General features: G+C 61.2%; 103 protein-coding genes (1 of these 103 cut by a window edge). 40 read left to right on the top strand and 63 right to left on the bottom strand.

Going from position 1 to position 113,260, the window contains the following annotated elements:
- Positions 1-738, bottom strand: the 5' portion of a protein-coding gene (locus tag JJD66_RS13575; protein ID WP_200648367.1) for an MFS transporter. It extends 444 nt beyond the left edge of the window; the window shows 738 of its 1,182 coding nt (coding positions 1-738); it begins with the start codon at positions 736-738; the stop codon falls past the left edge of the window.
- 117 nt (positions 739-855) lie between these two features.
- Between JJD66_RS13575 and JJD66_RS13570 the strand changes: the two genes are divergently transcribed.
- Both JJD66_RS13570 and JJD66_RS13565 read left to right on the top strand, forming a co-directional pair.
- Positions 856-1,755 carry a LysR family transcriptional regulator gene (locus JJD66_RS13570; RefSeq protein ID WP_200648379.1) on the top strand — a complete coding sequence of 300 codons (900 nt, stop codon included), beginning with the start codon at positions 856-858 and terminating at the stop codon, positions 1,753-1,755.
- Between the two features lie 88 nt (positions 1,756-1,843).
- Positions 1,844-2,635: a DUF2242 domain-containing protein gene (locus tag JJD66_RS13565; protein ID WP_200648366.1), complete on the top strand. Its 792-nt coding sequence runs from the start codon at positions 1,844-1,846 to the stop codon at positions 2,633-2,635.
- Positions 2,636-3,001: 366 nt separating this feature from the next.
- Here the strand turns inward: JJD66_RS13565 and JJD66_RS13560 are convergent, their stop codons facing one another.
- Both JJD66_RS13560 and JJD66_RS13555 read right to left on the bottom strand, forming a co-directional pair.
- Positions 3,002-4,036 carry an AraC family transcriptional regulator gene (locus JJD66_RS13560; RefSeq protein ID WP_019819480.1) on the bottom strand — a complete coding sequence of 345 codons (1,035 nt, stop codon included), beginning with the start codon at positions 4,034-4,036 and terminating at the stop codon, positions 3,002-3,004.
- A 4-nt stretch (positions 4,037-4,040) separates the two neighbouring features.
- Positions 4,041-5,171 (bottom strand): carbon-nitrogen hydrolase family protein, encoded by a 1,131-nt coding sequence (locus JJD66_RS13555; RefSeq protein WP_200648365.1) that lies wholly within the window; start codon positions 5,169-5,171, stop codon positions 4,041-4,043.
- A gap of 211 nt (positions 5,172-5,382) precedes the next feature.
- Here JJD66_RS13555 and JJD66_RS13550 point away from each other — a divergent pair, with 211 nt between their 5' ends.
- Both JJD66_RS13550 and JJD66_RS13545 read left to right on the top strand, forming a co-directional pair.
- Positions 5,383-7,422: an NADPH-dependent 2,4-dienoyl-CoA reductase gene (locus tag JJD66_RS13550; RefSeq protein WP_200648364.1), complete on the top strand. Its 2,040-nt coding sequence runs from the start codon at positions 5,383-5,385 to the stop codon at positions 7,420-7,422.
- A 56-nt stretch (positions 7,423-7,478) separates the two neighbouring features.
- Positions 7,479-8,420 carry a 1-aminocyclopropane-1-carboxylate deaminase/D-cysteine desulfhydrase gene (locus tag JJD66_RS13545; RefSeq protein ID WP_200648363.1) on the top strand — a complete coding sequence of 314 codons (942 nt, stop codon included), beginning with the start codon at positions 7,479-7,481 and terminating at the stop codon, positions 8,418-8,420.
- Positions 8,421-8,488: 68 nt separating this feature from the next.
- On the opposite strand, the gene JJD66_RS13540 is transcribed toward JJD66_RS13545, so the two are convergent.
- The 3 genes from JJD66_RS13540 to JJD66_RS13530 all read right to left on the bottom strand — a co-directional run bounded on the left by JJD66_RS13540 (position 8,489) and on the right by JJD66_RS13530 (position 11,124).
- Complete coding sequence (locus JJD66_RS13540) at positions 8,489-9,043, bottom strand: cytochrome b (protein WP_198715892.1); 555 nt, start codon at positions 9,041-9,043, stop codon at positions 8,489-8,491.
- A gap of 114 nt (positions 9,044-9,157) precedes the next feature.
- Complete coding sequence (gene phnX, locus JJD66_RS13535; RefSeq protein ID WP_054917363.1) at positions 9,158-9,985, bottom strand: phosphonoacetaldehyde hydrolase; 828 nt, start codon at positions 9,983-9,985, stop codon at positions 9,158-9,160.
- A gap of 29 nt (positions 9,986-10,014) precedes the next feature.
- A complete protein-coding gene (locus JJD66_RS13530; RefSeq protein ID WP_200648362.1) occupies positions 10,015-11,124 on the bottom strand; it encodes a 2-aminoethylphosphonate--pyruvate transaminase in 1,110 nt (369 codons plus the stop codon).
- A 112-nt stretch (positions 11,125-11,236) separates the two neighbouring features.
- Here JJD66_RS13530 and JJD66_RS13525 point away from each other — a divergent pair, with 112 nt between their 5' ends.
- Positions 11,237-12,091 (top strand): LysR substrate-binding domain-containing protein, encoded by an 855-nt coding sequence (locus JJD66_RS13525; RefSeq protein ID WP_105227209.1) that lies wholly within the window; start codon positions 11,237-11,239, stop codon positions 12,089-12,091.
- Here the strand turns inward: JJD66_RS13525 and JJD66_RS13520 are convergent.
- Positions 12,067-12,957 (bottom strand): LysR substrate-binding domain-containing protein, encoded by an 891-nt coding sequence (locus JJD66_RS13520; protein ID WP_034127935.1) that lies wholly within the window; start codon positions 12,955-12,957, stop codon positions 12,067-12,069. The genes JJD66_RS13525 and JJD66_RS13520 overlap by 25 nt on opposite strands.
- Positions 12,958-13,215: 258 nt before the next feature.
- On the opposite strand from JJD66_RS13520, the gene JJD66_RS13515 reads away from it, so the two are divergent.
- A complete protein-coding gene (locus tag JJD66_RS13515; protein WP_054897266.1) occupies positions 13,216-14,541 on the top strand; it encodes an MFS transporter in 1,326 nt (441 codons plus the stop codon).
- Between the two features lie 109 nt (positions 14,542-14,650).
- A complete protein-coding gene (locus JJD66_RS13510; protein WP_200648361.1) occupies positions 14,651-15,355 on the top strand; it encodes a YebC/PmpR family DNA-binding transcriptional regulator in 705 nt (234 codons plus the stop codon).
- 122 nt (positions 15,356-15,477) lie between these two features.
- On the opposite strand, the gene JJD66_RS13505 is transcribed toward JJD66_RS13510, so the two are convergent.
- The gene (locus tag JJD66_RS13505; RefSeq protein WP_200648360.1) at positions 15,478-16,776 is read right to left on the bottom strand and encodes a protein kinase; all 1,299 of its coding nucleotides are present in this window, start codon (positions 16,774-16,776) and stop codon (positions 15,478-15,480) included.
- Positions 16,777-16,813: 37 nt separating this feature from the next.
- Positions 16,814-17,908, bottom strand: coding sequence for a cell division protein ZapE (gene zapE / locus JJD66_RS13500; protein ID WP_200648359.1), 1,095 nt, complete (start codon positions 17,906-17,908; stop codon positions 16,814-16,816).
- Between the two features lie 181 nt (positions 17,909-18,089).
- Here zapE and JJD66_RS13495 point away from each other — a divergent pair, with 181 nt between their 5' ends.
- From JJD66_RS13495 to JJD66_RS13465, 7 genes are all read left to right on the top strand, one after another.
- Complete coding sequence (locus JJD66_RS13495; RefSeq protein ID WP_442800176.1) at positions 18,090-18,590, top strand: Csu type fimbrial protein; 501 nt, start codon at positions 18,090-18,092, stop codon at positions 18,588-18,590.
- The gene (locus JJD66_RS13490) at positions 18,584-19,129 is read left to right on the top strand and encodes a spore coat protein U domain-containing protein (RefSeq protein WP_105227206.1); all 546 of its coding nucleotides are present in this window, start codon (positions 18,584-18,586) and stop codon (positions 19,127-19,129) included. The genes JJD66_RS13495 and JJD66_RS13490 overlap by 7 nt, the downstream gene beginning before the upstream one ends.
- 18 nt (positions 19,130-19,147) lie before the next feature.
- A complete protein-coding gene (locus tag JJD66_RS13485; protein WP_105229153.1) occupies positions 19,148-19,690 on the top strand; it encodes a Csu type fimbrial protein in 543 nt (180 codons plus the stop codon).
- Positions 19,691-19,692: 2 nt separating this feature from the next.
- On the top strand, positions 19,693-20,181 hold the full coding sequence (locus JJD66_RS13480; RefSeq protein WP_054897269.1) for a Csu type fimbrial protein: 489 nt from the start codon (positions 19,693-19,695) through the stop codon (positions 20,179-20,181).
- Positions 20,182-20,206: 25 nt separating this feature from the next.
- Entirely contained in the window at positions 20,207-20,995 is a 789-nt protein-coding gene (locus JJD66_RS13475) for a fimbrial biogenesis chaperone (protein ID WP_198715898.1), read from the top strand.
- Between the two features lie 72 nt (positions 20,996-21,067).
- Entirely contained in the window at positions 21,068-23,416 is a 2,349-nt protein-coding gene (locus tag JJD66_RS13470) for a fimbria/pilus outer membrane usher protein (protein ID WP_200648377.1), read from the top strand.
- Positions 23,413-24,414, top strand: coding sequence for a Csu type fimbrial protein (locus JJD66_RS13465; protein WP_200648358.1), 1,002 nt, complete (start codon positions 23,413-23,415; stop codon positions 24,412-24,414). Before JJD66_RS13470 ends, JJD66_RS13465 begins: the two co-directional genes overlap by 4 nt.
- On the opposite strand, the gene JJD66_RS13460 is transcribed toward JJD66_RS13465, so the two are convergent.
- Both JJD66_RS13460 and JJD66_RS13455 read right to left on the bottom strand, forming a co-directional pair.
- On the bottom strand, positions 24,411-25,148 hold the full coding sequence (locus tag JJD66_RS13460; protein WP_034127926.1) for an anti-sigma factor family protein: 738 nt from the start codon (positions 25,146-25,148) through the stop codon (positions 24,411-24,413). The two genes, JJD66_RS13465 and JJD66_RS13460, sit on opposite strands and share 4 nt — an antisense overlap.
- The gene (locus JJD66_RS13455) at positions 25,145-25,651 is read right to left on the bottom strand and encodes a sigma-70 family RNA polymerase sigma factor (RefSeq protein ID WP_054897273.1); all 507 of its coding nucleotides are present in this window, start codon (positions 25,649-25,651) and stop codon (positions 25,145-25,147) included. Before JJD66_RS13455 ends, JJD66_RS13460 begins: the two co-directional genes overlap by 4 nt.
- 167 nt (positions 25,652-25,818) lie before the next feature.
- On the opposite strand from JJD66_RS13455, the gene JJD66_RS13450 reads away from it, so the two are divergent.
- Both JJD66_RS13450 and JJD66_RS13445 read left to right on the top strand, forming a co-directional pair.
- On the top strand, positions 25,819-26,901 hold the full coding sequence (locus tag JJD66_RS13450) for a catalase family peroxidase (RefSeq protein ID WP_200648357.1): 1,083 nt from the start codon (positions 25,819-25,821) through the stop codon (positions 26,899-26,901).
- Entirely contained in the window at positions 26,898-27,437 is a 540-nt protein-coding gene (locus JJD66_RS13445) for a cytochrome b (RefSeq protein WP_032896571.1), read from the top strand. The genes JJD66_RS13450 and JJD66_RS13445 overlap by 4 nt, the downstream gene beginning before the upstream one ends.
- A 157-nt stretch (positions 27,438-27,594) precedes the next feature.
- On the opposite strand, the gene JJD66_RS13440 is transcribed toward JJD66_RS13445, so the two are convergent.
- Together JJD66_RS13440 and JJD66_RS13435 are read right to left on the bottom strand one after the other, a co-directional pair.
- Positions 27,595-28,746 (bottom strand): M14 family metallopeptidase, encoded by a 1,152-nt coding sequence (locus tag JJD66_RS13440; RefSeq protein ID WP_200648356.1) that lies wholly within the window; start codon positions 28,744-28,746, stop codon positions 27,595-27,597.
- Positions 28,747-29,211: 465 nt separating this feature from the next.
- On the bottom strand, positions 29,212-29,505 hold the full coding sequence (locus tag JJD66_RS13435; RefSeq protein WP_054917372.1) for a DUF6124 family protein: 294 nt from the start codon (positions 29,503-29,505) through the stop codon (positions 29,212-29,214).
- A 178-nt stretch (positions 29,506-29,683) separates the two neighbouring features.
- Between JJD66_RS13435 and JJD66_RS13430 the strand changes: the two genes are divergently transcribed.
- Positions 29,684-30,319 carry a LexA family protein gene (locus tag JJD66_RS13430; RefSeq protein WP_127880724.1) on the top strand — a complete coding sequence of 212 codons (636 nt, stop codon included), beginning with the start codon at positions 29,684-29,686 and terminating at the stop codon, positions 30,317-30,319.
- Here the strand turns inward: JJD66_RS13430 and JJD66_RS13425 are convergent.
- From JJD66_RS13425 to JJD66_RS13410, 4 genes are all read right to left on the bottom strand, one after another.
- Positions 30,316-32,241, bottom strand: a complete 1,926-nt coding sequence (locus JJD66_RS13425) for an acetyl/propionyl/methylcrotonyl-CoA carboxylase subunit alpha (protein WP_200648355.1) — start codon at positions 32,239-32,241, stop codon at positions 30,316-30,318. The two genes, JJD66_RS13430 and JJD66_RS13425, sit on opposite strands and share 4 nt — an antisense overlap.
- Positions 32,238-33,044 carry a gamma-carboxygeranoyl-CoA hydratase gene (locus JJD66_RS13420; protein ID WP_034127920.1) on the bottom strand — a complete coding sequence of 269 codons (807 nt, stop codon included), beginning with the start codon at positions 33,042-33,044 and terminating at the stop codon, positions 32,238-32,240. Before JJD66_RS13420 ends, JJD66_RS13425 begins: the two co-directional genes overlap by 4 nt.
- A gap of 161 nt (positions 33,045-33,205) precedes the next feature.
- Entirely contained in the window at positions 33,206-34,813 is a 1,608-nt protein-coding gene (locus tag JJD66_RS13415; protein ID WP_200648354.1) for a carboxyl transferase domain-containing protein, read from the bottom strand.
- 12 nt (positions 34,814-34,825) lie between these two features.
- A complete protein-coding gene (locus JJD66_RS13410) occupies positions 34,826-35,989 on the bottom strand; it encodes an isovaleryl-CoA dehydrogenase (RefSeq protein WP_032896578.1) in 1,164 nt (387 codons plus the stop codon).
- Positions 35,990-36,139: 150 nt separating this feature from the next.
- On the opposite strand from JJD66_RS13410, the gene JJD66_RS13405 reads away from it, so the two are divergent.
- Positions 36,140-37,771 (top strand): AMP-binding protein, encoded by a 1,632-nt coding sequence (locus tag JJD66_RS13405; RefSeq protein WP_200648353.1) that lies wholly within the window; start codon positions 36,140-36,142, stop codon positions 37,769-37,771.
- 645 nt (positions 37,772-38,416) lie between these two features.
- Here the strand turns inward: JJD66_RS13405 and JJD66_RS13400 are convergent.
- The 3 genes from JJD66_RS13400 to JJD66_RS13390 are packed head-to-tail and all read right to left on the bottom strand — an operon-like array spanning position 38,417 to position 40,708.
- Positions 38,417-39,316 carry a hydroxymethylglutaryl-CoA lyase gene (locus JJD66_RS13400; RefSeq protein ID WP_105227197.1) on the bottom strand — a complete coding sequence of 300 codons (900 nt, stop codon included), beginning with the start codon at positions 39,314-39,316 and terminating at the stop codon, positions 38,417-38,419.
- Between the two features lie 16 nt (positions 39,317-39,332).
- A complete protein-coding gene (locus tag JJD66_RS13395) occupies positions 39,333-39,725 on the bottom strand; it encodes a MerR family transcriptional regulator (protein WP_003192195.1) in 393 nt (130 codons plus the stop codon).
- A gap of 53 nt (positions 39,726-39,778) precedes the next feature.
- Entirely contained in the window at positions 39,779-40,708 is a 930-nt protein-coding gene (locus JJD66_RS13390; RefSeq protein WP_198715905.1) for a LysR family transcriptional regulator, read from the bottom strand.
- 151 nt (positions 40,709-40,859) lie between these two features.
- Here JJD66_RS13390 and JJD66_RS13385 point away from each other — a divergent pair, with 151 nt between their 5' ends.
- On the top strand, positions 40,860-42,089 hold the full coding sequence (locus JJD66_RS13385) for an acyl-CoA dehydrogenase (protein WP_105227195.1): 1,230 nt from the start codon (positions 40,860-40,862) through the stop codon (positions 42,087-42,089).
- A 130-nt stretch (positions 42,090-42,219) separates the two neighbouring features.
- Here the strand turns inward: JJD66_RS13385 and JJD66_RS13380 are convergent, their stop codons facing one another.
- A complete protein-coding gene (locus tag JJD66_RS13380) occupies positions 42,220-43,551 on the bottom strand; it encodes a substrate-binding domain-containing protein (protein WP_200648352.1) in 1,332 nt (443 codons plus the stop codon).
- A 195-nt stretch (positions 43,552-43,746) separates the two neighbouring features.
- Positions 43,747-44,559, bottom strand: coding sequence for an exodeoxyribonuclease III (gene xthA / locus JJD66_RS13375; RefSeq protein WP_200648351.1), 813 nt, complete (start codon positions 44,557-44,559; stop codon positions 43,747-43,749).
- A 168-nt stretch (positions 44,560-44,727) separates the two neighbouring features.
- Here xthA and JJD66_RS13370 point away from each other — a divergent pair, with 168 nt between their 5' ends.
- The 7 genes from JJD66_RS13370 (at position 44,728) to JJD66_RS13340 (ending at position 55,758) form a co-directional block, all read left to right on the top strand.
- Positions 44,728-45,378 (top strand): GNAT family N-acetyltransferase, encoded by a 651-nt coding sequence (locus tag JJD66_RS13370; protein ID WP_200648350.1) that lies wholly within the window; start codon positions 44,728-44,730, stop codon positions 45,376-45,378.
- Between the two features lie 64 nt (positions 45,379-45,442).
- Positions 45,443-47,170: an autotransporter assembly complex protein TamA gene (locus JJD66_RS13365; protein ID WP_200648349.1), complete on the top strand. Its 1,728-nt coding sequence runs from the start codon at positions 45,443-45,445 to the stop codon at positions 47,168-47,170.
- Positions 47,170-50,856 (top strand): translocation/assembly module TamB domain-containing protein, encoded by a 3,687-nt coding sequence (locus JJD66_RS13360; RefSeq protein WP_200648348.1) that lies wholly within the window; start codon positions 47,170-47,172, stop codon positions 50,854-50,856. The genes JJD66_RS13365 and JJD66_RS13360 overlap by 1 nt, the downstream gene beginning before the upstream one ends.
- Positions 50,857-51,092: 236 nt before the next feature.
- Complete coding sequence (locus JJD66_RS13355; protein ID WP_200648347.1) at positions 51,093-51,566, top strand: MarR family winged helix-turn-helix transcriptional regulator; 474 nt, start codon at positions 51,093-51,095, stop codon at positions 51,564-51,566.
- Complete coding sequence (locus JJD66_RS13350; protein WP_200648346.1) at positions 51,563-53,014, top strand: efflux transporter outer membrane subunit; 1,452 nt, start codon at positions 51,563-51,565, stop codon at positions 53,012-53,014. The genes JJD66_RS13355 and JJD66_RS13350 overlap by 4 nt, the downstream gene beginning before the upstream one ends.
- 15 nt (positions 53,015-53,029) lie before the next feature.
- Positions 53,030-54,229 carry an HlyD family secretion protein gene (locus tag JJD66_RS13345; protein WP_034127907.1) on the top strand — a complete coding sequence of 400 codons (1,200 nt, stop codon included), beginning with the start codon at positions 53,030-53,032 and terminating at the stop codon, positions 54,227-54,229.
- Positions 54,229-55,758, top strand: a complete 1,530-nt coding sequence (locus JJD66_RS13340; protein ID WP_200648345.1) for a DHA2 family efflux MFS transporter permease subunit — start codon at positions 54,229-54,231, stop codon at positions 55,756-55,758. Before JJD66_RS13345 ends, JJD66_RS13340 begins: the two co-directional genes overlap by 1 nt.
- Before the next feature lie 589 nt (positions 55,759-56,347).
- Here JJD66_RS13340 and lpxH read toward each other — a convergent pair.
- Complete coding sequence (gene lpxH / locus JJD66_RS13335) at positions 56,348-57,097, bottom strand: UDP-2,3-diacylglucosamine diphosphatase (protein WP_014718941.1); 750 nt, start codon at positions 57,095-57,097, stop codon at positions 56,348-56,350.
- Entirely contained in the window at positions 57,094-57,597 is a 504-nt protein-coding gene (locus JJD66_RS13330) for a peptidylprolyl isomerase (protein ID WP_003174772.1), read from the bottom strand. The genes lpxH and JJD66_RS13330 overlap by 4 nt, the downstream gene beginning before the upstream one ends.
- 237 nt (positions 57,598-57,834) lie before the next feature.
- Between JJD66_RS13330 and JJD66_RS13325 the strand changes: the two genes are divergently transcribed.
- Positions 57,835-59,535, top strand: coding sequence for a glutamine--tRNA ligase/YqeY domain fusion protein (locus JJD66_RS13325; protein WP_003192174.1), 1,701 nt, complete (start codon positions 57,835-57,837; stop codon positions 59,533-59,535).
- Positions 59,536-59,550: 15 nt separating this feature from the next.
- Positions 59,551-60,933: a cysteine--tRNA ligase gene (gene cysS / locus JJD66_RS13320; protein ID WP_105227185.1), complete on the top strand. Its 1,383-nt coding sequence runs from the start codon at positions 59,551-59,553 to the stop codon at positions 60,931-60,933.
- A gap of 78 nt (positions 60,934-61,011) precedes the next feature.
- On the opposite strand, the gene JJD66_RS13315 is transcribed toward cysS, so the two are convergent.
- From JJD66_RS13315 to JJD66_RS13270, 10 genes are all read right to left on the bottom strand, one after another.
- Positions 61,012-61,314, bottom strand: coding sequence for a hypothetical protein (locus tag JJD66_RS13315; RefSeq protein ID WP_105227184.1), 303 nt, complete (start codon positions 61,312-61,314; stop codon positions 61,012-61,014).
- Positions 61,311-62,024: a DUF4225 domain-containing protein gene (locus JJD66_RS13310; RefSeq protein ID WP_105227183.1), complete on the bottom strand. Its 714-nt coding sequence runs from the start codon at positions 62,022-62,024 to the stop codon at positions 61,311-61,313. The genes JJD66_RS13315 and JJD66_RS13310 overlap by 4 nt, the downstream gene beginning before the upstream one ends.
- Positions 62,021-62,506, bottom strand: coding sequence for an Hcp family type VI secretion system effector (locus JJD66_RS13305; protein WP_198843424.1), 486 nt, complete (start codon positions 62,504-62,506; stop codon positions 62,021-62,023). The genes JJD66_RS13310 and JJD66_RS13305 overlap by 4 nt, the downstream gene beginning before the upstream one ends.
- A gap of 316 nt (positions 62,507-62,822) precedes the next feature.
- On the bottom strand, positions 62,823-63,161 hold the full coding sequence (locus JJD66_RS13300) for a Na+/H+ antiporter subunit G (protein ID WP_020302326.1): 339 nt from the start codon (positions 63,159-63,161) through the stop codon (positions 62,823-62,825).
- Positions 63,158-63,436: a K+/H+ antiporter subunit F gene (locus JJD66_RS13295; RefSeq protein WP_003192168.1), complete on the bottom strand. Its 279-nt coding sequence runs from the start codon at positions 63,434-63,436 to the stop codon at positions 63,158-63,160. The genes JJD66_RS13300 and JJD66_RS13295 overlap by 4 nt, the downstream gene beginning before the upstream one ends.
- Positions 63,433-63,921 carry a Na+/H+ antiporter subunit E gene (locus tag JJD66_RS13290; protein WP_198716082.1) on the bottom strand — a complete coding sequence of 163 codons (489 nt, stop codon included), beginning with the start codon at positions 63,919-63,921 and terminating at the stop codon, positions 63,433-63,435. The genes JJD66_RS13295 and JJD66_RS13290 overlap by 4 nt, the downstream gene beginning before the upstream one ends.
- Complete coding sequence (locus tag JJD66_RS13285) at positions 63,918-65,600, bottom strand: monovalent cation/H+ antiporter subunit D (RefSeq protein ID WP_200648344.1); 1,683 nt, start codon at positions 65,598-65,600, stop codon at positions 63,918-63,920. The genes JJD66_RS13290 and JJD66_RS13285 overlap by 4 nt, the downstream gene beginning before the upstream one ends.
- Positions 65,597-65,941 (bottom strand): Na+/H+ antiporter subunit C, encoded by a 345-nt coding sequence (locus JJD66_RS13280; RefSeq protein WP_003192163.1) that lies wholly within the window; start codon positions 65,939-65,941, stop codon positions 65,597-65,599. Before JJD66_RS13280 ends, JJD66_RS13285 begins: the two co-directional genes overlap by 4 nt.
- Positions 65,941-68,862: a monovalent cation/H+ antiporter subunit A gene (locus JJD66_RS13275; protein WP_200648343.1), complete on the bottom strand. Its 2,922-nt coding sequence runs from the start codon at positions 68,860-68,862 to the stop codon at positions 65,941-65,943. Before JJD66_RS13275 ends, JJD66_RS13280 begins: the two co-directional genes overlap by 1 nt.
- 205 nt (positions 68,863-69,067) lie before the next feature.
- Complete coding sequence (locus tag JJD66_RS13270; RefSeq protein ID WP_200648342.1) at positions 69,068-69,997, bottom strand: DMT family transporter; 930 nt, start codon at positions 69,995-69,997, stop codon at positions 69,068-69,070.
- 92 nt (positions 69,998-70,089) lie between these two features.
- Here JJD66_RS13270 and JJD66_RS13265 point away from each other — a divergent pair, with 92 nt between their 5' ends.
- Positions 70,090-70,653 (top strand): helix-turn-helix domain-containing protein, encoded by a 564-nt coding sequence (locus JJD66_RS13265; RefSeq protein ID WP_200648341.1) that lies wholly within the window; start codon positions 70,090-70,092, stop codon positions 70,651-70,653.
- A gap of 22 nt (positions 70,654-70,675) precedes the next feature.
- The gene (locus tag JJD66_RS13260; protein ID WP_200648340.1) at positions 70,676-72,070 is read left to right on the top strand and encodes an FAD/NAD(P)-binding protein; all 1,395 of its coding nucleotides are present in this window, start codon (positions 70,676-70,678) and stop codon (positions 72,068-72,070) included.
- 102 nt (positions 72,071-72,172) lie between these two features.
- Here JJD66_RS13260 and JJD66_RS13255 read toward each other — a convergent pair whose 3' ends face one another.
- From JJD66_RS13255 to JJD66_RS13240, 4 genes are read right to left on the bottom strand one after another with little or no spacing between them, the layout of a single operon-like run.
- Positions 72,173-73,435 (bottom strand): efflux RND transporter periplasmic adaptor subunit, encoded by a 1,263-nt coding sequence (locus JJD66_RS13255; protein ID WP_105227178.1) that lies wholly within the window; start codon positions 73,433-73,435, stop codon positions 72,173-72,175.
- A complete protein-coding gene (locus tag JJD66_RS13250) occupies positions 73,425-74,903 on the bottom strand; it encodes a TolC family protein (protein WP_057974916.1) in 1,479 nt (492 codons plus the stop codon). The genes JJD66_RS13255 and JJD66_RS13250 overlap by 11 nt, the downstream gene beginning before the upstream one ends.
- The gene (locus tag JJD66_RS13245) at positions 74,896-76,095 is read right to left on the bottom strand and encodes an ABC transporter permease (protein WP_200648339.1); all 1,200 of its coding nucleotides are present in this window, start codon (positions 76,093-76,095) and stop codon (positions 74,896-74,898) included. The genes JJD66_RS13250 and JJD66_RS13245 overlap by 8 nt, the downstream gene beginning before the upstream one ends.
- Positions 76,092-76,799, bottom strand: coding sequence for an ABC transporter ATP-binding protein (locus JJD66_RS13240; RefSeq protein WP_034127896.1), 708 nt, complete (start codon positions 76,797-76,799; stop codon positions 76,092-76,094). Before JJD66_RS13240 ends, JJD66_RS13245 begins: the two co-directional genes overlap by 4 nt.
- Positions 76,800-77,154: 355 nt before the next feature.
- Here JJD66_RS13240 and JJD66_RS13235 point away from each other — a divergent pair, with 355 nt between their 5' ends.
- Complete coding sequence (locus JJD66_RS13235; RefSeq protein ID WP_034127895.1) at positions 77,155-77,886, top strand: TetR/AcrR family transcriptional regulator; 732 nt, start codon at positions 77,155-77,157, stop codon at positions 77,884-77,886.
- A 398-nt stretch (positions 77,887-78,284) separates the two neighbouring features.
- Positions 78,285-80,045 (top strand): hypothetical protein, encoded by a 1,761-nt coding sequence (locus JJD66_RS13230; RefSeq protein WP_200648338.1) that lies wholly within the window; start codon positions 78,285-78,287, stop codon positions 80,043-80,045.
- Positions 80,046-80,055: 10 nt separating this feature from the next.
- Here the strand turns inward: JJD66_RS13230 and JJD66_RS13225 are convergent, their stop codons facing one another.
- Positions 80,056-81,117, bottom strand: coding sequence for an FUSC family protein (locus tag JJD66_RS13225; protein ID WP_200648337.1), 1,062 nt, complete (start codon positions 81,115-81,117; stop codon positions 80,056-80,058).
- A 79-nt stretch (positions 81,118-81,196) separates the two neighbouring features.
- Entirely contained in the window at positions 81,197-82,813 is a 1,617-nt protein-coding gene (locus JJD66_RS13220) for an NADP-dependent glyceraldehyde-3-phosphate dehydrogenase (RefSeq protein ID WP_034127893.1), read from the bottom strand.
- Between the two features lie 138 nt (positions 82,814-82,951).
- Here JJD66_RS13220 and JJD66_RS13215 point away from each other — a divergent pair, with 138 nt between their 5' ends.
- Positions 82,952-83,812 (top strand): Dyp-type peroxidase, encoded by an 861-nt coding sequence (locus JJD66_RS13215; protein WP_200648336.1) that lies wholly within the window; start codon positions 82,952-82,954, stop codon positions 83,810-83,812.
- A 20-nt stretch (positions 83,813-83,832) separates the two neighbouring features.
- Here JJD66_RS13215 and JJD66_RS13210 read toward each other — a convergent pair whose 3' ends face one another.
- Complete coding sequence (locus JJD66_RS13210) at positions 83,833-84,354, bottom strand: DUF3087 family protein (protein ID WP_105227174.1); 522 nt, start codon at positions 84,352-84,354, stop codon at positions 83,833-83,835.
- Between the two features lie 114 nt (positions 84,355-84,468).
- Between JJD66_RS13210 and JJD66_RS13205 the strand changes: the two genes are divergently transcribed.
- Positions 84,469-84,648 (top strand): hypothetical protein, encoded by a 180-nt coding sequence (locus JJD66_RS13205; RefSeq protein ID WP_032902836.1) that lies wholly within the window; start codon positions 84,469-84,471, stop codon positions 84,646-84,648.
- A gap of 12 nt (positions 84,649-84,660) precedes the next feature.
- Complete coding sequence (locus JJD66_RS13200; RefSeq protein ID WP_032902837.1) at positions 84,661-84,861, top strand: DUF6021 family protein; 201 nt, start codon at positions 84,661-84,663, stop codon at positions 84,859-84,861.
- Between the two features lie 30 nt (positions 84,862-84,891).
- Here the strand turns inward: JJD66_RS13200 and JJD66_RS13195 are convergent, their stop codons facing one another.
- Positions 84,892-85,128 (bottom strand): DUF6555 family protein, encoded by a 237-nt coding sequence (locus JJD66_RS13195; protein ID WP_003192128.1) that lies wholly within the window; start codon positions 85,126-85,128, stop codon positions 84,892-84,894.
- Positions 85,129-85,248: 120 nt separating this feature from the next.
- On the opposite strand from JJD66_RS13195, the gene JJD66_RS13190 reads away from it, so the two are divergent.
- A complete protein-coding gene (locus JJD66_RS13190; protein ID WP_105227173.1) occupies positions 85,249-86,082 on the top strand; it encodes an arylamine N-acetyltransferase family protein in 834 nt (277 codons plus the stop codon).
- Between the two features lie 125 nt (positions 86,083-86,207).
- Positions 86,208-86,960: an outer membrane beta-barrel protein gene (locus tag JJD66_RS13185; protein ID WP_034127889.1), complete on the top strand. Its 753-nt coding sequence runs from the start codon at positions 86,208-86,210 to the stop codon at positions 86,958-86,960.
- A gap of 296 nt (positions 86,961-87,256) precedes the next feature.
- On the opposite strand, the gene nuoN is transcribed toward JJD66_RS13185, so the two are convergent.
- From nuoN to JJD66_RS13080, 21 genes are all read right to left on the bottom strand, one after another.
- Positions 87,257-88,720 (bottom strand): NADH-quinone oxidoreductase subunit NuoN, encoded by a 1,464-nt coding sequence (gene nuoN, locus JJD66_RS13180; protein ID WP_200648335.1) that lies wholly within the window; start codon positions 88,718-88,720, stop codon positions 87,257-87,259.
- Positions 88,721-88,727: 7 nt separating this feature from the next.
- Positions 88,728-90,260, bottom strand: a complete 1,533-nt coding sequence (gene nuoM, locus JJD66_RS13175) for an NADH-quinone oxidoreductase subunit M (protein ID WP_014718913.1) — start codon at positions 90,258-90,260, stop codon at positions 88,728-88,730.
- 55 nt (positions 90,261-90,315) lie between these two features.
- Positions 90,316-92,169 (bottom strand): NADH-quinone oxidoreductase subunit L, encoded by a 1,854-nt coding sequence (nuoL, locus tag JJD66_RS13170; RefSeq protein WP_105227172.1) that lies wholly within the window; start codon positions 92,167-92,169, stop codon positions 90,316-90,318.
- Positions 92,166-92,474 (bottom strand): NADH-quinone oxidoreductase subunit NuoK, encoded by a 309-nt coding sequence (gene nuoK, locus JJD66_RS13165; RefSeq protein ID WP_003174727.1) that lies wholly within the window; start codon positions 92,472-92,474, stop codon positions 92,166-92,168. The genes nuoL and nuoK overlap by 4 nt, the downstream gene beginning before the upstream one ends.
- A gap of 2 nt (positions 92,475-92,476) precedes the next feature.
- A complete protein-coding gene (gene nuoJ / locus JJD66_RS13160; protein ID WP_003174726.1) occupies positions 92,477-92,980 on the bottom strand; it encodes an NADH-quinone oxidoreductase subunit J in 504 nt (167 codons plus the stop codon).
- Between the two features lie 9 nt (positions 92,981-92,989).
- The gene (gene nuoI, locus JJD66_RS13155) at positions 92,990-93,538 is read right to left on the bottom strand and encodes an NADH-quinone oxidoreductase subunit NuoI (protein WP_003174725.1); all 549 of its coding nucleotides are present in this window, start codon (positions 93,536-93,538) and stop codon (positions 92,990-92,992) included.
- Between the two features lie 11 nt (positions 93,539-93,549).
- On the bottom strand, positions 93,550-94,557 hold the full coding sequence (gene nuoH, locus JJD66_RS13150) for an NADH-quinone oxidoreductase subunit NuoH (RefSeq protein ID WP_003174724.1): 1,008 nt from the start codon (positions 94,555-94,557) through the stop codon (positions 93,550-93,552).
- The gene (gene nuoG / locus JJD66_RS13145; RefSeq protein ID WP_200648334.1) at positions 94,554-97,268 is read right to left on the bottom strand and encodes an NADH-quinone oxidoreductase subunit NuoG; all 2,715 of its coding nucleotides are present in this window, start codon (positions 97,266-97,268) and stop codon (positions 94,554-94,556) included. Before nuoG ends, nuoH begins: the two co-directional genes overlap by 4 nt.
- A gap of 135 nt (positions 97,269-97,403) precedes the next feature.
- On the bottom strand, positions 97,404-98,759 hold the full coding sequence (gene nuoF, locus JJD66_RS13140) for an NADH-quinone oxidoreductase subunit NuoF (protein ID WP_032896666.1): 1,356 nt from the start codon (positions 98,757-98,759) through the stop codon (positions 97,404-97,406).
- Positions 98,756-99,253, bottom strand: a complete 498-nt coding sequence (gene nuoE / locus JJD66_RS13135) for an NADH-quinone oxidoreductase subunit NuoE (protein ID WP_003174721.1) — start codon at positions 99,251-99,253, stop codon at positions 98,756-98,758. The genes nuoF and nuoE overlap by 4 nt, the downstream gene beginning before the upstream one ends.
- 2 nt (positions 99,254-99,255) lie before the next feature.
- Positions 99,256-101,040: an NADH-quinone oxidoreductase subunit C/D gene (gene nuoC, locus JJD66_RS13130; protein WP_003192111.1), complete on the bottom strand. Its 1,785-nt coding sequence runs from the start codon at positions 101,038-101,040 to the stop codon at positions 99,256-99,258.
- 72 nt (positions 101,041-101,112) lie between these two features.
- Entirely contained in the window at positions 101,113-101,787 is a 675-nt protein-coding gene (locus JJD66_RS13125) for a NuoB/complex I 20 kDa subunit family protein (RefSeq protein ID WP_003174719.1), read from the bottom strand.
- Between the two features lie 10 nt (positions 101,788-101,797).
- Complete coding sequence (locus JJD66_RS13120; RefSeq protein ID WP_003192109.1) at positions 101,798-102,211, bottom strand: NADH-quinone oxidoreductase subunit A; 414 nt, start codon at positions 102,209-102,211, stop codon at positions 101,798-101,800.
- A 642-nt stretch (positions 102,212-102,853) separates the two neighbouring features.
- On the bottom strand, positions 102,854-104,179 hold the full coding sequence (gene aceA / locus JJD66_RS13115; protein ID WP_003174717.1) for an isocitrate lyase: 1,326 nt from the start codon (positions 104,177-104,179) through the stop codon (positions 102,854-102,856).
- A gap of 493 nt (positions 104,180-104,672) precedes the next feature.
- On the bottom strand, positions 104,673-105,410 hold the full coding sequence (locus tag JJD66_RS13110) for a secretin N-terminal domain-containing protein (protein WP_014718909.1): 738 nt from the start codon (positions 105,408-105,410) through the stop codon (positions 104,673-104,675).
- Positions 105,411-105,637: 227 nt separating this feature from the next.
- A complete protein-coding gene (locus JJD66_RS13105; RefSeq protein WP_003192105.1) occupies positions 105,638-106,060 on the bottom strand; it encodes a GNAT family N-acetyltransferase in 423 nt (140 codons plus the stop codon).
- A complete protein-coding gene (locus JJD66_RS13100) occupies positions 106,053-107,219 on the bottom strand; it encodes a ribosomal protein uL16 3-hydroxylase (RefSeq protein WP_014718907.1) in 1,167 nt (388 codons plus the stop codon). Before JJD66_RS13100 ends, JJD66_RS13105 begins: the two co-directional genes overlap by 8 nt.
- A gap of 84 nt (positions 107,220-107,303) precedes the next feature.
- Positions 107,304-108,674 carry an adenylosuccinate lyase gene (purB, locus tag JJD66_RS13095; RefSeq protein ID WP_014718906.1) on the bottom strand — a complete coding sequence of 457 codons (1,371 nt, stop codon included), beginning with the start codon at positions 108,672-108,674 and terminating at the stop codon, positions 107,304-107,306.
- 125 nt (positions 108,675-108,799) lie between these two features.
- Positions 108,800-109,423: a high frequency lysogenization protein HflD gene (hflD, locus tag JJD66_RS13090; RefSeq protein ID WP_200648333.1), complete on the bottom strand. Its 624-nt coding sequence runs from the start codon at positions 109,421-109,423 to the stop codon at positions 108,800-108,802.
- Positions 109,420-110,544 carry a tRNA 2-thiouridine(34) synthase MnmA gene (gene mnmA / locus JJD66_RS13085; protein WP_054917266.1) on the bottom strand — a complete coding sequence of 375 codons (1,125 nt, stop codon included), beginning with the start codon at positions 110,542-110,544 and terminating at the stop codon, positions 109,420-109,422. The genes hflD and mnmA overlap by 4 nt, the downstream gene beginning before the upstream one ends.
- A 59-nt stretch (positions 110,545-110,603) precedes the next feature.
- Positions 110,604-111,050, bottom strand: a complete 447-nt coding sequence (locus tag JJD66_RS13080) for an NUDIX hydrolase (RefSeq protein WP_200648332.1) — start codon at positions 111,048-111,050, stop codon at positions 110,604-110,606.
- A 268-nt stretch (positions 111,051-111,318) separates the two neighbouring features.
- On the opposite strand from JJD66_RS13080, the gene JJD66_RS13075 reads away from it, so the two are divergent.
- The 3 genes from JJD66_RS13075 to JJD66_RS13065 are packed head-to-tail and all read left to right on the top strand — an operon-like array spanning position 111,319 to position 113,152.
- Positions 111,319-112,215, top strand: coding sequence for a DMT family transporter (locus JJD66_RS13075; RefSeq protein ID WP_200648331.1), 897 nt, complete (start codon positions 111,319-111,321; stop codon positions 112,213-112,215).
- 38 nt (positions 112,216-112,253) lie between these two features.
- Entirely contained in the window at positions 112,254-112,679 is a 426-nt protein-coding gene (locus JJD66_RS13070) for a cupin domain-containing protein (protein ID WP_105227164.1), read from the top strand.
- Positions 112,676-113,152, top strand: a complete 477-nt coding sequence (locus JJD66_RS13065) for a CoA-transferase (RefSeq protein WP_200648330.1) — start codon at positions 112,676-112,678, stop codon at positions 113,150-113,152. The genes JJD66_RS13070 and JJD66_RS13065 overlap by 4 nt, the downstream gene beginning before the upstream one ends.
- Positions 113,153-113,260: the final 108 nt, after the last annotated feature.

The following is a 113,260-nucleotide window of genomic DNA, read 5'->3' as shown; positions in this document are numbered from 1 at the left end:
GGCGGGCACCAGCAAAGGGGCGATGTAGGTATAGAGAATGTTATGTGCGAGCACGTAGGTAAAGGTCACCCAGAGCACCGGCCGGATGCCTGGCAACGCCAGTACCTGACGTAAGCCGAGGCGTTTGCTTGGCGGTTCACCGGCAAAATCCGGCAGTTGCCAACGCGCCCATACCAGCAGTAACAGGGTCAGGCCAGTCATGATGGCAAAACTGGCGCGCCATCCGACCAGCGTACCCAGCAGGGTGCCGGCGGGCACGCCGAGGGACAAGGCCAGCGGCGCACCCAGCATGGCCACGGCAATCGCCCGGCCCTGCAGATGAGGTGCGACCATACGACTGGCGTAACCCGCCAGCAAGGCCCACAGCAAGCCCGCGAACACACCGGCGAAAAATCGTGCAGCCAAGGTCAAGCCATAGTGGCTGGAGAAGGCGGTGACACTGTTAACCAATGCAAAGCCGCCGATGGCGATCAACAGCAACGGCCGCCGGCGCCAACCCCGGGTCAGCAATGTCAGCGGGATAGCGGCGAGCAACGAGCCGAGCGCATAGAGCGTCACCAGTTGCCCGACCAGGGCCTGGGAGACCCCAAGCCCAGCACCGATTTGCGGTAACAAGCCGGCGGGCATTGCCTCGGTGAGGATGGTGATAAAGCCGGCGCAGGCCAACGCCAGCAGACCGGCCAGTGGCAGGGGTTCAGCGTGGGGGGCTGTATCAATCAATTGGGGGCTGTCGTTCATCGGGGCTCTCCTTGAAAGGGTCAAGGAGCCAGGGTAGGGGGCTGCGAGGTGCGGAAAAACAGGCTAAGGTTCCGAACTTATCGGACGCTGATGTCCGCAATCGGCAAAGGCATCACCATGGACAATCTGGGCAGCCTCTCGGTTTTTGTGCAGGTCGCGCAAACCCTAAGCTTTACCGCTGCGGGCCGCGCACTGGGCGTGTCATCGTCGGCGGTGGGTAAAAGCATTGCGCGGACGGAAGAGCGCCTGGGCGTCAGGTTGTTTCATCGCAGCACCCGCAGCATCACTCTGACCAGCGAGGGCGCGCTGTTCCTGGAACGTTCGCGGCGCATCCTGGCGGAGCTGGAAGCGGCCGAACAGGAATTGACTGAGGTCACTGCCAAGCCTCGCGGCAAGCTGCGGATCAGTGTGCCCCAAGTGCGTGGTTTGTTGATGCCGGTGATCAGCGATTTTATGCGTGCCTACCCGGACATCGAGTTGGATGTGGATTTTTCCGATCGCATGGTGGACGTGATAGAGGAGGGCTTCGACGCCGTGATTCGCACCGGCAAGCCAGAAGATTCGCGCTTGATGGTGCGCCATCTAGGGCATTACCAGTTGGTCCTCGTCGGTACGCCCGGCTACTTCGACCAGCACGGCACCCCCCATCGGCCACAGGACCTGAATCATCACGCCTGCCTGCGGCACAAATTCTGCGCCACCGGCAAGCTGGAGCCCTGGCCGCTGCGTCATGTCCCGGGGGCGGCAGAACTGAACCTGCGTGCACCGCTGGTCAGCACCACCATCGAGTCCCTCAATCATGTGGTGCAAGAAGGACTGGGCATTGCGTGCCTGCCGGACTACATGGTCAGCCAGGCCGTACAGCATGGGCGTTTGCGACGGGTGCTGGATGAGCACCTCGAACATCGCGGCAGTTTCTGGTTGCTGTGGCCGGCCAGTCGCCATGCTTCGGCCAAGCTGCGGGCCTTTATCGATCATATGTGCGCCGGGCTTTTTCCTACTGACGCCGCTGTCTGAGCTTGAGATGTTTTACCGACAGGAATCGCGCTTCAATGTCGCGTTCTGTTGCACAATACCGTCCGGACCGTTTTCTTCAGGATTTTCAATGTCGACATCATTTCACTTGCGCAATCTCGGGTTGGCGCTGGTGCTGGCGGGCGCCGCGGGCTGCTCGTCACCCAAGACCGCTATCTATGAACATGAGAATTTCGACGATTCCGGTACGTTTTCCCGCGATTACCCGGTCAGCGATGTGGCGGCCTGTGAAGCTGCGCGCCGTGCCCTGCTGAGCCAGGGCTACATCATCACCAGCAGCGATCCGAAGTTGGTGGCCGGCAACAAGAGCTTCCAGCAGACCGGCGAGACCCACCTGCAGATCAGTTTCAATGTGGTGTGCGCTGCTGATGGCAAGGGCAGCAATCACTCGACGATGTTTGCCAACGCCTTGCAGGACCGTTATGCGCTGAAGAAGGTCAACAACTCCGCGAGCCTCGGTGTGGGCGTGCTGGGCTCGGTGTCGATGCCGATTGGCTCCACCGACGACTCGATGGTGAAGGTGGCGAGCGAGACCGTCTCTGCACCGAAGTTCTACGAGCGTTACTTCGCGTTGGTGGACGTGTTCCTGCCGCAGGAAGTAAAGCAGGCTGAGCATATCCCCGAGCAGCCCAAGGCCGACCTCGGCGTGCCCGAGCCCAAAACCGCTCCGGCACCCGAGAAGGTCGAAGCGCCGAAGGATATGCCTGTAGCGCCTGCCGCTGCAGAGCCGCTAGCGCCGCCACCTGAGGCTGCACCGATTGCACCGGTGACAGAGCCTGCTCCGGTTGCACCGGCGCCGACTGATCCTGCCTTGCCGGCCCCGACAGAAGCGATTCCACCGCTTCCGATGCCTGCGCAATAACGCAATGCTCTTCTAATGTGGGAGCGGGCTTGCTCGCGAATACGGCGTAACAGTCGCCAAGTGTGTTGAATGACACACCGCTTTCGCGAGCAAGCCCGCTCCCACATTTTGACCGAGGACGCCGTTAAGTTAAATCCAGTGATCGCCGCTACGTTTAATCCTGAAGAGCAGGAATGTCACGACGTCGACATTTTTTCGTCATGACGGCACTTTAGGCTGGGTTCGCAGGTCATTAATCTGCAACCGCTTTCAACACGAAAAGGAGTCCACCATGGACGATTACCAGGAAGAACTGCTGGAGTACCAGGCATTCGAGCTAGACCCACTGGATCCTGCCGACGATGCCACTGAGCTGTAACACCGACTTCAGGCGGAGTGGCGCTGACTGCGGCGAAATTCCCCTGGGGTCTGGTTGTTCCAGCGTCTGAAGGCCCTTTGGAAGGCTTGGGCCGAAGCAAAACCGAGCAAGTAGGCGATCTCGCCGAAGGCCAGTTCCGTATCGCGAATGTAGGTCATGGCCAGGTCGCGACGGGTGTCATTGAGGATCGCGCGAAACTGCGTGCCTTCCTCGGCCAGTTTGCGCCGCAATGTCCAGGTTGGCAGCTTCAAGCGTGCCGCCACTTCCTCCAGGTCGGGTTCCCGGCCGCCATTGAGCATCGGCCCGAGCAACCGGGTAATGCGCTCGCGCAGGCTACGGGTGCGGGTCAACTGCTCTAATTCCCTTTCACACAGCTGTAGCAACAGGTGCCAGGTGCTTGGGCAATGCTGCGGGTTGCGCAGCGCCAGGGTGGGTTGGCTGAGGCGCAGTTGATTGACCTCGGCGCCGAAGTGGACCACGCCCTCTCCCAGCACCCTGTAGTGGTCATGGTAGTCCGGCGCGTCGAATTCGATTTCAATCCGCTGGGCCTGCACCGGCTGTTGGGCCAGGCCGGACAGTTGCTGCAGCCAGCCGGCGATGATCGAATCCACCACAAAGCGGTTATAGGCGTTGTAGGGGCTGATGGAATAAAACCTCAGCCACGCGCCTTCGGCGTCTTCATGAAAGCTTGATTGCCCGCGATAGTTGGAGCCGTACAGTGCTTCAAAGCGTGTGAGCGTGCGTGCTGCTTCGCGCACTGTGGGCGCTTGGGCGGCAGTAACGCCGGCAAGACCAGCCTGGCTCAAGCGGCTGAGCTGGCCCATACGCAGGCCCAGGCCGGGATTGCCGGTCAGTTGGATGGCCGCGTGGCCCAGGCGCATGTAGCGCGGGATCGACAAGCGTGCGCCGGCCTCAGCCAGGCGAGCTGGATCGAGGCCGTATTGCAGCAGCAGGGGCTGTGGGTCCAGGCCGTGGCTGTGGATGGCGTCGGCCAGGGTGTGCACAAAGCCCACCGACAGATCCCCCAGGCGCACCGGCTTCAAGGCGCTACAGCCAGATATTCAGCAGGCGCGCACCACGGGCGTCGCCATCGGCGAAGACTTGCCCATTGTGGCTGAGAAAACTCTGGCCGGCGCTGCCCAGGTCCCAGAATTGCCCGCGCAGAAAGACGCTCATGCCCGCGGTGGCTTCGCTGACAGGCGGCTGGCTGATCAGGGTAAGGCGACGCCAGGCCGCGCCCTCACTGGTTTCTTCAGGCTTGAGGCTCACTTCTGAGGGCGTAGACACGCTCTTGAAACCGCGCCACGGACGCTCCCAGGTATCGCGGCCGGTGACAAAAGCGGGTACCGCGATCAATTGCGCGCCTTGCTCATTAAGCTTGCGGTAGTTGTCTGGGTACCAGCTGTCGCTGCCGACCAGAATGCCCAGGCGCCCGACGGGGGTATCGACAACGTTGACGACATGCTCATCGCCAGGTTCGATAAAGCCACGTTCATCGTAGATCGGGTAAAGCTGGCGCTGCGGCTGGCCCAGCGGCAAGCCGTCGGCGGCGAACACCACGCTGGCGTTGTACAGCGCGCCGTGGCCGATCTCCAGTTGCCCCTGGATCACGCTCGGGTTGGGCAGGGCGATGGAACCGGCCACCAGGGTCACGCCAAATTCTTTGGCGAGGCCGCCAAACAACACTTGATAGTCGCGGGCCATGGCCGGGGCTTTCATGCGCAGGTACGCATCGTCCATGCGGTTGTCGCCAGTGGCGCTGATCCAGGCTTTGGCAAATTGCAGCGGGTTGCTGATCGACAGCCAGTTCATGGCGTCCTTGAGGTGAGCGGCCTGGTACAGCTCATTCTTTTCTCCGCCGAGCATCAGCCAGGTGCCGATATGTTCTGGCAGCACTACAACGGTCTTGGCATTGATCAGCCCAAGGTCCCGAGCATTTTGCAGGTAGGCCGACAGCTTCAGGTGCAGGCGTTCCAGGCTCTGGTAATCGGCAGGGAACAGCTCTGGCTGGATACCCAGCAGGTTACCCCGGTCGGCGGGTTCGCCCTCGTTGACGGCGAGGGTGATGCGCAGGTCGGACAGGTAATGCGCCACGGGGCGCTCCTGGGTCCAGACCAGATACGCGGCGAGGGAGGCAACCAGGGCCATGATGACGGTGAACGCTAGAAGTTTACGCATGGGGCAACAGACAACAGACCAGGTGCAGGGTTCGCGACTAGGGTAGGGCCCATGGCGTGGCTTGCCAAGGGGCGCTGTGCATTTGGATCAATAACTTGTCAGTTTCAGTCATTGAGCCGTGGTCCACCGCCTCTTAGTCTGTGGGACATAAACCGATGGCACGCCGTTCGAGTGCGCCACGTCCCGTGATGATCCGTTGTGGAGCTGTACCATGACCGCTGCTGCCTACCCGCACCTGCTGGCCCCGTTGGACCTGGGTTTTACCACCTTGCGCAACCGTACCCTGATGGGTTCGATGCACACCGGCCTGGAAGAAAAGCCCGGCGGTTTCGAGCGTATGGCGGCCTATTTTGCCGAGCGCGCCCGTGGCGGCGTAGGCTTGATGGTCACTGGCGGCATTGGCCCTAATGATGAAGGCGGCGTGTACGCCGGTGCAGCCAAGCTGACCACCGAAGAAGAGGCGAGCAAGCACAAGATCGTTACCCAAGCCGTGCACGACGCGGGTGGCAAGATCTGCATGCAGATCCTCCACGCCGGGCGTTACGCCTACAGCCCCAAGCAGGTGGCACCGAGCGCTATCCAGGCGCCGATCAATCCGTTCAAGCCCAGGGAACTGGATGAAGAGGGCATCGAAAAGCAGATCCAGGATTTTGTCACCTGCTCGCTGCTGGCCCAGGTCGCCGAGTATGACGGCGTCGAAATCATGGGCTCCGAAGGCTACTTCATTAACCAGTTCCTCGCTGCCCATACCAACCATCGCACCGACCGTTGGGGCGGCAGCTTTGAAAATCGCATGCGTCTGGCGGTGGAAATCGTGCGCCGCGTACGCGAAGCCGTAGGCCCGAACTTCATTATCATCTTCCGCCTGTCGATGCTCGACCTGGTGGAAGGCGGCAGCGTCTGGGAAGAAATCGTGCAGTTGGCCAAGGCCATCGAACAGGCCGGTGCGACGATCATCAACACCGGTATCGGCTGGCACGAAGCGCGTATCCCGACCATCGCCACCAAGGTACCCCGTGGTGCGTTCAGTAAAGTCACGGCCAAATTGCGTGGTTCGGTACAGATTCCGCTGATCACCACCAACCGCATCAACACCCCGGAAATTGCTGAGCAGATCCTGGCCGAAGGCGACGCCGATATGGTCTCGATGGCGCGGCCGTTTCTCGCCGACCCCGAGCTCGTCAACAAGGCCGCCGCCGGGCGCGCCGATGAGATCAATACCTGCATTGGCTGCAACCAGGCATGCCTGGACCATACCTTTGGCGGCAAGCTCACCACCTGCCTGGTCAACCCGCGGGCGTGCTACGAAACCGAGCTCAATTACTTGCCGGTCAAGCAGATCAAAAAGGTCGCGGTCGTCGGCGCAGGCCCTGCGGGTTTGGCCGCTGCTACCGTGGCCGCCGAGCGCGGGCATCAGGTGACCTTGTTCGACTCCGCCAGCGAGATCGGCGGCCAGTTCAATATCGCCAAGCGCGTGCCAGGCAAGGAAGAGTTCTTCGAGACTCTGCGTTATTTCAAGCGCAAATTGCAGACCACCCACGTCGAGCTGTGCCTCAACACCCGTGTCGACGTTGCGCAACTGGTAGCGGGCGGTTATGACGAAGTGATCCTGGCCACTGGCATCGCACCGCGTACCCCGGCGATTCCCGGTGTCGATAACGCCAAGGTCCTGAGTTACCTGGACGTGATCCTCGAGCGCAAGCCGGTGGGCAAGCGCGTGGCGGTGATCGGCGCCGGTGGCATCGGTTTTGACGTGTCTGAATTTCTCGTCCACCAAGGCGTATCTACCAGCCTGGATCGCGAGGCGTTCTGGAAAGAATGGGGCATCGACACCCAACTGCAAGCCCGTGGCGGCGTGGCAGGGATCAAACCCGAGCGCCATGCACCGGCCCGTGAAGTGTTCCTGCTGCAACGCAAGGCTTCCAAGGTGGGCGACGGCCTGGGCAAGACCACCGGCTGGATCCACCGCACGGGCTTGAAGAACAAGCAGGTGCAGATGCTCAACAGTGTCGAGTACTTGAAGATCGACGATGAAGGCTTGCATATCCGCATCGGCGCCGAGGGCGAACCGCAAGTCCTGGCGGTGGACACTATCGTCATCTGCGCCGGCCAGGACCCGCTGCGCGAATTGCACGACGGCCTGGTCGCCGCCGGCCAGAACGTGCACCTGATCGGTGGCGCCGATGTGGCGGCCGAACTGGACGCCAAGCGCGCCATCAACCAGGGCTCGCGCCTGGCTGCAGAGCTGTAATACGCCAAGAGGGGCGGTGGTAGACTACCGCCCTCTTTTCATTCAGATACCTGCCGATGGGCCCTTTCGACTGGCTTCCTAATGCGCCCCTTGAACCTTTGCAACTGGACTGGCTGAGCGGAGTCGAGTTGGCCGTGCTGCGCCTGGACTGTATCGACCCGCTGATCAGTGGCAACAAGTGGTTCAAGCTCACCGAGCACCTGGCCCAGGCCCGACACGCTGGGGCCACCGGGGTGATGAGTCTCGGCGGTGCGTACTCCAACCATTTGCATGCGCTGGCGGCGGCGGGCAAGCGCTTTGGTTTCCCCACGGTCGGCCTGCTGCGGGGCCATCCTCAAGACACCCCCACGGTTCTCGACCTCAAAGCGTTTGGCATGCAACTGCATTGGCTCGGTTATGGCGGTTATCGGGCGCGGCATGAAGCGGGTTTCTGGTTGCCTTGGCGCGAACAGTATCCTGGCTTTCATCCGATACCCGAAGGCGGCGGTGGGCTGGCCGGTGCGCAGGGCTGTGGCGTGTTGATAAAACAGGCGCGGGCGCAGTTGGGCAAGCTCGGTTGGAGCGATTACGACGCCTGGTGGTTGGCGGCGGGTACCGGCACGACACTGGCCGGGCTGGCACTGGCGGAGGCGGGCGGGCATCCGGTATATGGCGCCATGGCGGTGCCGGATGACCACGCTGTGGCGCAGAACGTGAGTGCCATCGTGCAGGACGGTTATGCATTGCTGGACGCCAGTCGCGGCGGCTTTGCCAAAGCCGATCCACTGTTGCTCGACTTCATCCAGCGCACCGAACAAACGTACGGTCTACCGCTGGAACCGCTTTACACCGGCAAGGCGCTGCTGGCATTGAAACAGCAGATCGAGGCCGGACGCTTTGCCCCCGGCACGCGCCTGATCTTCATCCATACCGGCGGCCTGCAAGGCCGCCGAGGCTTCAGCGACTGGCGCAAACCCCTTGTGGGAGCTGGCTTGCCTGCGAAAGCGGTAGTGCAGTAAGAGGTACTGTGACTGACACACCGCCTTCGCGGGCAAGCCCGCTCCCACAGGGGAGCTAATTGGCTGGGTTAAAGCCTCCTCCCACCCGGCATCATGCGCAGCGCCGTGTTATCGCGCATCACGTAATGATGAAAGATCCCCGCCAGTGCATGAAGCCCGATCAACCAATAACCGACCTGGGCGAACAGCACATGCCAGCCTTCAATCTCCTCGGCCAGCGCCTTGTTTTGCGCGATCAGCGGCGGCAATTCCATTCCATAGAACATCACCGAATGCCCTTTGGCACTGACGATCAACCAACCGGCAATCGGCAACCCGATCATCAACGCATACAGCGCCCAGTGCATCAGCTTCGCCAGCAGATTCTGCCATTGCGGCGGTGCCGGCACGATCTTCGGCGCCACCCCCAGGCTGCGTGCGAACAGGCGCAGCCACACCAGCACAAACACGGTAAGGCCGAGCATAAAGTGCATTTCCACAATCAGCGTGCGTGCGCCGCTGCCTTTGGGGAATTGGCCGCGCAGTTCAATGCAGGCGTAAACCACCGCCAGCAGCACCACCATCAACCAGTGCAACGCAATCGACATGGTGCTGTAGCGCGTATCGGAATTTTTCCACGGCATCGCTGTGTTCCTCACTCATCAGGGCATACCTCCATTCTTTAGCGATGGAGTGCATTAACTCTATGCCTGTTCTGAGCGCTGCGCTTGTTGCCAATGCCGTTGTCTTGACCTCGGTCAGTAGGCCTGCGGCATTTCCCCGCGGGCCAGGCGCTGGTTGATGTCACTGATGACCTGTGGCAGATCGGTGATGGTGTCAATCAGGTAGTGTGGGCGTGAAGCTTCGAACATCGCTTCGATGCGCTGGCGTTCGCTGGCCAGTGTGTCGGTGTCCAGGGCGCGGAACTGCTCGTAGGTCAGGCCCAGCGCGTTGCCCGAGCAGGTCAGGGCCACCGTCCACATGCCGGCACGGCGACCTTCGAGAATGCCCGGCACGGTGTCGTCGACCTTCACGCAGGCCGCCACATCATCAATGCCCAGGGCGATCACGTTGGCCAGCGCCTGGGCCGGCCATGGTCGGCCGTTGGGCACTTCGTCAGTGGCCACGACGTGGTCGGCGACGTAGCCGTTGGTGGCGGCCAGGGCCACGACCTTGTCCATCACCTGTTTGGGGTAGCCGGAGCAGGAGCCGATCTTGATGCCTTGGCCGCGCAGGGCGGCGATGGTGTCGAGGGCGCCGGGGATCAGGGCCGAGTGCTCGGCAATTTTCTCGATCTGCAGCGGCATGAAGCGCTGGTAGATGGCGGTCACGTCGTCGTCGGTAGGCGTGCGGCCGAACGCCTTGCGGTAGCGTTCGGCAACTTGTGGCTGGTCGCAGAGGGTGCGGATGTGGTCCCACTTGCCCATGCCCATCGGGCCACGGGCTTCCTCGATAGATACCTGCACGTCGAACTCGGCGAAGGCCTCGACAAAAATCTGCGTGGGCGCAAAGGAGCCGAAGTCGACCACGGTGCCGGCCCAGTCGAGGATAACGGCCTGGAGGGTGTTGGGGTTTTGATAGTTCATGGTTCAGATCCTGTGGGTAATGGGGGCAATCAAATATCCAGCACTTCCAGTTCTTGCAGCACGTCGGCGATAGCCTTGACCGCCGCGCGCATACCAGCGGTATCGACATGGCCTATGCAGCCCACGCGGAAGGTTTCCACCTGGGTCAGTTTGCCCGGGTACAGAATGAAACCCTTGGCTTTGACCCCCTCATAGAACGCTTTGAACTGGTAGCGCGGGTCTTGCGGTGCGTGGAAGGTGACGATGATCGGCGCTTGGATCGCCGCTGGCAGAAAGCTGCGCAGGCCTAGCGCGGCCATGCCGTCCAGTAATGTCTGGCAGTTGTCGGCATAGCGTTGATGACGGGCAGGCAAGCCGCCTTCTTCTGCGTATTGCCCCAAGGCCTCATGCAGGGCGGCAACAACGTGCGTCGACGGGGTGAAACGCCATTGTCCGGTTTTGGTCATGTAGCTGTGCTGGTCGAACAGGTCCATCGCCAGGGAATGGCAGTTGCCCTGGGATGTAGCCAGCGCCGCTTTTTCGGCAAAGACAAAGCCCATGCCCGGTACGCCTTCCAGGCATTTGCCCGAGGCGGCGATCAGCGCGTCGAAGGGGATTTCACGGGCATCAATCGGTAGCGCGCCGAAGGAACTCATGGCGTCGATGATCAGGCGCTTGCCGTGGCGTTTGACCACCTCGGCGATCTGCGGCAACGGGTTGAGAATGCCGGTACTGGTTTCGCAATGGATCAGCGCGACATGGGTGATGGCGCTGTCGGCGTGCAACAGACGATCCACTTCGGCGGCAGTGGTGGGCTCGTCTTCGGCGGTTTCAAAGGTGCTGAATTCGCGGCCAAGCACCTCGCAGATTTTCGCCAGGCGTTTGCCGTAGGCGCCGTTGATGAGCACCAGCACCTTGCCATCGCGGGGGACCAAGGTGCCGATCGCGGCTTCGACGGCGAAGGTGCCGCTGCCTTGCAACGGCACGCAGTGGTGGCTGTCGGCGCCGTTGAGGATCGCCAGCAACTGGCTGCACACACTGGCAGTGAGCTGGTTGAAGCGGTCGTCCCACGAGCCCCAGTCCGTCATCATCGCCTGGCGGGTGCGGTTCGAGGTGGTCAGGGGGCCGGGGGTCAACAGGATCGGCGCGGCAGTGGGCATGTCAAATCCTCGCAAGGTGTTGGGGTTCAAGCTACGGCGCCTAAATTGCAGTTTGGCTTGTCATCAATCAAATTGTTTGTTGTTATGCGAGCTATCAGTGAGGCCGATAGCTATGAACCTGTTCCAACTGCGTGCATTCGATGCCGTGGCCCGTGAGGGCAGTTTTACCCGCGCGGCGGCTCGGCTGTTTATCAGCCAGCCGGCGGTGACCGGGCATATCAAGGCGCTTGAGGAGCACTACCAGATCCCGCTGTTGCGCCGTACCGCACGCCGGGTGGAATTGACCGAGGAGGGCGCACGCCTGGCGGCCATCACGCGGGCTATCTTCGGGTTGGTCGACGAGGCGCAAACCCTGCTGGAGGCCAACCGCCAGTTGCTCACCGGGCGCCTGGAAGTGGCGGCGGACGGCCCCCATCTGGTGATGCCGATGATCGCCAGCCTGCGCGCACGCTACCCCGGCATTACCGTGAACCTGCGTTTGGGCAATGCCCAGGAAACCCTGGCGGCGTTGCTGTCCGAACATGCGGATGTGGCGGTGCTCACCGAGGTGGAACCGCGCAATGGCCTGCACTTGCAACCCCTGGACCAGTCACGGATTTGCGCCTTGGTGCCGGCCGCACACCCGTGGGCCAAGCAGCCCGACGGTATTGAACTGGCGCAGTTGCATGAGGTGATCATGGTGCTGCGCGAGCCCAGTTCCACCACCCGCCGCACCTTTGACGACGCCTGCCTGGCGGCGAATGTGCAGCCCAAAGTGCTGCTGGAACTGGACAGTCGGGAAGCTGTGACCGAGGCGGTGGCGGCAGAGTTGGGCGTGGGCGTGGTGTCGTCGATGGAGGTCAGCCCGGACCCGCGTGTGCAGGCGGTACCGATTCTGGGCGATGGCCTGCTGAACCGGCATATGCTCGGCTGCATGGAGCGCCGTCGCTCGCTGCGCTTGATTCAGGCGTTTTTCGAGTTGGCGTGAAGGCTTTCACGCACGATCTCCAGAAAGGTCGCGACCACACGGCGTGAACTCTGCTCTTTCAGGCACACCAGGGTTTCTTTCATGCGTTGGGTGCAATCGCGGATCGGCATGGCGTACACCCGTGCATCGGCACCGAACTCTGCCGCCGACACCACGCCCACGCCAATCCCTACCACCACGGCTTCACGAGCGGCCTCGCGGCCTTCCACCTGGATCGCCGGACGAATGCGCAGGCCGGCCTGGCGCATTTCCTGCTCCAGGGTCTGACGGGTGACCGAGCCGGTTTCCCGCAGTACCAGCGGGGTGTCATCGAGGTCGGCCAGGCAGATCGACTCGCGCCCGGCCCAGGCATGGTCCCGTGCGACAAAAGCCAGCAGTTGGTCGTCGGGCAGCGGCACTGACAACAGGCGCACATCATCGACATCGCGCCCCAACAGCGCCAGATCGGCCTGGTAGTTGTAGAGGCGCGACAGCGACTCATCGGTATTGCCGGTTTCGATTTTTACGCTGATCCCAGGGTAGCGCTGGCAGAAGCGCGCAATCTGCGGCAGGACGTGCACGGGCGCATCCACCGCCAAGGTGAGGGTACCGGTGAGCAGGGCGCGCGAATCCTGCAGCAACTCTTCGGCTTCGGCCTCGATCACAAACAGGCGTTGGGTGATACCCAACAGGCGTTCACCCAGATCGGTCAGGCGCACCGAACGCTTGTTGCGGTGAAACAGCAACACGCCGAAGCGCTCTTCAAGTTTGCGCACCTGGTCGGAAATCGCAGGCTGTGTCAGGAACAGCCGTTCAGCAGCCCCGGTAAAACTGCCGTGAATGGCCACCGCATGGAAGGCTTTGAGCTGGGCATGGGAAACCGACATGGTGCGTCCTCTTAAAACCTGAACTTATATTTGAAATACGATAAATCGATTTTACCTATGAGTCAGCCATTGCTTTGATGCACCTCAGTCGCCGTAGGTTGAGTCCTACAACCACGGCGGCCATGGGCGCAGGCACATCGCACCCATCTGACCAATACCGCGCTATCCAAGGCCCGGCATTGCAGTGCTCAACCATAAGAACAACAGGCGTTTTCTTTCGATTCTGCCGGCACACTCACACCTGAGGTCAGAACCACCATGAATATCCCTATGGGTAGTATCAAGCGTTGGCGCGTGCAGATTTTCGCCATTACCTGGCTGGCGTACGCCGCGTTCTATTTCACCCGCAAAGCCTTTTCGGTGGCAAAGCTGGGGATTGGCGACGACCCGAGTTTCCCCCTCGACAAAATGACGATGGCTAACCTGGATGGCCTCTATCTCGCAGCGTATGCGGTGGGCCAGTTCACCTGGGGCATGCTTGCAGACCGCTTCGGGCCACGGGTAGTGGTGCTCGGTGGCTTGTTGATTTCCGCAGGCGCGGCGCTGGTGATGGGCACCTTTGCCACCTTGCCGATTTTTGTCACCTGCATGTTGGTACAGGGCTTGGCCCAGTCCACTGGCTGGTCGGGGTTGTGCAAGAACCTCGGTAGTTTCTTCCCGGCCCAGCAGCGGGGGCGGGTGCTGGGGCTGTGGAGTTCGTGTTATGCATTTGGCGGGTTGGTCGCGTCACCGTTTGCCGGTTGGTGGGCTTATACGCTGATCGGCAGCTGGCATGCGGCGTTTATTTCCAGCGCCGCAGTGGTCGCGGTGGTGGCCGTGCTGTTCTTTATGTTCCAGCGCAATACTCCACAGGATGTGGGCTTGCCGGCAGTCGAGCCCGAGCCGGTGCTGAGCGCCGAGCAGTTGGCCGCCGAACAGCGCGTGAGCGTACTCGAACCCCTGCGCGCGATCCTGCGCAACCGTACGGTGTTGACCCTGGGGCTGGCGTACTTCCTGCTCAAACCGGCGCGCTACGCGATTCTGTTGTGGGGGCCGGTGATCGTCTACGAGCAGATGCCGTCGGTGGGCAAGGTCGGCGCCGCCATCGTGCCCACCGCGTTTGAGCTGGCCGGTTTACTGGGGCCGGTGTTGATCGGCCTGGCCTCCGACAAACTGTTCGGTGCTCGGCGCATGCCCGCCTGTGTGCTCAGCCTGTTGGCGCTGACGGTTGCCCTGGCGTTGTTTATGGGCGCGCTGCACACCGGCAGTGTGGTGCTGGTGATGACGTTGCTGTTTGTCATGGGGCTGACGCTGTATGGGCCGGACTCGATGATCAGCAGCACGGCGGCCATCGACTTCGGCACCGCCAAGGCCGGCGCTACCGCTGCGGGCTTTGTCAACGGCTGCGGTTCGGTGGGGGCGATCCTGGGTGGTTTGCTGCCAGGCTATTTCGATACCGTTACGGTATTTATTGTGTTTGCCGGTGCGGCGCTGTTTTCGTCGCTGGTGCTGATGCCCTACTGGAATGCCAGGCCCGCCGTACTGGCCCAGGCCGGGGATTTTGTGCCGGACCGCAATGCGGTGATCAAACCCTTGCGCACCTGAGTACCCTGGCCGGTTTTTTGGTGGAACGAAGCGTTCTCGCGCTATAAACTCTGCCCCCAAAGCGCCGGCCAGTAGACGTTTCGGCGCGATGGAAATAAGAGAGTGAGTCATGGGCGCACAGTGGAAAGTCAAACATAGAGAAGCGGCAGCCAATGCCAAGGGCAAGATTTTCGGCAAGCTGGTGAAAGAAATCACCATCGCCGCCCGCAACGGCGCCGATACCGCGACCAACGCGCACCTGCGCCTGGTGGTGGAACAGGCCAAAAAGGCCTCGATGCCCAAGGAAACCCTGGACCGTGCGATCAAGAAAGGCGCCGGTCTGCTCGGTGAGACCGTGCAATACCACCGCGTGACCTACGAAGGTTTTGCGCCGCACCAGGTGCCTTTGATCGTCGAGTGCGTGACCGACAACATCAACCGCACCGTGGCGGAAATTCGCGTGGCCTTCCGCAAGGGCCAACTGGGCGCTTCCGGTTCGGTGGCCTGGGATTTCAACCATGTGGGCCTGATCGAAGCATCGCCGGACACGCCAGACGCCGATCCAGAAATGGCCGCCATCGAAGCCGGTGCCCAGGACTTTGAAGAGGGTGAAGAGGGCGCCACCTTGTTCATTACCGAAACCACCGACCTGGATGCCGTGCAGAAAGCCTTGCCGGAGCAGGGCTTTACCGTGCTGTCGGCCAAGCTGGGCTATATCTCCAAGAACCCGGTCAGCGGTTTGACCGATGAGCAGATGGCTGAAGTCGAGGCGTTCCTGGAAGGCCTGGACAACCATGATGATGTGCAGGATATGTTTGTCGGCCTGGCGGGCTGATTTCTTTCTGAGTACACGCGGTTAATATGTGGGAGCGGGCTTGCTCGCGAATGCGGTGGAACAGCCAATACATTTGTTGACTGTCACACCGCATTCGCGAGCAAGCCCGCTCCCACATTAGTTCAGGGGTGCTGCAGAGATTCCAGCAGGGCTTCGATCTCTTCGAAGCTCGGTCGGGCCAGTACATCCGGCTGGCAGCAGCGTTGTTTCAGTGCCTGCAAGCTTTCGTCACTGGCCTCAACCCGCTCCAACAACTCCCCCAGCAGCACCCCGAACGCCCGCACTTCAATACGCTGCAGCGCACGGGTTTCCAGGGTGTTCGCCGTGGCATGGAATGACGCCGCGCCAAAGTCTCCGAGCAAGCAATCACCTGCTGCGTTCCACAAAATATTGTGACCATACAGGTCACCATGGGTAATGCCGTGCCGATGCAGGTGCGCCGCCACCGAAGCAACGCCCCGCGCCATGCGCAGTGCCACGTCCAGGCTGAAACGGATGGTGGGTTCGTAGACATCCCGCGTGCACGACGCCAGGCTCGGCAGGGCTGCGAGGTTGCGGTAACTCGGGTCGATCAGCTCCATCACCAGCGCGGCCTGGTTGTCGGAGTGGCCGATGACGCGTCCTTCAACCTTGATCAGGTTGGGATGCAGCCCGGCCGCGATGCAGGCTTGCATTTCATGCAGTGGTGAACCGTCGCTGGTGATGGAGCCCTTGTACAGCTTGACCGCGACTGGCAACGCATGGGGTTTCCACAGCGCCTTGCGAATGATCCCTGAAGCGCCTTCGCCCAGGACTTCGCCCATTTCCAGCTCCTGCCAGGCGATGTTCGGCGTCGCCTCGTCAGCGCTTACCTGCACGGCCATTTCCACCGGATTGCCGGCATAGGCCAGCCAGGTCAGGCTCGGCAGGGTCAGCAGCCACTGCGGCAGGTGGGTGAGGCGGTTGGATGCGATGCGGATCAACTCCAGGTTTTGGCACTGGGCCAGGCTTGGCGGCAGGTCGGTCAACTGGTTACCGGCCAACATCAATTTTTGCAGTAACGGGCGCTGACCCAGTTCATCGGGCAATTGGCTGATGCAGTTGTCGGTGAGGATTAGCCAGCGCAACTGTGGCGGCAGGGCGGCGGCGGCTACCTGGCTGATCTGGTTGGCCTTGAAGCCGATCATGCTCAGTTTGGCGCACTGGCCCAGGCATTCGGGCAGTTCGGTAAAAGCGTTGTCCGAACAGAACAGCACACGCAGGTGTGTCAGGCGGTGCAGGTCGTCGGGCAGGCTGCTCAGGGCGTTGCCGGTGAGGTTGAGGATTTCCAGCGAATCGGCCAGTTCGAAGATTTCCCGGGGGAACTCGGTCAGCCCGCAGGCCAGGTCCAGGCGCGTAACGCCAGCCAATTGGCCAGCCTTGAGTTGGGCGAGGGTATTCATGCAGGGCGCAGTGCTCGGAAGGAGGCGTAAAAGGCGCTCATGATAGCGGCTCGGGCGCGGGTTGCGGGGACAGCGTGTGCAATTGGCGCAGGCGGCTGGCGGTGCGGGCGAGGTCGATGGCCTGGCCTTCCAGGCATTTATCCAGGGGCTGGTGACCGATAAGTGTCAGTTGCTTGTCCTGGTCGTAGAGCACGTCTACCAGGTTGATAAAGCGCTGTTGCACGGCGATGGGGCATTCGGCCAGATGCGGCAGGCCGTCGATGATCCAGTGGTCGAAGTCCTGGCACAACAACAGGTAATCCATGACCGCCGTGAGCTGTTGGCACAGGTCGTTGAAGGTAAATGCGATGGTTCGTGCCTGAAGGCCTCGGCACTGTAACTGCCGAGTGCCGACCTTCAGGGTTTGCGCCGGGCAATCTGTGGCAGGCAGGCCCAGGCTTTCACGCTGGCCTGTTGTACCTGGCCATACATACTGGCCGCCCGTGAAGCGTTGTTGGGCGTGGGCCTGAGCCAGGCTGCGAAAGTCCTGAGGCGCACTGACTTCCAGCACCTCCATGCGCGAGGCGATCAGCTCGATCACCGGCTTGAAGCGTTCGTGGTACAGCGGGTTGGGCAGCAAGCCTTCGGGTGGGTAGTTGGAGGTCACCAGCACCAGCACGCTGCGCTGGAACAGGGCCTTGAACAGGCGGCTGATGAGCATCGCATCGCCGATATCGTGCACATGGAATTCGTCGAAACACAGCACCCGGCAGCCGGCCAGCAGCTCGTCCAGAGTGACGCCCAAGGCATCGTCATGCTCGCGGTGCAGGAACATGCCCTGATGCAGCCGGGCGAAGAAGGTGTGGAAATGCACGCGCTGTTTCTCGGCGATGGGCAGTGCCTGGAAAAATCCGTCCAACAGCCAGCTTTTGCCGCGCCCCACCGGGCCGTGCAGGTACAGGCTGCGCGTGGCCTGGCCGTTGAGCAGGTGCTGAGTCTCGCGATTCAGGGCGGTAATCGCCCGGATTTGCCCATCACTGAGGGTATAGCCCTGTTGTACGGCTTTTTTTTGAAAATACGCCGGGATAGGCGAGGCGCCCGAGGCGTCGGTTTTTTTACCCAGCAGGCGCTGGAGCAGGGCAAGCACGGCCAAGAATAATCACTCTGTATTGCGGTGGTCATTTACTGTAGGACGCTCGATGCCATTTGACCAATAGGGAAGGGCCCCAAGCCATGCAAACTGGCACTTTCGCGTTAACTGGCTAACCTCATACACAGTTGTCACCCCTGTATAAGGAATTGGGGCTGTGAAGGGACCGGCGGTATTGGCTGTCATGGGCACGATGCTCTGCAACACGGTGTTTGCTGCGCAGCTCCAGGTGCAGGTGCGCATCGACGTGCAACGGGGTTGCCAGTTGGTGGGCACCACCCGTAGTGCAGGTATCGAGCAACTTGGCGTATTGGATTTCGGCAGCGGCCCGCGTCTGGATGACCCGGCCGGCCCCCTGAGTGCGGCCCTGATCAGCCAACGCCAACCGCGCCTGGAATGTAACCCCGACACGCCTTACCAAGTGCGCGTTGACGGCGGCCTGCATGGCGGTGTCGGCGAAGTGCGTTATCTCGCGAATCCGGCGCCCTCCAGTCGGCCCATCCCCTATCGAATCTATGCCGACGCCGCGCGGCTGATCCCCTTGCCGGTGGACGTGCCCATCAGTGGCCGCGTGCCGGACACCGGCTCTGTCGACCTGCCGCTGTATGGCCGCATCGAACCGCTCAAAGGCATTCCCGCCGTCGGCCGTTATTCCGACCTGCTCAAGGTCACGGTCTCATGGTAAGCCGCTACCTGGCTGTGACGGCCCTGGGCGGTCTGCTGTTGCTGGCGGATGACGCGCAGGCGGCGGTGGTCAACGGCCAGGTCCACGCGCGTTTGGTGATCACCGCCAGTTGCGAAGTGAGCAAAGACGTGGAAACCGCGCCGGTCACGCCTGAGGGCGGCACGGCGCTAATGGATTTCGGCAGCCAGGGGCCGACCTGGAGCAACACGCTGGGCGCGTCGATTTCCGATGCCGACAAGGCGCCGCTGTCGGTGTCCTGCAACCCCTCGGTGGTCAGCAGTTTCACGGTGACCATCGACGGCGGCGCTAATGGCGACGGCACCACGCGGCGCCTGAGCAATGGCCGCCAGACCATTCCTTATCGACTGTCGGCTGATGCTCAGGGGCGCAGTGCCTACAGGATCGGCCAGCAACGCAATTTCGTCGTGACCCAGGGCTCCCAGGTACCGATCCCGGTATTCGGTTCCGTGGTGGCGAATACCAGGGCCCTACCGGCCGGCATCTACACAGACACCCTGACGGTGACTCTGGATTGGTAAACCATGAGGATGGATATCATGCATGTACTTGTATCGCGAATCGGCCTCTGTGCCCTGGGCCTGGGGCTGGCGTCCAGCCTGAACGCGGCGACCACGGTGACCGGGCAGATCAGTTCCAGCCTGACTTTGATCGCCAGTTGCCAGGTCAATGGCTCCGGGGCGGCCACCGGGCTGAATTTCGGTAGCTTGAATTTCGGTACCACCAACAGCCTGTTTACCAATGCCGACGCCCAGTTGCTCGGCGGCACCGGTACCGGCGGCGCGTTGTCGATCCTGTGTTCGGCTGGCACCGCGCCAACGATCAAGGTACGTGCCGGCGCCCACGATGGTGCTTCCCCCGGTGGTACTCGTGCGCTGGCCGATGGCGTGGGTAACTTCGTGCCTTACGATTTCTACACTGACAGCGGGCGTTCAGCGCTGTTGGCGATTGACGGCGTGGTGACCCTCGCCACCAGTACCGGCGTGGCGCAGACCGTCAACCTTTACGGCCGGGCGGTGGGCAAGGAGGGTCTGCCGGCGGGCACCTACACCGACACCGTGGCCGTGGAACTGACGTTCTAACGATGTGGCCCAGGGTGTTGCTCGCCATCGGCCTGGCGATGCCGTTGCCGCTGTCGGCGGTGGTCAACCAGAGCTTCCAGGTGAGTGCGACCATCACGCCGGGCTGTCTGATCGTGGGCGGCGGCGCCAACTACGGCACCTTGGCCTACGGCAGCTATTCGGCCCTGGCCACCAGCACGGTCACAGCGGCTCTCACTGGCGGCGTAACCCTGCAATGCACGCCGGGCGTGGCCCTGAGCATGAGCGTGGATGGCGGCCTTTACAGCAGCACCGGACGCAATTTGCAGCTCAACAGTGGCAGCGCGCGGGTGGCTTACCAATTGTTTCGCGATGCGGCGTTCAGCCAGAGCCTGGGCATCAACCAGAGCGTCAGCGTGACCTACAGCGATGCGAGCAACATCAGCCTGCCGATTTACGGGCGGGTGGTTTTACCGGGCAATCAGCCTGGGGGGACGTACAGCGACACGCTGCAGGTGCAGCTGACGTGGTAGGGCTAACGGTTTAAGGAGGGGTGTCATGGGTTGTGCTTTGCGACGGTTATGGACCGCGGGTTTCGCCTTGGGGGCGTTGTGCTCGGCAGGGTTTGTACAGGCGGCCAGTTCGGTGCTGATCTGGCCCATCGACCCGGTGCTGGAGGCTGACCAACAGGCCAGCGCGCTGTGGCTGGAGAACCGTGGCACCGAGACCGCCAACCTGCAGATCCGCGTGTTTGCCTGGAGCCAGAACGGTTTCGACGAGCAGTACCAGAACCAGCGCGATGTGATCGGCAGCCCGCCGGTGGCCAAGATTGAGCCGGGCCAGAAGCAACTGGTGCGCCTGACCCGCACCCGGGAGGTACCGCCGGGGCAGGAGTTGGCCTATCGCATCATCATTGACGAAATCCCCTCGGCGCTGCAGGTGCCGGCGCCGCCTGTGGGCAAGAACACGGCAGCGGCGATTCGCTTTCAGATGCGCTATTCGGTGCCATTGTTTGCCTACGGCGCTGGCCTGTGGAGCAAGGACGACGCCACCCGCCAACGTGACCCCAAGGGCGCGGGCAAGCCGCAGTTGAGCTGGCAAAAGGTCAACGTGGCAGGGCGCAACTACATCGAGGTGCGCAACCAGGGCGCTGTGCATGCGCGGCTTACCGATGCGTCATTCAAACAGGGCGGACAGACCCGGCCGTTGGTGGACGGCTTGCTCGGCTATGTGCTGCCGGGCGCGAGCATGCGCTGGCCGGTGCCGGATGCCGTGTCGGCCGACCAGCCGTTGCAGGTCCGGGTCAACGGCGCGCCGCAACTGGAGAGCCTGGCGCCCAAGCGATAGCCGTGATGTAGCGCAACGGGCACACGCCCGGGTTTTCACAGGATGGAGATGTCCATTGAAGGACACAACGCCATGGTGAGTCGTGGTTGGGCTCGGGTTTTATGGCCGTCGGTGGCAGTGGCAAGCGGGCTGTGGGGCGCAGCGATGGCGGGCGACTTGCCGCCGCCGCCCGGCAGCATGGAGGCAGTTGCCGATGCACAGCTGTTTCTGGAACTGGTGGTCAACCAGATGGACACCGGCCGCGTCATCGCGGTCGAGCAGCGCGCCGGCCAACTGTTTGTGCCGGCCAGCGCGTTGCAGGACGTGGGCATGAAGCTGCCCGGTGAGCCCGTCGGCAGTGTGGCCCTGGACCAGGTGCCGGGCCTGCACAGCGACTACGACAGCAACGGCCAGCGCCTGCTGCTGGATGTGCCGCCCTCCTGGCTGCAGGAACAGTTCATCGGCAACCGCAATACCTATCCGCGTACCCAGGCCATGAGCAGCTTCGGCGCCTTGCTCAACTATGACGTGTATTTCAATGACACCGACGATGGCGGCAGTTACCTCGCGGCCTGGAACGAAGTACGGCTGTTCGACACCTGGGGCACCTTGTCCAACACCGGGCAACTGCGCCAGACCCTGTCCGATGGAATCAGCGGCGGCACCCTCGACAATGGTTACCGACGTTACGACACCACCTGGCGTTTTTCCGACGATGAGCGCCTGCTGACCTACGAGGCCGGCGACGTGATCAGTGGCGCGCTGCCCTGGAGTAGCTCGGTGCGCCTGGGCGGGGTGCAACTGTCCCGGGATTTTGCCGTGCGCCCCGACCTGGTCACGTACCCCTTGCCGCAGTTTGCCGGTGAGGCGGCGGTGCCCTCGTCGGTGGACCTGTTTATCAACGGCTACAAATCCGACAGCGCGCGACTGCAACCCGGCCCCTACACCCTGACCAACATCCCATTCATCAACGGTGCCGGCGAGGCCGTGGTGGTCACCACCGATGCCCTGGGCCGCCAAGTGTCGACCACGGTACCGTTCTACGTCACCAGCACCTTGCTGCAACAAGGCTTGACGGACTTTTCGCTGGCCGCCGGTACCTTGCGCCGTGACTACACCCTACGGGACTTCGGCTACGGATCGGGCGTGGCCAGTGGCACGTTCCGCTATGGCTATTCCGATAACCTGACCCTGGAGAGCCACGCCGAAGCCTCCAGCGACCTGAGCCTCGGCGGGCTCGGCGGCAACCTGCGCCTGGGCAACTTCGGCGTGCTCAATACCGCCCTCAGCCAGAGCCAGTTCGACAGCCGCACGGGCCAGCAACTGAGCCTCGGTTACCAGTACAACAGCACGCGCTACAGCTTTATGTACCAACGGGTGGAACGTCGCGACGACTACGCCGACCTGACCCTGGTCGATACTCCATACGCCAGCCTCAGCAAGCGCAGCGAGCAGGTGACCTTGAGCCTCAACCTTCAACGTTTCGGCAGCCTGGGCCTGGGCTATTTCGACGTGCAGGCGGCGGACGACTCGCGCACGCGCCTGCTCAACCTGAGCTGGAGCAAACCGTTGTGGCGCAACACCAGCTTTTATCTGTCAGCCAACCGCGAAATCGGTGACAGCAACTGGGCCATGCAGGCGCAACTGGTCATCCCGTTCGACCTCAACGGCAGCCTGGCCTTGAGCACCGAGCGCAGCAAGGACGGCGCCAGTCGCCAGCGCATCAACTACAGCCGCGCGGTGCCCAGCGAAGGCGGGGTGGGCTACAACCTCGGCTATGCCCAGGGCGATGCCCCCAGCTATCGACAGGCCGACCTGACCTGGCGCTTGCAGTCGGTGCAGTTGCAGGCCGGCGTGTACGGCAGCAGTGAGGCCATGACGCGCTGGGCCGATGCCAGCGGCTCGCTGGTGTGGATGGGCGGCGAAACCTTTGCCGCCAACCGCATCAATGACGCCTTTGTGGTAGTGAGCACCCAGGGCTTTGCCGGGATTCCGGTGCGCTACGAAAACCAGCTGGTGGGCCAGACCGACCGCAACGGCCATTTGCTGGTGCCGTGGAGCAGTGCCTATTACCGCGGAAAATACGAGATCGACCCCTTGAACCTGCCGGCGAATGTGCAAAGCCCCAATGTTGAGCAGCGCGTATCGGTACGCCGTGGCAGCGGTTACTTGCTGGAATTCCCCCTGCGCCGGGTGCTCGCTGCAAGCATCACTCTGGTGGACCGCCAGCATCAGGAGTTGCCGCTGGGCAGCCTGGTAGTGCACGAGCAAAGCAACACCCAAGCGGTGGTCGGCTGGGATGGCCTGGTGTATCTGGAAAACCTCAGCGCCCACAACACCTTGCAGGTCACCCTCGGTGAGGGCCGCACCTGCCAGGTGACATTCGATATTGATGAGCAGCAACAGGACGTGCCTTTGATCGGGCCATTAGTGTGCCAATGAGGCATCGAACAGGGAGTGTTCAGGTGAGGGGCAGCGTAGGGTTATATGGCGTAGGTTTGTTGTTTTGCGGGCAGGCGATGGCGGCGTGTTCGGTGGTGTCCACCGTGCCGGCCAGTTTCGGCTCAATCAGCTCGATGACGGTGCGCACCGCCGCGCAAACCAGCTCTACGACTAATTCGGGGTTGAGTTGCACCTCAGCGTTGATATCGCTGCTGGTGTCCACCGACCACTTTTACGCCACGATCACATCGTCGCAAAGTGGCATGGTCGGGCCGACCGGTGATGTGATCAGCTATACGATTTATGGCAACAACAGCACCAGCTATCCCATCACCCGTGGCAGCCAATTCGATTTCGGCGGCGCTGGCGGCATCGCCCAGAACATCGGCCTGATCGCCGGGCCTGGGGCGAAAACCGTGCCGTTGTACCTGAGCAGCATCACCGGCAGCAACGTCGCCGCCGGGGTGTACACCGAGACATTGAGCATCGCCTGGGTGTGGAACTATTGCTCGGGGATCGGCCTTGGCGGCATTTGCCTGGGACGTGACACCGGCAGTGGCACGGCGTCCCTGACCGTCAGCATGACCGTGACCAACGACTGCCAGATCACCGCCCCGAATATCAGCTTCGGCAGCGCGCCGGTGGTCAGTGGGTTTACCGCGGTGAGCGGGCAGACCATCAACATCGCCTGCACCAAGGGCAGCGCCTATACCGTGGGCTTGAGCGATGGCCAGAACCCGGTGAGTGTCGGCGGCCGGCGGCGTATGGTTTCCGGCGGCAATTACCTGGCCTATGACATTTTCAAAAGTGCCGGCACCACGCGCTGGGGCAGTGTCGGCGCGGCGCGGCGGGCCAGCTCCACGGCCGAGGTCAACCCTGGCAACGGCTTGGGCGTCGGTAGCCAGGTGTACAACTACAACGCCAAGGTCTACACCGATCAGCCCACCCCACCGGCCGGCACCTACCTGGATAACGTGGTGCTGGACGTCGGTTTCTAGAATGGCGTCTGTAACGCGGCGGCCTGATCCACCGGGCTGACCATCGCATAGTTGTAGCCGCCGCCCGACCAGTAGTCGGCCTGCAAGCCATCGGCACTGCGGCTGCCGCGAGGCAGGAAACCATTGTTCGGGCCCGGCGGACGGATATAGAAGCTGATGCGCCGGCCTTGGGCGTCCTGGTACAGCACCATGGCTGCCGCCCCTTGGTCGGTGGTGAGCAGGCGCCCGCTGACCGGCTTGAAGCCGGCTTGGCTCAGGTCGGGCAGGCGATGGGCCTGGTTGAAGTAACGGTCGAGCCAGGCCTGCATGGTGCCGCGGTCCTGGGCGTTGTAGTCGGCGGGCATGATGCCGTCCTGGGCAAACAGGCGGTAGGCCTGCATGGCGTCGGTCATCGGCAACAGCGGCGGCTGGGTGGCTTCACGGGCGTGCCAACCGCCAACCCCGCCGAGGCTCACGGCGATCAGCAACAACGCCGCCGTGGCCAGGTGCCGACGGGACTGTTTCTTGATGCGCTGGCGAATCAGCGCCGGGTCCAATGCCGGGTTGTGCGGCTGTTGCAGGGCGCCGCTCAATGACGCACGCAGCAACTGCGCATCCTGTTGCCAGGCCTGTACCTGGGCCGCCACTTCGGGGTGGCTGGCCAGCCAGGTTTCAAGCACACGGCGATCAGTGTCGAGCAATTGGTGATCGACGTAGGCGTGTAAATCGCGTTCGCTGGGGGGCAGGCTGATCATTTGAGTCTCCGCAGGGCAGGGCCGGTCATTTCGCCATCGCTGAGTTGACGCAGCGCTTGGCGTGCGCGGGACAGGCGTGACATCACAGTGCCAATGGGCACCTTGAGGATCTCGGCCACTTCCTTGTAGCTCAAGCCCTCGACGGACACCCACAGCAACAGGGCGCGCTGTTCGGTGTTCAGTTGGTCGAAGGCTTGCAGGGTGGATTGGGCCAGCACCGTGCGTTCCACCGAAGGTTGCACGTCATCGCGGCCGGTGAAGAATTCGAGCATGCGCGCATAGCGGCGGTTGCGGCGGTGGGCGTCGAGGAACTGCCGGTAGAGGATCGAAAACAGCCAGGCGCGCAGATCGCCCTCGATACGTTTATCGGCCCAGGCGACGATGGCGCGCTCCAGGGTCGATTGCACCAGGTCATCGGCGCTGCTGCTGTTGCGCGTCAGGGACAGGGCAAAACGCCGCAACCTGGGAATGAGTTCACGTAACTGTTCGTCGAGTTCATGCATGGGCGTCTGGCTGGTCACTACGCTGGGACTAGAGAGACGTCCGGCGTTGAAGGTTATTCCCCGTCCCGCAAAATAAATCCAGGGCCTGGGAATAGAGCCAATCGGCGTTCGTCTTAATGCTCCGACCTTATGTTTCAGCCTGAGGCCTCTGGCCCTGGAGTTCCTGCATGGTAGATCACTCATCACCCCCCCGTCCTCCTTTGAGCACTGCGAGCCTGATCGCACGACTTGCCGGCATCGGTGCCGTGGTTGCGGTTGTTGCCGGGGCATTTGCCTACGTCAATGGCACGCTCGACCCACAACGCCTGCGGCCAAAAACCTTGGTCAATGCTCTGGAAACCAATAACGGCGTGCATCCGGGCTTTCGCCGTAACCATGCCAAGGGCGTATGCGTGGCGGGTTATTTCGAGAGCAGTACCGAGGCCCGTGCCTATTCCAACGCCCAAGTGTTCAGCGAGGCCAAGACTCCGATCATCGGCCGCTTTGCCTTGCCCAGCGGCAACCCCTACGCGCCGGACAGCAGTGTGCCGATTCGCAGTTTCGCCGTGCAGTTCAGCCAGGCTAACGGCCAGCAATGGCGTACGGGGATGAACAGCATGCCGGTGTTCCCGGTGGGCACGCCCGAGGCGTTTTACCAGTTGCTCAAGGCCGGTGCGCCAGACCCGGCCACCGGCAAGCCGAACCCGTCAAGCATGCCGGCGTTTTTTGCCGCACACCCGGAGACAGCGCCATTCCTGGCCTGGGTCAAGACCGCCAAGCCATCGGCCAGTTATGCGACTGAAACCTATAACGGCATCAACGCGTTTTACCTGGTGGCTGCCGATGGTACGCGCCAGGCCGTGCGTTGGGAGGTGGTGCCCCAGAGCCAGGACGCGGCGGGTTATACCGCACCTGCTGGCAGTGACTTCCTCGAGCAGGACTTGGTGCGACGCCTGGCCGCCGGGCCGTTGCGTTGGCAGTTGAACATGACCCTGGCCAACCCAGGCGACCCGCTGGCCGACGCAAGCAAGACCTGGACCGGCGCGCACAAGGTCCTCAACGCCGGCACGTTGGTGCTGCAAAGCAGCCAGCCCCAGGCAGACGGTGATTGCCGCGATATCAACTTTGACCCGCTGATTCTGCCCAGTGGTATCCAAGCCTCCAACGACCCCTTGCTGGCCGCCCGTTCGGCCGCGTATGCCAGTTCGTACCTACGCCGCGCCGGTGAAGTCAGCCCGTTGCACAGCGCCCCTCAGGAGTCGAAGCCATGAATGCTCAACCACGGTTCTTTGCGCCCCTGGCGCGCGTGCTGCACTGGCTGATGGCGTTGATGATCATCGCCATGCTGTTTATCGGCGCGGGTCTGGCGGCGTCGGTGTCGGAGCGCCATGAGTGGCTGATCCACCTGCACAAGCCGCTGGGCATTGCGATTCTGGCGCTGGTGATCGTGCGCCTGGCGGTGCGTTTCTCGACGCGCCAACCGCCGTTGCCAGCGGATTTGCCAGTGTGGCAAAGGCTCGCAGCCAAGGCCTCCCATGTGCTGTTGTACGCCTTGATGCTGGTGTTGCCGCTGCTGGGTTGGGCGATGATTTCAGCGGCTGGCGACCCGGTGATGCTCAGCAGTAACCTGCAACTGCCCGCACTGGTGGGGGCGAATGCGCCGTTGTTCGCGCTGTTGCGCAAGGCCCACGGCTACCTGGCCTATCTGCTGTTTCTCACCGTGCTGGTGCATCTGGCGGCCGCGTTGTTCCACGGTTTGATCCGCCGCGATGGTGTCTTGCAAAGCATGACCGGCAGCAAGGATTGACCGCTCTTGTGGCGAGCGAGCTTGCTCGCGCTGGGCTGCGAAGCAGCCCCAAAACAGCCTGCTCGGTGTGTCAGGTGATCCGGCAGTGATTTTCATGGGGCCGCTATGCGGCCCAGCGCGAGCAAGCTCGCTCGCCACAAAGAGCTCGCCTCAGGGGTTAGCGCAAACGCCCGACGATATCAGCGACGCTGCTCAACACGTCCTTGCCCAACTGTTTCGAACGATCGCCTGACCAGCCAGTTCGCAGGTTGGGCGCGTCGTCGTTGTCCTTGAAGGGCATTTCCAGGGTCAGGGACAGGCAGTCGTACTTTTCCCCCACCGCGTTGCAGGCCAGGGTCATGTTGGCTTGGCCGGGCAGGTCGCGGGTGTAGCCGTGGGTGGTCTGGAAGTCTCGTGTCAGGTGGCTCAAGTGGCTGCGGAAGTGTTTTTCCAGGGCTTCGATACGCGGGGTGTAGCCAGGGTTGCCTTCGCAGCCGGCGGTGAACACGTAGGGGATTTCTTCATCGCCGTGGATGTCGAGGAACATATCCACGCCGTACTTTTCCATCTGTTGCTGAACGAACAGCACTTCGGGGCTGAGTTCCTGGCTGGCGCTTTGCCAGGCGCGGTTCAGGTCCTGGCCCACGGCGTTGGTGCGCAGGTGGCCGTGGAAGGCGCCATCCGGGTTCATGTTCGGTACCAGGTACAGATCGGCGACGGCCAGCAGTTTTTTCAGTTCGTCGTCGCCGTCCTTTTGCAGGCGCTCAATCACGCCCTCCATAAACCATTCGGCCATGTGCTCACCGGGGTGCTGCTGGGCGATGATCCACACCTTGCGCCGGCCCTCGATTCCTTTGCCTCGGCGCAGCAGTTGAATATCGCGGCCTTCAGTGCTCTTGCCGGTGGCCAGCAGGGTGACCCCGGCGTACTTCAGGGCTTGCTCGATCAGCCAGTCATGGCGTTCACGGCTGTAGGGCTCGAAGTAGGCAAACCAGGCGTGCTTTTCCCGGGTCTGGAGGTTGATGTGCAGGATCTCGCCATCAAAGCGCGTCGGTACCCGGAACCAGTTGATATGGTCGTAGGACGCCACGGCGTTGTAGCCGCTCCAGGCATGCTTGTAGGACGAGCGCCCTGCGTTGCTCAAGCGAAAGGTATGGGTGTGCCCCACGTGCATGCCTTCGGCCTTGAAGTGGAACCATTGGTAGTGATCGCTGCGGGTGTCGGGTTTGATTGCCAGCAACAACTGATAAGCGTCGCTGGCATCCAGGACCTGGATGTTGCCGCTGTCGAAGTCGGTGCTGATCTTGATGGAGGTCAAGGCCACGGTCATAGTCTGGTTGCCTGAATATGAGTGATGTGGCGGCTATCTTACACAGACGTTCGGTAAAACCTGGATGCAAAAATTGTTGCAGGGGGAGGGGGCGTCATCCCTGACGCCGCCGCAGCTTAGAGTCTATGAGATTGATTCTCAAGCGCTAATTCGCAGAGATACGCGCTAGAGCACTCGGACGACTTTCTTTGGGCGATAGTCTTTTGCTACCATGCGCGCCATCAAGCAACACACAGTCTTCATTAGCCTGAAGCCATGCCAGGAAAACTGGCAAAAAAAAGACCCGGCCAAAGAGCCGGGTCAAAAACCGTGATTAGCCTGATGAGGAGATATTCCAAGAGTCCGACCTAAGGTCTCTTGGTCTATCGACTGATCTCGCGATCAGCTGAGCCCAATAATAATCATTATCATTTGCAAGTCAAATGTTTTTATCCGTGGGATAGAAATATTTTTCTTTAATACCTGCTAAGCGTTTGCCGCCGCTCCTGGCGCTTGCAACGACCGCTCCACCATCGCCTTCGCCATATCGATCAAATACACCACCGAAAACGCCAGGTCGCGCTGGTTGCCCTGATGGCTGCACGCCGACTCGTAGGCGGTAGCCGCTGCACTGCGCAACAGGTCCGAGGCGTGTATCAGGGCCTCCTCCTGGCTGACTTCGGGTTTGATCGCGAACATGGCCCCGTCCGAATCCGGCGTCGACCGATTTTCTTTCAAGTAGTAGTCCAGTGCGCGCTGGGCCGCGCCACTGTTGCACATGTCGTTTACTTCAGTCAGTTCGGGCGTTGGGTGCGTGCGGGTCGTCATAAGCGGCAATACTCCGGTGGGTGTCGAAATCCTTGGGCTTGATGATAGTACGTATCGTATTCCTGTCGTTTTATGGATTACTACAAACTGTTTATTGCCCGCAAAAATGGGCGCCGTATTGTGATGCGCCATGGATAACTGGATAGCGTTGGTCAAGGCCAACATGAAAGACCGCAAGGTCACGCAGGATGAACTGGCGCGGCGCCTGGGCATGTCCCAGGGCGGCGTCGGCCATTGGCTCAATAAACGCCGTGTGCCGAGCCTGGCAGACATGAACCGTGTGCTCGCCGAACTGGGGTTGGGGTATTTGGAGGTGGCGCTGGAGATTCGTGAACGGGCCGCGCAAGTGCCGGAACTGGACCCCCACTACAATCCGTATTTCCGCTACCCGGTCAGCGACTGGAAGCAGGCCTGCGAGCTGCGTGAGGAGCGTGCGCCTTATAGAGCCGAGCGCTACGAATTGACCGATTACCACGCCCGAGGCGAGGCATTCTGGCTGCCGGTGACGGGAGACGCCATGACCGCCCCCACCGGCATGAGCATTGCGGCTGGCATGATGATCCTGGTTGACCCGGCCATCGCACCCGAGCCCGGCAGGCTGGTGGTGGCCCAATGGGCCGGTAACCCCCAGGCCACCTTTCGCCAATTGCAGGAAGAAAGCGGCCAGCACTACCTGGTGCCGCTCAACCCCACTTACCCCAAGGTGCTGCTCACCGACGGCTGCCGCCTCCTGGGTGTGGTGGTGCAAGCCACGGCGAAGTTCTAGCCGGCCGTTTCGAGCTCCACCAGCGCGCTGCCTTCGGCTACCATTTCACCTTCCTGGCAGAACAGCGCCTTGACCACCCCGGCGTGGGGCGCACGGATGCTGTGCTCCATCTTCATGGCTTCGAGCACCACCAGTTGAGTACCCGCCTCAACGGTTTGGCCCACCTCCACGAGCACCCGCACGATGCTGCCGTTCATGGGTGCGGTGAGGCCGCCCTGATGGGATTGATTGGCCTCGACCGCCGCAATCGGGTCGAACAGGCTGACGGCATGCATCTCGCCGTCCCAACGCAGGTACAGGCTGCCTTCACTGCGCACCGCCAGATGAGCACGGCGCACGCCCTGATGTTCAGTCAGCAACTGTTCACCGCATAACTGAGACGGTTGCCCGGTCAGTGTCACCAACCGATCCTGCCCATTGCAGCTCAGGTGCAGCGACACCTCGGCAGGCAGGCCCACGCGAAAGCCCTGGTGACTGGCCCAAGGCCCGTCACCCATCGGCAAGCTCTGCATAAACGCCGAGCCCGCCGCCTGCCAGAACTCATCGCTCAAGGCTCCTGGCGTCGGCAACAGCTCACCCTGATAGCGCGGGATAAACCCGGTATCCAACTCGGCCGCGGCAAACGCAGGGTGCCCGATGATGCGCCGCAAAAAGCCCAGGTTGGTCTTGAGCCCGCCGACCGCAAACTCATCCAGCATGCTCAATAAGCGCAGGCGCGCCTGTTCGCGGTCTTCACCCCAGGCAATCAACTTGCCGAGCATCGGGTCGTAGAACGGCGACACGCTGTCGCCTTGCTCGACGCCGCTATCCACCCGGCGTCCAGGGCCCGGGCTGGACTCGCGGTACAGCGCCAGGTGCCCGGTGGCCGGCAGAAAGTCATTGGCCGGGTCTTCGGCATACAGCCGCACTTCAATTGCATGACCGTTCAACGCGACCTGCTCTTGCGTGATCGGCAGCGCCTCGCCCTGGGCAACCCGGATCTGCCAGGCCACCAGGTCGAGGCCGGTAATGGCTTCGGTCACCGGATGTTCCACTTGCAGCCGTGTGTTCATCTCCATGAAGAAAAACTCGCCACGGGCATCCAGCAAAAACTCCACCGTACCTGCGCCGACATACCCGATGGCCTGGGCAGCGCGCACGGCCGCTTCGCCCATGGCCCGGCGCTGCTCGACACTCAAGCCGGGTGCCGGGGCTTCTTCCACGACTTTCTGATGGCGCCGCTGGATCGAGCAGTCGCGTTCATTGAGGTACAAGCAATGACCCTGCTGGTCGGCAAACACTTGGATCTCGACATGCCGCGGCTTGAGCAGGTATTTCTCCACCAGCATCTGCCCGTTGCCGAACGACGACAGCGCCTCACGCTGGGCGGAAGCCAGGGCTTCGGCCAGTTGGCTGACGTCCTCGACCACCTTCATGCCCTTGCCACCGCCACCCGCCGTGGCCTTGAGCAGCACCGGGTAGCCGATACGCTCACAGGCGGCGCGGAAGGTCTCCAGGTCCTGGGCCTCGCCGTGATAACCCGGCACAAGGGGTACGCCAGCCGTTTCCATCAAGGCCTTGGCCGCGGATTTGCTGCCCATGGCGTCGATGGCCGAGGCGGGCGGGCCGAGGAAGATCAAGCCTGCCGCCTCGATGGCCCGGGCGAAGCCGGCGTTTTCCGAGAGGAAGCCGTAGCCGGGGTGAATCGCCTGGGCGCCGCTGGCGTGGGCGGCGGCAATCAGCTTGTCGATTTGCAGGTAACTGTCGGTGGCCTTGCTGCCGCCCAGGTCGACGCGGATATCGGCTTCACGGCTATGGCGGGCATCGCGGTCGATGGCGCTGTGCACAGCCACGGTGGTCAACCCCATGGCCTTGGCGGTACGCATGACCCGGCAGGCGATTTCGCCACGGTTGGCCACCAGAACGGTGTTGAGTGTGCTCATGAACGCGGCTCCTGGGTTTGCCAACTTGGCGCACGTTTTTGCAGAAATGCACGCAAACCTTCCTGGCCCTCGGCGCTCACCCGGATGCGCGCAATGGCGTTTTCGCAATAGCGGCGCAGCGCGGGGGTGAGGGCACCGTTGCCCACTTCGCGCAGCAAATCCTTACTGGCACGCATGGCCGCCGGGCTGTTTTGCAGCAGGTTGGTGACCCACTGGTCCACCTGTTGATCCAGGCTCTCGGCGGGATAACTTTCCGCCAGCAAGCCGATCTCCCTTGCGCGTTGGCCGCCGAACCGCTCGGCTGTGAGTGCATAACGACGGGCAGCGCGTTCGCCGATGGCCTGCACCACGAACGGGCTGATCACCGCCGGCGCCAGGCCGATACGCACTTCCGACAGGCAGAACTGCGCGTCATCGGCACCGATGGCCATGTCACAGCAGCTGATCAGGCCCAGCGCGCCCCCGTAGGCCGCACCTTGCACCACCGCCAGCGTGGGGATTTTCAGTTTGGACAGGTTGTACATCAGCTCCGCCAGTTCCCGGGCGTCGTCCAGGTTGGTGTGGTAGTCCAGCTCGGCCGATTGCTGCATCCAGGCCAGGTCGGCACCGGCGCTGAAGTGCTTGCCACGCCCGCGCAGTACCAGGAAGCGCAGGGACGGGTCGCCTTGTACGCGGTCAAGGGCCAGGATCAATTCGCGGATCATCTCGGCGTTGAACGCGTTGTTCTTGGCTTCACGGCTGAGCCACAGCGTGGCAAAGCCACGGCGGTCAGTGATCAGTTCGAGGGTGTTGAAGTCGCTCATGCAAGGAGCTCCATGATAATGAGAGGCCTCCTGTAGGAGCGAGCTTGTTGTGGCGAGCAAGCTTGCTTGCGCTGGGGTGCGCAGCGCCCCCAAAAAAGCCGGGACTGCTGCGCAGTCAGCGGGAGCAAGCTCCCTCGCCACAACAGGCGCGCTCCTACAGGTTACATGCGGAACACGCCGAAGCGGCTCGGCTCGATGGGGGCGTTCAGTGCGGCGGACAAGGCCAGGGCCAGCACGTCACGGGTCTGCAGCGGGTCGATCACGCCGTCATCCCACAAGCGCGCGCTGGAGTAGTAGGGATGGCCCTGGGTTTCATACTGGTCGAGGATCGGCTGCTTGATCGCGGCTTCCTCCTCGGCACTGAAACCGTTGCCGGCGCGTTCAGCCTGTTCGCGCTTGACCTGCGCCAACACCCCGGCGGCCTGTTCGGCCCCCATCACGCCAATGCGTGCGTTGGGCCACATCCACAAAAAGCGCGGGTCGTAGGCGCGGCCACACATCCCATAGTTCCCCGCACCAAAGCTGCCACCGATGATCACGGTGAATTTCGGCACCTTGGCGCACGCCACGGCGGTGACCAGCTTGGCGCCGTGCTTGGCAATGCCGCCGGCTTCGTACTTCTGGCCGACCATGAAGCCGGTGATGTTTTGCAGGAACAGCAGCGGAATCCCGCGCTGGCAGGCCAGTTCGATAAAGTGCGCGCCTTTTTGCGCGGCTTCGGCGAAGAGGATGCCGTTGTTGGCCAGGATCGCTATCGGGTAGCCATGCAAGTGCGCAAAGCCGCACACCAGGGTCGTGCCGAACAGGGCCTTGAACTCATCGAACACCGAGCCGTCCACCAGCCGTGCGATGACTTCGCGCACATCAAAGGGTTGCTTGGCATCCGCCGGGATCACGCCGTACAACTCTTCGCTGCTGTACAGCGGCGCCACCGGCGAGCGTTGCAGCAGCTCACCCTGCTTGCGCCAATTGAGGTTGGCCACGCTGCGCCGCGCCAGCGCCAGGGCGTGCTCATCGCTGTCGGCATAGTGGTCGGCCACGCCCGAGACCTTGCAGTGCACATCGGCACCGCCCAGGTCTTCGGCGCTCACCACTTCACCGGTGGCAGCCTTCACCAGCGGCGGGCCGGCGAGGAAGATGGTGGCTTGCTGGCGCACCATGATCGCTTCGTCGGCCATGGCCGGCACGTAGGCGCCGCCGGCGGTGCACGAGCCCATCACCACGGCAATCTGGGGAATGCCCTGGGCGCTCATATTGGCCTGGTTGAAGAAGATCCGCCCGAAGTGCTCACGGTCGGGGAATACCTCGTCCTGGCGCGGCAGGTTGGCGCCACCGGAGTCCACCAGGTAGATACACGGCAGGCGGTTCTGCTCGGCTATGGTCTGGGCGCGCAGGTGTTTTTTAACGGTCAGCGGGTAGTAGGAGCCGCCTTTGACCGTGGCATCGTTGGCCACAATCATGCATTCGACGCCTTCCACCCGGCCGATGCCGGCAATCACCCCGGCAGCCGGGACGTCTTCGCCATACACCTGGTGGGCGGCCAGTTGGCTCAGCTCGAGAAACGGCGAACCCGGGTCGAGCAGGCGGTTGATACGCTCGCGGGGCAACAGTTTGCCGCGTGAGGTGTGGCGTTCCTGGGCCTTGGCGCCGCCACCTTGATGGACGTGGGCGAGCAGGCTGTGCAGGGCGTCGACCTGTTCAAGCATCGCCGCGCGGTTGGCGGAAAATTCCGCCGAGCGCGGGTTGAGCTGGGTGTGCAGGGTGGCCATGGGCGTGCTCCTTCAGCGGGTTTCGTTGAACAGTTCGCGACCGATCAACATCCGCCGAATCTCACTGGTGCCCGCACCAATTTCGTAGAGCTTGGCGTCACGCAGCAGGCGCCCGGCGGGGAACTCATTGATATAGCCATTGCCGCCCAGAATCTGGATTGCATCCAGGGCCATTTGCGTGGCGCGCTCGGCGCTGTAGAGGATCACGCCCGCAGCGTCCTTGCGCGTGGTCTCGCCGCGTTCGCACGCCTGGGCCACCGCGTAGAGGTAGGCGCGGCTAGCGTTGAGCTGGGTGTACATATCGGCAACCTTGCCCTGGATCAATTGGAATTCGCCGATGCTCTGGCCGAACTGCTTGCGGTCGTGGATGTAGGGCACGATCAAGTCCATGCATGCCTGCATGATCCCGGTAGGGCCACCGGAGAGCACCACGCGCTCGTAGTCCAGGCCGCTCATCAACACTTTCACGCCGCCATTGAGCACGCCGAGGATGTTTTCTTCGGGCACCTCGACGTCGTCGAAAAACAGCTCGCAGGTGTTGGAGCCGCGCATGCCCAGCTTGTCGAATTTATTGCTGCGGCTGAAGCCTTTCCAGTCGCGCTCGACGATGAAGGCGGTGATGCCGTGAGGGCCTTTTTCCAGGTCGGTCTTGGCGTAGATCACATAGGTATTGGCGTCCGGGCCGTTGGTGATCCAGGTCTTGCTGCCATTGAGTACGTAATGGTCGCCGCGCTTGTCGGCGCGCAGTTTCATCGACACCACGTCGGAACCGGCATTCGGCTCGCTCATGGCCAGGGCGCCGATGTGCTCGCCGCTGATCAGCTTGGGCAGGTACTTGAGTTTTTGTGCGTGGTTGCCGTTGCGGTTGATCTGGTTGACGCACAGGTTGGAATGCGCCCCGTAGGACAACGCCACCGAGGCTGAGCCACGGCTGATTTCTTCCATGCTCACCACATGGGCCAGGTAACCCAGGCCGGCACCGCCGTATTCCTCGGGCACAGTGATGCCCAGCAGGCCCATGTCGCCGAACTTGCGCCACAGGTCGGCGGGGAACAGGTTGTCGATGTCGATCTGGGCCGCGCGCGGTGCGATCTCCTTGGCCACGAAGGACTGCACCTGGTCGCGCAGCATGTCGATGGTCTCGCCGAGGGCGAAGTTCAGGGACGGGTAACTCATGGACAGGCACCTTAATGTGAGCTTTGTTGTTGTGTGGGCAGGGCGCGGGAGGAGGGCGCTCACCTTTACGTTAACGTAAGCTTGCGTTGCGGCGCTGTCAATCGTAGTTTACGTATACGTCAACCTACAAAAAAGATAACAGGGGTCGTTATGGATCAACCGAACCAGAGTTACAGCCGTGGCTCCCAGGACAAGGCCTTGCTGGCCATGACCATTGGCCAGGCATTCGATCGCACCGTCGCTCAGCATCCACATGGCGAAGCCTTGGTGGTGCGCCACCAGCAGCAGCGCTACACCTGGCGGCAGCTGGCCGAGACGGTTGAGCTGCACGCCCGCGCGTTCCTCGCCTTGGGCATGCAAACCGGCGACCGCCTGGGTATCTGGGCACCTAACTGTGCCGAGTGGCTGATCTGCCAGGTGGCGAGCGCCAAGCTCGGGGTGATCCTGGTCAATATCAACCCGGCCTATCGCAGCAGCGAGTTGGACTACGTGCTCAAACAATCCGGCTGCCAATGGCTGGTATGCGCCGGCTCGTTCAAAAGCTCCGATTACCACGCCATGCTCCAGGCGTTGAAGCCCGACTTGCGCGGCCTTATCAGCCTCGACCCCAGCCCGCCGCCGGAATTCATGCCCTGGTCGCAGTTGGCGGCCCTTGGCGCAGGCGTGCCGTCCGAGCAACTGCACAGCCGCCAGGCCAGCCTGCATTTCGATCAACCCGTGAATATCCAGTACACCTCCGGCACCACCGGCTTCCCCAAGGGCGCCACCCTCAGTCACCACAACATCCTCAATAACGGTTACATGGTCGGTGAAAGCCTGGGCCTGACGGCAGGGGACCGCCTGGTGATCCCGGTGCCGCTGTATCACTGCTTCGGCATGGTCATGGGCAACCTCGGTTGTATCACCCACGGCACCACCATGATCTACCCCAATGACGGCTTCGACCCGCTGCTGACGCTGAGCGCCGTCGCCGAAGAACAAGCCACTGGCTTATATGGCGTGCCGACCATGTTCATCGCGCTGCTTGATCACCCACGCCGAGCCGAGTTCGACTTGTCCAGCCTGCGCACCGGGATCATGGCCGGGGCGACATGCCCGATCGAGGTGATGCGTCGGGTCATCCATGAGCTGCACATGGGGGAGGTGCAGATTGCCTATGGCATGACTGAAACCAGCCCGGTGTCGCTACAGACCGGCGCAGATGACGATATCGAGCGGCGTGTTACCACGGTGGGCCGCACCCAACCGCAACTGGAAACCAAGATTGTCGACGAGGCCGGTAACACTGTGGCGCGTGGTGTGATCGGTGAGTTATGCACCCGAGGCTATAGCGTGATGCTGGGTTACTGGAACAACCCTGAAGGCACCCGCGAGGCAATTGATGAGGCTGGCTGGATGCACACCGGCGACCTGGCGACCATGGATGAGCAGGGTTACGTGTGCATTGCCGGGCGTAACAAGGACATGATCATTCGCGGTGGCGAGAACGTTTACCCGCGTGAGCTGGAAGAGTTTTTCTTTACTCATCCGGCCGTGGCGGACGTGCAGATCGTTGGCATCCCGGATGAACGTTATGGCGAAGAGATTGTTGCCTGGATCAAGTTCCATCCCGGTCAGGTGGCCAACGAGCTGGAGTTGTTGAGCTGGTGCAAGGACCGCATCGCCCATTTCAAGACGCCCAGGCATTTCAAATTCGTGGATGAGTTTCCGATGACAGTCACGGGCAAGATCCAGAAGTTTCGCATGCGCGAGATTTCCATCCAGGAGCTGCAAGCGCGCTGACAACGTCAAACCCCTGTGGGAGCTGGCTTGCCTGCGATGGCGGCCTGACTGCCGGCCCACATCTACCTGTTACCCCGCGAACCTGCTGCGCCACCAAAATAGTTAAACCCAGAAAGCACAAAGGGGACCCGAAGGTCCCCTTTAATTTGTCGTTGCGTGCTCTTTTCTTATTATTGAGGGGCGGCCTGTTGTTGTTTTTGGTAGCCGTGGCCCGTACCGCTTTTTTGGCGACCCCCATCCGGGGTCAAGAGCAAACGTATTTTTTTGAACGCTGACCTGCTTCTTCGTAAACGATCCAACCAGTGGGTAGCTACCTGAGGTAGTTTTATTTTTCTCTATCCGGTTGCGGGTTGCGGCATGCCGTACCCTGGGAAGCACATCTTCTCCAAAAAAATCTGTTAGCTGCGTCTCTGCCGTGTTGTTTTTGTTATGTCAGAGTCGTTTCGTCTTATTTTTATTAGGTTTGGCGCTTTTTATTCTTGTTATGCCATAGAGATAGCAGAAGGCGTGCCAACTTTTTAAAAGTCTTTAAAATCAATGATTTGTATTTTTGGTCAATATTTTCTTTCAGTCGGTGCGGCGGATTTTGTTCCCGCGTTACCCGTTACGTCGGTGTGCGGTAACACATTGTCACAGCTGTGCTACTCACCCGGCGTTACGCACCTTCGCCACGCGGGACCCCGTTGGCCGTCCCAGCACCTGGCTGATCTGCTGGCCGGCGCCAATCAAGCGTTCCAGGTCGATACCCGTGTCGATACCCAGGCCGTTGAGCAGGTACAGCACGTCCTCGGTGGCGACGTTACCGCTGGCGCCCTTGGCGTAGGGGCAGCCGCCCAGGCCTGCGATAGAGCTGTCGAACACCGTGATGCCCTCCAGCAGGCTGGCATAGATGTTGGCGATGGCCTGCCCGTAGGTGTCGTGGAAGTGCCCGGCCAGCTTGTCCCGTGGCACTTGCGCGCCGACCACTTCGAACAGGCGCCGGGTAGCGCCCGCCGTGCCGGTACCGATGGTGTCGCCCAGGGACACTTCATAGCAGCCCATGGCATACAGCTCGCGGGCGACCGCCGCCACTTGCTCCGGGGCGATATCGCCTTCATAGGGGCAACCCAGTACACAGGACACATAGCCGCGCACGCTGACGCCGTGCTGCTTGGCGGCGGCCATGATCGGTGCGAAGCGCTCCAGGCTCTCGCTGATGGAACAATTGATATTGCGCTGGGAGAACGCCTCGGACGCCGCCGCAAACACCGCGACTTCCTTGACCCCGGCCGCCAGCGCATCCTCGAACCCGCGCAGGTTCGGTGCAAGTGCGCCATAGGTCACGCCGGGCTTGCGCTGGATCTGCGCAAATACCTCGGCGGAGCCGGCCATTTGCGGCACCCACTTGGGGGAAACAAAACTGCCGACTTCGATGTAGCTCAAGCCAGCGGCGCTCAAGGCGTCTACCAATCGGACTTTATCCGCCACGCTGATGGGCTGGGCTTCGTTCTGCAAACCGTCGCGCGGGCCGACTTCAACCAGGCGTACGTGGGAGGGGAGGGACATGGCAGTTACCTTCTGGTCAATGGCCGGCTTGGCTGATGGTCTGCGCCAGGGCCTGGGTGCAACGCTCTTCAGCGGTGTCCAGTTCCAGCTTCATCTGTTCGATATCCAGCAGTTGCTGTTCCAACTGTTCACGGCGTTCGGCGATCTTGGCCAGCATGCTGTTGAGTTGGATCTGGTTGCCGCCGGTGGGGTCGTAGAGTTCGATCAGTTCGCGGCATTCGGCCAGGGAGAAGCCGATGCGCTTGCCACGCAGGATCAGCTTGAGGCTGACCTTGTCCCGCGCCGAGTAAATGCGCTCCTGGCCCCGACGTTCGGGGGCCAGCAGGCCTTGTTCTTCATAGAAACGAATGGCGCGGGTGGTGATGTCGAGCTCGCGGGCGAGGTCGGAGATGCTGTAGGTGGTGCTCATGGCGGTGCTCAAGGAAGTCTTGGCGCTAAGCTAATTGCAGGTTGACGTAAACGTCAAGGCTGCAGGACTTTCTTTTCCTGGGCCGTCACCTGCTGGCACAACTCGATCATCTGCTCACGCATCCAGCGGTTCGCCGGGTCCTGGTCGGTGCTTTCGTGCCAGTACAAATGGGTTTCCACCGGCGGCACGTTGTTGACCGGCAAATGGAACCAGTGCAGTTCATGACGGCGAGCGAAACGCTCGGGCACGGTCATCACCATGTCGGTCTGTTGCAGCACCTGGGAAGCCATCAGGTAATGCTGGGAACGCAGGGCGATCTTGCGCTGAATGCCCATCTTGCCCAAGGCCAGGTCCACATAGCCCAAACCGTTGCGGCGGCTGGAGATATGGATATGGGTCAGCGACAGGTAATCATCCAGCGTGAATTTGTCCTTGCCCGCCATCGGGTGGCCCTTGCGCATGGCACACACGTAGTGGTCTTCCATCAGCTTGACGTGACGTACCTGCGGGTCGGTGTTGAGCGGTGCATCCACGGCAAAGTCCAGGCGCCCGGCCGCCAGTTCCTTGGTGGTCTCGCGGCGTTTGGACAGGAAACTCTCGATTACCACGGTCGGCGCCAGGCGACGCAGGCGCTGGAACAGCAGCGGCAGGATCACGGCCTCGGTCAGGTCGGTCATGCTGATACGGTAGGTCTTGGCCGCCTGCTGCGGGTTGAAGATGCGGCTTTCCTGCACGGACACGCGCAGCAGCGACAACGCATTGCGCACCGGGCCGATGATGTTCTGCGCCATGGGCGTGGGCACCATGCCTTGGGCGGTGCGCACGAACAGCGGGTCGTTGAAGGTTTCGCGCAACCGTGCCAGGGCGTTGGACACCGCCGGCTGGGTGATACCGACGATCTGGCCGGCGCGGGTCAGGTTGGCTTCGGTGTAGATCGCATCAAAGACGATGAAGAGGTTGAGATCGACCTTGCTCAGATTCATTTCGTTGCGCTCTTATTGTGAGGTGCTCATACGCCGATCATATATCGGTGATGAATGTTAATACACGGCGAGAATAGGCTAGGTAAATTATCAGCGCTGTTCTAGCATCGAATGCATGACCTAAACAACCTCTCAGAGAAGGGAGCTGCTCATGGATTTCGCCTATTCGCCCAAGGTTCAGGAACTGCGTGAACGCGTCACTGCGTTCATGGACGCTTATGTCTACCCGGCCGAACCGGTGTTCGAACGCCAAGTCAGCGAAGGTGATCGCTGGCAGCCCACGGCGATCATGGAAGAACTCAAGGCCAAGGCGAAGGCCGAGGGCTTGTGGAACCTGTTCCTGCCGGAATCCGAACTGGGCGCTGGCCTGACCAACCTTGAATATGCACCCTTGGCGGAAATCATGGGCCGCTCGTTGCTGGGCCCCGAGCCATTCAACTGCTCGGCTCCCGACACCGGCAATATGGAAGTGCTGGTGCGCTACGCCAACGAAGAACAGAAACAGCGCTGGCTCGAACCCTTGCTGCGCGGCGAGATTCGTTCCGCCTTTGCCATGACCGAACCGGATGTGGCGTCCTCGGACGCCACCAACATGGCCGCCCGCGCCGAACGCCAGGGCGACGAGTGGGTGATCAACGGCAAGAAGTGGTGGACCTCCGGCGCCTGCGACCCGCGCTGCAAGATCCTGATCTTCATGGGCCTGAGCAACCCCGATGCGCCGCGTCACCAGCAGCACTCGATGATCCTGGTGCCAGTCGATACCCCAGGCGTGAAGATCCTGCGGCCGCTGCCGGTATTCGGCTACGACGATGCGCCCCACGGCCATGCCGAAGTGCTGTTCGACAATGTGCGTGTGCCTTATGAAAACGTGTTGCTGGGCGAAGGCCGTGGCTTCGAGATCGCCCAGGGGCGCCTTGGCCCAGGCCGCATCCACCACTGCATGCGTTCGGTCGGTATGGCCGAACGCGCATTGGAGTTGATGTGCAAACGCTCGGTCAGCCGCACTGCCTTCGGCAAGCCTTTGGCGCGGTTGGGCGGCAATATCGACAAGATCGCCGACTCACGCATGGAAATTGACATGGCCCGCCTGCTGACCTTGAAAGCGGCGTACATGATGGACACCGTGGGTAACAAAGTGGCGAAAAGCGAAATTGCCCAGATCAAGGTGGTGGCACCGAATGTGGCCTTGAAGGTCATCGACCGCGCGATCCAGATGCACGGCGGTGCCGGGGTGTCCAACGACTTCCCGCTGGCCTATATGTACGCCATGCAACGCACCCTGCGCCTGGCCGACGGCCCGGACGAAGTGCACCGAGCGGCGATTGGCAAGTTCGAGATTGGCAAATATGTGCCTCGGGAATTGATGCGCGGCGGGCACTAACACCGCGTCGCCTGTATTCGCGAGCAAGCCCGCTCCCACACTCGACCGCATTCTCAAGTTGGAAATCGGTCAAGTGTGGGAGCGGGCTTGCTCGCGAAGAGGCCAGTGCCAACCACACAAAACTCAAGCCTCAGTACACCCAAACCTCCACCCGCCGATTCTTGATCCGGCCTTCATCCGCAGTATTGGCCGCCACCGGCATCTGCGCGCCGAACCCGCGGATATCCTTGAGCACCACGCCGCTCTTGACCAGCTCCCGGCGTACTGCCATCGCCCGCAACTTCGATAGCAGCGCCGCACGTTGCGGATCATTCTTGGTGTCGCCAAACCCCACCAGCGTCACCTGTTTATTCAGCTTGCCGTGGCTTCTGATATAGGCGACCACGCGCCGCACATCCTGGCGCGCCTTATTGTCGAGGCTGGCGCTGCCCTCGTCGAAACGAAAATTCACCGTCAGGCGCTGAGCGTCTCGGGCGATGGCCTGGTAATCGTCGGGCATCGACGGGCGCGGCGCCACACCGATCGCTTGCACCTGCTGGGCGATAAAGCCATTGGCAGCCACAATCGCCTGGCCCTTGCTGCCTTGGGTAAACTCCACCAACGCCTTGGCCCATGGGTTGCGGGAAGAGGGCGGCAAGTAGAAGAACAGCCGACGTGACAGCGGGTAATCCTCGGTGGCGATCAGGCTGGTCAGCGGCAACATCGGTTGCGAGTCGCCGTCGACAATCGCCACCGCCTTGGCCTGGCGCACAGAGGGCAGGCCGATAAAACCGATGCCCTGGGGGTCCTGGCTCACCGCATCGGAAAGCTGTTCGCTGGATTCAAAGCGCTTGGCCGACGGCGCAAGCGGTTGGCCGCGGCGGCTCAGCACCAGTTCCCGGAAGGTGTCGAAGGTGCCGGATTGATCATCCCGGGCATATAAATGAATGGGCCCGCCTGTACCTCCCAGTGCCTCCCAAGTGTTGACCTCGCCGTTGAAGATTTGCGCCAATTGCTCGGTGTTGAGGCTATTGAGCGGGTTGCGCGGGTTGACGATGATTGCCAGGCCATCAATGGCGATCACATGCTCGGCGCCTGGGGTTTTCAAGTCCCCCAGGGGGTCGAGGTCCACCAACTCGCTGTCTTTGATCGGGCGGGACGCTGCGGCGAGGTCGGCGCGGTTATTTTTCAGCGCCGCAAAGCCGGTGCTGGAACCGTGGGCCGCGACCTCGATGGTGACCGTCTTGCCTTGGCGTGTCTTGCCAACCACGCGCTGTTCATTCGCCCCGGCACCCGGTTCAGCACGCACATCCTGCAAACCCTGATACTCCATCAAGCCTTTGACCAGCGCCGGGCCGAGTGCCGCGCCGACGGTGTTGGAGCCCTGGATGCGCAGGGCCGGGCCTTGGTCGGGAATGGGCAGAGGGGCCGCCACGGCGGGGAGGGCGATTGCAAAACACAGGAACAGAACGCGCAGCATCATGCCGGCACCTTCTTAGGCCAAAGGGAGTGCCGGGAGATTAAGTCAGTCGGATTGCAGCCATATGACCGACACGGGGCTGGCACCCCTGATCTCCTGTAGGAGCGAGCTTGCTCGCGAAAAACGTCAACGATAACGCGGGCTTCCTGAATAAACGCGGCGCCCTCAAGTTCTTCGCGAGCAAGCTCGCTCCTACAATCAGCTCAGTTCCAACCAGATCGGCGCATGGTCCGACGGTTTCTCCAACCCGCGCAGGTCGTAATCCACCCCCGCATCCTTGACCCGTGGCACCAACCCGGTGGATGCCATGATCACATCAATGCGCAGCCCGCGCTTGGGCTCGTCCTCAAAGCCACGGCTGCGGTAATCGAACCAGCTGAAGCGGTCGGTCACGTCCGGGTTGAGGTGGCGGAAGCTGTCCACCAGGCCCCAGTTCTTCAAGCGTGCCATCCATTCGCGTTCTTCCGGCAGGAAGCTGCACTTGCCGGTTTTCAGCCAGCGCTTGGCATTGTCGGCGCCGATGCCGATGTCGCAGTCCTCAGGGGAAATGTTCACGTCGCCCATCACCACCAGCGCCTGGTCATTGCTGAACTGGCTTTCCAGCAATTGCTGCAAGTCTTCATAGAAGCGCTGCTTGGCCGGGAACTTGGTTGGGTGGTCGCGGCTTTCGCCCTGAGGGAAGTAGCCGTTCATGATGGTCACTGGGTGGCCGTTTTCGTCGGCGAAGGTGCCCCAGATAAACCGGCGCTGGGCGTCTTCTTCATCGCTGGCAAAGCCTTTGTGCACGCTCAACGCTTCGTTGCGCGAGAGCAGGGCCACGCCGTAGTGGCCTTTCTGCCCGTGGTAGTACACGTGATAACCCAGGGCCTGCACTTCGGCCAACGGGAACTGATCATCGTGGACCTTGGTTTCCTGCAAACCGATCACGTCCGGTTGATGCTTTTCAATCAGCGCCGCCAACTGATGAGGGCGAGCACGCAGCCCGTTGATATTGAAGGAGACGATTTTCATGGTCGGCAGTCCAGTCTGGCAAAAGGGCGATGCTAGCCGACAAGTCGGATGGGGGCCAGCGTGGCGGTAGGATGAATGCGCTGCTAATGTCTGGGAACGACTGGAGCTGTGCAGGTTCGTACCCATAAGAACGCCACGTTTGAGTGGCGCCCAGGGAGATTGACTGTTATGCCAGACACTTCGACGGCCACTGCCGAAATCCGCCTGCTCAATAGCGGTTACTCCCGCGAAGCGCGATCCCTGCTGTACCAGGCGTATCGCCATGAGCCGACCTTCGCCTACATCTTCGAAGCCGAGCGGTCGGGCTATGAGCAGCGAGTACGTGCCACTGTGCGCGAACTGGTCAAGCAGCATTTTTTCCAGAAACTCCCGGCCATCGGCCTGTTCGTCAACGACCGGCTGATCGGCATTGCCCTGATTGCACCGCCCCAGCGGCGCCTGGGCATCACCGAAAGCTGGGCCTGGCAAATCCGCATGTGGCTGAGCACCGGTGTGCGTGGTACGCGGCGTTACCTGGAATACCATCATGCCGTCATGGCGTGCCTGCCCAACGAGTCTGTGCATGTGCTGCCGTTGCTGGGTATTCACCCGCAGTTCCAGGGCAAGCACCATGGTGAGCAGTTGCTGGAAGCGGTACACAATTGGTGTGCCGACGACCCGCATTCATCCGGCGTGGTGCTCGACACCGGCAACTCCCGTTATCTGGATTTCTACAAGCGCCAGGGCTATGAGGAAATCGGCGAAGTCGCCGTAGGGCCGGTGCGCGAGCATGTGTTTTTCCATCCCAATCCCCAGGCGTTACATCCTGCAACGGCTTGAGACAGAATTATTCAGAAGAATCCGGGTTCATAGTTCCTCTCTCGCTCGTGTAGCATCCGCGCCTATGAAGTTTCCAGGAAGATTTACCAGCGGCTTGATTCTGCTGTTCACGAGCTGTGGCGCATTGGCGCAAAGCGAACTGGACGTGCGGATCAAACCCTCGAACGACGCGCTGAAAGCCAACATCGAAGGCTATATCGGCGGGGTGGGCGATCGTGATGAAGAAGCCTTGCTGCGGTTCAGCCGTGGCGCCGAGGAGCAGGCGCGTAAAGCCGCGCAGGCTCTGGGCTACTATCAGCCACAGATTGCCAGCGATGTGAAGGGCGGCAAGAATCCGCGCCTGACCCTCACCATCGATCCCGGCGAGCCGGTGCACTTGCGCGACGTCACCATAAGGGTCGATGGCCAGGCCGCGAGCCTCAAGGCCTTTCGAGTGCCCGCCAGCGACGACCTCAAGCCCGGCGCCGTGCTCAATCACGGCCATTACGAAGACGCCAAGCGCCTGATCCAGAACCAGGCCTCGCGCTACGGGTTTTTCAGCGGGCGCTTCACCAGCCAGAAACTTGCCGTAGACCCTCAAGCGGGCGTGGCCGACATCGAACTCATTTACGACAGCGGCCCACGCTACAGCATGGGCAAGGTCAGCTTCACCGGCGACACGCCCTTTGATGAAGAGCTGTTGCAGCGCATGGTGCCGTTCAAACCCGGCACACCCTATGACTCCGAACTCGTCGCGGAACTCAACCAGAACCTGCAAGCCAGCGGCTTCTTCGAAGGCGTGCGCGTCGACGCCAGCCCCACCGCCGCCACCGATGATGTGATCCCCGTGGCGGTGCAACTGGACACCCGCAAGCCGCGCACCATGGGCCTGGGCCTGGGTTATTCCACTGACGTCGGCCCACGGGGCAAAGCCAACTGGACGCGCCATTGGGTCAATCCACAGGGCCACAGTTATGGCTGGGAAGCCGAACTGTCGGCGCCACGGCAGAACGTCGGGCTGTGGTACGACATCCCGCTCGACCCGCCGCTCACCGACAAGTTGCGCTTTGCCGGCGGCTATCAAAATGAAGAGATCGCCAACACCGACACCCTGAGCAAGTTGCTCACCATCGGCCCCGAATGGCACAGCAAGTTGCCCAGTGGCTGGACGCGGGTGATCTCCCTCAAGTACCAGCGCGAAGAATATCGCCTGGGCAATGACTCGGGCCTGAGTAACCTTCTGATGCCTGGCGTGAGTTATTCCTACTTGCGCAGTGACAACCGCATCGACCCGCACCATGGCTACCGCCTGATGTTCGACACCAAGGTCGCCAAAGAGGGCCTTGGGTCCGACACCAACCTGCTTTACGGCACAGCGACGGTCAAGGGCCTGACCACCTTGTGGGACAACCACCGCTTCCTGGGCCGTGCACAATTTGGCGGCAGTGCCACCAATGGCTACAAATCCGTGCCTCCTTCCTTGCGCTTCTTCGCCGGTGGTGACCAGAGCGTGCGCGGCTACGAGTACCAGACGCTATCGCCCGAGAACGATCGCGGCGACCGTATCGGCGGCCGCTACATGGTGGCCTTGAGCGCTGAGTATCAATATTCCATCACCGATAAATGGCGTATCGCGACCTTTGTCGACCAGGGCAACTCCTTCAACAATCTGGACCTGCCCAGCCTGAAAACCGGCGTGGGCGTCGGCGTGCGCTGGGTATCGCCGGTGGGGCCGATTCGCCTCGACCTGGCCCATGCCCTCGAAGATCCGGGCGGCATTCGCTTGCACTTTTCCATGGGGCCTGAGCTGTGATGCGTGGTTTGAAAATCGCGGGGCTGGCGTTGGTTGCCATCCTCGCCTTGCTGTTGTTGGCGCTGTGGTCAGTGCTTGGCACCCAGGCGGGCAGTCGCTGGGCCTTGGCCCAGGTGCCAGGTTTGAGCGTGGAAAATTTCCAGGGGCGCCTGGGCGGGCAGTGGAGTGCCGATCATTTGCTGTGGCAGCAGGATGGCAGCCGCGTCGAGCTGAATGCACCGACGTTTGACTGGTCACCCGGCTGCCTGCTGCGCATGACCCTGTGCATCAACCGACTGGATGTGGAACAGGTCAGCCTGGAGTTCGCCCCCAGTGCCGAAGAGAGCGACAGCGGGCCGATTCAACTGCCCGACCTGAAGCTGCCGGTTTCTCTCCAGTTGGGCGATGTGCGCATTGGCAGCCTGCTGTTCAACGGCAATGAAGAACTCAAGGGCCTGCAACTGGTGGCGCACTGGACTACCGCCGGCCTGCAGATCGACTCGGTGCATCTGCAGCGCGACGAGCTGGTACTGGACCTCGCCGGTCTGCTGCAACCCAGCGGCGATTGGCCGTTGAATGCCACCGGTAATCTGAGCTTGCCCTATGCGCCGGGGGGCGCGCCCTGGAGCGTTGCCCTCAAGCTTGAGGGCGACCTGCTCAAGACCCTCAAGCTCGACGCCGACAGCAGCGGCTACCTGCCGGCCAAGCTCACTGGCGAGCTGCAACCCCTGGTGGAAAACCTGCCGGCGCAGGTGCACATCACCTCCGAGTCGTTCAAACCCAGCGCAGACCTGCCCGATACCCTGCAACTCAACCAACTGGACTTGAGCGCCAAAGGCGACCTGAGCAATGGCTACCAGTTGCTGGGCAAGGCCGTGCTACCGGCCGAAAACGGCCCGGTGGATTTACTGCTCAAGGGCAAGGTTGACGCCAAGGGCGCACAGATTGCCGGCCTGGACCTGACGGCCGGCGACAAGCAAAGCCTCAAGCTCAGTGCCAACCTGGACTGGCAACAAGGCTTCAGCGCGGACGCCAAGATCGACTGGCTGGACTTCCCCTGGCATCGCCTCTATCCGGTCATCGACGAACCGCAAGTGGCCTTGCGCACCTTCAACGGTGAAATCTCCTATAAAGACGGCAACTACCTGGGCAATCTAAAGGCTGACCTCGACGGCCCGGCGGGCAAGTTCAATGTGGTCACCCCCTTCAGTGGCGACCTCAAACAGGTCTTCCTGCCTGAGCTGAAACTGAGTGCCGGCCAAGGCAAGGCCGAAGGCCACCTGAACCTGCAATTTGCCGACGGCATTGCCTGGGACACCGCCCTGGATCTGTCGGCGCTGAACCCGGCCTACTGGGTCGCAGAGTTGCCCGGCACCCTGGCCGGGCCGCTGCGCAGCAAAGGTGAGTTCAAAAATGAACAGCTCAAGCTCAACGCCGATCTGGACCTCAAGGGCCGCCTACGCGGGCAAACCGCTGTGTTGGCGGCCAAGGCCGAAGGCGCCGGCGAACAATGGACCCTCGCCAACCTGGATATTCGCCTGGGCGACAACCGCATCAACGGCAGCGGCAGCCTGCAACAGCGCCTGGCCGGGCAGATCGACATCAAGCTGGCGCGCCTGGCCCAGCTCTGGCCGCAACTGCGCGGGCAAATCAACGGGCGTGTCGAGGTGGCCGGCACCTTGAAAGCCCCTCAAGGCAAGCTCGACCTCAAGGGTCAGCAACTGGCCTTTGCCGACAACCGTCTGCAAACCCTCAACCTGGACGCCAACCTTGATAGCGCCCAGCGCGCCAAGCTCGACCTCAAGGCCAACGGTATTCAAAGCGGCGAGACGCGAGTCGGCAACCTCACCGCCAGCGCCCAAGGCGATATCAAGAACCAGAAAGTCCAGCTGGCGCTGACTGGTCCGCTGGTAAAACTGGCCCTGGCCCTGGACGGCAACCTCAATAAAGACAACTGGCGCGGGCGCCTGGCCAGTGGCGACGTGCAAGCCGGTGGCCAGGACTGGCGGCTGCAAGCCCCGGCGAAGATCGAACGCCTGGCCGATGGCAAGCTGACCTTCGGTGCGCACTGCTGGGTCTCCGGTGGCGCTAGCCTGTGTGGGGAAGACCAGCGCCTGATGCCCGAGCCGAAGTTGCGTTACCACCTCAAGCAATTCCCTCTCGACAGCCTCGCGGGGTTCTTGCCCAAAGACTTCGCCTGGCAGGGCAGGCTCAACGCCGATGTGCAACTCGACTTGCCCCAGAGCGGCCCAAAAGGTGTGGTCGCGGTGGACGCCAGTGGCGGCACCTTGCGCGTGCGCGACAAGGGCCAGTGGCTGGATTTCCCCTACGACACCTTGAAACTGGAAACCACCCTCAATCCCAAGCGCATCGACACCCAGCTGAATTTCCGTGGCGGCAAGCTTGGCCAATTGTTGTTGCAGGCGCAGATCAATCCGCTGCCGAGCAACAAGCCGATCACCGGCAATTTCAGCCTTACGGGTCTGGACCTCGCCGTAGCGCGGCCCTTTGTGCCCATGGTGGAAAAACTCAACGGCAAACTCAACGGCAATGGCCGTATCTCCGGCGGCTTGCTCGCGCCCCTGGTCAACGGCAACCTGAACCTTGTGGACGGCGAAGTCTCCGGGCCGGAACTGCCCATCAGCCTCGAGGGCCTGAACCTGCAGGCGCAAATCGCCGGCGAAAGCGTGCAGCTCAACGGCGGCTGGCGCAGCGGCAAGGCCGGCCAGGGTAGCCTTACGGGCCAGATCGACTGGGGCCGTGCCCTGGCGGTCGACCTCAGCCTCAAAGGCTCGCAACTGCCGGTCACCGTGGAGCCCTACGCCCAGCTGGAAGTGGCGCCCGACCTGAAAATCAGCCTCAAGGACGACAAGCTGGCGATCGCCGGCAAGGTCCATATCCCCCGTGGCGACATCACCGTGCGCGAGTTGCCGCCGTCGACCGTCAAGGTTTCCGACGACACGGTGATCATCGGCAGCCAGACCGAAGAGGGCAAACCGCCAATGGTCATGGCCATGGATATCGACGTGGAGGTGGGCGAGGACCAGCTCAACTTCGCCGGCTTCGGCCTCACCGCCAAGGTCCAGGGCCACGTGCACATCGGCGACAACATGGACACCCGTGGAGAGCTGTGGCTCAACGACGGCCGCTACCGCGCCTACGGCCAGCGCCTCAACGTGCGCCGTGCACGCCTGTTGTTTGCCGGGCCGCTGGACCAACCGTTCCTGGATATCGAGGCGGTGCGCGTGGTGGTCGAATCGTCCCGCACCGTGACCGCCGGTATTCGCCTGAGCGGCAGCGCTGAACAACCGACCACGCAAATCTTCTCCGAGCCGGCCATGGCCCAGGAAGATGCGTTGTCATACCTGGTGCTGGGCCGTTCGCGCACCAACACCGGCGAAGACAACAACATGCTCGCCGAAGCCGCCCTGGGCCTGGGCCTGATGGGCAGCGCTGGCGTGACCTCGGATATTGCCAATAAGCTGGGCATCCAGGACTTTGATCTGGACACCCAGGGTACGGGTAACAGCACCGCCGTGGTGGCCAGCGGCAAGATCAACGAGAAGCTCAGCTTGCGTTATGGGGTAGGGGTGTTCGAACCGGCTAACACCATTGCCTTGCGCTACCTGCTGAGCAAGAAGGTGTACCTGGAAGTGGCCACGGGCGTAGCGAGTTCCCTGGATATCTTCTACAAGCGCGATTTCTGACCGGTATCCGGTAAAAATGTGGGAGGGGGCTTGCCCCCGATAGCGGTGGGTCAGCGACAAACAAGTTGACTGACATACTGTTATCGGGAGCAAGCTCCCTCCCACATTTGGTTTTCATTTCACTCCAGTCTTCGACCAACTACCAAGCAACCTAATTATTCCATTTGACATTCGCTGCCTAAGCAGTAACATCTCGTCACACATTCACTGCCTAGGCAGTAATAAGGTGACTTTCGATGCCTCACTTCACCCCTGACGACTTCCACAACTGCCATCTCGGCCTGTTGCTGGGCCGCGCCGCGATCCTCAAGGACCGCATCATCGACACCCATATGGAACCCCACGGCATCACGGCCGCGCAGTTCAAGGTGTTGATCATCATGGCCCAGTTCGGCGTCGATACCCCGGCGGAGCTGTGCCGCAACCTGTCCCTGGACAGCGGTTCGATGACGCGCATGCTCGACCGGCTGGAGCAAAAAGACCTGCTCAGCCGCAAGCGCTCCGAGCTGGATCGCCGCCAGGTGCAGTTGGTGCTGACCGCCGAGGGCCAGCGCCTGGCGGACATGCTCCCGCACATTGGCGCCAAGGCCCTTAACCAGTTGGCCGGCGTACTTGAGCCGGGCGAGCTGGAAACCCTGGAGCGGATCCTGAAGAAAATGCTGATCGCTGCGGGTGACCCCATCACGATCCAGCGGGTAGGTCGATCATGAACACACGCGCACTCAGCCTGGTGCTGGCGGCGATGACGTTGGCCGGTTGTGCCAACTACAGCGGCCTCGATACCCAGGGCCAGCGCCTCGACGCCAATACCCTGCAAACCGGTAAATCCCTGAGCGGCGTGACGCTGTCGAGCGCCGCCTGGCCGGCCGCTGACTGGTGGAAAAGCCTGGGCGACCCGCAGCTTGACGGCCTGATCCAGGAAGCCCTGCAAAACAGCCCAGACATGCAAGTCGCCGACGCCCGCGCCCACCAGGCCGAAGCCGCCGCCTATGCCGCCAACGCCGCGCGTATGCCGACGGTGGATGCCAGCGCCGGCGTGAGCCGTTCGCGCCTGGCCAAGGACCAGGACCCACGCGGGCAGGGCGATGCCTATTCGACGGTGCGCAACATCGGCGCCAGCTTCAATTACAACTTCGACCTGTGGGGCGGCCAGCGCGCCGCCTGGGAAGCGGCGTTGGGCGAGGCCCGTGCTGCCGAGGTCGATCGGCAGGCCGCGCGCCTGACCCTGGCCGCGAACGTAGCCAAGGCCTACAGCGACCTGGGCCAGGCCCATATCGTGCGTGACCTGGCGGTAGATGACCTCAAGCGCACTCGCCAGATGCTCGACCTGAGCAAGCGCCGCCTGAGTTCCGGTATCGACAGCGAGTATCAGTTCCAGCAGACCGAGAGCCTGGAAGCCAGCTCCCAGTCGCAACTGATTGACGCGGAAAAACAGCTGCAAAGCGCCAAGATCGCCCTCGCCGTGTTGCTCGGTAAAGGCCCGGACCGCGGTGACGAGTTGGCTCGCCCAGCGGTGCTCAAACCCAGCGCCGTGGCCGTGCCGGCGGTGTTGCCAGCCGAGCTGCTCGGTCGTCGCCCGGACCTGGTTGCCGCACGCTGGCGAGTAGAGGCCGCGAGCAAGAACATCGACGCCAGCAAGACCCGCTTCTACCCCAACCTCAACCTGAGCGCGAGCGCCGGTGCCGAGTCGTTGTTGGGCGACGCGATGTTCGGTTCGGCCAGCCGCTTCTTCAACATTGCGCCGACCATCTCGCTGCCGATCTTCGACGGCGGCCGCCTGCGCGCCGACCTCGATGCCCGCGACGCCGACTACGACCTGGCCGTGGCCCAGTACAACAAAACCCTGGTGCAAGCCTTGGGCGATATCGGCAACAGCCTGTCCCAACTGCGCGACACCGGGCGGCAGATCCAGGCCCAGCAACATGCCGCCGACATCGCGCAGCAGTCCTACGACACCGGGGTGCAACGCTACAGCTCAGGCATCGGTAACTACCTGGATGTGCTCAGCATCGAGCAGCAATTGCTGCAGGCCCAGCGTCAGTTGGCCACCCTGAATGCGGCGCAGATCGACCTGTCGATTCAATTGATGCAGGCCCTGGGTGGCGGGTATCACGCCAACAGCGTGGCCGCGACCACCCCCGCAACACGCACGGAATAATTTGAGGTATTTGTCATGGCCACTGCCGACAGCAACAACGCAACCGAACAACCCAAAGACACCAACCCCCGCAAACGCAAAGTGATGCTGATCGGCCTGGCGCTGATCGTCATCCTGAGTGTGGTGGGCGTGTGGGCCTGGTATGAGTTCTACGGGCGCTTCAATGAAAGCACCGACGACGCCTATGTGAACGGTAACGTGGTGGAAATCACCCCGCTGGTCACTGGCACCGTGGTCAGCATCGGCGCCGACGATGGCGACCTGGTGCATGAAGGCCAGGTGCTGATCAACTTCGACCCCAACGACGCCGCCGTCGGCCTGCAAAGTGCCCAGGCCAACCTGGCCCGCACCGTGCGCCAGGTACGCGGCCTGTACAGTAACGTCGATGGCATGAAAGCCCAGGTCAATGCGCAGAAGGCCGATGTACAAACCGCCCAGGACAACTACAACCGCCGCAAGACCCTGGCCCAGGGCGGCGCGATTTCCCAGGAAGAACTGTCCCACGCTCGCGACAGCCTGACCGCCGCCAAGAACGCCTTGACCAACCTTGAGCAACAACTCAAAACCACCAATGCCCTGGTGGATGACACGGTGATTTCGTCCCACCCCGATGTGCAAGCGGCCGCCGCGCAACTGCGCCAGGCGTACCTGACCAATGCGCGCAGCACCTTGATCGCGCCGGTCACCGGCTATGTGGCCAAGCGCACCGTGCAACTGGGCCAGCGCGTCCAACCGGGCACCGCGCTGATGGCGGTGATCCCGCTGGACCAGCTGTGGATCGATGCCAACTTCAAGGAAACCCAACTGCGGGATATGCGCATCGGCCAGCCGGTGGATATCGAGTCCGACATCTACGGCAGCGACGTGAAGTACAGCGGCACCGTCGACAGCCTTGGCGCCGGCACGGGCAGCGCGTTCGCCTTGCTGCCCGCGCAGAACGCCACCGGCAACTGGATCAAGATCGTGCAGCGGGTACCGGTGCGCATCCATATCAACGCCGAAGAGCTGGCCAAACACCCGCTGCGAGTGGGCTTGAGCACCGTGGTCAACGTAGACCTGCACGACCAGAGCGGCCCGGTGCTGGCGCAACAGGCGCCGCAAAAAGCCTCGTTCACCACCAACGTGTATGACCGCCAATTGGCCGAGGCCGATGCCATGATCAACCAGTTGATCCATGACAACAGCGTCGCCGCTCCCAAGGCTGCGCAACGCTGATGAGCAATAACGCCTCGTTCACGCCACCCAGCCTGTTGATGGCCACTATTGGCCTGTCGCTGGCGACCTTTATGCAGGTGCTCGACACCACCATCGCCAACGTGGCGTTGCCGACGATCTCCGGCAACCTGGGGGTGAGTTCGGAGCAGGGCACCTGGGTCATCACTTCGTTTGCGGTGAGCAACGCCATTGCCTTGCCGCTCACCGGCTGGTTGAGCCGGCGCTTTGGCGAGGTGAAGCTGTTCTTGTGGGCGACCCTGCTGTTCGTGCTGGCGTCGTTCCTGTGCGGTATCTCCACCTCGATGCCTGAGCTGATCGGCTTTCGGGTGCTGCAAGGCTTGGTCGCCGGGCCGTTATATCCGATGACCCAGACCTTGTTGATTGCAGTCTACCCGCCGGCCAAGCGCGGCATGGCTCTGGCGTTATTGGCGATGGTCACGGTGGTCGCGCCGATTGCCGGGCCCATCCTCGGCGGCTGGATCACCGACAGCTACAGCTGGCCGTGGATCTTTTTCATCAACGTGCCCATCGGGATCTTCGCGGTGATGGTGGTGCGCTCGCAGTTGAAGAAACGCCCGGTGGTCACCAGCTACCAGCCGATGGACTACGTTGGGCTGCTGAGCCTGATCGTTGGTGTGGGCGCCTTGCAGATCATCCTCGACAAGGGCAATGACCTGGACTGGTTCGAGTCCAACTTCATCATCATCGGTGCGGCCATTTCGGTGATTGCCCTGGCGGTGTTCGTGATCTGGGAGATGACCGACAAACACCCGGTGGTCAACCTGCGGCTGTTTGCGCACCGTAACTTCCGTATCGGTACCATTGTGCTGATCCTGGGTTATGCGGGCTTTTTCGGCATCAACCTGATCCTGCCGCAGTGGCTGCAAACCCAGATGGGCTATACCGCCACCTGGGCCGGGCTGGCGGTGGCGCCCATCGGCATTTTGCCGGTGCTGATGTCGCCGTTTGTGGGCAAGTATGCGCACAAGTTCGACCTGCGCCTGCTGGCGGGCCTGGCGTTCCTGGCGATTGGCTTGAGCTGCTTCATGCGCGCCGGTTTCACCAACGAAGTGGACTTCACCCACATCGCCATGGTGCAGCTGTTCATGGGCATCGGCGTGGCGCTGTTCTTCATGCCGACCTTGAGCATCCTGATGTCCGACCTGCCGCCGCACCAGATTGCCGACGGCGCCGGGCTTGCGACCTTCCTGCGCACCTTGGGCGGCAGTTTCGCGGCCTCGCTGACCACCTGGATCTGGATCCGTCGGGCCGATCAGCACCATGCCTACATGAGCGAGAACATGACCACCTACGACTCGGCCACCCGTGATGCGTTGCAGGCGCTGGGCGGGGCAGGGCAGAAGGCGTACACGCAACTGGACCAGATTCTCACCAGCCAGGCGTACATGATGTCCACCGTGGATTATTTCACGTTGCTGGGGTGGATGTTCATGGGCTTGATGTTGCTGGTGTGGCTGGCCAAGCCGCCGTTTACCGCAAAGGCGGGGCCGGCGGCGTCGGGGCACTGATTGTAAGGTCAGCGCGGTCCCTGTGGGAGCTGGCTTGCCTGCGATGCAGACACCTCGGTGTATCAGATGCACCGAGGTGATGCTATCGCAGCATAGGTATCTACATAACGCTGTAACGGTGGACGGTAACCACGATGCGAAGCGAGCCGCTCTTGATCTTGATCTGCTTTTGATCTTGATCTCAGGCGCCCCGTTAAACCACGCTGGCCGAACGCAGGCTTGAATTCGGCCCACGGATTCAAGCCTGTGTTCGGGCACACCGAGCCTAAGCGAGGTGCCGAGTGGTGGGGCAAGAGCGCTTTGGTTACTTTCGGGGGGCAATTCACGTCAGGGCGGAACCCTAAGTAGCCGTTACCGTAGGAATGGATATGTACACAATCCAGCTGTGTTGGCTGTCAGGCCGCTATCGCAGGCAAGCCAGCTCCCACATTTGGATCGCGTGCGTCAGCTAGATCAGCGTCGGTTGTCAGTCCGTCACGGGAGCAAGCTCCCTCGCCACAGGGTTAGCGCCGTACCGAAGTTGTGTAGACACCTATGGCTATCGCAGGCAAGCCAGCTCCCACAGGTTGAACGGTGTTGTGTCAGAGGTTCAGGCGCCAGGCAACGCCAACTGCGGGTTGACGAAGTCAAACGCCGCCAGCTGAAACCCTTGCTCATCCACCTGCAGCGCCCAGCCTTGCTTGTCCCAGTCCCCCAGCACAATGCGCTTGGCCGCCTGGTCGCCGATCTGCAACTTATGGATGGCGGGGCGGTGGGTATGGCCGTGGACCAGGGTGCGCACGCCGAACTGCTGCATCACCCGTGGCACTTCTTCGGGGGTGACATCGACAATGTCGTTGGCCTTCATGCGCACTTGAGCGCTGCTCTCACTGCGCAACTTGCGCGCCAGTTTGTGACGCGTACCCAAGGGCAGGTGGCGCAGGATAAACAGTACAACCGGGTTACGCAGGATGCGCCGCAGCTTCATATAGCCGAGGTCGCGGGTGCAGAGGCTGTCGCCGTGCATCAACAGCACTGGCTCGCCATACAACTGCACGACCGTCGGGTCCTTGAGCAAGGTAGCGCCTGCCGCTTTGCAGAACGCCTTGCCGATCAGGAAATCACGGTTGCCGTGCATGATGAAAATCGGGGTACCGCTGTCGCTCAGCTCACGCAGAGCCGCGCAGATGGAACGCTGGAAGGGGGTCATGCCATCGTCGCCAATCCAGGCTTCGAAGAAGTCCCCCAGAATGTACAACGCCTGGGCGCCACGGGCGCGGCCGTGGAGCAGATCCAGAAACGCCCGGGTGATGTCCGGGCGCTCCTCTTCCAGATGCAAATCTGAAATCAGCAATATCACCCAACGATCTCGGCTTTCTCGACGATCACGTCTTCGGCTGGAACGTCCTGGTGACCGGCCTTGGAGGTGGTCGATACGCCTTTGATCTTGTCGACAACGTCGGTGCCTTCGGTGACTTTACCGAACACCGCGTAGCCCCAACCCTGCACGTTCTTGCCGCTGTGGTTCAGGAAGGCGTTGTCGGCGACGTTGATGAAGAACTGCGCGGAGGCCGAATGCGGCTCCATGGTGCGGGCCATGGCGACGGTGTACTTGTCGTTGGAAAGGCCGTTGTCCGCTTCGTTCTGGATGCTTGGACGCTTGTCTTTCTTCTCTTTCATGCCCGGCTCGAAACCGCCGCCCTGGATCATGAAGTTACCGATGACACGGTGGAAAACAGTGTTTTCGTAGTGGCCGGCTTTGACGTATTCGATGAAGTTGGCGACGGTGATCGGCGCTTTCTCGGCGTTCAGCTCGATAACGATGTCACCGTGGTTGGTGGTCAGTTTGACTTGAGTCATGTTCGCTACTCTTTTCAGGGAATTCGTGGGTGTGGGCGCCTGGGCACCTTACCTGTCTGGCTAAACGACGGCCAAGGCGCGCAGTTTAGCGTGCCCTGCGGGAATTTCGAGGTGGTTTTTTACCGCCCGGGCAATTAATTGGCCGCGCTCTGTATGTGTCTTGACTGCTTCGGCTATTATGAGCCCTTTGTTTTATCTGGCCCCACCTGGCCACGCACCTGTCTGTTCAAGGATCCTATGAGCAAGCCCACTGTCGACCCTACCTCGAATACCAAGGCCGGACCTGCCGTCCCGGTCAATTTCCTGCGCCCGATCATCCAGGCGGACCTGGATTCGGGCAAGCACACGCAGATCGTCACCCGTTTCCCGCCAGAGCCCAACGGCTACCTGCACATCGGCCACGCCAAGTCGATCTGTGTGAATTTCGGCCTGGCCCAGGAGTTCGGTGGCGTCACGCACCTGCGTTTCGACGACACCAACCCGGCCAAGGAAGACCAGGAATACATCGACGCCATCGAAAGCGACATCAAGTGGCTGGGCTTCGAATGGTCCGGTGAAGTGCGCTATGCCTCCAAGTATTTCGACCAGTTGTTCGACTGGGCTGTCGAGCTGATCAAGGCCGGCAAGGCCTATGTGGACGACCTGACTCCGGAGCAGGCCAAGGAGTACCGTGGCACGCTGACCGAGCCGGGCAAGAACAGCCCGTTCCGCGACCGTTCGGTGGAAGAGAACCTGGACTGGTTCAACCGTATGCGCGCCGGCGAATTCCCGGACGGCGCCCGCGTGCTGCGCGCCAAGATCGACATGGCCTCGCCGAACATGAACCTGCGCGACCCGATCATGTACCGCATCCGCCATGCCCATCACCACCAGACCGGTGACAAGTGGTGCATCTACCCCAACTACGACTTCACCCACGGTCAGTCGGACGCCATCGAAGGCATCACCCATTCCATCTGCACCCTGGAGTTCGAGAGCCATCGCCCGCTGTACGAGTGGTTCCTGGACAGCCTACCGGTACCGGCGCACCCGCGTCAGTACGAGTTCAGCCGTCTGAACCTGAACTACACCATCACCAGCAAGCGCAAGCTCAAGCAACTGGTCGATGAAAAGCACGTGCATGGCTGGGATGACCCGCGCATGTCGACCCTGTCGGGCTTCCGTCGCCGTGGCTACACGCCGGCGTCGATCCGCAACTTCTGCGATATGGTCGGCACCAACCGCTCCGACGGCGTGGTCGATTTCGGCATGCTGGAATTCAGCATCCGTCAGGACCTCGACGCCAACGCCCCGCGCGCCATGTGCGTGCTGCGCCCGTTGAAAGTCGTGATCACCAACTACCCGGAAGGCCAGGTCGAGAACCTCGAACTGCCGCGTCACCCGCAGAAAGAAGAGCTGGGCGTGCGCAAATTGCCGTTCGCCCGCGAGATCTACATCGACCGTGACGACTTCATGGAAGAGCCGCCAAAAGGCTACAAGCGCCTGGAGCCGAACGGCGAAGTGCGCCTGCGCGGCAGCTACGTGATCCGTGCGGACGAAGCGATCAAGGACGCCGACGGCAACATCGTCGAGCTGCGCTGCTCGTACGATCCGGACACCCTGGGCAAGAACCCTGAAGGCCGCAAGGTCAAGGGTGTGGTCCACTGGGTGCCGGCCGCTGCCAGCATCGAATGCGAAGTGCGCCTGTACGATCGTCTGTTCCGCTCGCCAAACCCTGAGAAGGCTGAAGACAGCGCGAGTTTCCTCGACAACATCAACCCTGATTCCCTGCAAGTACTCACTGGTTGTCGTGCCGAGCCATCGCTTGGCGACGCACAGCCGGAAGACCGTTTCCAGTTCGAGCGCGAAGGCTACTTCTGCGCGGATATCAAGGACTCGAAACCTGGTGCTCCGGTATTCAACCGTACCGTGACCTTGCGAGATTCGTGGGGCCAGTGATTTAAGGGAAACATCGTGCTAACGATCTACAACACGCTCAGCAAGACCAAAGAAGTCTTCAAGCCGCTGGACGGCAACAAGGTGCGCATGTACGTGTGCGGCATGACCGTGTACGACTACTGCCACATCGGCCACGGCCGCAGCATGGTTGCCTTCGACCTGGTGACCCGCTGGTTGCGTTTCAGCGGCTATGACTTGACGTACGTGCGCAACATCACCGACATCGACGACAAGATCATCAACCGTGCCAACGAAAACGGCGAGTCGTTCGACGCGCTGACCGAGCGCATGATCGCCGCCATGCACGAGGACGAGGCGCGCCTCAACATCCTCAAGCCGGACATGGAACCGCGTGCCACGGACCACATCCCGGGCATGCACGCGATGATCCAGACCTTGATCGACAAGGGCTACGCCTACGCCCCAGGCAATGGCGACGTGTACTACCGCGTCGCCAAGTTCATGGGCTACGGCAAGCTGTCGCGCAAGAAGATCGAAGACCTGCGCATCGGCGCGCGTATCGAAGTCGACGAAGCCAAGCAGGACCCGCTCGACTTCGTACTGTGGAAAGGCACCAAGCCGGGCGAGCCGAGCTGGGAGTCGCCCTGGGGCGCCGGGCGTCCGGGCTGGCACATCGAATGCTCGGTGATGTCCACCTGCTGCCTGGGCGAGACCTTCGACATTCATGGCGGCGGCAGCGACCTTGAGTTCCCGCACCACGAAAACGAAATCGCCCAGAGCGAAGCCGCCACCGGCAAGACTTACGCCAACGCCTGGATGCACTGCGGCATGATCCGCATCAATGGCGAGAAGATGTCCAAGTCCTTGAACAACTTCTTCACTATCCGCGACGTGCTGGAAAAGTACCACCCGGAAGTGGTGCGTTACCTGCTGGTGTCCAGCCACTACCGCAGCGCCATCAACTACTCGGAAGACAACCTCAAGGACGCCAAGGGCGCCCTGGAGCGTTTCTACCACGCGTTGAAAGGTTTGCCATCGGTTGCGCCTGCTGGTGGCGAAGCGTTCGTGGCACGCTTCACCGAAGTCATGAACGACGACTTTGGTACGCCTGAAGCCTGCGCGGTATTGTTTGAGATGGTGCGCGAGATCAACCGCTTGCGCGAGACCGATATCGACGCAGCGGCGGGCCTGGCAGCACGCCTGAAAGAACTGGCCAGCGTGCTGGGCGTGTTGCAGATGGAGGCCGATGACTTCCTGCAAGCCGGCGCTGAAGGGCGTGTGGATGCCGCTGAGGTAGATGCACTGATCCAGGCGCGTCTGGCGGCTCGCACCAATAAAGACTGGGCGGAATCCGACCGTATCCGCGACCAACTGACCGCGATGGGTGTGGTGTTGGAAGACGGGAAGGGTGGGACGACGTGGCGGTTGGCTGACTGACGGTTGAAAGCTGCACGCTGAATAAAAAAATGCCCCGACTGGTTCGGGGCGTTTTTTTACAAAAAATAGCGATGTCACTTAGCCTTTCCACCACCAGTTCAAGTCCTGCTTGACTGGAAATGCACTGGCGTGGAGAAAGAAGCAGGCAAGTGCTAACCATCCGATAAAAATATGCTCGTCGATGATATCTGGTCTATATCCAAGAAATGGAAATATATTAAGATCCGCAATTTTATAATGTGCTCGCATGGCCAGCATGTTTGGAATCATTCCGAGAAAAAATTTTGTATATCCTAGCTTTCTACTAGACAGTAATATTCTGAGTGAGAATGCCAAAAAGACCCCGAGTGCAGATAGAACGGGGAACAACCAAACAGTCATTTTTTGACCTCTTGATGAATTTGTTCTATTGTGATGCTATTTATAACTGCTTCAGCCCCCAATGTTCCTGGCTTCATAAGCTTGTAGGCTCGTATACGATCTGTGTCGAGATATCTAAACAAGCGCCAAGCATCAGGCTTTAGTACATGCCGAGCACCACTATAAACCGAGAGCCCTATATCTACCGATCCATAGGCCATATTCGCTTCTCGCTCTCCATAGCCGACGGCAGATGACATCGCATGATAGCCCTCGCGAACTGGGCCGATTGTGTCGGATTGCCCGGTCATCAAGTTGCGGCCACCTTCGTAAATATTATTTGCGCCATGCGCCATCAATGGCACACCCGTAATGAGGCAAAGGGTGCCCGCCGACGCGTAGCAAATTCCGGCACCCGTGGCTATTTGCATTGCGCCCGCAACGGCTCCAATTCCATTTCTCCCAATCGCTATTGATTGATCCAGCAAACTACGCTGCTCTTTTTTAATCTCAATCAGCCCCTCTGCAATTGTCTTTTTCCCTTGCTCTACATCTCTGACAATACTACGAGCGTAGTAGGCAACCTCTCGGTTGAATATCGAACGATTAACGCCATCCTGAAGATGCCGGGCACTTATTGCACATGCATGATTGGTTAGTTTTGCAGCGGCTTGGCTGACGACCCATAAGTCATAAAAGTTCGGTGTTTGATTTTCTTTCTTTGATTTCATCGCCCGGTTTCCCATGAGCCATAGCCGCTGGTGCCCGCTAGATGATGTGTCCAGATGATTTCCCGATAACGAATCGACAGATGTTCCTGTGCGTCTACATCGTTCAGCAGGACGGAGTGGGGGACATCGACGGTCAGGCTGGCAATGATGCAGCCCCTGATATCGACGGTGTAGTATTTTTGGTGCTGGCCGAACTGTGAAATGCGATAAAAGTTGATCACGCAGTTCAATTCTTCTCGGTTGGATAATGCTACCGCCAGCAAGGGCGAGGATTTATCAATGTTTTTTGTGATGACCACCGGGCCATGAGTGGAAGCTCTGACATTGCCCGTGTTGAGCATATTGTGATTGAAGGACATCACCATGATTTCGTCTCGGTGCCCCTCCTGGCACTTGTTGCCGATGGAGTCTTGGGTTGAGCAACCGGCCGAGATCAGGCCTTGAGATTTTCCGTTAATGGACATGTAGCCGTGGTTAGCCATGGACGTTGGCATCCTGATTTATTCGCCATAAACATACAAAAGAATGTAAATAGGAAATATCGGATGTTTCGCCTTTTATCGTGCGAGTAGGATGTAGGATTATTCGATTTTTGTCTGAGATTTCAACGTGGTGCGGGCCGATGATGCTGAGCTGGCGCAATGGGCGGCGCGTATCCGCTCTTTTGCCTGGCGCCAAACCAAATGGTGGGAGCTGGCTTGCCTGCGATAGCGGTGTTCCAGTCAATGATGCTGTAACTGATAAACCGCTATCGCAGGCAAGCCAGCTCCCACATTTTTACTGAATTCGCCTGAAGAATCAGCGGCGGCTGCTGACTTCGGCGGGGACGTCATCACCGGCCATGCGTTTGCGGAACAGCGCGGTTCGCGCCAGTAGCAGTGTGGTGACTGGCACGGTGATCGCGAGCAAAATCGGAATCAGCCAGCCATGCAATACCGGCCCGGACTTGAGCACCGAAAAGTAGATGATCGACGCCAACGCCACGCTCCATGCTCCCAACGTCGACGCCAGTGCCGGCGGGTGCATGCGTTGGAAAAATTCTTTCATCCGCAGCAAACCAATCGCGCCAATCAACGCAAACAAGCTGCTGAGCAACAGCAACGCCGCCACGATAATTTCAACCCATAATGGCATCATTCAATCACCTCGCCACGCAGCAGGAATTTGGCCAGGGCGAACGAGCCGACGAAGCCGAACAGCGCGATCAATAGCGCCGCTTCAAAGTAAGTGTCGCTGGCATAGCGAATACCCAGGGTCAGCATCATCAGCATCGCCAGGATGTATAGGTAGTCCAGCGCCAGTACCCGGTCCTGGGCCGAGGGGCCTTTGAACAGGCGCACCAGGGTCAGCACCATGGCCAGGGAGAACAGGAACAGGCTGAACAGGATCGCATTGGCGAGCAGGGCGCTCATTCGAAGATCTCCATCAGGGGCCGTTCGTAGGCGTGCTTGAATTGCTGGATAAAAGAGGCTTCGTCATCCAGGTCGAAGACGTGCAGCAGCAGGATGCTGCGGTCCAGGGCCAGTTCCGACCAGACGGTGCCGGGGGTCACGCTGGTGATCATCGCCAGCACAGCCAGGCCGTTGGCGTCGCGCAGGTCCAGGGGGATCTTGATAAAGCGCGAGCGCGGTGGGCGTGAGCCGCAAGTGAGTACGCCCCAGGCCACGTGCAGGTTGGAGATGATCACATCGAGGCCGACTCGGAAAAACAGGCGGATAATCGCCCCTGGGCGGCGGATGCGGATCGGCAGCGGGCGCAGCGGCGCCATCATCAGCGGCGCCAGAAAGCCCAACAGTGCGCCCAGCAGCAGGTTGCCGGGGCTGATCGACAAGTTCAGCACCAACCACAATACCCATAACGCCAACGACAGCCAGGGAGCCGGGAACAGACGTTTCATGGCTGCACCTCCTGGGCGGCGGCCTTGGCTTCAGGGCTCGGCACTGGCCGGGTCGCGAGCACTGCCATCACGTAGTGTTCCGGGTTGTTCAGGCTTTCGGCGGTGGCCTGGGTGTAGCGCATCAGCGCCTCGGCCTTGAAGGTCAGCGCGATGCTCAACCCCAGCAGCAGGAAGATCGGCACACACTCGTAGCGGCGCAGCAGCGGTGATGGGCGTTCTTCCGGGGTCCAGAAGCGCTGGATGCCGAGGCGGGCGAAAGCGATGAGCGAGGCCAGGCCAGAGAGAATCAGCAGCGCCACCAGGCCCCAGGCCGCCGGGCGGATGGACTCGTCCACGGCGTTGCCCAGGCCCAGTGGGTTGATCAGCGCGCTCAACAGGCTGAGCTTGCCGATAAACCCGGACAGCGGCGGCATGCCGATAATCAGCAGCGCGCAGGCGATAAAGCTCAGGCCCAGGAAGGCCATGGTCCAAGGGATGACCTGGCCGATCACCGCTTTTTGCTCATCGTCCAGGTTCACGCCCGGGCGCGGATGCAGCGATTCCATGGCCTTGGGCAGCGCATCAATCTCCTCATCCAGCGGCAGGTCGTTGGCCGAACGCGAACGCTCGATCAGCTCCGCCAGCAAAAACAGCGCGCTCAGTGCCAGGGTGGAACTGACCAGATAGAACAGCGCCCCCGCGGTCAGGCTCGGCTGGGCAAACCCTACCGCTGACAGCAGGATCCCGGCCGACACCAGGATACTCAGGCTGGCCATGCGTTCCAGGCGCTGCGCCGCCACCATCGCCAGTGCCGCGCAAATGATGGTCGCCATGCCGCCGTACACCAGCCAGTCGCCGCCAAACAGCGCCGAGGCGCCGGCCTGGCCGGAGAACAGCAGGGTCCACAGGCGCAGCACGGTGTACACGCCGACCTTGGTCATGATCGCGAACATTGCCGCCACCGGCGCGCTGGCCGAGGAATAGGCGGGCGCCAGCCAGAAGTTCAGCGGCCACATGCCGGCCTTGGCCAGGAACGCCGTAGCCAGGATCGCTGCACCAGCATGCAACAGGCCGCGATCGGCCTCCGGCACCAGCGGGATTTTCAACGCCAGGTCGGCGAAGTTCAGCGTACCTGTGACGCCGTAGATCATCGCCGCGCCAATCAGGAACAGCGACGACGCCAGCAGGTTGATCGCAATGTAATGCAGCCCCGACGACACTCGCGCGCGGCCGGAACCGTGCAGCATCAGGCCGTAGGAGGCGGCCAGCAGCACTTCGAAGAACACGAACAGGTTGAACAGGTCGGCGGTGAGGAAGGCGCCATACAGCCCCATCAGTTGGATCTGGAACAGGGCGTGGAAGCTGGTGCCCGCACGGTCCCAGCGGGCCATGGCAAACAGCAGCGCACTGACGCCGATAACCCCGGTAAGCACCAGCATCATCGCCGACAGCTGATCCACCACCAACACGATGCCGAACGGCACCTGCCAGTTGCCCGGCAGATACACGCCAATGGAGCCGGGGCCGCCTTGTTGCGTCCAGTACAACAGCAGGATGGCCACGCCCAGGCCGACGATGCTGGAGCACAGATTGATCTGGGCTTTGAGTGGGCGGCGTTTTTCGCCCAGCATCAGCATCAGCCCGGCGGTGAGCAGCGGCAGCAGGATCGGCGCGACGATCAGTTGATTCATCCACGTCATTCCTTGGGCTCCCGGCCGTCTACATGGTCAGTGCCGGTGAGGCCGCGGGATGCCAGCAGCACCACCAGGAACAACGCGGTCATGGCGAAGCTGATCACGATGGCCGTGAGCACAAGGGCCTGGGGCAGTGGGTCGGTGTAGTTGAGCAGGTCTTGGGGCACGCCGTCCTTGATGATCGGCTCCTTGCCGATAAACAGGCTGCCCATGCTGAAGATGAACAGGTTGACGCCGTAGGACAGCAGGCACAAACCCATGACCACCTGGAACGTCCGTGGCCGCAGGATCAACCAGACGCCGGAGGCCGCCAGGACCCCAATGGCTATTGCGATGACTTCTTCCATCAGGCGGCTCCTTCGGTTGCAGCAACCACTTTGGGCTGGTTGCTCGGTTTATGCGCGCGCACCGACTGGTGGCCGAGGGCGGTGAGCATCAACAGGGTCGAGCCCACGACCATGGCGTACACGCCGACGTCAAAGAACAGCGCACTGGCGATATGAATATCGCCCAGTAACGGCAGGCTGAAATGCCAGGTATGCGTAGTGAGGAACGGGTACCCGGCGAACAGCGCGCCCAGCCCGGTCAAGGTGGCCGACAGCAGGCCGAAGCCCATCCAGCGCATCGGCCGCAGGCTCATCTGCGCCTCGACCCACTGGGTGCCGGCGACCATGTATTGCAGGATAAACGCCACCGACATCACCAGCCCGGCGGCGAAACCACCCCCAGGTTGATTGTGGCCACGCATGAACAGATAGAACGACACCACCAGCGCAATCGGCAGCAGCAGGCGCACCAGCACCGCCGGTACCATCATAAAGCCCAGGGCGGTGTCGCTGGCCTGGCGCGGGTTGACCAGGTCGGTGGCCACGTCCGGCGCCAGTTGGCGCTGTTGGGGTGGCAACTCCATGCTTTCCTTGGACGGGCGAAAGCGACGGAGCAAGGCGTACACGGTCAAGGCCACAGCGCCCAGTACGGTGATTTCGCCCAGGGTGTCGAAGCCACGGAAGTCCACCAGCATCACGTTCACCACATTGCTGCCGCCGCCTTCGGGCAGGGCACGGCTTAAGTAGAACGAGGAGATATCGTTGGGTGTCTGGCGGGTCAGCATCGCGTAGGACAGCAGCGCCATGCCGCCACCCACCACGGTGGAGAGCAGCAAGTCACGCAGGCGGCGGATACGCGCCTTGCGCAGCGAGCTGGGCAGGGGTGAGACCTCTTCGATCCGCCTTGGCAGCCAGCGCAGGCCGAGCAGGATCAGCACGGTGGTGACCACTTCCACCACCAATTGGGTGAGGGCCAGGTCCGGCGCCGAGAACCACACGAAGGTGACGCAGGTCATCAGGCCGCACACGCTGACCATGGTCAGGGCCGCCAGCCGGTGGTACTTGGCTTGCCAGGCGGCGCCGAGGGCGCAGGCAATCGCCAGCAACCACAGGGTGACGAAGACGATGGAACCCGGGATTTTCGGGCGGTCGCCCCAGCTGAGGCCACTGTTGATCATCGGGATCATCGCGCCGATCACTGCCAGCAGCACCAACAGGAACAACTGGGTTTGCAGGCGCTTGGTGCTGATGCGTTTCTCGATCCGGCGCACGCCGCGCATCATCACCGCCAGGCAGCGCTCGAAGCCGCGCTTGCCGTTGAAATAGCCGATCAGCGGCGGGTATTCGAAGCGGCCACGCTTGAGTTGCTTGCGCAGCATCAGGTACAGCACCACGCCGCCGGTCATCGCCACCAGGCTCATGATCATCGGCGCGTTCCAGCCGTGCCAGATTGCCAGGCTATATTCCGGTAGCGTACCGCCCACCACCGGCAGGGCGGCAGCGGCGAGGATCGAGCCGACCACCTGGGCCGGGAAAATCCCCACCAGCAGACAGGTGAACACCAACAGCTCGACGGGTGCGCGCATCCAGCGCGGCGGCTCGTGGGGCGTGTGCGGCAAGTCGGTGGCGGGCGGGCCGAAGAACACGTCCACGGTAAAACGCAGGGCATAGGCCACGCTGAATGTACCGGCAATGGTCGCGATCACCGGCAGGGCGATTTCCACCCATTGGGTCGACGAGATAAACACGGTTTCGGCAAAGAACATCTCTTTGGACAGGAAGCCATTGAGCAACGGCACCCCGGCCATGGACGCGCTGGCGACCATCGCCAGGGTCGCAGTAAACGGGATCAGGCGCACCAGCCCACTGAGCTTGCGGATATCCCGCGTGCCGCTTTCGTGGTCGATGATGCCCGCCGCCATGAACAGCGAAGCCTTGAAGGTGGCGTGGTTGAGAATGTGGAATACCGCGGCAACTGCGGCCAGTGGGCTGTTGAGGCCCAGCAGCAGGGTGATCAGCCCGAGGTGGCTGATGGTGGAATAGGCCAGCAGGCCCTTGAGATCGTTTTGAAACATGGCGCAGTAAGCGCCGAGGAGGAGAGTGAGGGCGCCGGCACCGCCGACGATCCAGAACCATTCTTCGCTGCCGGACAGCGACGGCCACAGGCGGGCCAGCAGGAACACGCCGGCCTTCACCATCGTCGCCGAGTGCAGATAAGCCGAAACCGGCGTCGGCGCCGCCATGGCGTGGGGCAGCCAGAAATGGAAGGGGAACTGCGCGCTTTTGCTCAAGGCGCCGATCAGCACCAGGGCGAGCATGACCGGGTACAGCGAATGCGCGCGAATCTGATCGCCCGCCGCCAGCACCTGGTCCAGGTCATAGCTGCCGACGATATGCCCCAGCAGCATCACCCCCGCCAACAGGCACAGCCCACCTGCGCCAGTGACCATCAGCGCCATATACGCACCACGTCGCGCATCTGCACGGTGGTGCCAATAGCCGATCAGGAGGAACGAGAACAGGCTGGTCAGTTCCCAGAAGAATACGATCTGGATCAGGTTGCCGGAGATCACCAAACCCAGCATGGCGCCCATGAACGCCAGGAAAAATGCAAAGAAACGCGGCACCGGGTCGTCCGGCGACATGTAGTAGCGCGCATACAGCGACACCAGCGTGCCGATGCCCAGCACCAGCATCGAGAACAGCCAGGCAAACCCATCCATGCGCAACACGAAGTTGAGCCCCAGGCTGGGCAACCACATGAATTCTTCGCGGATCACGCCACCGTGGGCGATCTGAGGGTAGAGCAGGGCGACTTGAATAGTACCGACCAGCGCCACAAGGCCGGCCAACAGCGATTCGGTGTTACGTGCGTTATGCGGCAGCAAGGCCGCCAGACAGCTGCCGATAAAAGGCAGAAGCAGTAGAACTATCAGGGACATAGGCTTCTAATCTGCGGGAGTTTGGGATGCATCATACGTGCCGCTTTCATGATCACCAAACGGCAAGATGTGGCAGGATCCTACAAGGTAGGCTGAAACCTCCCATTTGGCACTGTTTCAACCTCCCTCTGAACTGAAATGCCGACCCTGTGGGAGCCGGGCTTGCCCGCGATGACGATAGACTTGGCACCACAGCGTTTCCAGGTCAGCCCTGACGCTCCTGTTCCAAGGCATCTGCCTGCTCAACGGCCTTCTGCCCCTTCGTCTTCAATTCACTCACAATCACCGCCACCACAATCAGCACCGCCCCCAACATCGCGATCGGCGGGAACCGTTCGCCGGCGATTCGCCCCACAACGCCTGCCCACACCGGCTCACCGGCATAAATCAACGTCGCCCGCGTTGGCGAGACACTCTGCTGTGCCCAGTTCATCGCCACCTGGATCACCGCACTGGTCAAGCCCAGGCCCACGGCGCTGAACAGCAACAGCCAGGAAAAACCCGGCAACGCCTCGCCCATGGGCACCACCATCATGAACGACAGCGCCGAAGCGGTGGCCAGTTGCACCACGGTCACCCGACGAATATCCACCTGGCCGGCAAATGCGCTGATCAAGATGATCTCGGCCGCTATGGCCACTGCACCGATCAAGGTGGCGATTTCACCCGCGCTGAAATTCAGCGAGGCCCCTGCCGGGCCGGTCAATAGCATCAAGCCGGCAAATGCCAGCATGATGCCGATGCTGGGCATCAACCCGGGGCGACGGCCCAGGACCAGCCACTGCAACAGCGGCACGAACGGTACATAGAGCGCGGTAATGAACGCCGACTGGCTGCTCAGGATCGTCTGCAAGCCGATGGTCTGCAAACCGTAGCCGAACATGATCGCCACCCCGATAAACACCCCGGCCTTCAATTCGAACAGGGTCAGGTCGCGCAGGGTGCGCAAGGAAAAGAACCCCACCACAATCGTCGCTGCCGCGAAGCGCAGCCCCACAAAAAACATCGGCCCGCTGAAGGCCATGGCGTGCTGCACCAGCAAAAAGGTGCCGCCCCAGATCATGGTGATCACCACCAGGATGCATTCGGCTTTACTGAAACGGTTGAAACGCGAAGGGGAGTTCGGGGCGGTCATGGCGGCTCGGTCTTGCAAGGGGAAAGCACGGACCGCACAATGCGCCGCACGCTGGGCAGTATACTGCGCACACCCACCTATTGAGCAATATAGTGCACAAAGAAAATCCGCAACGGGCTTCGGTCCTGCAGCACGTCAGCCAGAACGTTCGTCGCCTGCGCCATGCCGCCGACTTGAGCCAGACCGCGCTCTCGGAAAAATCCGGTGTCAGCCGGCGCATGCTGGTGGCGATAGAAGCGGGAGAGAAGAACGTCAGCCTGTCGACCCTGGACCGTGTCGCCGAAGCGTTGGACGTGGCGTTCAGTGATCTGATTCAGGCGCCGGATGTGCGCGACCACAGCCGTATCAATGAGCTGGCCTGGGCGGGCGAGACTGTCGGCAGTAAGGCGGTGTTGCTGGCCAAGGCCACGGCACGGCGTGAAGTCGAGTTGTGGGAGTGGCGGCTTGAACCCGGTGATCGTTATTGCCCGGACCCTGACTTGGAAGGGTGGAGCGAACAACTGTTTGTGTTCGAGGGCAGCCTGACGCTGGTGATAGGTGATCGGGAAAATCTCATCGAGGCTGGAGAGTTCTTTATGTTCGCCAGCCACCAGCCCCATGCTTATCGCAATGATGGGAACGCGGCGGTACGGTTTGTTCGAAATGTGGTGATTTGAGCAGCAATAAGGGCGAACTGGCATGAGTGAATCCACCCGCGTTGCAGATGTACTGATCATCGGTGGTGGCCTGAGCGGCACGATGCTGGCCGTGCAACTGCTGCGCCTGCCGGGCACGCGGCGCATCCTGATAGTCGAACCCCGTGCTGAACTGGGGCGCGGCGAAGCCTACAGCGCGGTCGAACTGGGCCATACGCTGAACGGCAATGCGGCGCGTATGAGCGTTGACCCGGACAATGCCGACGACCTGACCCAATGGCTCACCGACTACATCAACGCCGGCGGATGGCCCGAGTCGAACCAACAGCATGTGCCTATCAGCGAGCTGTTCCCGCCACGGGGGCTTTTCGGCCTGTACGCGCAGCAGCGTCTGGCGCAAGCCAAGGCGCTTTCTACATCGAGCGTCGAGCACATCCGCGCCGAAGGGGTAGACCTGCAAGTCGATGCCACCTCGGTGTTGTTGACCCTCGATACTGGCGAGCAACTGCGCGGCGCCTGTGCGGTATTGGCCACCGGCATGTTCCCGGCGGCGCGCACTCTGCAGACCGAGTCCACAGGATTGAATGCCGCCGCGTTGGACCCTTGGGATGTCCCCGCGATGACCCGGCTCGACCCGCAATCGACCGTGCTGATCATCGGCTCGGGCCTGACCATGGTCGATGCCGTGGTCTCCCTGGAGCAGGCCGGCCATCGCGGGCCTATCGAGGTTTTTTCGCGCCACGGCTTGTTGCCCCATGTACGCCGGCAACCGCCGAGCTGGGACGACTTCCTCGCCGCTGACCACAGCCTGAGCAGCCCCCGACAATTGCTGCGTGAGGTGCGACGCCAATGCCAGCTCGCGTTGGGGCAAGGCACAGACTGGCAGGCGCCGCTGGACACGGTGCGCGGGCATATCGCGCGGCTGTGGAGCCAGGCCAGTGAGGCCCAGAAGCGCCAGTTCGTGCGGCATGTACGGCCTTGGTGGGAAAGCCATCACCACCGTTCGCCGCCCTTGAGTGCGCAGTTGGTAGCGCGGTTGCAGGGGCAAGGGCGGTTGCGGATTCAGGCGGCGTCGTTCAAGGGCTTGGTGCCGTCGCAAGAGGGGGTTGCCATTGCGGTGCGCTACCGTGGCGAGGATGTGATCACCCAGGTGTTGGGCGCTGCGCTGATCAATTCCAGCGGCATCGAATACGACTGGCGCCGGGTGGCCCGGCCTTTACCGCGGCAACTGCTCAAGCGCGGGTTGATCCATCCTGGGCCGCTGGCGCTGGGGATTGCAGCGGATGCAACGGGGGCGGTGCTGGATGCTCACGGCCAGGTCAGCCAGCGACTGTTCGCCATGGGGCCACCGTTGCGGGGTATGTGGTGGGAGAGTACGGCGGTGACCGATGTGGCGCTGCAGGCCAAGGCACTGGCCGCCAGGCTGACACGGCGCTGAATGTGAGAGCTGGCATTGCCCCAATGCAAGTAACCGGTAATCCCGTGGCGAGGGAGCAAGCTCCCTCGCCACAGTGCAGCGTTCCCACATCTGGATCGAGGGTCAGTGATTGATTCCATCGATCCTCACCAACCCCGCTTCAAGCCCAAACACCTCAACCCCCTGCGGCGTCGATTGCCCGGTGGTGACCTTCACTCGCTCTACCGGTTTATCCATCGCCGCCCGATACTCCACCGTCATGTCCGCCTGGATCGCCTGGCTGGGAATCACGATCGCCTGGTCATTGTTATAAGTGACAATCGTCAACCGCGCACTCATGCCCAGGCGCACCCGCTGCAGCTGCTGGGGCGTCAGCGTGGGGATCGACAAGGTCACCGGAAACTGCGCGCTGCCCTGGCTGTCGCTGGCGATGGCCAGGCCGCTGACCACGCTGACTGAACCTGTCAGCCGCTCGCCATCAAAGCCATCGCCCATGACTTCAACGGTCTGGCCCTGACGCAACTGGTTGATATCCAGCTCTGAGACCTTGGCCACGATTTTCAACCGTTCGATATTGGCCAGCCCGAACAGCACCTGGCCCTGGCTGACCTTGCTGCCGGCCTGCACCGGCGCGTTGTTATTGCCGCCACCTTGAGCGGTACTGGTGCTGCCGGGCGCCGGTACCACAATGCCGGAGAAGGGCGCCTTGACCTCCTTGCCTTCGAGCAGTGTTTGCAAGGCTTCGTACTTCACCGTGGCATTGGTCAGCTCCATTTCGGCGATCTGCCGGTATTCGCCCTGGCCTTGGTCCAGGGCTTGTTGCAGCTCACTGCGCGCCGCCACCAAGTCCAATTGCTGTTGCTGGGTTTGCTGTTTGAGGTCATCCAGTTCGTTGCGCGGGATGATGCCGCGCTTGAATAGGTTTTCGCTCTCGGTGAGTTTGCGTTGGGTGTTGCCCGCGGTCATTTCAGCGGTGCGTAAACTGCGACGGGCGCGGCTGACGGTGGGGCTGCTGCCCCAGTCCTGCATTTCCTGCACGGTACGCCGGGCCTTGAGTTGCGCGGAGAGGGCGTCGCGCAGCTGTACTTCAAGCGTCGCCGGGTCCATGCGCAACAGGACCTGGCCGGCCTCGACACGCTGGCCTTGTTCGACCAGGTTGGCCAGCACATTGCCGTCGAACGGTGCCGTCAGGACGACGGTGGTGTCGGGCTCGATCTTGCCCACCAGGCCGATCTGGTGCACCAACGGGTCGGGCTTTACGGCCAGCCACTGTTCGCCTGTACCCGCCTGCTCAGCCCCGCTGCGTTGACTGAGCAGGCCGGCGGCCGCGCCGGCCAACAGCAGGAACAAGGCAACGGCCAGCAGGGATTTTTTATTAGTAGTCATTAAGGGCAATTTCCCAACTTTCCAGCGTCATGCCCAGGGTCAGATCAAGCTGAGTCTGGGCGTTCAAATAAGCGATCAGCGCATTGAGCTGGGCATTTTCGGCGTTGCGCAGGTCGGTCTCGAAGCTCAGCACCTGGAAGTTGGTGGAGCGCCCGGCGCTGAGCTTTTCCCGCTCGATCTCGATCTTGCGCCGCGACAACTCCACGGCGCGCTTGGATATTTCATATTGGCGCCAGCGGGTGCCGAGGTCACGCACCACATTGTTGACGTTGCGCTCCAGCTCCTGGCGGGCGTCGGTAATGCGGATTTCCTGGTCTTCTACATTTACCCGTGCACGCACTTCGGCCTGGCGCGTGCTGATATCGCCAATAGGGATTTGCACTTGCACCCCGGCGTAACTGTCCCAGGTGCGGTTATTGTTATGGCCGTTGTCGTTATCGGTGGCGGCGCGTATCTGGTTGGCGCCAGCGACCAGGTCCACCTGCCAGCGCCCGGAATCCTTGGCGATCACCAGGTCGAGGTCGGCCTGTTGGCTACCGAGCAGGGCAGCGAGGTATTCCGGTTGCTGGTTTTGCGCAAGGTTGAAGGCCTGGCGCTTGTCGATCTCCATGGGGGTGGCTTCCAGGGCCTCGGTAGCACGCACGGGTGTCGACAGGTCCAGGGCCAGCAGGCGCAGCAACGCCAGGCGGCTGGTGTCGAGTTGGTTGCGCGCTTCTTCCACGCCTAATTGCTGGGTGGCGATATCGGCTTCGGTCTGCACGATCTCGAATTCGGCCATGCGCCCGGCGCTGATCAGCGCTTTGTTCACCTCCAGTAAAGTATTGGAGCGTTTGAGCGCTTCCTGGACGATCACCAACTGTTCCTGGGCGCGCAACAATTCGCGGTAGGTGGCGATGATCTGGCTGATGGTCTGCGCCACGGTGGCCTTGAGGTTCAGGCGGTTGGCCTGCTCGGCCAGGCGCGACAGGCGCAGCGGTGCGGTGGTGGCATCCCAGCCGGCCCCGCGCATCAGCGGTTGGATGATCGCCAGGTCCAGGCCGTCGCTGCGGTAGCGGCCGGCGCGGTTGGCGTTGTTCAACTGCTGGGTCCAGGCCATGCTCAAGCGCGTGCCGTATTCGCCGAGCAGGCTGCTGGTAGGCGCGACGTTGGCGTTGCGCGCATTGTCTTGGGAGCCACGGGTGCTGCGGTAATAGCTGTTGAGGGTGAGCTTGGGGTTGAACACATCTTCGGCCACGCGCAGGTCGAATTTCTGCGCCACCCGTTGCAGGTAGGCGCTGCGGATCGCCGGGTTATTACGCAGGCCCAGGTACACCGCGTCCCCCAGGGTCATGGTGGTGGCCTGGGCATTCAGCGAGACGCTACGCTCGTAGCCGCTGCGGGTAGTGCTGGGTGCCTGAGGGTTGATCACCACATCGGCGGCCATGCCCGGCAGGCTGATCAGCATGAGCAGCGGCAGGTACTTATTCATCGCGCAGGGCCTCGACCGGCTGCAAGCGTGAGGCCGAAACCGCCGGGTAGATGCCAAAGAACAAACCCACCAGCAACGTACTGCCCACGCCCAGGGGCAGGGCAGCCACTGCCAACGCAAAGGCCCAGCCCGACAGCCACGCATACAGCCAGGCAGCGGTCATGCCCAGGACTGCGCCGCACAGCGCACCCACGGCGGTGAGTGTGACCGCTTCGAGCAAAAACAGGTTGCGGATATCCCGCTGGCGCGCGCCCAGGGCCATGCGGATGCCGATCTCACGGCGGCGTTCCGAGACGTTCATCAACATCACGTTCATCACCCCGACACCGCCGCCCACCAGGGAGATTGCGCCGAGGGCCAGGAGTAGATAGGCGAAGGTGCGGCTTTGCCGGGTCATGCCATCGATCATTTGCTGGGGCACCGTGATGTCGACGCTATGGTCGCTGAGCTGGGGTTGCAGCGCGGCGGCGGCGTCCCTGGCTATGCGTTCCATGTCCTGCCCCGGCGCCGCGCGGATGAGCACGTTGTTGATCTGCGGGTTGGCATAGATGCGGCGCATGCCCTCGGCGGGAATAAACAGCGATTCGTTGGCCTGCACCGGCATCAGCATGGCCCGGGGTTGGTTGTGCAGGATGCCCACCACCAGAAACAGGTAATCGTTGATACGCACACGGTCGCCCAATTGCAGCGGGTCACCTGGCGCGCCGAGGGCCTGGGCGAGCTGGTCGCCGATCACCCCGTAGGTTTCGTTGGCATCGAAGGGTGACAGGAAGCGCCCCTCACGCAGCGCCAGGCGCATGGCGTCCTGGATACCGGCAGTACTGCCGACAAAGTTGGCATTGGCGGTCCGCCCATGAAACACAATGGGCCCGCTGAACAGGCTGAGCGCGCCGATATGGGCAATGCCCGGCACTGCCCGGCGTACCGCATCCAGGTCGAGCTGGGTGCGCATCGGCACATTGCTGCTGCCCTTGGGCGGGAACTGGGCGATGAGGGTGTCGGTACCCATGTCCTTGAAAATCATCGCCGCATCCACCGCCGCGTTGTGGCCGATATTGATCAGCGCCACCACTGAGGAACTGCCGATGACGATCCCCAAGAGCGCCAGGATCGAACGCTTGCCTAGGGTACGCAGGCTGATAAAGGCTTCGTGCAGCAACTGGCTGAGGCTCTGCTCGACCCGCAGGCTCATGGGCGCCCGGCCTCATGCACCACGCCGTTGCACACCAGGATCTTGCGCTCCAGACGCTCGGCAATGTGGGGGTCGTGGGTGACGATGATCAGCGTCACCTGTTGGTCACGGTTGAGGTTCAACAGCAGGTCCATGATCTCTTGGGCGGTAGTGCTGTCGAGGTTGCCGGTGGGTTCGTCGGCCAGGATCACCGAGGGTTTGCCGACCAAGGCGCGGGCAATGGCCACACGTTGGCGCTGCCCTCCGGAGAGGTCGGCGGGGCGATGGTGGGCGCGTTCGGCGAGGCCGACTTGAGCGAGCATGCGCTGGGCGTGTTCCACCGACTCATGCCGCGACACGCCGCGATAACTCAAGGGCAGTGCGACGTTGTCCAGGGCACTGAGGCGTGGCAGCAGGTTGAAGCTCTGGAACACGAAACCGATCTGCTGGTTGCGGATCGCCGCCAACTCATCGGGGGTGGCGTTAAAGATATCGTGGCCGGCAAAGTGGTACTGGCCGCAGTTGGGCAGGTCCAGCAGGCCGAGGATATTGAGCAGGGTGCTTTTGCCGGAGCCAGAGGCACCGAGAATGCCGCAGCTGTCACCGCTGGCGATGGACAGGCACACGTCATTGAGAATGCTCAATTCTTGCCCGGCGAGCTGATAGCGCTTGCCGATGCCTTGCAGGGAAATCAAGCCGGGTTGCGCGGGGGTCTGTGTCATCATGACTACGCCTGCAGTCTCGACGGTACCGCCTTGCTCCCAGAAACTCCTTGTAACAAGTTCGGAAGCTGCCTGTACCCGTCACGGACTGGTTTTATTTCTTGTTTTTAAAATATTGTTTGAATAGTAACTGCCTTCCTGACGCTTCGCCAGCCGTCGAGGTAGAGCGGTTTTACCGGTTGAAAGGATTTTTTCACCGAGTGTCAGAGTCGGGTAAAAACCCTACGACTTGCCTCGAAAGCCCGGATATACGGGCTTTGCAAGATATGGCGGAGTGTCACTACTTGCTTTCGACGGGCCGCCCCGGTATAAAAAATCAAATTATTTTTTAAAACAATATTTCCGCCGTGGAACCCATATGGTCGCGAAGAAACTCAGCGCTCCAAACGTTACCAAGACTCGACTGCTGGATGCGACAGAGGCTCTTTTCATCAAGTACGGCTATGACGCCGTGTTGCTACGGCAGATAACCGAGCGTGCCCAGGTCAACCTGGCGGCGGTGAACTACCACTTCGGGGACAAGGACTCCCTGATGAAAACCCTGCTGATGCAACGCCTGGAGCCTCTCAACGAGCAGCGCCTGGAACTGCTGGCGCGCTGTGAAGCCGAATCCGATGGCCCGCTCGATTGCGACACGCTCCTGGGCGTGCTGTTTGCCCCGGCCATGGGCCTGGAGCGCAGCGACCCGGCCAGCGGGGAAGGGCGCTCGTTCATCCGCTTCCTGGGCCGGGTCTACAGCGACACCTCGCCGTTTATCCAGGAATACCTCAAGGTCCATTACCAGCCGGTGTTCCAACGCTTTTTCGAAGCCTTCGCCCTGGCCCTGCCGGATTTGCCACGTAATGAACTGGGGGTGCGCCTGCAATTTGCCCTCAAGGCCATTTCCGGGGTCATGGCCGGCACCGAACTGCGCCTGCTGATGAACTCCATGAGCCTGGGCCGCCCGGCCACGGATGCCGAGGTGATGGCCAAGCTGATCACGCTGGTGTCGGCGGCGATTCGGGTGCCGCAGCAAAGCCAGGAAGCCGAAACGGCACTGGCCAAGGTGCTGGAAACCCAGCGCGCCCTACGCGAACACCACGCCCTGTAGGAGCGAGCTTGCTCGCGAAAAACGTCAACGATAGCGCTGGCACTCTGGCTAACCGCGGCGTCATTGCGTTCTTCGCGAGCAAGCTCGCTCCTACAGAGGTTGGCCCTTTTTTCGGAGCCAAAAAACAGGCAAAAAAAAGCCCGCTGGGGCGGCGGGCTTGATATGCAACGTTTGTAACGGATGAGGCTTCACAGTACGTCTCTTGATGTGAATAAATCGTGAAAAAAATGTAAGAAAGATTAGAGTTTGAACCTATTAAATTTACGGCTGGCTTAATACCTTTCGTCGCACCCTGTTAACTCTGACAGTAGGCAAGTTTTTTGTTTGGGCGTTTGATTCGTCAAAGACGCGGCACATCGAAAACGGTGCACTGCGAGGCGTCGAACAAGGAGCGAAGAATGGTGCGTAACCTTGATAAGCACGTACTGGAACCCGTCGATATTCCATTGATGTATCCGCCGATTGCCGATGATGCGGAAGGCGCAGATGGCGGCATCGGCAGGCTGCATGTGACACGTGATCTTGTCGTTTACGTGGACTATCCCTTTTCTGCGCCGGTGGGCACCACATTCCAGCTGATATGGAATGGACCAACGCCGGTAGGTTTCTACCTGGTGCGTGATGGCGACCCTCCACGCACCCGCTTCCCACTCACTGTGCCCGCTCACTCGATCCTCGAGGGCTGGGCTGACGCGATGTATTGCAGAATCATCCCCGACAATGAGCCCCCTCAGCAGACCCCTCCCTTGCGCCTCAGGATCAACTTGCAGAGACCTGGTGGCAAGGCTCCCGAACCCACGGATAAAGGCCATGGCGGGCTGGTATTCAAACTTGAGCCACAGGTGGAGTTGGAAGGCGTCGATGAACAAAAAGCCCGGGATGGGGTGACGGTCACCTGTCACAAGTGGGAGAACATGGGCCCTTATGACCTGCTCACGTTGGTCTGGGGATCAGAAAAAGTTGAGCATCGGGTACAGCCGAATGAGGTGGGGCGTGACATTGAAATCACTGTGACCCCCGAGATGATCCTCGCTGCGGGTAACAGCGACATTCTCCCCGTGGCAATGACCGTCACGGGGAACACCGGCAATTTGCCGGATGAGGATGCAATGTGGTCGGTGGTCTCATACGTAGAGGTCTACACCGACAGTCAGCGTATGGAGCCGCCTTGGGTTGACTACCCCTTGACCGAATCCGAAATCAACTTGGCGAATATCGGTAATGACGCTGTACGGGTCGGTTTCTACCTGACATCGGAAGATGCCCATCGCTACACCCATGTCCACTTTTATTGGATTGGCACTCTAGAGGATGGCGGGACGGTTCCTCATTCCGAGATGCGAGAGCTGGCCGGTACCAAGGCTTATTATTTCGAGATACCCAATGCTGTGGTCGCCGCCATTGCCCGGGGGCGTGCAATTGTCTATTACGTACTCGATAGCCAGCACGGCAGTGCCCCCCGTTCGAACTATCGTCATGTGACTGTCATCGGAGAGATCAGGCAATGGTTGGCCCCCAGCGTGGAGGGCGATTCCGATGGGCAGATTGATCCCGACCTTGCGCAGGTCAAGGTCCACATACCGGTCCAACCGGGCTGGCAATCATTCCAGGCACTGGAATTGATCCTTTTGGCCAGTGATGCCGGGGGCACTATCGAGCACCGTGTCGGCATTGATCTAGGTGAGTTGTCTGCCGCTGAGGATCAATTGACGGTGGTACTTGAAGGCGATGACCTCAGACGATTCAAAGGCCGTTTGGCCGACCTGTTCTATCGCGCAACCAAGGACGGCGAAAAGCCACGTGAGTCGTGGCGTCGATCATTGAGGATCGGTGAGCTGCAGCCGGACATGCCCGCGCCGATCGTTCGAGATGAGCTTGAGGGTGAACTCCACCTGGATAACGTGTCACCGTTCGGTACGCCTATCGACGCACCGTTCAGCGATGTGGAGTTCGGCGATTGGATAACGCTCTGCATCAAGGGCGTACACAGCATCGACCTGCCCAAGCAGGCGAACATTCCCGGCGTTGCTGTATCGTTTGACGTATTGCCTCAGGATCTGGAGCCCAATCGAGGTGAAGATACTTCGCTCTACTACACCCTAAAACGCGGGAACTTGCCCGAGCGCTATTCCCTGACTACACCATTGCGTATGGTTTGAGCGCTATTGGTCAGATCTTCCAGTGCCGGGCGGTCTTTGCCAGGCGCTGGCGCATCCCATCCACGTTCGCCGCCAGTTGCAAGGTCAACAGACGATACCCATCCAGCGCACTGTACACCGGTGCATCCAGTGTAGGCCCACTGGCATGGGCGTGACCGGTACGCTCCAACCGCTCCGTCACCCCCGATTTCAACGCGCGCGCCATCCCCACCAACTGCACCCGGATTTGCCGATGCTCGGCCTTCAACATGACTTGCATCCGCGCCGTGGCCTGCTCATCACGCGGGTCTGGCCGGGTATTGCCCAGAATCTCCAGGGTGCTGATGCACAGGCGCAGGTGACGCTGGATCGCGTCCAGTTCAGTCATGGAAATCCGCACTTCCTTGGACACCGAAGGCATCAACGAACGCAGTTGCACCATCGCCCCGTTCAAACGGTTGAGCAGCTTGAGGTGTTCATCGTCAGTCACGGACTGGCCATTGATGATCCGGCTATAAATTTGCGCGCAGTCACGCAGGGCGCTGGCCAGGTTGTAGCGCCACGAATACACGGCGTACAACGGCAAGGCAAAGGAAAACGCCAGGGCCAGCACAATGCCGATGAGGATATCGACGGTGCGCCACAGGCCATCGGAGATCGGGTTGTCGCCATGGCCGGCGACGATAAACACCGTGATTGCCGACAGCAGCGCGATATAACCGCCCTTGCCGATGGCGTGATAGGAAAAGAACCCGCACACCACGGACATCAACAGATAGGTGAGCAACGGCAGGCCGAAGTACGCTTGTTGCACCACCAGCAGCAAGCCGACGCTGGCGCCGATCAAGGTGCCGTAGGCGCGCTCGACGGCTTTCTTGCCGATATTGCCGTGGTGCTGCAACCCGCCGATGACGATTAGCATGGTCACCGACGCCCATTCACCGTGGGGCAGGTTGAGGCCGGTGGTCAGCAGGATGGTTGCCAGCAAACCCACCGATACGCGCGCGGCGTGGATCAGCTTGGCATGGCGAAAGCGGCGGTAGGGGTCGAGCAAGGGGCGCAGTAGGCGCCGGGCAAAGAAGGGCAGGTTCATCAGTATTAAAGTGGCCTCAAATGTATGAATGTGCTCGATCAAATGTGGGAGCTGTCTGCACATTGGAACGGGGTTGGCTTCAGAAGATGTAGTCGGTAGTCAGGAAGCTCGAATCGCGGTTGCGCAAAATATCGCTGACCAACGCCTTGTTACTCTCCTGGAACTTGGTCGCCACCAAAGTGCGGATCGAGAACACGCGCAAGGCGTCATGCACCGACAACGTGCCCTCGGCCGAGTTCTTGCGCCCGTTGAAGGGGAAGGTGTCCGGCCCGCGCTGGCATTGGGCGTTGATATTGATACGGCCCACCTGGTTGGCGAAGGTGTCCACCAGGCGTCCGACTGCCACGGGGTCGGTGCCGAAGAGGCTCAACTGCTGGCCGAAGTCCGAGTCCAGCACGTAGTCGATCACGGTCTCCAGGTCGCGATAGGGCACGATCGGCACCACGGGGCCGAATTGCTCTTCGTGGTAGACGCGCATCTGCGGGTTTACCGGGTACAGCACCGCCGGGTAGAAGAACGAACCACGGCTGCTGCCGCCCTCGGGGTTCATGACCTTGGCGCCATGGCGCGCCGCATCGGCCACCAGTTCGCTGAGGTAATCGACCTTGCCGACTTCCGGCAGTGGCGTCAGCGCCACGCCATCCTCCCACGGCATGCCGGGCTTGAGCGTCGCCAGCTTGGCGTTGAATTTCTCGATAAAGCGCTCGACCACGTCTTCATGCACGAACAGGATCTTCAACGCGGTGCAACGCTGGCCGTTGAACGACAGCGAACCGGTGACGGCTTCGTTCACCGCGTTGTCCAAGTCCACTTCGGGCAGCACGATCCCCGGGTTCTTGGCATCCAGGCCCAGCGCAGCACGCAAACGGTGCGGCTTGGGGTGCAGCTTTTTCAAATCACTGGCGGCCTTGTTGGTGCCGATAAACGCAAAGATGTCGATCTTGCCGCTGGCCATCAGCGCGCTCACGGTCTCGCGGCCGCTGCCGTAGATCACGTTGATCACCCCGGCCGGGAAGCTGTCACGGAAGGCTTCCAGCAAAGGGCGGATCAACAGCACACCCAGCTTGGCCGGCTTGAACACCACGGTATTGCCCATGATCAAGGCCGGGATCAGCGTGGTGAAGGTCTCGTTCAACGGGTAGTTGTAAGGCCCCATGCACAACGCCACGCCCAGGGGGACGCGGCGGATCTGGCCGAGGGTGTCCTGCTCCAGTTCAAAACGACTGCTGCGGCGGTCGAGTTCCTTGAGGGCATTGATGGTGTCGGTGATGTAGTCGCAGGTACGGTCGAATTCTTTCTGCGAGTCCTTGAGGTTCTTGCCGATCTCCCACATCAGCAGCTTGACCACCGCATCGCGCTGTTCGCGCATGCGCCGCAAAAAAGCTTCGACGTGCTGGATACGCTCGACCACGCGCATCGTCGGCCATGCACCCTGGCCACGGTCGTAGGCGCGCACGGCAGCATCCAGGGCGGTGAGGGCGGTGTCGGCATCCAGCAACGGCGTGCTGCCGATGTGTACACGCTCATCACCCAGTTGCACGGGGCTTTGCACGCGGGCGAGCGGGCCGTTCCACACCTGCAACTGGCCATCGACCAGGTATTCACGTTGCTCAATGGGCGCCGCCAGGCGAAATTGCTCGGGAATCTGCGCGGTGGAGGTGGGAAACAGCTGGGCGAGCAGGTTGCTGGTGGTCATGTCGCTACCCCTGGAATAGTTGCAAAACATGACTAGAGAGTCACCCAACAAGCGGCTCTAACGCAAGGCTTGCGCGCATTCTTGTTCGCAGCGCGGTGTACGCCGGGTAAACTGCGCGGCTTTTCAGAAGGAGTTCACATGAGTCAGTACCAGCCGGGCATTCTTGCCGCACCGGTGCCTTTGCAGGCCCGCCATTTGTTTTTTGCCCTGGATTCGTTGCAAGCCGTGCCCGCTGCGCTGGACGCGCTGGTGCAGTTGACGGATGCGGCGGCCGTGGTGGGGGTCGGTGAACCGCTGGTAAAAGCGCTGGGTGCCCAGATCCCAGGGCTGCGCTCATTCCCGGCCGTTAGCGGCCCTGGCGCGCACAACCCGTCGACTCAACAGGCGCTGTGGGTATGGTTGCATGGGGTGGATCGCGGTGAGTTGTTGCTGCGCAGCCGTGCCGTGGAAAAAGCCCTGGCTCCGGCGTTTCGCCTGGTGCAATCGACTGAAGGTTTCCGCTACAAGACAGGCTTTGACCTGACCGATTACGAAGACGGCACCGAAAACCCCCACGACGATGCCGCCGTGCAAGCCGCGCTGACCGACAGCGGCGCCAGCTTTGCCGCGATCCAGCAATGGCAGCACGACCTTGACGGTTTCGCCGCATTGCCTGCCCAGGAGCGTGACCACATCATTGGCCGCCGCCATGGCGACAACGAAGAACTCGACGACGCCCCGGAATCGGCCCATACCAAGCGCACTGCCCAGGAAAGCTTTACCCCGGAAGCCTTCGTGGTGCGCCGCTCGATGCCCTGGGCCGAGAATGGCCAGGCTGGGTTGATGTTTCTCGCCTTCGGGCATTCCTTCGATGCGTTTGAGGCCCAGCTGCGGCGTATGAGCGGGTTGGAGGATGGGATCGTCGATGGCCTGTATCGCATCAGCAAGCCGCTGACCGGAGGCTATTACTGGTGCCCGCCGGTGAGGGAAGGGCGCCTGGACCTGAGTCTGGTTTTTTAACCGCCTTTTTGCCTGCTCCCTCAAGCGCTTTTGAGCGCTTCCAGCCACGCGGGATCGAGCCGGGTTTGTTCGGTGTCGATCCCCAGTGCGTGCATCTTCGCCTTGTGTGCTTCGATTTCGCCGACCAGTTGCGCCTGGGCGCTGGAGTTGGCGTCCAGCTCGTGCATCTGCGTCAGCCCCAAGTGATAGAAGCGCAACAGCTTGATGGCTGCCGGGTCGTTGGCCTGCACCCGCTCGGTGACCTTGTGCATAACATTGGTCACGCTCATCAGGCTGCGCTTGAGTTGCCAGCCATACACCGCTGGCGCCAACCAGGCCTGGCTCCAGAACGGGCCACGCACCAGCGCGACCGTGATCAACACGCCGGCGAAGACGCCGCCGACGTTGAAGCGAAAATTGTCACCGCCAGGCTCACCGAACAGCATCACCGCCAGGCTCGACAGCAGCATGGCCAGGGCCAGGAACAGCACCGCGACGATCAACGTGCTGCGGCGGGTCTGTTGGCGATAGGCAGTGGGGTCGCAGGGTTTGAGTTCGAACATCCGGGGCAGGTCTCCAAAAAGGGCGGTCATCTTCTCACGCCTGGCGTAATGAAGTTGAACGATGGCGCGGGGCGGTTTCTCTAAAATGGTGAACCCCTCATGAGGTCAGTCATCATGTCTGAACACAAGCAGCCACCGCCAGGTACACCGGATCCGAACCGTACGCCGGGCGAGGAGGAGCGTGATAACGATGCGTTGCGCCCCAACGATCCCAAAGAGCGCGGTCCGGACAACGATGTCGAGCGCGTCGAAGAAGACCTGGAAAACCTCCACGACAGAGCCCGCCCGCTTTAGCAGGAGAATATGATGAACAAACCTACCGATGGTCCCTCTTCCAACGAACACGCCAGTGGCAAGGATGAACTGGGTTTCGACCCGGATTCGCCGGATGTAGCCGACCCACAGGTCGATCCCATCGGCCCGGCTATTGCGCCGTTGGACAAAAAGGACGACGAGACAGCGAAAAAAAAGCCGCCCTACGATCCGTTGGGCGACTTGAAGCAATGAACCGAGCCCCGCCCTTGTGCGGGGCTTTGTTTACCTGGGCGGCGACCAGCTGACATCGCTGATACCGTATTTTTCTGCCCAGGGCCGGGTGGTCTTTTTCACCTGTTCGTGACCTACGCGGCCGATGCGGCTGACATGGGCAATGTCGGCATCGACGGCCGCCCAATGCCAGGCCTCGGCGTTGTTCATGACTTCGGCGCGCACCACGAAAGACTTGGGTTTACCGTGTAGCTGATAGTGGACGGTGTAGATTTTTGCGGTACTCATGCTGCCTCCCAATCCTGTTATAGATGGATAGGCCGGCGCTCCAAAAGGTTCATTCAAAATGACAACGCAGGCAGAGGCGCGGCATAGTGACGCTCTTGCCCTGCGCCCAAGGATCGCGCCATGCACACACTCACCGATAGCCGCCTGTACCTGCAACGCCTGGGCTATGCCTCGCCACCGCCGCCCACCCTGCAAACCCTGCGGGACTTGCAACTGCGCCATGTGTGCAGCTTTGCCTTTGAAAGCCTGTCGACCTTGATGCATGCACCGGTACCGATCGACCTTCCCAGCGTTGAGCGCAAGGTACTGCACGAGGGACGCGGCGGCTATTGCTACGAGTTGAACCAGCTGTTCCTGGCACTCTTGCAGGAACTGGGCTTCGAGGCCCGCGGCATCACCGGGCGTGTGGTGATCGGCGGCCCACCGGACGCCCACACTGGGCGAACCCATCGCTTGAGCCTGGTGACCCTCGACGGCGTGCGCTATATCACCGATGTCGGTTTTGGCGGCATGGTGCCCAGCAGCCCGTTGCAACTGGACAACGACGCCCCCCAGGCCACCGCTCATGAGCCTTATCGCCTGACGCTCAATCACGGCAGCTACACGCTGTGGGCGCAGGTGGGCGAGGAGTGGCGTGGCCTGTACGTGTTCGATCTGCAAACCCAGGCCGACATCGACTATGAAATCGGCAACTGGTACGTCTCCACGCACCCAGGCTCCCCGTTCGTAGGGCAGTTGAAAGCCGCGCTGCTTGCGCCTGGCAGGCGCCACACGTTGGCCAACGCCCGCTATGCGGTTCATTACCTGGATCGGCCCAGCGAGAAGCGCAAGCTGGAGAGTGCTGATGAGTTGCTGACGTTATTGCGCGACACCTTCGGCATTTGTTTGCCGGCTCAGCCCCAACTTCGCGAAGCGGTTGAGCACCTGATCAGGGCCGATCTCGAAGAGTATTGAGATAGAGCCTTCGCTGAACCGTTTTTTCTCCATTTTGGTGCAAATCAGTTCGAACTTTTTGCAAACGCCAAGGTTCGAACCGATTCCTGAATACTTTGCCCACCTTAAAATGGAGATGTAAAACGATGTCCAAACTATTCGGAAAATTCCTCAAGAACACCTCGTTGCTGGCCCTGGTGGCTGCCCCTGGCGTGGTGTTCGCAGCACCTTCCACCGACCCGATTTCCACGTTCGGGATCATGGGCAGCTACAACGACTTCAAACTTGAAGGCGGCAGCGAAAGCGACAAGGACCACATGCCCGAAGCTGGCCTGTTCTACAACTTCGGCAACAAGCTCACCGCCGAGTCGGGCTTTATCTACCAGGCCGGTATCGAAGCCAAGTACGGCGAAAAAAGCGATAACAAACTCAAGGAAGGCCAGGCCGACCTCGACCTCGGCTGGCGTGCCGCGCTGGATGCGCGCAACTTCGTCGATGTGATCGTGGGCGGTGGCTACACCTGGACCCGCTACGAGCCGGACACCAATGGCTACGACATGAAACTCACCAACAAGTCGCCGTTTGCCAAGGCAGCCCTGGGCTACAACCACCAGTTCGATGACATGACCCTGCGCGTTGAAGCCGGCGCCCGTCACACCATCGATGGTCGCGCCAAGCTCAAGGTGGACGGCGTTGGCAGCGACAGCGTGGACCTCAAGGACCGCACCAACCCTTACGCCGAAGTCAGCCTGCTGATGAACCAGAAGGGCGACCTGCCAGTGATGGCGGGCCTGTACTACACCCGCACCGAGTACAAGCTCGATAACGACTCCTATGTGGCCGACAACACCAAGCTCAAGCGTGATGAGTATGGTTTCAAGGTGGGTATCGCGTTCTAAGGTTGCGGCCTTGACCAATCCCCAGTTTGAATAAAAAACGCCCCGCTATAAGTCGGGGCGTTTTTTTGCCTGTGGCTGTCGGCCCAGGTTAACCCTGTATTGGGTCAGACAGTTCTGGGGTGTTTGTTTTGGCGCCTTCGCGGGCAAGCCCGCTCCCACATTTTGAAAGCGTTCCCCTGTGGGAGCGGCTTGCCCGCGAAGGCGATGGTGAATGCACCGCCTCTCTAATACCTCGCCTCTGAAACGCAAAACGGCGCCCAAAGGCGCCGTTCTGTTTACTGCATCAACCTAAGCGATCAAACGCCCAGCACCGCGTGCTGCACCAGGGTGAGCAACGGTTGTGGGTACACGCCCAGGAAGAACGCGAGCAGGGCGATGGCCAGCAGCATGACGCCGCCTGCCTTCTGTTCCCAATGCAGCTCGGCATCCACACGGCGCAGGTTTGGCTCGATCAGGTACAGGGTGACCATCACGCGCAGGTAGTAGAACACGCCGATGGCGCTGCCCAGTACCAGCGAGGCAACCAGCCACCATTCGTGGGCTTCGACACCGGTCGCGACAATGTAGAACTTGCCGATAAAGCCCGCTGTCAGCGGAATGCCGGCCAACGACAGCATCATCACGGTGAGCACGGCGGTCAGGTACGGACGGCGCCAGAACAGGCCGCGGTATTCGTACAGGGCGTCGGCGTCACGGCCTTTGTACGGCGACGACATCAAGGTGATGACGCCGAACGCACCCAGGCTGGTGATCACGTAGGTGACCAGGTACACGCCAATGGCTTCCACGGCCAGGCCTTTGCTCGCCACCAGGGCGATCAGCAGGTAGCCGAAGTGGGCGATAGACGAGTAACCCAGCAGACGCTTGAGGTTGTTCTGGGTCAGGGCCAGCAGGTTACCGAACAGGATCGACGCAATGGCGATCACCGTCAGCACGTTGCTCAGCACGCCGGTGTTGGCGGCGGGGGAGATCTGGAACAGGCGCACCATCACCGCAAACACGGCCACCTTGGACGCAGTGGCCAGGAACGCTGCCACCGGCGCCGGGGCGCCTTCGTACACGTCCGGGGTCCATAGGTGGAACGGCACCAGCGACAGCTTGAACGCCAGGCCGATCAGCATCATCGCCAGGCCCAACTGGGCAATCGGCGCCGGGCTGTTGGTGGCGGCCAGCGCGTGGCCGATACCGGTGAAGCTCAGGCTGCCGGCTTCGGCGTAGAGCAGGGCCATACCGAACAACAGGAACGCAGAACCGGCGGCCGACAGCACCATGTACTTGATGCCGGCTTCCAGGGAGCGCTTGTTGAAGAAGGCATAGGCCACCAGGCCGTAGGTCGGGATCGACAGCAGTTCCAGGCCGATGAACAGGCCCGCCAGGTGCTGCGCGCTGACCAGCACGATACCGCCGGCCGCAGCCAGCAGGATCAGCAGGTACAGCTCTTCGCGGTTGCCCGGGTAGCCGGTGCCGCCTTCGCCGAGGTAGGCGTGGGCGAGGGTGACGCAGGCCAGGGTCGCCACCAGGATCAGGGCGATGTACAGCAGCGCGAAGTCATCGACCATTATCAATGGCGTGACGGCCAGTGGCGCGACCTTGAGGGCCGGGATGATCGACAGCAGGGCCAGGTTCAACCCGGCGCAGGACAGCAGGAACGTTTGCGAGTGATTGCGGCGCCAGGCGATTGCCAGCATCACCACCACGATGGTGAGGCTGGTAATCAGCAGCGGCGCAAGCGCGATAAAGTGTTGGATCGTGAATTCCATAGCGCTCTTACCGGGCCGAAGCGAGTTGAGAGAAGGCGGTGCCGAACCACTGCTGCACGCCATGCATCGTTGCGGCAGAAGTGTCCAGGAACGGTTGCGGGTACACGCCGATGAAGATCAGCAACACCGCAAGGCCGAGCACCATGATCAGTTCGCGCGCATCCATCCCTTGCAGGACGGTGTCGGACTTGGCCGGGCCGAAATAGGCGCGGTGGATCATGATCAGCGAGTAGACCGAACCGAACACCAGGCCGGAGGTGGCGATGGCGCTGATCCACGGCGTCTGCACAAAGGCACCCATCAGGATCAGGAACTCGCCGATGAAGTTACCGGTACCCGGCAAGCCCAGGGATGCGGCGGCGAAGAACAGGCTGATTGCCGGCAGGTACGCGATGCGCGACCACACGCCACCCATTTCACGCATGTCGCGTGTGTGCAGGCGCTCGTACAGCTGGCCACTGAGGATAAAGAGGGCGGCGGCCGAAACACCGTGGGCCAACATCTGGATCACTGCGCCTTGCAACGCCAGTTGGCTGCCGGAGTAGATACCGATCAGTACGAAACCCATGTGGGAAACGGACGAGAAAGCAATCAGACGCTTGATGTCGGTTTGGGCGAAGGCCAGGAACGCACCGTAGAAGATCCCGATCAGACCCAGGGTCATGGCAATCGGCGCGAATTCGGCCGAAGCATTCGGGAACAGCGGCAGGGCGAAACGCAGCAGGCCGTAGGCAGCGGTCTTCAACAGGATACCGGCCAGGTCCACGGAACCGGCAGTCGGCGCCTGGGCGTGGGCGTCAGGCAACCAGGAGTGGAACGGCACCACCGGCAGCTTCACCGCGAAGGCGATGAAGAAGCCCAGCATCAGCACGTACTCGGTGGTCAGCGACATCTTGGTTTTCAACAGGTCGGCGTAGTTGAAGGTAATCACGCCGGTGTTGTTGAAGTTGACCAGTACCAGGCCCAGGATCGCCACCAACATGATCAGGCCGGAAGCCTGAGTGAAGATGAAGAACTTGGTCGCTGCGTAGATCCGGGTTTTCTTGCCGTCCGAAGAACTGTGACCCCAGAGCGCGATGAGGAAGTACATCGGCACCAGCATCATTTCCCAGAAGAAGAAGAACATGAACAGGTCCAGCGCCAGGAACACGCCGACAACGCCGCCCAGGATCCACATCAGGTTCAGGTGGAAGAAGCCCACGTGACGCTGGATCTCTTTCCAGGAGCAGAGTACCGAGAGGATACCCAGCAGGCCGGTCAGCAGGATCATCAACAGCGACAGGCCGTCGAGGGCCAGGTGCACGTTGATGCCGAAGCGCTGGATCCACACGTGCTTGAATTCAAGCGCGAAGGTGGGGTCGACACCCGGTGCCGGAGCGAATGAATAGTCACCATGGGCCCACAGCCAGAGGCCGAGCGCGAGTTCCAGGGACATGGTCAGCAACGCAATCCAGCGGGGGAGGGTGGCGCCGAAGCGTTCACCCATCCAGCAGAGCAGGCCGCCGATAAAGGGGATCAGGATTAGCCAGGGCAGAATCATGACGGGCTCGTTTCCTTTCGCAAGTTCGCAAAGTACGCAGTGCACTTAAACATAGTCAGACCGCTACCACGACGATGGCGCCGATCACCAGAACGGCACCCGCCGCCATGGACGCTGCATACCAACGCAATTGGCCGGTCTCGCTGCGGCTCAGGGCGGTGTGACCGGCCTTGGCGGCACGCGGGATCAAACCGATGGTCTGGTCGAGCGGGTCTTTGCGCAGCATGTGGCTGATCGCAAGGTAAGGTTTGACGAACAGTTTGTCGTAGATCCAATCGAAGCCCCAGGCGGCGAACCACCAGGCCGACAGGAAGCGACCAATGCCACTGTTGGCCACGGCAGTCACGAAGCGACGCTTGCCGAGGAACAGCAGGGCCGCCAACAGGATACCGGCGATGGCGATGGCGCCCGAGGCGATTTCCAGGCTGTGCTGGGCTTCGCCGCCGGCATGGCCGACGCTTTGTGGCAACACACCGTGCAGTGGCGGGGTGATCATCGCACCGACGAAGGTCGACAGGATGATCAGCACCGACAGTGGCAACCAGTGGGAGATGCCGTGGCCTGCGTGCGCTTCGGTCTTGGCTTCACCGTGGAAGGTGATGAAGATCAGGCGGAAGGTGTACAGCGAGGTCATGAACGCACCTACCAGGCCTGCGTACAGCAGGTTCTGGTTACCGCTGGCGAAAGCTTCCCAGAGGATTTCGTCCTTGGAGTAGAAACCGGCGGTCACCAACGGCAGGGCTGCCAGGGCGGCACCACCGACGATGAAGCTGGCGTACGCCAGTGGCAGTTTCTTCCACAGGCCGCCCATCTTGAAGATGTTCTGCTCGTGGTGGCAGGCCACGATCACGGCGCCGGAGGCGAGGAACAGCAGGGCCTTGAAGAACGCGTGGGTCATCAGGTGGAAGATCGCCGCGTCCCAGGCGCCGACGCCCAGGGCCAGGAACATGTAGCCGATCTGGCTCATGGTCGAGTAGGCGAGGATACGCTTGATGTCGGTCTGTACCAGCGCGGCGAAGCCGGCCAGTACCAGGGTCACGCCGCCGACGATGCCCACCAGGTGCAGGATGTCCGGCGCCAGGGTGAACAGGCCGTGGGTACGGGCGATCAGGTAGACACCGGCGGTCACCATGGTGGCGGCGTGGATCAGTGCCGATACCGGGGTAGGGCCGGCCATCGCATCCGCCAGCCAGGTTTGCAGCGGCAGTTGCGCAGATTTACCCACGGCACCGCCCAGCAGCATCAGGGTGGCCAGGGTGATCCAGAAGTCGCCGACCTGGAATTTCTGCGGTGCCAGCACCAGCAGTTCCTGGATGTTCAGCGTGCCCACCTGTTGGAACAGGATGAACAGGCCGATGGCCATGAACACGTCGCCGATGCGGGTGACGATAAACGCCTTGAGTGCTGCGTTACCGTTGTTGCGGTTGCTGTAGTAGAAACCGATCAACAGGTACGAGCACAGGCCCACGCCTTCCCAGCCGAAGTACAGGAACAACAGGTTATCGCCCAGCACCAGGAACAGCATGCTGGCGATAAACAGGTTGGTGTACGAGAAGAAGCGCGAGTAGCCCGCTTCACCGCGCATGTACCAGGACGCGAACAGGTGGATCAGGAAACCCACACCCACCACCACGCCGAGCATGGTGATCGACAGGCCGTCGATGTAGAGGGCGAAGTTGGGCTTGAAGCCCTCGACCGCCATCCACTGCCACAGCACCAGGGTGTAGTGACCACCTTCGGGCGGCGCCACGTTGAATTGCCAGATGACGTAGGCGGCCACGATGGCCGACAGGCCGATGGAGCCCACGCCGATCAGGGCCGAGAGGTTCTCCGACCAGCGCCCGCGAGAGAACGACAGCAGCAGGAAACCGATCAGGGGGAATACGAAAGTCAGAAAGATCATGTTCATCCGCGCATCTCACTGGCAGCGTCGATATCAAGCGTGTGGAAGCGACGATACAACTGCAGCAGGATCGCCAGGCCAATACTGGCTTCGGCGGCTGCCAGGCTGATCACCAGGATGAACATCACTTGCCCATCCGGCTGGCCCCAACGTGCGCCTGCCACGATGAACGCCAGTGCCGCAGCGTTCATCATGATTTCCAGGCTCATCAACACGAACAGAATGTTACGGCGAACCATCAGGCCGACCAGGCCAAGGCAGAACAGGATGCCGGCGACCGCCAGACCATGCTCCAAAGGGATAGCAGGCATCGTCATTGCTCCTTGGCTTCGTTGCGGCCCAAGTGGAAGGCAGTGATGGCTGCGGCGAGCAGCAGCATCGAAGCCAGTTCGACCACCAGCAGGTACGGGCCGAACAGGCTGATGCCCACGGCTTTCGCGTCTACGGTGGTGTGGCCGATGGCCTGGCCGCTCTGGTGAGCGAACAGCACATACAGCAGTTCACCCAGCAGCAGCGCTGCGAGGACAACCGGGCCGAGCCAGATGCCGGGCTTGAGCCAGACGCGCTCCTGGGCGACCGAAGCCGGCCCCAGGTTGAGCATCATCACCACAAACACGAACAGCACCATGATGGCGCCGGCATAGGCGATCACTTCCAGTACACCGGCGAACGGTGCGCCGAGGCTGAAAAAGGTCATGGCCACGGCGATCAGCGAAATGATCAGGTAGAGCAGGGCGTGCACGGGGTTAGTGTTGGTGATCACGCGAAGCGTGGACACCACTGCAATACCCGATGCGAAATAGAAAGCGAATTCCATCTTTCTTCCTTAAGGCAGCAAGCTCTTCACGTTGATCGGCTCGGCTTCGTTTTGTGCGGCGCCTTTTGGCTTACCGGCAACGGCCATACCTGCAACACGATAGAAGTTGTAATCAGGGTTTTTACCGGGACCAGAGATCAAAAGATCTTCTTTCTCGTACACCAGGTCCTGACGTTTGAACTCGGCCATCTCGAAATCCGGGGTGAGCTGGATCGCGGTGGTCGGGCAAGCTTCCTCGCAGAGGCCGCAGAAAATGCAGCGCGAGAAGTTGATGCGGAAGAAGTCCGGGTACCAGCGACCATCTTCGGTTTCAGCTTTCTGCAGGGAAATGCAACCCACCGGGCACGCCACGGCGCACAGGTTGCAGGCTACGCAACGCTCTTCGCCGTCGGGGTCGCGGGTCAGTACGATGCGGCCGCGATAGCGCGGCGGCAGGTACACCGCTTCTTCGGGGTATTGCAGGGTGTCGCGTTTGCGAAAGCCGTGACCGAACACCATCACCAGGCTTCGCAACTGGGTACCGGTACCCTTAACGATGTCGCCAATATATTTGAACATGGGTCAAATCCTCACTGAACCGCGGCAGCTGGCGTGTTCAACAACACGACGGCAGCCGTCACCAGCAAATTGATCAGGGTCAGCGGCAGGCAGAATCTCCAGCTGAAATCCATCACCTGGTCATAGCGCGGGCGCGGAATCGAGGCGCGCAGCAGGATGAACAGCATGATGAAGAACGCGGTCTTCAGGAAGAACCAGAAGAAGGCCAACTGCGGCAGGATGCCGAACGGACCGTGCCAGCCGCCGAAGAACAGCGTGACCAGCAGGGCCGAGATCAAGATGATGCCGATGTACTCACCGACGAAGAACATGCCCCACTTCATACCGGCATATTCAATGTGGTAACCGTCGGCCAGTTCCTGTTCCGCTTCCGGCTGGTCGAAGGGGTGACGGTGAGTCACGGCCACGCCAGCGATGAAGAAGGTGCAGAAGCCGAAGAACTGCGGAATGATGAACCACAGGTTCTGCGCCTGGTACTCGACGATGTCGCGCATGTTGAACGAGCCAACCTGCACCACGATGCCCATCAGTGCCAACCCCATGAACACTTCATAGGATACGGTTTGGGCCGAGGCACGCAGGCTGCCCAGCAGGGCGAACTTGTTGTTGCTCGACCAACCGGCGAACAGCACCGCGTATACCGACAAACCGGCCATGGCGAAGAAGAACAGCAAACCGATGTTCAGGTCCGCCACGCCCCAGGTCGGGGTGATCGGGATGATCGCAAACGCAATCAGCAAGGCGCTCATGGCTACCACCGGTGCCAGGGTGAAGATCACCTTGTCGGCAAACGGCGGGGTCCAGTCTTCCTTGAAGAACATTTTCAGCATGTCGGCAGCGATCTGGAACATGCCGAACGGGCCAACGCGGTTCGGACCGTAACGGTCCTGCCACCAGCCCAGCAGGCGACGTTCGACGAAGCTGAGCAGGGCGCCCGCGACGACCACGGCCAACAGGATCACGATGGCCTTGACCACCGAGATGATCACGTCAATTACTTCCGGCGTGAACCAAGTCATTGCGCTGCCTCCTGCAGACCGTCAACGGTTTTGCCGAAAATGGCAGGCGGAATACCGGCGATGCCTTTAGGCAGTGCAACCAGGCCGGCACCCAACTCATCGTTGATACGCAGCGGCAGACGCAAGGTCTGGCCGGCCACGCTGACGCTGAGCAGGGCACCGTCGTTGACGCCCAGGCGGTCGGCTTCGGACTTGGCCACGGACACATAGGCGGCAGGAATGCGCTCTTGAACCGGCGTGGCCTTGGAAGAAGTTTCTTCGCTGCCGAACAGGTGGAAGAACGGCACGACCTGCCAGGTACCCGGCGCCGGGTTGAACGGACGCGGTACCGCAGCGAACCAGTTCAGCGAGTCACCGTTGGTTTCGATCAGGCGGGTGCCCGGGTCGCCAGCGCGGATGTGACCACCGACTTCGTCCTGGAACTTGTTCCAGGCTTGCGGCGAGTTCCAGCCCGGCGACCAGGCAAACGGCACTTGCTGACGGGGTTCGGCCGAACCCGAATAACCTTCCATGGAGAAGGCAAACGCGGTGTCGTTGTCTTGCGGGGTACGCGGTTCATGCACGCTGATGTCGGCGCGCATGGCGGTACGACCGGAGTAACGCAGCGGCTCACGTGCCAGTTTCAGGCCCTTGATGCGGAACGCGGCAGACGGCGCGGCATCGACAATACGAGCAAGCTGCGGTGCGCTGGCGGCGGTGGCAGCGGTCACGTGGTCGAGTTGGGTCCAGTCGATCGGCTGGTTCAGCAGGGTGGCGCGCAGGGCATGCAGCCAGCGCCAGCCTTCGTGCACCAGGATGCTGGCGTCCATGTACTTCGGATCGAACACCTGGAAGAAGCGTTGGGCGCGGCCTTCCTGGCTGACCAGTGTGCCGTCGCCTTCGGCGAAGGTGGCGGCTGGCAGCACCAGGTCGGCGCGGTCGCTGGTGGCGGTCTTCTGGTGGTCGGCGACGATCAGCACTTTGGCCGCGTCCAGTGCAGCGTCAACCTTGGCGGCAGCGGTGCGGGTGTACAGGTCGTTTTCCAGCACCACGATGGCGTCGGCGTTGCCGTCGATCACCGCTTGCAGCGCTGCGTCCACCGACTCGCCACCGAGCATGGCCAGGCCAAGGCTGTTGGCTTCCGGCACCACCAGGCTGATGGAGCCATTTTTGTCGCGCAGCTTCAGGGCCTTGGCGATGTTGGCGGCGGCTTCGATCAGCGCCTTGGAACCCAACGAGGTACCGGCAATGATCAGCGGGCGCTTGGCCGCCAGCAGGGCGTCGGCAATGCGCTGAGCCAACTCGACAGCTTCAGCGTCCAGGCCTTCAACGGCGGGTGCGCTGGCGTCGAGGGCGTGGGCCACGGCGAAACCGAGGCGCGCCAGGTCGTCCGGCGCGGCGTGTACGCATTCTTCAGCGATATCGTCGAGCTTGGTTTCAGCCAGGGAAGCGATAAACAGCGGGTTCAGCGCGTGCTGACCGATGTTCTTCACGGCGGCGTCAAGCCATGGTTGCACGCGCATGGCGTCGGCCATTTCTTCGGCCTTGCCTTTGACCGACTGACGCAGCGACAGCGCGATGCGTGCAGCGGTCTGGGTCAGGTCTTCACCAAGTACGAAGATCGCATCGTGGTCTTCGATGTCGCGCATGTTCGGCACTGGCAGCGGGCTGTCGTTCAGCACTTGCAGGACCAGGCGGATGCGCTCCAGCTCGCCCGCTTCGATACCGCAGTAGAAGTGCTCGGCACCTACCAGCTCGCGCAACGCGAAGTTGCTTTCGAGGCTGGCGCGTGGCGAACCAATACCGACGATAGTGCGGCCACGCAGCAGGTCGGCAGCCTTATCCAGCGCGGCGTCCAGGCTCAGCTTGGCGCCATCGGCCAGCAGGGGCTGGCGTGGGCGGTCTTCGCGGTTGACGTAGCCGTAGCCGAAACGGCCACGGTCGCACAGGAAGTACTGGTTGACCGAACCATTGAAGCGGTTTTCGATACGACGCAGTTCGCCGTAGCGCTCGCCCGGGGAGATGTTGCAACCGCTGGAGCAGCCATGGCAGATGCTTGGTGCAAATTGCATGTCCCACTTACGGTTGTAGCGTTCGGAGTGAGTCTTGTCAGTGAATACACCGGTCGGGCAAACCTCAGTGAGGTTGCCGGAAAACTCGCTCTCCAGCACGCCGTCTTCAACGCGACCGAAGTACACGTTGTCGTGGGCGCCAAAGACGCCCAGGTCAGTGCCGCCGGCGTAGTCCTTATAGAAGCGCACGCAGCGGTAGCAGGCGATGCAGCGGTTCATTTCGTGGGAAATGAACGGGCCGAGGTCCTGGTTCTGGTGGGTACGCTTGGTGAAGCGATAACGGCGCTCGTTGTGGCCGGTCATCACCGTCATGTCTTGCAGGTGGCAGTGACCGCCTTCCTCACAGACCGGGCAGTCGTGGGGGTGGTTGGTCATCAGCCATTCGACAACGCTGGCGCGGAACGCCTTGGATTCTTCATCGTCGATGGAGATCCAGGTGTTGTCGGTGGCTGGGGTCATGCAGGACATGACGATACGACCACGGGTGTCGTTCTCATCGGTGTATTGCTTGACCGCACACTGGCGACAGGCACCGACGCTACCAAGTGCGGGGTGCCAGCAGAAATACGGGATGTCGAGGCCGAGTGACAGACACGCCTGTAACAGGTTGTCCGCCCCATCGACTTCGAGCGCTTTGCCGTCTACGTGGATAGTGGCCATGGTTCAAAGTTCTTCGTTGGCCCGTTGTCAGCGGGCGTGGCTAATGGAATCTTGTTATTCATGTGCATCTACACAGCCTTTACGGCGTCAGCACATGAGCAGGCGAAGGGCACGGACCCTTCGCCTGTTTAAGCGTTACGCGCCGACTACGATCGGCTTTGCCAGAGGCGGGACGGCGGCGCTGGTGGGCGCGATGCCGGCTTCGAACTCCGAGCGGAAGTATTTGATTGCGCTGCCCAATGGCTCCACGGCGCCCGGTGCGTGAGCGCAGAAGGTCTTGCCTGGGCCGAGGAAACCGACCAGGCCGAGCAGGGTTTCGATGTCACCCTCGCGGCCTTCGCCATTTTCCAGGGCCATCAGCAGCTTGACGCTCCACGGCAAACCGTCGCGGCATGGGGTGCAGAAACCGCAGGACTCGCGGGCGAAGAACTGCTCCATGTTGCGCAGCAACGAGACCATGTTCACCGTGTTGTCCACCGCCATCGCGAGGCCAGTACCCATCCGGGTGCCCACCTTGCCGATGCCGCCGGCATACATTTGTGCATCCAGGTGCTCAGGGAGCAGGAAACCGGTGCCGGCGCCGCCTGGCTGCCAGGCTTTCAAGGTGTAGCCGTCGCGCATGCCGCCGGCGTAGTCCTCGAACAGCTCGCGCGCGGTCACGCCGAACGGCAGCTCCCACAGGCCAGGGTTCTTGACCTTGCCGGAGAAGCCCATGAGCTTGGTGCCCATGTCTTCGCTGCCTTCACGGGCCAGGGATTTGTACCAGTCCACGCCGTCGGCGATGATCGCCGGCACGTTGCACAGGGTCTCGACGTTGTTCACGCAGGTCGGCTTGCCCCACACGCCCACGGCGGCGGGGAAGGGCGGCTTGGAACGCGGGTTGGCGCGGCGGCCTTCGAGGGAGTTGATCAGTGCGGTTTCTTCACCGCAGATATAACGCCCGGCCCCGGTGTGCACGAACAGTTCGAAGTCGAAACCGGAACCGAGGATGTTCTTGCCCAGCAGGCCGGCGGCCTTGGCTTCTTCCACGGCACGGTTCAGGTGCTTGGCGGCGGTGGTGTACTCGCCACGCAGGAAGATGTAGCCGCGGTAGGTTTTCAGCGCACGGGCACTGATCAGCATGCCTTCGATCAGCAGATGGGGCAGTTGCTCCATCAGCATGCGGTCTTTCCAGGTGTTGGGCTCCATTTCATCCGCGTTGCACAGCAGGTAACGGATGTTGATGGATTCGTCTTTGGGCATCAGGCCCCACTTCACGCCGGTAGGGAAGCCCGCACCGCCGCGGCCCTTGAGGCCGGCGTCCTTCACGGTCTGGACGATATCGTCCTGGGCCATGTCGGCGAAGGCTTTGCGCGCAGCCGCGTAGCCGTTCTTGGCCTGGTACTCGTCGAGCCATACCGGCTCGCCGTCGTCACGCAGGCGCCAGGTGAGGGGGTGAGTCTCGGCCGAACGCTTGATCAGGTTGGCCGGGCCGAAGGAAGTCAGGGTCATGGGTAGCCCTCGAGCAATTGGGTGACGCCAGCGGGCTGTACGTCACCGAATGTGTCGTCGTCGATCATCAACGCCGGCGCCTTGTCGCAGTTGCCCAGGCAGCACACCGGCAGCAGCGTGAAGCGGCCGTCCGGGGTGGTCTGGCCGAGGCCGATGCCCAGTTTGTTCTGGATCTCGCTGACCACGGACTCATGGCCACCGATGTAGCAGACCATGCTGTCGCACACGCGAATGATGTGGCGGCCAACCGGCTGGCGGAAGATCTGGCTGTAGAACGTCGCCACGCCTTCAACGTCACTGGCGGGAATGCCGAGGATCTCGCCGATGGCGTAGAGGGCGCCGTCGGGCACCCAGCCACGTTCCTTCTGGACGATCTTCAGGGCTTCGATCGACGCCGCGCGCGGGTCTTCGTAGTGATGCAGCTCGTGCTCGATGGCCGAGCGCTCGGTTTCACTCAAGGTGAAACGGTCTGTCTGGATAAGCGTGCTGTTCATGCTTAGCGGTCCACGTCGGCCATAACGAAATCGATACTACCCAGGTACGCAATCAAGTCCGCGACCATCTCGCCTTTGATCACCGAAGGGATCTGCTGCAAGTGGGCAAAACTTGGGGTACGAATCCGGGTGCGGTAGCTCATGGTGCCGCCATCGCTCGTCAGGTAATAACTGTTGATACCCTTGGTCGCTTCGATCATCTGGAAGGATTCGTTGGCCGGCATCACCGGGCCCCACGAAACCTGCAGGAAGTGCGTGATCAGGGTTTCGATGTGCTGCAGCGTGCGCTCTTTGGGCGGCGGCGTGGTCAGCGGGTGATCCGCCTTGTACGGGCCGGCCGGCATGTTGCGCATGCACTGCTCGATGATCTTCAGGCTCTGGCGCATTTCTTCGACGCGCACGATGCAACGGTCGTAGGCATCGCCATTGGCCGCCAGCGGTACTTCGAACTCGAAGTTCTCGTAGCCGGAGTACGGGCGCGCTTTACGCAGGTCGAAGTCGCAACCGGTGGAACGCAGGCCGGCACCGGTGACGCCCCATTCCAGGGCCTCTTTGGTGTTGTACTGCGCGACGCCGATGGTGCGGCCTTTGAGGATGCTGTTGTCCAGGGCGGCTTTCTGGTACTCGTCCAGGCGCTTGGGCATCCAGTCGATGAATTCCTTGACCAGGCGTTCCCAGCCGTTCGGCAGGTCGTGCGCCACGCCGCCGATGCGGTACCAGGCCGGGTGCAGGCGGAAACCGGTGATGGCTTCGATGACCTTGTAGGCACGCTGACGGTCGGTGAAGGTGAAGAACACCGGGGTCATGGCGCCGACGTCCTGGATATAGGTACCCAGGAACAGCAGGTGGCTGGTGATGCGGAAGAACTCGGCCATCATGATGCGGATGGTGTCGACGCGGTCCGGTACCTTGATACCGGCCAGCTTCTCGACCGAGAGTACGTACGGCAGGTTGTTCATCACGCCGCCGAGGTAGTCGATACGGTCGGTGTACGGGATGAAGCTGTGCCAGGACTGGCGCTCGGCCATCTTCTCGGCGCCACGGTGGTGGTAACCGATGTCCGGGACGCAGTCGACGATCTCTTCGCCGTCCAGTTGCAGGATGATACGGAAGGCACCGTGAGCCGAAGGGTGGTTCGGGCCCAGGTTGAGGAACATGTAGTCCTCGTTGGTGCCGGAACGCTTCATGCCCCAGTCTTCGGGGCGGAAGCGCGCCGCCTCTTCTTCAAGCTGCTGCTTGGCCAGGTTGAGGCTGAACGGGTCGAATTCGGTGGCGCGGGCAGGGAAGTCCTTGCGCAGCGGGTGACCTTCCCAGGTCGGCGGCATCATGATGCGCGTCAGGTGCGGGTGGCCCGGGAAGTCGATACCGAACATGTCCCAGACTTCACGCTCGTACCAGCTGGCGTTCGGCCAGATACCGGTCACGGTCGGGATGCTCAGGTCGCTCTCGCTCAGCGCAACCTTGATCATCACGTCGCTGTTACGTTCCAGCGACATCAGGTGGTAGAACACGGTGAAATCGGCGCCGCTCGGCAGGCCCTGGCGCTTGGTGCGCAGACGCTCGTCCACGCCATGCAGGTCATAGAGCATGACGTACGGCTTGGGCAGGTTGCGCAGGAAGGTCAGGACTTCGACGAGCCTGGCACGCGCCACCCACAGCACCGGCATACCGGTGCGTGTGGCCTGGGCGGTGAAGGCGTCAGGGCCAAAACGGTTATTGAGTTCGACAACCACATCCTGGTCGTCTGCCTTATAAGGCGGGATGTACAGAGCACTGCCTGTAGTCATGGTTTTTTATCGCTTTCGGTCAACGTAAAGAATGAAGCCAGGTTTTCGTTCTATAAAAGAAGCGGTGCTGGATCAGACTTCGTCGGGGCTGCGCAGGTTGGTGACTGCGATTCGCTGTTCGCGGCGCTGTTCCTTTTGAGACGGCATCTCGGCGCGATAAACGCCTTGATCACCGACCACCCAGGACAGTGGGCGACGCTCCTTGCCAATCGATTCCTGCAACAGCATCAAGCCTTGCAGGAACGCTTCGGGACGGGGCGGGCAGCCAGGCACGTAGACGTCCACGGGCAGGAACTTGTCCACCCCTTGAACGACCGAGTAGATGTCGTACATGCCACCGGAGTTGGCGCACGAACCCATGGAGATAACCCATTTAGGCTCGAGCATTTGCTCATAGAGACGCTGGATGATCGGCGCCATCTTGATGAAGCAGGTACCGGCGATAACCATGAAATCCGCCTGGCGCGGCGAGGCCCGGATAACTTCGGCGCCAAAGCGCGCGATGTCGTGGGGCGCCGTGAAGGCGGTGGTCATTTCCACGTAGCAGCACGAAAGGCCGAAGTTGTACGGCCACAGGGAGTTTTTACGCCCCCAGTTGACCGCGCCACTCAGCACGTCTTCCAGCTTGCCCATGTAGATGTTTTTGTGGACTTGGTCTTCTAACGGGTCGGAAACGGTTTCCCGTTCGCCGATGGGGTACTGCTCGTTAGGAGCATCCGGGTCGATCCTGGTGAGATTGTATTGCATTGCCAAAGCCTCATTGTTTCAGCTTCGCTTGCCGCTTGCGACGAGCTTCCGGAGCCCAGTCAAGGGCGCCCACTCGGAACAGGTAGACAAGACCTGCCAACAGAATTGCTATGAAAACGAGAGCTTCGACGAATCCGGTCCAGCCGCTTTCGCGGACGGACACAGACCATGCAAAGAGAAAGAGGGCTTCGATATCGAAGATCACGAACAACATCGCGACCAGATAGAATTTGGCTGAGAGCCGCAAGCGGGCGCCACCTGTAGGCAGCATGCCGGATTCGAACGGTTCGTTTTTGCTGCGGCCCCAGGCTTTTGACCCGAGGAGGCTGGACACGCCGAGCATGAAGGCGCAAAGGCCTACAACACCGAGAAGGAAAATGGCAAAGCCCCAGTTGTGGGCCATGAGTCCTGTCGCGTCGGTCATGCTGGAAATCCTTAACAGAGAGCAAAGGTCTCTGAGCTCGAAAAAGTAACGATGCAGTGACGATATGTCGCACTGCAATCAATCGCGGTGATTTTATGGCTAAACACCGGGCAAGTAAAATTCCCAGGGCGAAATTATTCGGTGGAATAAGCACATAGTGCACCTTCTTGGGGCTGTAGCCCTTGTGGTGTGGGCATTAGCGGGCTTTTCATCAATTATGTTTTGTTTAAGCTGTAACGAAGTTTTCAGGTGCCAAATGATAATGAATATTGTTTGCGAGGGGTGTAAGCGAGTGTTTCTCATGTGGCGCGGGAAGTTACCGTTACTTGCTTGAGTGTCGCTTAGTTGTCGCAACGGTTCTTTTAACCGATCGGATGTGCGCGGATACCGCTCTGGATCAATGTTTTCAGCAAAAAACTATGGATAGGGCGCGGTCAATGTGGGAGCTGGCTTGCCTGCGATGGCGGCGGATCAGCTGAAACACCTGCCTCTGACCCACCGCCATCGCAGGCAAGCCAGCTCCCACCATTGATTTTCGGTGATTCCCAGGCAAAAAAACGCCCCGAACCAGTCGGGGCGTGATTGTTGCGCGGCACTGCGGTTAGGTCTTCCGTGGGGCCGCAGTGGCCGTGTACGCGGTACTTAGTGGAACTGCTCTTCTTCGGTCGAACCGGTCAGCGCGGTCACGGACGAGGTGCCGCCCTGGATCACGGTGGTCATGTCGTCGAAGTAGCCGGTGCCCACTTCCTGCTGGTGCGCCACAAAGGTGTAACCCTTGGCGGCGTCAGCGAATTCCTGCTCCTGCAGCTTCACGTAGGCCGTCATGTCGTTGCGGGCGTAGTCGTGCGCCAGGTTGAACATGCTGTGCCACATGTTGTGGATGCCGGCCAGGGTGATGAACTGGTGCTTGTAGCCCATGGCCGACAGCTCACGCTGGAACTTGGCGATGGTCGCGTCGTCCAGGTTCTTCTTCCAGTTGAAAGAAGGCGAGCAGTTGTAGGACAGCAGTTGGTCCGGATATTCCTTCTTGATCGCTTCGGCGAAACGACGGGCTTCGTCCAGATCCGGCTTGGCGGTTTCGCACCAGATCAGGTCGGCGTACGGCGCGTAGGCCAGGCCACGGGCGATTGCCTGGTCGAGGCCGGCGCGCACTTTATAGAAGCCTTCCTGGGTGCGCTCGCCGGTAACGAATGGTTGGTCGTACGGGTCGCAGTCCGAGGTCAGCAAGTCTGCCGCGTTGGCGTCGGTACGGGCCAGGATGATGGTCGGTGTGCCGGCAACGTCAGCGGCCAGGCGGGCAGCGGTCAGCTTCTGCACGGCTTCCTGGGTCGGTACCAGTACCTTGCCGCCCATGTGGCCGCATTTTTTCACCGAAGCCAGCTGGTCTTCGAAGTGCACGCCGGCAGCGCCTGCCTCGATCATGCTCTTCATCAGCTCGTAGGCGTTGAGTACGCCGCCGAAACCGGCTTCGGCGTCAGCCACGATTGGCGCGAAGTAGTCGATGTAGCCTTCGTCGCCCGGGTTCTTGCCGGCTTTCCACTGGATCTGGTCGGCACGACGGAACGAGTTGTTGATGCGCTTGACCACGGTTGGAACCGAATCCACCGGGTACAGCGACTGGTCGGGGTACATGGATTCAGCGGAGTTGTTGTCCGCTGCCACTTGCCAGCCGGACAGGTAGATCGCCTGGATGCCGGCTTTTACCTGTTGGACTGCCTGGCCGCCGGTGAGGGCGCCCATGCAGTTGACGAAATCTTTGTCGGGACGGAAAGAAGGCTTGGCACCTTGGGTGACCAGGTTCCACAGCTTCTCGGCGCCGAGTTTTGCAAAAGTGTGCTCAGGTTGGACCGAGCCACGCAGGCGGACGACGTCAGCAGCGGAATAAGCGCGGGTCACGCCTTTCCAGCGTGGGTTTTCAGCCCAATCTTTTTCGAGGGCTGCAATTTGCTGTTCGCGTGTCAGTGCCATGGGGAAAAACCTCGTCGCGTCTTGTTTGAAGTATCCGTTTGCCAGCCCGGCATTCGTTGCCTGGGTAGGGTTGCTCGCTGACCAGAAGCTTTGGTGTTCAAGTCAAATCTGACGGAGGTAGGCGACGGGATGAACGATGGGGCTCAAGGGGGAGTTGAGCAGGTAAGGGCAAACTGCGAACGGTCTTCGGGCGTCGTGGGCCTTTGTACGATCCATCAGTGTGTAGCCGGGTTACCTGGTTGGCTTCCGTCCCTCGGGACAACTTCGTTCCAGTCGCAACCAACGTCAAACACACCTTGTGGGCGGTACAGACACGAATCGGCTCAGGTGGGTAGCTTAGAGCGGCGATCCGAAGGCCCTTGCCAGGGCCCCTGATTAGCGGGAGCGAGGCCATCATGCCCATGCTTTTTTGGCTCGTCAAATGTTTTGTAGTGCTTTTTTTCAAGCACTACATCTTTAGTCTAATGCGACTTGCCAGTCAGTTTTCGGTGCTTCAGTTCAGGGTGTCGACCTTGACCCGTAAAGTCAGGTCATCGCGGCCCTGAGTAGAGTAGCTGCGGGTTGTAGAGGATTTGTCCGCCTGGGTTTCACGATTGATGCCGGCCAGGGGGATCCATTCGCCCAGGCGGCCGCTGACGGTTGTGTCGGTGCTTTGCACGTTCACTACATCGGGACGTTCTTGGCTCATGCGGTCACGGTTGGTACTGATGGCCAGGTGTACGGTTTCGCCAGTGACGCTGGCGGTCACGTAAAAACCCTGGGTGACGTTGCGATACTGGGTCTGGTTTTGCAGACGGCCATAGCTGTCCTGTTGCGTGGTGGTCAGCGGTACGCTCTGGCCGACCTGGATCAGCGCAGGCACGCCTTCGCTGGCCTGGATCTGCTGCACGCCACCGTCGCGGCTGGCAGTGCCGTAGCTGATGATGCGGGTCTGGCTGTCACCGCTGTTCTGTTGGTTGTTCTCGTTGGTATCGACGGTGATCAGCAGGCGTTTGGCCGGTGTATCCAATTGGCCGAGCAGTGCGCGCAAGCCCTCGATCCTGGCGGGCTCAGCGTTAACGATAAGCTGGTTGCCGTAGGCGCTGACGGTGCCGTCCTTGCCAATGAAGTTCTGCGCCACGGGCAGCAGGTCGGCGCTGGTGCGGTTGTTCAGGTTGACGACTTCAGTGGCGGCCATGGCGCAAGCGCTGACGGTCATCACGAGGGCGGTGAGCAGGGTGCGTAGGGACATGTCCGTTATCTCTGCGAGTCATTTGCTTGATAGTGCCAGTTTGTCGGCCTGGTGGGTCGCAAGTTGAATCGTAGACGGCAAAATGCCCTGGCAGGCAGGGCATTTTGTGGTGTTGCTGAAATAGCTATCGCAGGCAAGCCAGCTCCCACACTTGAGCGTATTCCAGGGATGTGCTCGGTCAGCTGTGGGAGCTGGCTTGCCTGCGATAAAGGCGATGCGGGCTTGAATCAGCCCTCGCGCACCATATCCACATGCGGAATCCCGACCTCAAGAAACTCATCGCTGACGATCTTGAATCCCAGTCGCTCATAGAACGGTGCCGCATACACCTGCGCACTCAGGAATTGCCGGGTCTGGCCGCGTTTCACGGCCTCGCCAATCACTGCTTCCATCAGCTTGTCGCCGACTTTCAGTCCGCGCCAGTCCTTGAGCACCGATACCCGACCGATCTCGCCGCTGGGCAGCAATCGAGCGGTGCCAATCGGGAAGTCGCCTTCGTATGCAAGAAAATGCATGGCGCCGGCATCGTCCGCGTCCCACTCCAATTCAGGCGGGACCGATTGTTCAGCGATGAATACCGCTTCACGAATGCGCCGAATCTCGTCGATATCCTTTCGCCAGTCCGCGACACTTACGTGAATTTTATTCATCCGCGAACCCCAGGCTGCCTTGCTTGACCAGTTCGCACAGCAGGTCGCGACCGTCTTCGTCGGCCAGCCACTCGCCCAGGTTTTCGCTGTGCAGTGCATCGGCCGAGCACACCAGCTTCAACAGTTCACGCAGTTTGCCCGGCAGGTAACGGCTCTGGCCGCTGGCGAACAGCAGTACGTCGTCATCCACTTCGGACCAGGCCAGGCGTGCGCTCGGGTTGCGCACCAGGATCGCGCCGTCTTGCAGGCTGTTGATGAAGTCTTCTTCGCCCAACTCTTCGCCGGCCACCAGTTCCGGGTAGCGTGGCTCGGTCATGAACTGGCCGAACCAGGTCAGCAGCATGCGCTCATCGCTCATGTGCTCGGCGAGCAGGCCCTTGAGGCGGTCCAGTGCGTCGCCCTGGATCTGGTGCGGGTCGCTGACCGGCTGGGCGTCGGCGTCGGTGTAGCGCTCTTCGTCGGTCAGGTACTGGCTGAGGAAGTCGGTGAAGTGGGTCAGCACTTCAGCGGCGCTCGGTGCACGGAAACCTACGGAATAGGTCATGCAGTCGTCTTCGGCAATACCGAAATGGGCCAGGCGCGGCGGCAGGTAGAGCATGTCGCCCGGTTCGAGCACCCATTCGGCGCTTTCTTCGAATTCGGCGAGGATGCGCAGGTCGGCGTGTTGCAGCAACGGGCTTTCGGAATTGCACATCTGGCCGATCTTCCAGTTGCGCTTGCCCTGGGCTTGCAGCAGGAACACATCGTAGTTATCGAAATGCGGACCGACGCTGCCACCCGGCGCGGCGAAGCTGATCATCACATCATCGATACGCCAGCTCGGCAGGAAGCGGAAGTGCTCCAGCAGCTCAGCCACTTCCGGCACGAACTGGTCGACCGCCTGCACCAGCAGGGTCCACTCGCGCTCGGGCAGGGTGCTGAAAGCGTCTTCGGCGAACGGGCCGCGACGCAGTTCCCACGGGCGCTCGCCGTGTTCGATCACCAGGCGCGACTCGACTTCTTCTTCCAGGGCCAGGCCTGCCAGTTCGTCGGCGTCGATCGGGCTTTCGAAGTCAGGGATGGCCTGGCGGATCAGCAGCGGTTTTTTCTGCCAGTAGTCGCGCAGGAATTCCCGTGCTGTGATGCCGCCCAGAAGTTGAAGAGGGATATCAGGATTCATGTGTAACCTATTGAAAAAAAGCACTTTTAAGACGGGAATAAAAACGCCCGGCGCGGCCGGGCGTCTCAAAGGAGCTTGCTTGGATCAGATGCGCTTGGCTTGTTCTACAGCGTTGCCGATGTAGTTGGCCGGGGTGAGCAGTTTCAGCTCGGCCTTGGCTGCGGCTGGCATGTCCAGGCCGTCGATGAAAGTTTGCAGCGCCTCGGGGCTGATGCCCTTGCCGCGCGTCAATTCTTTCAGCTTCTCGTAGGGGTTTTCGATGTTGTAGCGGCGCATTACGGTCTGGATCGGCTCGGCCAATACTTCCCAGCACGCGTCCAGGTCAGCGGCAATTTTCTGCTCGTTGAGCTCCAGCTTGCTGATGCCTTTGAGGCTGGCTTCGTATGCGATCACGCTGTGGGCAAAGCCGACACCGAGGTTGCGCAGTACGGTGGAGTCGGTCAGGTCGCGCTGCCAGCGGGATATCGGCAACTTGCTGGCCAGGTGCTGGAACAGGGCGTTGGCGATACCCAGGTTGCCTTCGGAGTTTTCGAAGTCGATCGGGTTGACCTTGTGCGGCATGGTCGACGAACCGATTTCGCCTGCAATAGTGCGCTGCTTGAAGTAGCCCAGGGAGATGTAGCCCCAGATATCGCGATCGAAATCGATCAGGATGGTGTTGAAGCGTGCAATCGCGTCGAACAGCTCGGCGATGTAGTCGTGGGGCTCGATCTGCGTGGTGTAGGGGTTGAAGCCCAGGCCCAATTCGTCTTCGATGAAGGCGCGGGCGTTGGCTTCCCAGTCGATCTCAGGGTAGGCCGACAGGTGGGCGTTGTAGTTGCCTACGGCGCCGTTGATCTTGCCCAGCAATGGCACGGCGGCGACTTGGGCGATCTGGCGCTCCAGGCGGTACACCACGTTGGCCAGTTCTTTGCCCAGGGTGGTCGGCGAGGCCGGCTGGCCGTGGGTGCGCGACAGCATCGGCACGGCAGCGAAACGGATCGCCAGCTCGCGGATGGCTTCGGCGGTCTGGCGCATCAGCGGCAGCATCACGTCATCACGGCCTTCGCGCAGCATCAGGGCGTGGGACAGGTTGTTGATGTCCTCGCTGGTGCAGGCAAAGTGGATGAACTCGCTGACCTGGGCCAGTTCCGGCAGTTGGGCCGCTTGCTCTTTGAGCAGGTATTCGATGGCTTTGACGTCGTGGTTGGTGGTGCGCTCGATCTCTTTCACACGCTCGGCGTGCTCCAGGGAGAAGTTTTCCGCCAGGGTGTTCAATACAGCGTTGGCCTCGGCGGAAAACGCCGGCACTTCGCTGATGGCGGGGTGAGCGGCCAGGCGCTGGAGCCAGCGCACTTCAACCAGGACACGGGCACGGATCAGGCCGTACTCGCTGAAAATAGGGCGCAGGGCCTGGGTTTTGCCGGCGTAGCGGCCGTCAACAGGGGAAACCGCAGTGAGCGAAGAGAGCTGCATGGGGTGTTCTCGGACAGTCGGGCAACGAAATGGGGCGCGTATCATACATGAAAAAATCCGCCGGTCCGTCGCCAACTGACCGGCGTATTACGCGTAATGGCTTGAAAACAGCCTGCTGGTGCGACTTATTCGTTGCGCATCAACGGGTAAAGCTCTTTGAGCAATTTGCGTCGGCTGATCACCAACTGCCAGCGATGACCGCCCAGTTGGCGCCACAAGCGTGCCGAACGAATACCGGCCAGAAGCAGGGCGCGGATTTTCGACGCGTTGTTGGGTTGCTGCAGGTTGCGCATGTCGCCATGCACCTGGATGCGCTGGCGCAGGGTGCTCAAGGTGTCCTGGTACAGCGCACCACAGGCGGCGATCACGTTTTCGTGGGCCGGGCCGAAGTGTTCTACCTGGGACTGGATCTGCGGCAAGCGCTTGCCGATGGTGTCCAGCAGGTCGTCGCGCTTGGCCAACTGGCGCTCAAGGCCGAGCATCGACAGGGCATAACGCAACGGCTCGCGCTGCAAAGTACTTGGGTCGCGCTCCAGGGCGCCGATCAGGGCGCGATAGCCTTCACGCAGGGCCAGGTCGTCGCCGCCGTAAACCTCAAGGGTGTCCCTGGGGTCGCGGATCAGCAGGCTGCCGAGCATGCAGGTCAGGCCGGCTTCAGTGACCTGGCCGGTCTTGGCGATCTTGTCCACCAGTACCGCAGCGAGAAAGACACCGCCAAGGGCTGTCAACTGCTCCTGGGTCGGGCTCATGCCGGGTTGCTCCAGGCTTGCGCGACTTCAATCACGCCGCCGCCCAGGCAGATCTCGCCGTCATAGAACACCACGGACTGGCCAGGGGTGACCGCGCGTTGCGGGTCATCGAAGGTGGCACGGTAGCCGGTGGCGGTCTTTTCCAGGGTGCAGGGCTGGTCGCTCTGGCGATAACGCACTTTGGCGGTCAGGCGGCGCGGGGTGCTCAGGTCGATAGGGTTGACCCAATAAATCTCGGAAGCGAGCAGGGCGCCGGAGAACAGCAGCGGGTGCTCGTTGCCCTGGCCGACCACCAGCACGTTGTTTTCCAGGTCTTTGACCAGCACGTACCACGGCTCAACACCTGCGTCTTTCAAGCCGCCGATGCCCAGGCCCTGGCGCTGGCCGATGGTGTGGTACATCAGGCCGTGGTGGCGGCCGATCACTTCACCCTCGGTGGTCTTGATCTCGCCCGGTTGCGCCGGCAGGTATTGCTTGAGGAAGTCGCTGAAGCGCCGCTCGCCGATAAAGCAGATACCGGTGGAGTCTTTCTTCTTGGCGGTGGCCAGGCCGTGTTTCTCGGCAATCTTGCGCACTTCGGGTTTTTCCAGCTCGCCGACCGGGAACAGAGTCTTGGCGATCTGTTCACCGCCCACGGCGTGCAGGAAGTAGCTCTGGTCCTTGTTCGGGTCCAGGCCCTTGAGCAGTTCGGTGCGGCCATCGATATCGCGACGGCGCACGTAGTGGCCGGTAGCTATCAGGTCGGCGCCGAGCATCATGGCGTAGTCGAGGAAGGCCTTGAACTTGATTTCGCGGTTACACAGGATGTCCGGGTTGGGCGTGCGGCCGGCCTTGTATTCGGCCAGGAAGTGCTCGAACACGTTGTCCCAGTACTCGGCGGCGAAGTTGGCGGTGTGCAGCTTGATGCCGATCTTGTCGCACACGGCCTGGGCGTCCGCGAGGTCGTCCATGGCGGTGCAGTATTCGGTTCCATCGTCTTCTTCCCAGTTCTTCATGAACAGGCCTTCCACCTCATAACCCTGCTCCATGAGCAGAACGGCGGAAACGGAAGAATCCACGCCGCCGGACATGCCGACGATGACGCGCTTCTTTTGTGTGTCAGAAGGGGCTGGATCACGCATAGGGTTTCAACGGGTGTCTTGAAAAAGGACGCGATTCTAGCAGGCCTGGGCCCGCAAGGCTAAAGAGAAGGGCGGATCAATTCGAGACTGTGGCGTTGGCCGGCCAGATAATCATCGATGCAACGGATAATCAGCTCGCTGCGCCAGTCGTCGCGCACGGCCATTAGCTCGTCACGGGTCAGCCAGCGGGCGCGCAGGATGCCTTCGTCGAGTTGATAGTCCGGGTGGTGTTTCAGTGCCTTGGCGATAAAGCAGACGCGTTGATAGGTAACCCCATTGCTGGGTGCAGTGTAGAGGTAGATGCCGACAATACCGCTGGCCTCGACATCCCAGCCGGTTTCTTCAAGGGTTTCGCGCACGGCGGCCTCGGTCAGGGTTTCATCCGGGTCCAGGTGGCCTGCCGGCTGATTGAGCACGGCGCGGCCACCCTTGAGCTCTTCGACCATCAGGAAACGGCCGTTGTCTTCAACGATGGTAGCGACGGTGATGTGGGGTTGCCAGGTCATGGGATGCCTCGGTTCAAAGGATGGTGCTGTTTTTGGACAGGATTGCTATCAATGTGTGGCTTGCCTGCGATGGCAGTCTGTCAGTAAGCGAATTAGTGGCTGACACACCGCTATCGCAGGCAAGCAACACACACATTCTGATTCGGTTTCTGCAGTGGGCACGTGGTGCATAAGCAAAATGCATGCTGCGCCGTACATTATATGATTTTACCGCTTGCAAGCCGGGGCGCAGTTTACCTCTCCAGCACAGTCGTTATTGGAGAGCTTCATGAAGCCGATTGCCCACAAAAGCTACGAAGTACGCCTTACATCGCCATTGCCCATTGCCTTCATCCTGTTATGGAGCTCCGGATACATCGGTGGAGCGTTCGGTGTGCGTTATGGCGAGCCTTTCACCATGACGTTCTACCGATTTGCCCTGGCGGCCCTGGTGTTTCTGGGAGTGGCGCTCGCTATCAAGGCCGAGTGGCCTAGGCGGCTTACACCCTACCTTCACGCGGCGGCCGTGGGCTTGCTCTTGCAGGCTCTGCAATTTGGCGGCCTCTACACCGGTATAAGTCAGGGCGTCCCGGCTGGGCAAGCTGCGCTGATTGTCGGGCTGATGCCGGTATTCGTCGTGATCGGCGCCTACTTCTGTTTAGGCGAGCAATTGAGTTGGCGCGACTTGCCAGGCTCGATCCTGGGCGTAGGCGGCGTGGCCATTGTGGTCGGCAGCAGTTTTGCTGGCCCTGAGGCGTCCATCGGCGGTTATGGCGCGGTGGGGTTGGCGCTGCTGGGCATCACCCTTGGCACGCTTTATCAGAAGCGTTTCCTCGGCGGCGTCAACCTGTGGGTGGGCTGTTTTGTTCAGATGGTCACCGCATCGCTGGTCATGTTGCTGCTGGCCTATACCACCGAGACCATGCAGGTGACTCAGTGGGTGCCCTTCGCTGCTTCGGTGGCGTGGATCACTGTAATGAACTCGGTCGGCGCGCTGACCCTGCTGTACCTGATGATTCGGCGGGGTGAGGCGAGTAAGGCGACGAACTTATTTCATGTCATTCCGGCTGTCACACAGATCATGGCGTCAACGGTGTTGGGTGAAGTGCCGAGTGTGGTGGCGATTGTAGGTTTTATTGTGTCAGGGGTGGGGGTTTATTTGATGAATCATTCGAGAGCAAAGTAAACCTCGAATATTGAAGGTTGCTTATCAGGAGAGTACTAATGTTTAAGCACGAAATGGCTGATAAAAAATTATATAGCGATGACATTTGCCGGTCTGGAGGTGGGCTGCGCGTTGATGAAGTTGATTGTCTGAATTTTGAAACTTATGAAGTGGATGGGCGCAAGGGCGTTTCAATATTTTATCTTTATGATGCGCGGATTAATGCGCAAGGGCCAGTTGCCGCATTGGTTCGTTATGCCGGCGGAGCTCTAACGCCGAGGCATAGGCATCTGGGGTGGGAGTTAGTGTTGGTGGTCGATGGTGAACTGGTCGATGACAGAGGGCGCCATACTGCAGGTGCGCTGCAAGTTTACCCGCCTGGCTCTACTCACCAGCTTTCTTCTGCTACGGGTTGTACGTTTCTAGTCGTTTGGGAGCAGCCAGTTCAGCCCGCCCCACGTCAGGATTCAGAGGCCGCAGCATGAAAGTTATCAACGAACTGCAAGCAGCAGAGTTGATTGAAGACGGATGGACAATCATTCCGGGAGGGTTTGGTAGTTGCGGGCATCCTGATGGACTTACTCGAGCAATCAGTGAGCGTTTCAAGCGGGAGGGACGGCCTCGTAAGCTTGGTCTGCTCTTTGCCTCTGCTTCTGGAGATCTTGATGAAAGGGGCGTCGACGTTTTGGCTCAGAGTGGGCTGGTGGCCAAGGCAATTGGAGGGTTCTGGGGGCTTATACCGCGATTGGGAAATATGGCGCTCCAAGGAGAGATAGAGGCGCATAACTGGCCGCAGGGGGTTATCAGCCAGCTGTTCCGTGCGATCGCGGCGAAGAAGCCCGGTGTGATCTCGAAGGTTGGCCTCAATACTTTTGTTGATCCTGATCACGAGGGCGCACGCTTGAATCAGCGAGAGGGAGGCGCTCTCGTTCAGAAGATCGGCGGCCGCGAAAACTGAGTGCAACACCTGACCTTTCCGGTACGGTGCTGCCCCTATGTCCTATTCCGAACTCAGCGTCGAAGAGCGCGCCATCATTCAACTCAGTCAAGCTCAAGGCTTCAGCCT

Source organism: Pseudomonas sp. MF6751 (genome assembly GCF_016613265.1).
GTDB classification, from domain to species: domain Bacteria; phylum Pseudomonadota; class Gammaproteobacteria; order Pseudomonadales; family Pseudomonadaceae; genus Aquipseudomonas; species Aquipseudomonas fluorescens_BV.
This window is presented reverse-complemented; position numbering and strand designations above follow the sequence as displayed.

Coding starts and splice junctions, on each gene's coding strand:
- JJD66_RS13425 (WP_200648355.1), bottom strand. CDS start 32,241: ATGAGCACACTCAACACCGTTCTGGTGGCCAACCGTGGCGAAATCGCC.
- JJD66_RS13315 (WP_105227184.1), bottom strand. CDS start 61,314: ATGACTGTTTGGTTGTTCCCCGTTCTATCTGCACTCGGGGTCTTTTTG.
- JJD66_RS13520 (WP_034127935.1), bottom strand. CDS start 12,957: ATGTCGGTTTCCCATGCCCAGCTCAAAGCCTTCCATGCGGTGGCCATT.
- JJD66_RS13395 (WP_003192195.1), bottom strand. CDS start 39,725: ATGAGCACCACCTACAGCATCTCCGACCTCGCCCGCGAGCTCGACATC.
- JJD66_RS13525 (WP_105227209.1), top strand. CDS start 11,237: ATGAACCTGTTCCAACTGCGTGCATTCGATGCCGTGGCCCGTGAGGGC.
- JJD66_RS13510 (WP_200648361.1), top strand. CDS start 14,651: ATGGGCGCACAGTGGAAAGTCAAACATAGAGAAGCGGCAGCCAATGCC.
- JJD66_RS13255 (WP_105227178.1), bottom strand. CDS start 73,435: ATGACTACTAATAAAAAATCCCTGCTGGCCGTTGCCTTGTTCCTGCTG.
- JJD66_RS13450 (WP_200648357.1), top strand. CDS start 25,819: ATGGTAGATCACTCATCACCCCCCCGTCCTCCTTTGAGCACTGCGAGC.
- JJD66_RS13465 (WP_200648358.1), top strand. CDS start 23,413: ATGAGGCATCGAACAGGGAGTGTTCAGGTGAGGGGCAGCGTAGGGTTA.
- JJD66_RS13230 (WP_200648338.1), top strand. CDS start 78,285: ATGGTGCGTAACCTTGATAAGCACGTACTGGAACCCGTCGATATTCCA.
- JJD66_RS13505 (WP_200648360.1), bottom strand. CDS start 16,776: ATGAATACCCTCGCCCAACTCAAGGCTGGCCAATTGGCTGGCGTTACG.
- nuoJ (WP_003174726.1), bottom strand. CDS start 92,980: ATGGAATTCGCTTTCTATTTCGCATCGGGTATTGCAGTGGTGTCCACG.
- JJD66_RS13080 (WP_200648332.1), bottom strand. CDS start 111,050: ATGACCTGGCAACCCCACATCACCGTCGCTACCATCGTTGAAGACAAC.
- JJD66_RS13370 (WP_200648350.1), top strand. CDS start 44,728: ATGCCAGACACTTCGACGGCCACTGCCGAAATCCGCCTGCTCAATAGC.
- JJD66_RS13555 (WP_200648365.1), bottom strand. CDS start 5,171: ATGCGTAAACTTCTAGCGTTCACCGTCATCATGGCCCTGGTTGCCTCC.
- nuoH (WP_003174724.1), bottom strand. CDS start 94,557: ATGACTTGGTTCACGCCGGAAGTAATTGACGTGATCATCTCGGTGGTC.
- nuoI (WP_003174725.1), bottom strand. CDS start 93,538: ATGTTCAAATATATTGGCGACATCGTTAAGGGTACCGGTACCCAGTTG.
- JJD66_RS13290 (WP_198716082.1), bottom strand. CDS start 63,921: ATGAAACGTCTGTTCCCGGCTCCCTGGCTGTCGTTGGCGTTATGGGTA.
- JJD66_RS13270 (WP_200648342.1), bottom strand. CDS start 69,997: ATGACCGCCCCGAACTCCCCTTCGCGTTTCAACCGTTTCAGTAAAGCC.
- JJD66_RS13540 (WP_198715892.1), bottom strand. CDS start 9,043: ATGCCGTGGAAAAATTCCGATACGCGCTACAGCACCATGTCGATTGCG.
- JJD66_RS13125 (WP_003174719.1), bottom strand. CDS start 101,787: ATGCAATACAATCTCACCAGGATCGACCCGGATGCTCCTAACGAGCAG.
- JJD66_RS13240 (WP_034127896.1), bottom strand. CDS start 76,799: ATGATGACACAGACCCCCGCGCAACCCGGCTTGATTTCCCTGCAAGGC.
- nuoN (WP_200648335.1), bottom strand. CDS start 88,720: ATGGAATTCACGATCCAACACTTTATCGCGCTTGCGCCGCTGCTGATT.
- JJD66_RS13070 (WP_105227164.1), top strand. CDS start 112,254: ATGTTTAAGCACGAAATGGCTGATAAAAAATTATATAGCGATGACATT.
- JJD66_RS13340 (WP_200648345.1), top strand. CDS start 54,229: ATGAGCAATAACGCCTCGTTCACGCCACCCAGCCTGTTGATGGCCACT.
- xthA (WP_200648351.1), bottom strand. CDS start 44,559: ATGAAAATCGTCTCCTTCAATATCAACGGGCTGCGTGCTCGCCCTCAT.
- JJD66_RS13445 (WP_032896571.1), top strand. CDS start 26,898: ATGAATGCTCAACCACGGTTCTTTGCGCCCCTGGCGCGCGTGCTGCAC.
- JJD66_RS13360 (WP_200648348.1), top strand. CDS start 47,170: ATGCGTGGTTTGAAAATCGCGGGGCTGGCGTTGGTTGCCATCCTCGCC.
- purB (WP_014718906.1), bottom strand. CDS start 108,674: ATGCAGCTCTCTTCGCTCACTGCGGTTTCCCCTGTTGACGGCCGCTAC.
- JJD66_RS13205 (WP_032902836.1), top strand. CDS start 84,469: ATGTCTGAACACAAGCAGCCACCGCCAGGTACACCGGATCCGAACCGT.
- JJD66_RS13485 (WP_105229153.1), top strand. CDS start 19,148: ATGCATGTACTTGTATCGCGAATCGGCCTCTGTGCCCTGGGCCTGGGG.
- JJD66_RS13420 (WP_034127920.1), bottom strand. CDS start 33,044: ATGAGCGACTTCAACACCCTCGAACTGATCACTGACCGCCGTGGCTTT.
- JJD66_RS13310 (WP_105227183.1), bottom strand. CDS start 62,024: ATGAAATCAAAGAAAGAAAATCAAACACCGAACTTTTATGACTTATGG.
- nuoC (WP_003192111.1), bottom strand. CDS start 101,040: ATGACTACAGGCAGTGCTCTGTACATCCCGCCTTATAAGGCAGACGAC.
- JJD66_RS13305 (WP_198843424.1), bottom strand. CDS start 62,506: ATGGCTAACCACGGCTACATGTCCATTAACGGAAAATCTCAAGGCCTG.
- JJD66_RS13120 (WP_003192109.1), bottom strand. CDS start 102,211: ATGACCGACGCGACAGGACTCATGGCCCACAACTGGGGCTTTGCCATT.
- JJD66_RS13435 (WP_054917372.1), bottom strand. CDS start 29,505: ATGTGCAACAGTGGCGCGGCCCAGCGCGCACTGGACTACTACTTGAAA.
- JJD66_RS13545 (WP_200648363.1), top strand. CDS start 7,479: ATGGGCCCTTTCGACTGGCTTCCTAATGCGCCCCTTGAACCTTTGCAA.
- JJD66_RS13190 (WP_105227173.1), top strand. CDS start 85,249: ATGCACACACTCACCGATAGCCGCCTGTACCTGCAACGCCTGGGCTAT.
- JJD66_RS13100 (WP_014718907.1), bottom strand. CDS start 107,219: ATGAATCCTGATATCCCTCTTCAACTTCTGGGCGGCATCACAGCACGG.
- JJD66_RS13250 (WP_057974916.1), bottom strand. CDS start 74,903: ATGAATAAGTACCTGCCGCTGCTCATGCTGATCAGCCTGCCGGGCATG.
- JJD66_RS13225 (WP_200648337.1), bottom strand. CDS start 81,117: ATGAACCTGCCCTTCTTTGCCCGGCGCCTACTGCGCCCCTTGCTCGAC.
- nuoG (WP_200648334.1), bottom strand. CDS start 97,268: ATGGCCACTATCCACGTAGACGGCAAAGCGCTCGAAGTCGATGGGGCG.
- JJD66_RS13195 (WP_003192128.1), bottom strand. CDS start 85,128: ATGAGTACCGCAAAAATCTACACCGTCCACTATCAGCTACACGGTAAA.
- JJD66_RS13495 (WP_442800176.1), top strand. CDS start 18,090: ATGGGCACGATGCTCTGCAACACGGTGTTTGCTGCGCAGCTCCAGGTG.
- JJD66_RS13365 (WP_200648349.1), top strand. CDS start 45,443: ATGAAGTTTCCAGGAAGATTTACCAGCGGCTTGATTCTGCTGTTCACG.
- JJD66_RS13400 (WP_105227197.1), bottom strand. CDS start 39,316: ATGTCCCTCCCCTCCCACGTACGCCTGGTTGAAGTCGGCCCGCGCGAC.
- mnmA (WP_054917266.1), bottom strand. CDS start 110,544: ATGCGTGATCCAGCCCCTTCTGACACACAAAAGAAGCGCGTCATCGTC.
- JJD66_RS13330 (WP_003174772.1), bottom strand. CDS start 57,597: ATGACTCAAGTCAAACTGACCACCAACCACGGTGACATCGTTATCGAG.
- JJD66_RS13530 (WP_200648362.1), bottom strand. CDS start 11,124: ATGCCCACTGCCGCGCCGATCCTGTTGACCCCCGGCCCCCTGACCACC.
- JJD66_RS13235 (WP_034127895.1), top strand. CDS start 77,155: ATGGTCGCGAAGAAACTCAGCGCTCCAAACGTTACCAAGACTCGACTG.
- nuoL (WP_105227172.1), bottom strand. CDS start 92,169: ATGAACATGATCTTTCTGACTTTCGTATTCCCCCTGATCGGTTTCCTG.
- JJD66_RS13185 (WP_034127889.1), top strand. CDS start 86,208: ATGTCCAAACTATTCGGAAAATTCCTCAAGAACACCTCGTTGCTGGCC.
- JJD66_RS13345 (WP_034127907.1), top strand. CDS start 53,030: ATGGCCACTGCCGACAGCAACAACGCAACCGAACAACCCAAAGACACC.
- JJD66_RS13355 (WP_200648347.1), top strand. CDS start 51,093: ATGCCTCACTTCACCCCTGACGACTTCCACAACTGCCATCTCGGCCTG.
- JJD66_RS13440 (WP_200648356.1), bottom strand. CDS start 28,746: ATGACCGTGGCCTTGACCTCCATCAAGATCAGCACCGACTTCGACAGC.
- JJD66_RS13280 (WP_003192163.1), bottom strand. CDS start 65,941: ATGGAAGAAGTCATCGCAATAGCCATTGGGGTCCTGGCGGCCTCCGGC.
- JJD66_RS13405 (WP_200648353.1), top strand. CDS start 36,140: ATGGATCAACCGAACCAGAGTTACAGCCGTGGCTCCCAGGACAAGGCC.
- JJD66_RS13430 (WP_127880724.1), top strand. CDS start 29,684: ATGGATAACTGGATAGCGTTGGTCAAGGCCAACATGAAAGACCGCAAG.
- JJD66_RS13285 (WP_200648344.1), bottom strand. CDS start 65,600: ATGACGTGGATGAATCAACTGATCGTCGCGCCGATCCTGCTGCCGCTG.
- JJD66_RS13415 (WP_200648354.1), bottom strand. CDS start 34,813: ATGGCCACCCTGCACACCCAGCTCAACCCGCGCTCGGCGGAATTTTCC.
- JJD66_RS13210 (WP_105227174.1), bottom strand. CDS start 84,354: ATGTTCGAACTCAAACCCTGCGACCCCACTGCCTATCGCCAACAGACC.
- JJD66_RS13260 (WP_200648340.1), top strand. CDS start 70,676: ATGAGTGAATCCACCCGCGTTGCAGATGTACTGATCATCGGTGGTGGC.
- JJD66_RS13565 (WP_200648366.1), top strand. CDS start 1,844: ATGTCGACATCATTTCACTTGCGCAATCTCGGGTTGGCGCTGGTGCTG.
- JJD66_RS13480 (WP_054897269.1), top strand. CDS start 19,693: ATGTGGCCCAGGGTGTTGCTCGCCATCGGCCTGGCGATGCCGTTGCCG.
- JJD66_RS13460 (WP_034127926.1), bottom strand. CDS start 25,148: ATGATCAGCCTGCCCCCCAGCGAACGCGATTTACACGCCTACGTCGAT.
- JJD66_RS13455 (WP_054897273.1), bottom strand. CDS start 25,651: ATGCATGAACTCGACGAACAGTTACGTGAACTCATTCCCAGGTTGCGG.
- JJD66_RS13385 (WP_105227195.1), top strand. CDS start 40,860: ATGGATTTCGCCTATTCGCCCAAGGTTCAGGAACTGCGTGAACGCGTC.
- JJD66_RS13075 (WP_200648331.1), top strand. CDS start 111,319: ATGAAGCCGATTGCCCACAAAAGCTACGAAGTACGCCTTACATCGCCA.
- nuoF (WP_032896666.1), bottom strand. CDS start 98,759: ATGACCCTGACTTCCTTCGGCCCGGCCAACCTGATCAAGCGTTCGGCC.
- JJD66_RS13380 (WP_200648352.1), bottom strand. CDS start 43,551: ATGATGCTGCGCGTTCTGTTCCTGTGTTTTGCAATCGCCCTCCCCGCC.
- JJD66_RS13105 (WP_003192105.1), bottom strand. CDS start 106,060: ATGAATAAAATTCACGTAAGTGTCGCGGACTGGCGAAAGGATATCGAC.
- JJD66_RS13410 (WP_032896578.1), bottom strand. CDS start 35,989: ATGAGTTACCCGTCCCTGAACTTCGCCCTCGGCGAGACCATCGACATG.
- JJD66_RS13245 (WP_200648339.1), bottom strand. CDS start 76,095: ATGAGCCTGCGGGTCGAGCAGAGCCTCAGCCAGTTGCTGCACGAAGCC.
- JJD66_RS13275 (WP_200648343.1), bottom strand. CDS start 68,862: ATGTCCCTGATAGTTCTACTGCTTCTGCCTTTTATCGGCAGCTGTCTG.
- JJD66_RS13215 (WP_200648336.1), top strand. CDS start 82,952: ATGAGTCAGTACCAGCCGGGCATTCTTGCCGCACCGGTGCCTTTGCAG.
- JJD66_RS13200 (WP_032902837.1), top strand. CDS start 84,661: ATGAACAAACCTACCGATGGTCCCTCTTCCAACGAACACGCCAGTGGC.
- JJD66_RS13550 (WP_200648364.1), top strand. CDS start 5,383: ATGACCGCTGCTGCCTACCCGCACCTGCTGGCCCCGTTGGACCTGGGT.
- nuoK (WP_003174727.1), bottom strand. CDS start 92,474: ATGCCTGCTATCCCTTTGGAGCATGGTCTGGCGGTCGCCGGCATCCTG.
- JJD66_RS13475 (WP_198715898.1), top strand. CDS start 20,207: ATGGGTTGTGCTTTGCGACGGTTATGGACCGCGGGTTTCGCCTTGGGG.
- JJD66_RS13570 (WP_200648379.1), top strand. CDS start 856: ATGGACAATCTGGGCAGCCTCTCGGTTTTTGTGCAGGTCGCGCAAACC.
- JJD66_RS13295 (WP_003192168.1), bottom strand. CDS start 63,436: ATGAGCGCCCTGCTCGCCAATGCGATCCTGTTCAGCCTGTTCCTGTTC.
- JJD66_RS13390 (WP_198715905.1), bottom strand. CDS start 40,708: ATGAATCTGAGCAAGGTCGATCTCAACCTCTTCATCGTCTTTGATGCG.
- JJD66_RS13065 (WP_200648330.1), top strand. CDS start 112,676: ATGAAAGTTATCAACGAACTGCAAGCAGCAGAGTTGATTGAAGACGGA.
- aceA (WP_003174717.1), bottom strand. CDS start 104,179: ATGGCACTGACACGCGAACAGCAAATTGCAGCCCTCGAAAAAGATTGG.
- JJD66_RS13300 (WP_020302326.1), bottom strand. CDS start 63,161: ATGATGCCATTATGGGTTGAAATTATCGTGGCGGCGTTGCTGTTGCTC.
- nuoE (WP_003174721.1), bottom strand. CDS start 99,253: ATGAACAGCACGCTTATCCAGACAGACCGTTTCACCTTGAGTGAAACC.
- JJD66_RS13325 (WP_003192174.1), top strand. CDS start 57,835: ATGAGCAAGCCCACTGTCGACCCTACCTCGAATACCAAGGCCGGACCT.
- JJD66_RS13220 (WP_034127893.1), bottom strand. CDS start 82,813: ATGACCACCAGCAACCTGCTCGCCCAGCTGTTTCCCACCTCCACCGCG.
- JJD66_RS13350 (WP_200648346.1), top strand. CDS start 51,563: ATGAACACACGCGCACTCAGCCTGGTGCTGGCGGCGATGACGTTGGCC.
- JJD66_RS13110 (WP_014718909.1), bottom strand. CDS start 105,410: ATGTCCCTACGCACCCTGCTCACCGCCCTCGTGATGACCGTCAGCGCT.
- hflD (WP_200648333.1), bottom strand. CDS start 109,423: ATGAGCCCGACCCAGGAGCAGTTGACAGCCCTTGGCGGTGTCTTTCTC.
- JJD66_RS13515 (WP_054897266.1), top strand. CDS start 13,216: ATGAATATCCCTATGGGTAGTATCAAGCGTTGGCGCGTGCAGATTTTC.
- JJD66_RS13490 (WP_105227206.1), top strand. CDS start 18,584: ATGGTAAGCCGCTACCTGGCTGTGACGGCCCTGGGCGGTCTGCTGTTG.
- nuoM (WP_014718913.1), bottom strand. CDS start 90,260: ATGATTCTGCCCTGGCTAATCCTGATCCCCTTTATCGGCGGCCTGCTC.
- JJD66_RS13470 (WP_200648377.1), top strand. CDS start 21,068: ATGGTGAGTCGTGGTTGGGCTCGGGTTTTATGGCCGTCGGTGGCAGTG.
- phnX (WP_054917363.1), bottom strand. CDS start 9,985: ATGAACTATCAAAACCCCAACACCCTCCAGGCCGTTATCCTCGACTGG.